At 65.3% G+C, this 112,279-nt stretch carries 104 protein-coding genes, 2 tRNA genes, 1 rRNA gene, 1 pseudogene and 1 riboswitch; of the genes and pseudogenes, 44 read left to right on the top strand and 64 right to left on the bottom strand.

Annotation, left to right across the window (positions count from 1 at the left end; all coding sequences use genetic code 11):
• Positions 1-13: 13 nt before the first annotated feature.
• Together RTI28_RS09275 and RTI28_RS09270 are read left to right on the top strand one after the other, a co-directional pair.
• Positions 14-1,312, top strand: a complete 1,299-nt coding sequence (locus tag RTI28_RS09275; RefSeq protein ID WP_316920174.1) for a serine/threonine protein kinase — start codon at positions 14-16, stop codon at positions 1,310-1,312.
• Positions 1,305-2,090, top strand: coding sequence for a VacJ family lipoprotein (locus RTI28_RS09270; protein WP_316920173.1), 786 nt, complete (start codon positions 1,305-1,307; stop codon positions 2,088-2,090). Before RTI28_RS09275 ends, RTI28_RS09270 begins: the two co-directional genes overlap by 8 nt.
• A 23-nt stretch (positions 2,091-2,113) precedes the next feature.
• Here the strand turns inward: RTI28_RS09270 and RTI28_RS09265 are convergent, their stop codons facing one another.
• Both RTI28_RS09265 and RTI28_RS09260 read right to left on the bottom strand, forming a co-directional pair.
• Complete coding sequence (locus RTI28_RS09265) at positions 2,114-3,280, bottom strand: patatin-like phospholipase family protein (protein ID WP_316920172.1); 1,167 nt, start codon at positions 3,278-3,280, stop codon at positions 2,114-2,116.
• Between the two features lie 31 nt (positions 3,281-3,311).
• Positions 3,312-4,238 (bottom strand): lipid A biosynthesis lauroyl acyltransferase, encoded by a 927-nt coding sequence (locus RTI28_RS09260; RefSeq protein WP_316920171.1) that lies wholly within the window; start codon positions 4,236-4,238, stop codon positions 3,312-3,314.
• Positions 4,239-4,359: 121 nt separating this feature from the next.
• Here RTI28_RS09260 and minC point away from each other — a divergent pair, with 121 nt between their 5' ends.
• The 7 genes from minC (at position 4,360) to RTI28_RS09225 (ending at position 10,952) form a co-directional block, all read left to right on the top strand.
• Positions 4,360-5,118: a septum site-determining protein MinC gene (minC, locus tag RTI28_RS09255; protein WP_316920170.1), complete on the top strand. Its 759-nt coding sequence runs from the start codon at positions 4,360-4,362 to the stop codon at positions 5,116-5,118.
• 103 nt (positions 5,119-5,221) lie between these two features.
• Positions 5,222-6,034, top strand: a complete 813-nt coding sequence (gene minD / locus RTI28_RS09250; RefSeq protein WP_316920169.1) for a septum site-determining protein MinD — start codon at positions 5,222-5,224, stop codon at positions 6,032-6,034.
• A gap of 3 nt (positions 6,035-6,037) precedes the next feature.
• Positions 6,038-6,292: a cell division topological specificity factor MinE gene (minE, locus tag RTI28_RS09245; RefSeq protein WP_042127924.1), complete on the top strand. Its 255-nt coding sequence runs from the start codon at positions 6,038-6,040 to the stop codon at positions 6,290-6,292.
• 95 nt (positions 6,293-6,387) lie between these two features.
• Positions 6,388-7,023: an RluA family pseudouridine synthase gene (locus RTI28_RS09240; protein ID WP_316920168.1), complete on the top strand. Its 636-nt coding sequence runs from the start codon at positions 6,388-6,390 to the stop codon at positions 7,021-7,023.
• Between the two features lie 163 nt (positions 7,024-7,186).
• On the top strand, positions 7,187-8,476 hold the full coding sequence (locus RTI28_RS09235) for a M18 family aminopeptidase (protein WP_316920167.1): 1,290 nt from the start codon (positions 7,187-7,189) through the stop codon (positions 8,474-8,476).
• Between the two features lie 122 nt (positions 8,477-8,598).
• Complete coding sequence (locus RTI28_RS09230) at positions 8,599-8,763, top strand: hypothetical protein (RefSeq protein WP_316920166.1); 165 nt, start codon at positions 8,599-8,601, stop codon at positions 8,761-8,763.
• Between the two features lie 47 nt (positions 8,764-8,810).
• Positions 8,811-10,952, top strand: a complete 2,142-nt coding sequence (locus tag RTI28_RS09225) for a mechanosensitive ion channel family protein (RefSeq protein ID WP_316920165.1) — start codon at positions 8,811-8,813, stop codon at positions 10,950-10,952.
• Here the strand turns inward: RTI28_RS09225 and RTI28_RS09220 are convergent.
• On the bottom strand, positions 10,949-11,662 hold the full coding sequence (locus RTI28_RS09220; protein WP_316920164.1) for a UTRA domain-containing protein: 714 nt from the start codon (positions 11,660-11,662) through the stop codon (positions 10,949-10,951). The genes RTI28_RS09225 and RTI28_RS09220 overlap by 4 nt on opposite strands.
• Before the next feature lie 334 nt (positions 11,663-11,996).
• Between RTI28_RS09220 and RTI28_RS09215 the strand changes: the two genes are divergently transcribed.
• From RTI28_RS09215 to RTI28_RS09190, 6 genes are all read left to right on the top strand, one after another.
• Complete coding sequence (locus tag RTI28_RS09215) at positions 11,997-13,061, top strand: ABC transporter substrate-binding protein (RefSeq protein WP_316920163.1); 1,065 nt, start codon at positions 11,997-11,999, stop codon at positions 13,059-13,061.
• 141 nt (positions 13,062-13,202) lie between these two features.
• Positions 13,203-14,009, top strand: coding sequence for an alkaline phosphatase family protein (locus RTI28_RS09210; RefSeq protein ID WP_316920162.1), 807 nt, complete (start codon positions 13,203-13,205; stop codon positions 14,007-14,009).
• A complete protein-coding gene (locus RTI28_RS09205) occupies positions 14,006-14,848 on the top strand; it encodes an ABC transporter permease subunit (RefSeq protein WP_316920161.1) in 843 nt (280 codons plus the stop codon). The genes RTI28_RS09210 and RTI28_RS09205 overlap by 4 nt, the downstream gene beginning before the upstream one ends.
• A complete protein-coding gene (locus RTI28_RS09200) occupies positions 14,835-15,632 on the top strand; it encodes an ABC transporter permease (protein WP_316920160.1) in 798 nt (265 codons plus the stop codon). The genes RTI28_RS09205 and RTI28_RS09200 overlap by 14 nt, the downstream gene beginning before the upstream one ends.
• Position 15,633: 1 nt before the next feature.
• Positions 15,634-16,623: an ABC transporter ATP-binding protein gene (locus RTI28_RS09195; RefSeq protein WP_316920159.1), complete on the top strand. Its 990-nt coding sequence runs from the start codon at positions 15,634-15,636 to the stop codon at positions 16,621-16,623.
• A gap of 22 nt (positions 16,624-16,645) precedes the next feature.
• The gene (locus RTI28_RS09190; RefSeq protein WP_042127907.1) at positions 16,646-17,299 is read left to right on the top strand and encodes an HAD family hydrolase; all 654 of its coding nucleotides are present in this window, start codon (positions 16,646-16,648) and stop codon (positions 17,297-17,299) included.
• A 102-nt stretch (positions 17,300-17,401) separates the two neighbouring features.
• Here the strand turns inward: RTI28_RS09190 and RTI28_RS09185 are convergent, their stop codons facing one another.
• Positions 17,402-18,364 carry an NAD(P)H-quinone oxidoreductase gene (locus RTI28_RS09185; RefSeq protein WP_316920158.1) on the bottom strand — a complete coding sequence of 321 codons (963 nt, stop codon included), beginning with the start codon at positions 18,362-18,364 and terminating at the stop codon, positions 17,402-17,404.
• A 140-nt stretch (positions 18,365-18,504) separates the two neighbouring features.
• Here RTI28_RS09185 and RTI28_RS09180 point away from each other — a divergent pair, with 140 nt between their 5' ends.
• Positions 18,505-20,586 carry a carboxy terminal-processing peptidase gene (locus RTI28_RS09180; RefSeq protein ID WP_316920157.1) on the top strand — a complete coding sequence of 694 codons (2,082 nt, stop codon included), beginning with the start codon at positions 18,505-18,507 and terminating at the stop codon, positions 20,584-20,586.
• A gap of 135 nt (positions 20,587-20,721) precedes the next feature.
• Positions 20,722-22,479: a bifunctional diguanylate cyclase/phosphodiesterase gene (locus RTI28_RS09175; protein WP_316920156.1), complete on the top strand. Its 1,758-nt coding sequence runs from the start codon at positions 20,722-20,724 to the stop codon at positions 22,477-22,479.
• 39 nt (positions 22,480-22,518) lie between these two features.
• On the opposite strand, the gene RTI28_RS09170 is transcribed toward RTI28_RS09175, so the two are convergent.
• The 10 genes from RTI28_RS09170 to RTI28_RS09125 all read right to left on the bottom strand — a co-directional run bounded on the left by RTI28_RS09170 (position 22,519) and on the right by RTI28_RS09125 (position 33,696).
• Positions 22,519-22,887, bottom strand: coding sequence for a hypothetical protein (locus tag RTI28_RS09170; RefSeq protein ID WP_316920155.1), 369 nt, complete (start codon positions 22,885-22,887; stop codon positions 22,519-22,521).
• Positions 22,884-23,228, bottom strand: coding sequence for a helix-turn-helix transcriptional regulator (locus RTI28_RS09165; RefSeq protein WP_316920154.1), 345 nt, complete (start codon positions 23,226-23,228; stop codon positions 22,884-22,886). The genes RTI28_RS09170 and RTI28_RS09165 overlap by 4 nt, the downstream gene beginning before the upstream one ends.
• Positions 23,229-23,328: 100 nt before the next feature.
• A complete protein-coding gene (locus RTI28_RS09160; protein WP_316920153.1) occupies positions 23,329-23,769 on the bottom strand; it encodes a YkvA family protein in 441 nt (146 codons plus the stop codon).
• A 253-nt stretch (positions 23,770-24,022) separates the two neighbouring features.
• On the bottom strand, positions 24,023-24,775 hold the full coding sequence (locus RTI28_RS09155; RefSeq protein ID WP_316920152.1) for an FKBP-type peptidyl-prolyl cis-trans isomerase: 753 nt from the start codon (positions 24,773-24,775) through the stop codon (positions 24,023-24,025).
• A gap of 176 nt (positions 24,776-24,951) precedes the next feature.
• Positions 24,952-25,884 (bottom strand): pca operon transcription factor PcaQ, encoded by a 933-nt coding sequence (gene pcaQ / locus RTI28_RS09150; protein WP_316920151.1) that lies wholly within the window; start codon positions 25,882-25,884, stop codon positions 24,952-24,954.
• Between the two features lie 115 nt (positions 25,885-25,999).
• Entirely contained in the window at positions 26,000-26,359 is a 360-nt protein-coding gene (gene nirD / locus RTI28_RS09145) for a nitrite reductase small subunit NirD (protein ID WP_316920150.1), read from the bottom strand.
• The gene (nirB, locus tag RTI28_RS09140; protein WP_316920149.1) at positions 26,359-28,917 is read right to left on the bottom strand and encodes a nitrite reductase large subunit NirB; all 2,559 of its coding nucleotides are present in this window, start codon (positions 28,915-28,917) and stop codon (positions 26,359-26,361) included. The genes nirD and nirB overlap by 1 nt, the downstream gene beginning before the upstream one ends.
• Before the next feature lie 285 nt (positions 28,918-29,202).
• Complete coding sequence (locus RTI28_RS09135; protein ID WP_316920148.1) at positions 29,203-33,207, bottom strand: bifunctional nitrate reductase/sulfite reductase flavoprotein subunit alpha; 4,005 nt, start codon at positions 33,205-33,207, stop codon at positions 29,203-29,205.
• 320 nt (positions 33,208-33,527) lie between these two features.
• Positions 33,528-33,604: transfer RNA gene (locus RTI28_RS09130), tRNA-Asp, on the bottom strand.
• Between the two features lie 16 nt (positions 33,605-33,620).
• Positions 33,621-33,696, bottom strand: a tRNA-Val gene (locus tag RTI28_RS09125).
• 159 nt (positions 33,697-33,855) lie between these two features.
• Here RTI28_RS09125 and rdgC point away from each other — a divergent pair.
• On the top strand, positions 33,856-34,776 hold the full coding sequence (gene rdgC / locus RTI28_RS09120; RefSeq protein ID WP_042127883.1) for a recombination-associated protein RdgC: 921 nt from the start codon (positions 33,856-33,858) through the stop codon (positions 34,774-34,776).
• A gap of 152 nt (positions 34,777-34,928) precedes the next feature.
• Entirely contained in the window at positions 34,929-35,246 is a 318-nt protein-coding gene (sugE, locus tag RTI28_RS09115; RefSeq protein WP_039579384.1) for a quaternary ammonium compound efflux SMR transporter SugE, read from the top strand.
• A gap of 19 nt (positions 35,247-35,265) precedes the next feature.
• Here sugE and RTI28_RS09110 read toward each other — a convergent pair whose 3' ends face one another.
• Together RTI28_RS09110 and RTI28_RS09105 are read right to left on the bottom strand one after the other, a co-directional pair.
• Positions 35,266-37,140 carry an MFS transporter gene (locus tag RTI28_RS09110; RefSeq protein ID WP_316920147.1) on the bottom strand — a complete coding sequence of 625 codons (1,875 nt, stop codon included), beginning with the start codon at positions 37,138-37,140 and terminating at the stop codon, positions 35,266-35,268.
• Positions 37,141-37,325: 185 nt separating this feature from the next.
• Complete coding sequence (locus RTI28_RS09105) at positions 37,326-38,462, bottom strand: TDT family transporter (RefSeq protein WP_316920146.1); 1,137 nt, start codon at positions 38,460-38,462, stop codon at positions 37,326-37,328.
• 242 nt (positions 38,463-38,704) lie between these two features.
• On the opposite strand from RTI28_RS09105, the gene RTI28_RS09100 reads away from it, so the two are divergent.
• Positions 38,705-42,181, top strand: a complete 3,477-nt coding sequence (locus RTI28_RS09100) for a NahK/ErcS family hybrid sensor histidine kinase/response regulator (protein WP_316920145.1) — start codon at positions 38,705-38,707, stop codon at positions 42,179-42,181.
• Here the strand turns inward: RTI28_RS09100 and rmuC are convergent.
• Positions 42,153-43,544, bottom strand: a complete 1,392-nt coding sequence (gene rmuC, locus RTI28_RS09095) for a DNA recombination protein RmuC (protein WP_316920274.1) — start codon at positions 43,542-43,544, stop codon at positions 42,153-42,155. The genes RTI28_RS09100 and rmuC overlap by 29 nt on opposite strands.
• A gap of 187 nt (positions 43,545-43,731) precedes the next feature.
• Positions 43,732-44,124: a sel1 repeat family protein gene (locus RTI28_RS09090; RefSeq protein WP_316920144.1), complete on the bottom strand. Its 393-nt coding sequence runs from the start codon at positions 44,122-44,124 to the stop codon at positions 43,732-43,734.
• Between the two features lie 949 nt (positions 44,125-45,073).
• On the opposite strand from RTI28_RS09090, the gene RTI28_RS09085 reads away from it, so the two are divergent.
• From RTI28_RS09085 to RTI28_RS09075, 3 genes are all read left to right on the top strand, one after another.
• Positions 45,074-45,298, top strand: coding sequence for a hypothetical protein (locus tag RTI28_RS09085; RefSeq protein WP_042127972.1), 225 nt, complete (start codon positions 45,074-45,076; stop codon positions 45,296-45,298).
• A gap of 275 nt (positions 45,299-45,573) precedes the next feature.
• Positions 45,574-46,056 (top strand): hypothetical protein, encoded by a 483-nt coding sequence (locus RTI28_RS09080; RefSeq protein ID WP_316920143.1) that lies wholly within the window; start codon positions 45,574-45,576, stop codon positions 46,054-46,056.
• A 148-nt stretch (positions 46,057-46,204) separates the two neighbouring features.
• Positions 46,205-47,473: an OmpP1/FadL family transporter gene (locus RTI28_RS09075; RefSeq protein ID WP_316920142.1), complete on the top strand. Its 1,269-nt coding sequence runs from the start codon at positions 46,205-46,207 to the stop codon at positions 47,471-47,473.
• Positions 47,474-47,519: 46 nt separating this feature from the next.
• On the opposite strand, the gene RTI28_RS09070 is transcribed toward RTI28_RS09075, so the two are convergent.
• Complete coding sequence (locus RTI28_RS09070; protein ID WP_316920141.1) at positions 47,520-48,455, bottom strand: LysR family transcriptional regulator; 936 nt, start codon at positions 48,453-48,455, stop codon at positions 47,520-47,522.
• 120 nt (positions 48,456-48,575) lie between these two features.
• Here RTI28_RS09070 and RTI28_RS09065 point away from each other — a divergent pair, with 120 nt between their 5' ends.
• The gene (locus tag RTI28_RS09065) at positions 48,576-48,836 is read left to right on the top strand and encodes a DUF2798 domain-containing protein (protein ID WP_316920140.1); all 261 of its coding nucleotides are present in this window, start codon (positions 48,576-48,578) and stop codon (positions 48,834-48,836) included.
• A gap of 1 nt (position 48,837) precedes the next feature.
• Here RTI28_RS09065 and RTI28_RS09060 read toward each other — a convergent pair whose 3' ends face one another.
• The 14 genes from RTI28_RS09060 to cobO all read right to left on the bottom strand — a co-directional run bounded on the left by RTI28_RS09060 (position 48,838) and on the right by cobO (position 60,107).
• Positions 48,838-49,386, bottom strand: a complete 549-nt coding sequence (locus tag RTI28_RS09060; protein ID WP_042127862.1) for a glutathione peroxidase — start codon at positions 49,384-49,386, stop codon at positions 48,838-48,840.
• Between the two features lie 39 nt (positions 49,387-49,425).
• Entirely contained in the window at positions 49,426-49,548 is a 123-nt protein-coding gene (locus RTI28_RS09055) for a hypothetical protein (RefSeq protein ID WP_316920139.1), read from the bottom strand.
• Positions 49,545-50,747, bottom strand: a complete 1,203-nt coding sequence (locus RTI28_RS09050) for an MFS transporter (RefSeq protein WP_410478968.1) — start codon at positions 50,745-50,747, stop codon at positions 49,545-49,547. Before RTI28_RS09050 ends, RTI28_RS09055 begins: the two co-directional genes overlap by 4 nt.
• Positions 50,748-50,808: 61 nt before the next feature.
• Complete coding sequence (locus RTI28_RS09045; protein ID WP_316920138.1) at positions 50,809-51,213, bottom strand: MarR family winged helix-turn-helix transcriptional regulator; 405 nt, start codon at positions 51,211-51,213, stop codon at positions 50,809-50,811.
• Positions 51,214-51,268: 55 nt separating this feature from the next.
• Positions 51,269-51,997 (bottom strand): adenosylcobinamide-GDP ribazoletransferase, encoded by a 729-nt coding sequence (locus RTI28_RS09040; protein ID WP_316920137.1) that lies wholly within the window; start codon positions 51,995-51,997, stop codon positions 51,269-51,271.
• A gap of 46 nt (positions 51,998-52,043) precedes the next feature.
• Positions 52,044-52,631 (bottom strand): alpha-ribazole phosphatase family protein, encoded by a 588-nt coding sequence (gene cobC / locus RTI28_RS09035; RefSeq protein WP_316920136.1) that lies wholly within the window; start codon positions 52,629-52,631, stop codon positions 52,044-52,046.
• Positions 52,628-53,683, bottom strand: a complete 1,056-nt coding sequence (gene cobT / locus RTI28_RS09030) for a nicotinate-nucleotide--dimethylbenzimidazole phosphoribosyltransferase (RefSeq protein WP_316920135.1) — start codon at positions 53,681-53,683, stop codon at positions 52,628-52,630. Before cobT ends, cobC begins: the two co-directional genes overlap by 4 nt.
• Positions 53,680-54,201: a bifunctional adenosylcobinamide kinase/adenosylcobinamide-phosphate guanylyltransferase gene (cobU, locus tag RTI28_RS09025; protein ID WP_316920134.1), complete on the bottom strand. Its 522-nt coding sequence runs from the start codon at positions 54,199-54,201 to the stop codon at positions 53,680-53,682. Before cobU ends, cobT begins: the two co-directional genes overlap by 4 nt.
• Positions 54,202-54,203: 2 nt before the next feature.
• Positions 54,204-55,658: a cobyric acid synthase gene (locus RTI28_RS09020; protein WP_316920133.1), complete on the bottom strand. Its 1,455-nt coding sequence runs from the start codon at positions 55,656-55,658 to the stop codon at positions 54,204-54,206.
• On the bottom strand, positions 55,655-56,659 hold the full coding sequence (cobD, locus tag RTI28_RS09015) for a threonine-phosphate decarboxylase CobD (protein WP_316920132.1): 1,005 nt from the start codon (positions 56,657-56,659) through the stop codon (positions 55,655-55,657). The genes RTI28_RS09020 and cobD overlap by 4 nt, the downstream gene beginning before the upstream one ends.
• Positions 56,652-57,560, bottom strand: a complete 909-nt coding sequence (gene cbiB, locus RTI28_RS09010) for an adenosylcobinamide-phosphate synthase CbiB (RefSeq protein ID WP_316920131.1) — start codon at positions 57,558-57,560, stop codon at positions 56,652-56,654. The genes cobD and cbiB overlap by 8 nt, the downstream gene beginning before the upstream one ends.
• Positions 57,557-58,207: a 5,6-dimethylbenzimidazole synthase gene (gene bluB / locus RTI28_RS09005; protein ID WP_316920130.1), complete on the bottom strand. Its 651-nt coding sequence runs from the start codon at positions 58,205-58,207 to the stop codon at positions 57,557-57,559. Before bluB ends, cbiB begins: the two co-directional genes overlap by 4 nt.
• A complete protein-coding gene (locus RTI28_RS09000; RefSeq protein WP_316920129.1) occupies positions 58,204-59,499 on the bottom strand; it encodes a cobyrinate a,c-diamide synthase in 1,296 nt (431 codons plus the stop codon). The genes bluB and RTI28_RS09000 overlap by 4 nt, the downstream gene beginning before the upstream one ends.
• Positions 59,496-60,107, bottom strand: a complete 612-nt coding sequence (gene cobO, locus RTI28_RS08995; RefSeq protein ID WP_316920128.1) for a cob(I)yrinic acid a,c-diamide adenosyltransferase — start codon at positions 60,105-60,107, stop codon at positions 59,496-59,498. The genes RTI28_RS09000 and cobO overlap by 4 nt, the downstream gene beginning before the upstream one ends.
• 122 nt (positions 60,108-60,229) lie before the next feature.
• A riboswitch (cobalamin riboswitch) is annotated at positions 60,230-60,451 on the bottom strand.
• Positions 60,452-60,594: 143 nt separating this feature from the next.
• Here cobO and RTI28_RS08990 point away from each other — a divergent pair.
• On the top strand, positions 60,595-61,173 hold the full coding sequence (locus RTI28_RS08990; RefSeq protein ID WP_316920127.1) for a hypothetical protein: 579 nt from the start codon (positions 60,595-60,597) through the stop codon (positions 61,171-61,173).
• A 151-nt stretch (positions 61,174-61,324) separates the two neighbouring features.
• Complete coding sequence (locus RTI28_RS08985) at positions 61,325-62,641, top strand: sorbosone dehydrogenase family protein (protein WP_316920126.1); 1,317 nt, start codon at positions 61,325-61,327, stop codon at positions 62,639-62,641.
• Between the two features lie 82 nt (positions 62,642-62,723).
• Here the strand turns inward: RTI28_RS08985 and RTI28_RS08980 are convergent, their stop codons facing one another.
• From RTI28_RS08980 to RTI28_RS08960, 5 genes are all read right to left on the bottom strand, one after another.
• On the bottom strand, positions 62,724-63,260 hold the full coding sequence (locus RTI28_RS08980; RefSeq protein WP_316920125.1) for a C40 family peptidase: 537 nt from the start codon (positions 63,258-63,260) through the stop codon (positions 62,724-62,726).
• A gap of 137 nt (positions 63,261-63,397) precedes the next feature.
• Positions 63,398-64,039, bottom strand: coding sequence for a C40 family peptidase (locus tag RTI28_RS08975; protein WP_316920124.1), 642 nt, complete (start codon positions 64,037-64,039; stop codon positions 63,398-63,400).
• A gap of 115 nt (positions 64,040-64,154) precedes the next feature.
• A complete protein-coding gene (gene hda, locus RTI28_RS08970) occupies positions 64,155-64,859 on the bottom strand; it encodes a DnaA regulatory inactivator Hda (protein ID WP_042127824.1) in 705 nt (234 codons plus the stop codon).
• Between the two features lie 155 nt (positions 64,860-65,014).
• On the bottom strand, positions 65,015-66,088 hold the full coding sequence (locus tag RTI28_RS08965) for an AI-2E family transporter (RefSeq protein ID WP_316920123.1): 1,074 nt from the start codon (positions 66,086-66,088) through the stop codon (positions 65,015-65,017).
• 12 nt (positions 66,089-66,100) lie between these two features.
• Positions 66,101-67,153, bottom strand: a complete 1,053-nt coding sequence (locus tag RTI28_RS08960) for a DUF2066 domain-containing protein (protein WP_316920122.1) — start codon at positions 67,151-67,153, stop codon at positions 66,101-66,103.
• A 321-nt stretch (positions 67,154-67,474) separates the two neighbouring features.
• On the opposite strand from RTI28_RS08960, the gene purM reads away from it, so the two are divergent.
• The 4 genes from purM to RTI28_RS08940 all read left to right on the top strand — a co-directional run bounded on the left by purM (position 67,475) and on the right by RTI28_RS08940 (position 70,277).
• On the top strand, positions 67,475-68,533 hold the full coding sequence (gene purM, locus RTI28_RS08955; RefSeq protein ID WP_316920121.1) for a phosphoribosylformylglycinamidine cyclo-ligase: 1,059 nt from the start codon (positions 67,475-67,477) through the stop codon (positions 68,531-68,533).
• Entirely contained in the window at positions 68,533-69,186 is a 654-nt protein-coding gene (purN, locus tag RTI28_RS08950) for a phosphoribosylglycinamide formyltransferase (RefSeq protein ID WP_316920120.1), read from the top strand. Before purM ends, purN begins: the two co-directional genes overlap by 1 nt.
• An 8-nt stretch (positions 69,187-69,194) precedes the next feature.
• Complete coding sequence (locus RTI28_RS08945; RefSeq protein ID WP_316920119.1) at positions 69,195-69,908, top strand: DUF3108 domain-containing protein; 714 nt, start codon at positions 69,195-69,197, stop codon at positions 69,906-69,908.
• Between the two features lie 186 nt (positions 69,909-70,094).
• On the top strand, positions 70,095-70,277 hold the full coding sequence (locus RTI28_RS08940) for a hypothetical protein (RefSeq protein ID WP_316920118.1): 183 nt from the start codon (positions 70,095-70,097) through the stop codon (positions 70,275-70,277).
• A 49-nt stretch (positions 70,278-70,326) separates the two neighbouring features.
• Here the strand turns inward: RTI28_RS08940 and RTI28_RS08935 are convergent, their stop codons facing one another.
• The 7 genes from RTI28_RS08935 to RTI28_RS08905 all read right to left on the bottom strand — a co-directional run bounded on the left by RTI28_RS08935 (position 70,327) and on the right by RTI28_RS08905 (position 78,582).
• Positions 70,327-70,866 carry a DUF2058 domain-containing protein gene (locus RTI28_RS08935; RefSeq protein WP_316920117.1) on the bottom strand — a complete coding sequence of 180 codons (540 nt, stop codon included), beginning with the start codon at positions 70,864-70,866 and terminating at the stop codon, positions 70,327-70,329.
• A 27-nt stretch (positions 70,867-70,893) separates the two neighbouring features.
• A complete protein-coding gene (gene mazG, locus RTI28_RS08930) occupies positions 70,894-71,724 on the bottom strand; it encodes a nucleoside triphosphate pyrophosphohydrolase (protein ID WP_316920116.1) in 831 nt (276 codons plus the stop codon).
• Positions 71,725-71,802: 78 nt separating this feature from the next.
• Positions 71,803-74,043, bottom strand: coding sequence for a GTP diphosphokinase (gene relA, locus RTI28_RS08925; RefSeq protein WP_316920115.1), 2,241 nt, complete (start codon positions 74,041-74,043; stop codon positions 71,803-71,805).
• 96 nt (positions 74,044-74,139) lie between these two features.
• A complete protein-coding gene (gene rlmD / locus RTI28_RS08920; protein ID WP_316920114.1) occupies positions 74,140-75,498 on the bottom strand; it encodes a 23S rRNA (uracil(1939)-C(5))-methyltransferase RlmD in 1,359 nt (452 codons plus the stop codon).
• Positions 75,498-76,400: a cysteine synthase CysM gene (gene cysM, locus RTI28_RS08915; protein WP_316920272.1), complete on the bottom strand. Its 903-nt coding sequence runs from the start codon at positions 76,398-76,400 to the stop codon at positions 75,498-75,500. The genes rlmD and cysM overlap by 1 nt, the downstream gene beginning before the upstream one ends.
• A gap of 81 nt (positions 76,401-76,481) precedes the next feature.
• The gene (locus RTI28_RS08910) at positions 76,482-77,822 is read right to left on the bottom strand and encodes a histidine kinase sensor domain-containing protein (protein ID WP_316920271.1); all 1,341 of its coding nucleotides are present in this window, start codon (positions 77,820-77,822) and stop codon (positions 76,482-76,484) included.
• Between the two features lie 43 nt (positions 77,823-77,865).
• Positions 77,866-78,582, bottom strand: a complete 717-nt coding sequence (locus RTI28_RS08905) for a response regulator transcription factor (protein ID WP_316920113.1) — start codon at positions 78,580-78,582, stop codon at positions 77,866-77,868.
• 171 nt (positions 78,583-78,753) lie between these two features.
• Here RTI28_RS08905 and RTI28_RS08900 point away from each other — a divergent pair.
• The 4 genes and pseudogenes from RTI28_RS08900 to RTI28_RS08885 all read left to right on the top strand — a co-directional run bounded on the left by RTI28_RS08900 (position 78,754) and on the right by RTI28_RS08885 (position 83,433).
• Positions 78,754-81,507, top strand: a pseudogene (locus RTI28_RS08900) (response regulator).
• Positions 81,508-81,574: 67 nt separating this feature from the next.
• Positions 81,575-82,564: a 2-hydroxyacid dehydrogenase gene (locus RTI28_RS08895; protein ID WP_316920112.1), complete on the top strand. Its 990-nt coding sequence runs from the start codon at positions 81,575-81,577 to the stop codon at positions 82,562-82,564.
• Positions 82,565-82,594: 30 nt separating this feature from the next.
• A complete protein-coding gene (locus RTI28_RS08890) occupies positions 82,595-83,032 on the top strand; it encodes a hypothetical protein (RefSeq protein WP_316920111.1) in 438 nt (145 codons plus the stop codon).
• Complete coding sequence (locus RTI28_RS08885) at positions 83,011-83,433, top strand: META domain-containing protein (RefSeq protein WP_401257124.1); 423 nt, start codon at positions 83,011-83,013, stop codon at positions 83,431-83,433. Before RTI28_RS08890 ends, RTI28_RS08885 begins: the two co-directional genes overlap by 22 nt.
• 40 nt (positions 83,434-83,473) lie before the next feature.
• Here the strand turns inward: RTI28_RS08885 and RTI28_RS08880 are convergent, their stop codons facing one another.
• On the bottom strand, positions 83,474-83,938 hold the full coding sequence (locus RTI28_RS08880) for a TlpA disulfide reductase family protein (RefSeq protein ID WP_316920109.1): 465 nt from the start codon (positions 83,936-83,938) through the stop codon (positions 83,474-83,476).
• 86 nt (positions 83,939-84,024) lie between these two features.
• Here RTI28_RS08880 and arsC point away from each other — a divergent pair, with 86 nt between their 5' ends.
• The 3 genes from arsC to RTI28_RS08865 are packed head-to-tail and all read left to right on the top strand — an operon-like array spanning position 84,025 to position 85,389.
• Positions 84,025-84,378 carry an arsenate reductase (glutaredoxin) gene (gene arsC / locus RTI28_RS08875; RefSeq protein ID WP_316920108.1) on the top strand — a complete coding sequence of 118 codons (354 nt, stop codon included), beginning with the start codon at positions 84,025-84,027 and terminating at the stop codon, positions 84,376-84,378.
• A complete protein-coding gene (wrbA, locus tag RTI28_RS08870; protein ID WP_042127785.1) occupies positions 84,375-84,980 on the top strand; it encodes an NAD(P)H:quinone oxidoreductase in 606 nt (201 codons plus the stop codon). The genes arsC and wrbA overlap by 4 nt, the downstream gene beginning before the upstream one ends.
• Positions 84,973-85,389: a DUF2069 domain-containing protein gene (locus tag RTI28_RS08865; protein ID WP_316920107.1), complete on the top strand. Its 417-nt coding sequence runs from the start codon at positions 84,973-84,975 to the stop codon at positions 85,387-85,389. Before wrbA ends, RTI28_RS08865 begins: the two co-directional genes overlap by 8 nt.
• A gap of 107 nt (positions 85,390-85,496) precedes the next feature.
• Here the strand turns inward: RTI28_RS08865 and RTI28_RS08860 are convergent, their stop codons facing one another.
• Together RTI28_RS08860 and ttcA are read right to left on the bottom strand one after the other, a co-directional pair.
• Complete coding sequence (locus RTI28_RS08860; protein ID WP_316920106.1) at positions 85,497-86,168, bottom strand: DNA-3-methyladenine glycosylase I; 672 nt, start codon at positions 86,166-86,168, stop codon at positions 85,497-85,499.
• 3 nt (positions 86,169-86,171) lie between these two features.
• Positions 86,172-86,996, bottom strand: a complete 825-nt coding sequence (gene ttcA / locus RTI28_RS08855) for a tRNA 2-thiocytidine(32) synthetase TtcA (protein WP_042127778.1) — start codon at positions 86,994-86,996, stop codon at positions 86,172-86,174.
• 270 nt (positions 86,997-87,266) lie between these two features.
• Between ttcA and RTI28_RS08850 the strand changes: the two genes are divergently transcribed.
• On the top strand, positions 87,267-87,866 hold the full coding sequence (locus RTI28_RS08850) for a Yip1 family protein (RefSeq protein ID WP_042127776.1): 600 nt from the start codon (positions 87,267-87,269) through the stop codon (positions 87,864-87,866).
• Positions 87,867-87,997: 131 nt separating this feature from the next.
• Positions 87,998-88,492 (top strand): SprT family zinc-dependent metalloprotease, encoded by a 495-nt coding sequence (locus tag RTI28_RS08845; protein ID WP_316920105.1) that lies wholly within the window; start codon positions 87,998-88,000, stop codon positions 88,490-88,492.
• 93 nt (positions 88,493-88,585) lie between these two features.
• Here the strand turns inward: RTI28_RS08845 and RTI28_RS08840 are convergent, their stop codons facing one another.
• From RTI28_RS08840 to RTI28_RS08825, 4 genes are all read right to left on the bottom strand, one after another.
• Positions 88,586-89,914 carry a dicarboxylate/amino acid:cation symporter gene (locus tag RTI28_RS08840; protein ID WP_316920104.1) on the bottom strand — a complete coding sequence of 443 codons (1,329 nt, stop codon included), beginning with the start codon at positions 89,912-89,914 and terminating at the stop codon, positions 88,586-88,588.
• Positions 89,915-90,232: 318 nt separating this feature from the next.
• Entirely contained in the window at positions 90,233-91,579 is a 1,347-nt protein-coding gene (locus tag RTI28_RS08835; protein WP_316920103.1) for an ATP-binding protein, read from the bottom strand.
• Positions 91,576-92,253 carry a response regulator transcription factor gene (locus tag RTI28_RS08830; RefSeq protein WP_316920102.1) on the bottom strand — a complete coding sequence of 226 codons (678 nt, stop codon included), beginning with the start codon at positions 92,251-92,253 and terminating at the stop codon, positions 91,576-91,578. Before RTI28_RS08830 ends, RTI28_RS08835 begins: the two co-directional genes overlap by 4 nt.
• 74 nt (positions 92,254-92,327) lie before the next feature.
• On the bottom strand, positions 92,328-92,930 hold the full coding sequence (locus RTI28_RS08825) for a hypothetical protein (protein ID WP_316920101.1): 603 nt from the start codon (positions 92,928-92,930) through the stop codon (positions 92,328-92,330).
• 130 nt (positions 92,931-93,060) lie between these two features.
• On the opposite strand from RTI28_RS08825, the gene RTI28_RS08820 reads away from it, so the two are divergent.
• Together RTI28_RS08820 and RTI28_RS08815 are read left to right on the top strand one after the other, a co-directional pair.
• A complete protein-coding gene (locus RTI28_RS08820; RefSeq protein ID WP_316920100.1) occupies positions 93,061-93,849 on the top strand; it encodes a dienelactone hydrolase family protein in 789 nt (262 codons plus the stop codon).
• A 185-nt stretch (positions 93,850-94,034) separates the two neighbouring features.
• The gene (locus RTI28_RS08815) at positions 94,035-94,736 is read left to right on the top strand and encodes a 4'-phosphopantetheinyl transferase (protein ID WP_316920099.1); all 702 of its coding nucleotides are present in this window, start codon (positions 94,035-94,037) and stop codon (positions 94,734-94,736) included.
• Between the two features lie 4 nt (positions 94,737-94,740).
• Here the strand turns inward: RTI28_RS08815 and RTI28_RS08810 are convergent, their stop codons facing one another.
• The 3 genes from RTI28_RS08810 to RTI28_RS08800 all read right to left on the bottom strand — a co-directional run bounded on the left by RTI28_RS08810 (position 94,741) and on the right by RTI28_RS08800 (position 97,733).
• The gene (locus RTI28_RS08810; RefSeq protein ID WP_316920098.1) at positions 94,741-96,351 is read right to left on the bottom strand and encodes an ATP-binding protein; all 1,611 of its coding nucleotides are present in this window, start codon (positions 96,349-96,351) and stop codon (positions 94,741-94,743) included.
• Complete coding sequence (locus RTI28_RS08805; protein ID WP_316920097.1) at positions 96,348-97,073, bottom strand: response regulator transcription factor; 726 nt, start codon at positions 97,071-97,073, stop codon at positions 96,348-96,350. The genes RTI28_RS08810 and RTI28_RS08805 overlap by 4 nt, the downstream gene beginning before the upstream one ends.
• Before the next feature lie 339 nt (positions 97,074-97,412).
• A complete protein-coding gene (locus RTI28_RS08800) occupies positions 97,413-97,733 on the bottom strand; it encodes a hypothetical protein (RefSeq protein ID WP_316920096.1) in 321 nt (106 codons plus the stop codon).
• 109 nt (positions 97,734-97,842) lie between these two features.
• On the opposite strand from RTI28_RS08800, the gene RTI28_RS08795 reads away from it, so the two are divergent.
• Both RTI28_RS08795 and RTI28_RS08790 read left to right on the top strand, forming a co-directional pair.
• A complete protein-coding gene (locus RTI28_RS08795) occupies positions 97,843-100,746 on the top strand; it encodes a ribonucleoside-diphosphate reductase subunit alpha (protein WP_316920095.1) in 2,904 nt (967 codons plus the stop codon).
• Positions 100,747-100,920: 174 nt separating this feature from the next.
• The gene (locus RTI28_RS08790) at positions 100,921-102,168 is read left to right on the top strand and encodes a ribonucleotide-diphosphate reductase subunit beta (protein WP_042127754.1); all 1,248 of its coding nucleotides are present in this window, start codon (positions 100,921-100,923) and stop codon (positions 102,166-102,168) included.
• A gap of 302 nt (positions 102,169-102,470) precedes the next feature.
• Here the strand turns inward: RTI28_RS08790 and RTI28_RS08785 are convergent, their stop codons facing one another.
• The 8 genes from RTI28_RS08785 to RTI28_RS08750 all read right to left on the bottom strand — a co-directional run bounded on the left by RTI28_RS08785 (position 102,471) and on the right by RTI28_RS08750 (position 111,552).
• Positions 102,471-103,337 carry a prohibitin family protein gene (locus RTI28_RS08785; RefSeq protein WP_401257626.1) on the bottom strand — a complete coding sequence of 289 codons (867 nt, stop codon included), beginning with the start codon at positions 103,335-103,337 and terminating at the stop codon, positions 102,471-102,473.
• Between the two features lie 265 nt (positions 103,338-103,602).
• On the bottom strand, positions 103,603-103,890 hold the full coding sequence (locus RTI28_RS08780) for a type II toxin-antitoxin system RelE/ParE family toxin (protein ID WP_316920094.1): 288 nt from the start codon (positions 103,888-103,890) through the stop codon (positions 103,603-103,605).
• Positions 103,880-104,119 (bottom strand): type II toxin-antitoxin system RelB/DinJ family antitoxin, encoded by a 240-nt coding sequence (locus tag RTI28_RS08775; protein WP_316920093.1) that lies wholly within the window; start codon positions 104,117-104,119, stop codon positions 103,880-103,882. Before RTI28_RS08775 ends, RTI28_RS08780 begins: the two co-directional genes overlap by 11 nt.
• Positions 104,120-104,219: 100 nt before the next feature.
• Positions 104,220-104,963, bottom strand: coding sequence for a class I SAM-dependent methyltransferase (locus RTI28_RS08770; RefSeq protein ID WP_316920092.1), 744 nt, complete (start codon positions 104,961-104,963; stop codon positions 104,220-104,222).
• A gap of 116 nt (positions 104,964-105,079) precedes the next feature.
• Complete coding sequence (katG, locus tag RTI28_RS08765; RefSeq protein WP_316920091.1) at positions 105,080-107,218, bottom strand: catalase/peroxidase HPI; 2,139 nt, start codon at positions 107,216-107,218, stop codon at positions 105,080-105,082.
• A gap of 321 nt (positions 107,219-107,539) precedes the next feature.
• Entirely contained in the window at positions 107,540-109,999 is a 2,460-nt protein-coding gene (locus RTI28_RS08760; RefSeq protein ID WP_316920090.1) for a TonB-dependent receptor, read from the bottom strand.
• Between the two features lie 96 nt (positions 110,000-110,095).
• Entirely contained in the window at positions 110,096-111,049 is a 954-nt protein-coding gene (locus RTI28_RS08755) for a FecR family protein (protein ID WP_316920089.1), read from the bottom strand.
• The gene (locus RTI28_RS08750) at positions 111,049-111,552 is read right to left on the bottom strand and encodes a sigma-70 family RNA polymerase sigma factor (RefSeq protein ID WP_316920088.1); all 504 of its coding nucleotides are present in this window, start codon (positions 111,550-111,552) and stop codon (positions 111,049-111,051) included. Before RTI28_RS08750 ends, RTI28_RS08755 begins: the two co-directional genes overlap by 1 nt.
• 187 nt (positions 111,553-111,739) lie before the next feature.
• Between RTI28_RS08750 and RTI28_RS08745 the strand changes: the two genes are divergently transcribed.
• A complete protein-coding gene (locus tag RTI28_RS08745) occupies positions 111,740-112,045 on the top strand; it encodes a hypothetical protein (RefSeq protein ID WP_316920087.1) in 306 nt (101 codons plus the stop codon).
• A gap of 100 nt (positions 112,046-112,145) precedes the next feature.
• Here RTI28_RS08745 and rrf read toward each other — a convergent pair.
• Positions 112,146-112,262, bottom strand: a 5S ribosomal RNA gene (rrf, locus tag RTI28_RS08740).
• Positions 112,263-112,279: the final 17 nt, after the last annotated feature.

Here is a 112,279-nt window from a genome sequence, read left to right as displayed (position 1 = left end):
CCGGGGATCCGTCATGTTTCGACCACTGCGCCTCGCTGCCTGGCTGGGCGGCCTACTGTTGAGCGCGTCCGCGATGGCGGCGGACATCGATGCCGCCACCTACGGCTATCCACTGACCAATCCCTTCGAGGCGACCATCGCCACCACGCCGCCGGACCTGCGTCCCGAGCTGCCCACGGACGATGACATCACCCAGAACGACTACAACCTGAACCTGCGCCCCGAGCGCGCCTTCACCCTGCCGGACAACTTCTGGCCGGTGAAGAAGCTGACCTACCGCCTGGCCCGCCAGGACCACGAAGCGCCGCTGATCTTCCTCATCGCCGGCACCGGCGCGCCGTTCAACGCCAGCATCAACGAGTACCTCAAGCGCCTCTACTACAAGGCCGGTTTCCATGTGGTGCAGCTGTCCTCGCCGACCAGCTACGACTTCATGAGCGCGGCGTCGCGCTTCGCCACGCCGGGGGTCAGCAGCGAGGACGCCGAGGACCTTTACCGGGTCATGCAGGGCGTGCGCGCGCAGCACCCACGGCTGCCGGTGAAGGCGTTCTACCTCAGCGGCTACAGCCTCGGCGCCCTCGACGCGGCGTTCGTCGCCCACCTCGACGAGACCCGGCGCAGCTTCAACTTCAAGCGCGTGCTGCTGCTCAACCCGCCGGTGAACCTGTACACCTCGATCAGCAACCTCGATCGCCTGGTACAGACCGAGGTCAAGGGTGTCACCAGCCACACCAACTTCTATGAGCTGGTTCTCAACAAGCTGACCCGCTACTTCCAGCAGAAAGGCTACATCGACCTCAACGATGCCCTGCTCTACGACTTCCAGCAGTCGCGCCAGCACCTGTCCAACGAACAGATGGCCATGCTGATCGGCAGCTCCTTCCGTTTCTCCGCCGCCGACATCGCCTTCACCTCGGACCTGATCAACCGCCGCGGCCTGATCATCCCGCCGAAATTCCCGATCACCGAGAGCAGCAGCCTGACGCCCTTCTTCAAGCGCGCGCTGCAGTGCGACTTCGACTGCTACCTGACCGAGCAGGTGATCCCCATGTGGCGCGCCCGCACCGACGGCGGCAGCCTGTTGCAACTGATCGACCAGGTCAGCCTCTACGCCCTGCAGGACTATCTCAGCAAGTCGCCGAAGATCGCCGTGATGCACAACGCCGACGACCTGATCCTCGGCCCCGGCGACATCGGGTTCCTGCGCAAGACCTTCGGCGACCGGCTGACCCTGTACCCCCATGGCGGCCATTGCGGCAACCTCAATTACCGCGTCAACAGCGACGCCATGCTGGAGTTTTTCCGTGGTTAAACGTCTGCTGATCACCGCCCTGCTGCTGTCTGCCGCACCGGCCTTCGCCGACGAGCCCGCGCCGACGGCCAGCGCCCTCGACACCGACGGTTTCACCGAACCGCTCAAGGAACTGAAATTCAACCTCGGCCTGGACCAGCGCGAGTTCGAGCGCGCCACCCTGAATGCCCTGGAGATATACGACCCGCTGGAGTCGTGGAACCGTCGCGTCTATCACTTCAACTACCGCTTCGACCAATGGGTGTTCCTGCCGGTGGTCAACGGCTACCGCTACGTCACCCCGGAAATCCTGCGCAGCGGCGTGAGCAATTTCTTCAGCAACATCGGTGACGTGCCCAACCTGCTCAACAGCCTGCTGCAGTTCAAGGGCAAGCGCTCCATGGAAATCACCGGGCGCCTGCTGCTCAACACCACCATCGGCGTGTTCGGCCTGTGGGACCCGGCGGCGAAGATGGGCCTGCCCAAGCAGAACGAGGACTTCGGCCAGACCCTGGGGGTCTGGGGCGTACCGGGTGGCCCGTACCTGATGCTGCCGATCCTCGGCCCGTCGAACCTGCGCGACACCGGCGGCCTGGTGGTGGACTACAGCGCGGAGAACCAGATCAACTTCCTCAATGTCGCGCAAGTCAGCAGCGACCATCCGGAGCTGTGGGTGCTGCGCAGCATCGACAAGCGCTACACCACCAACTTCCGCTACGGGCAGATGAACTCGCCGTTCGAGTACGAGAAGGTGCGCTACGTCTATACCGAGTCGCGCAAGCTGCAGATCGCCGAGTGACCTGAGCTCCTACAAGGGGGCCGTCAGGCGTGACTCCCCGGCAGGCCGAGGAAGCTGCGCAGTTGGACACTCTTGGCCAGGGCATCACGCCGGCCAAGCTCGATCAGCTCGCTGCAATACCCCGCCTCGAACAACAGATAGCTGAGCACCCCGGCGCCGCTGGTCTTGGTCGCCCCCGGCCCGCGCAGGAACAGACGCAACGCCGCCGGCAACTCACGCCGGTGGCGCGCGGCGATTTCATCCAGCGGCTGGCTCGGCGCGACCACCAGTACCTCCACCGGCGCCAGGCCCAGGCGCTGCGGGTGAGTCTGCGCCGGCAGCAGATGGCTCAGGTGATTCAGGCGCTGGAGCAGTTCGAGGTCGTCTTCCAGGCTGTCGATGAAGGTACTGTTGAGCAGATGCCCGCCGATCTGCGCCAGGCTCGGCGGCTGGCCGCTGTAGACCCGCGCCTGCGGCATGGTGTCCGAAGGACCGCGCGGGTTGCCGCTGACCCCCACCACGAGGATGCGGTTGGCGCCCAGGTGCAGCGCCGGACTGATCGGCGCCGACTGGCGCACCGCACCATCGCCGTAGTATTCGTGGCCGAGCTTGATCGGCGCGAACAGCAGCGGAATCGCCGAACTGGCCAGCAGGTGCTCGATGCTCAGGCGCGTCGGCAGACCGATGCGCCGATGGCGCAGCCACGGATCGATGGCGCCACGGCCCTGGTAGAAGGTCACCGCCTGGCCGGACTCGTAGCCGAACGCGGTCACCGCTACCGCGCGCAGGTGACGCTGCTCGATGGCCTGGCCGATGCCGCTCAGGTCCAGGTGAGCGTTCAGAAGGCCGCGCAGGGGCGAGCTGTCGAGCAAGGCCACCGGCACCTGTCGGCCCAGGCCGAGCAGGCTGTGGGCGACGAAGCGACTGGCCTGGCGCACGACCCCGGGCCAGTCGCTGCGCAGCACCTGGTGACTGCGGAAACCCTGCCAGAAACTGGTCAGGCGGCGGATCGCCTCGGCGAAATGCAGGGCACCACTGGCCAGGGTGACCGCGTTGATCGCCCCGGCCGACGTGCCGACGATCACCGGAAAGGGGTTGGCCGCACCTGGCGGCAGCAGGTCGGCGATACCCGCCAGGACCCCGACCTGATAGGCGGCACGGGCACCGCCTCCGGAAAGGATCAGGCCGGTGACCGGTTCTGCTGCTGCCATGCGCGTACTCCCTGGAATGAAGATGAAGTGCCTACCGCGTGTACAGCTTCGGCTCTCCGGGCGGACGCGACTTGAAGCGCCGGTGTGCCCACAGGTACTGCTCGGGGCATTCGCGCAGTGCCTGCTCGATCCACTGATTGATGCGCAGGCAGTCGGCTTCCTCGGTTTCCCCCGGGAAGTCCTGCAGCGGCGGATGGATCACCAGGCGATAACCGCTGCCGTCGGCCAGGCGCTCCTGGGTGAAGGGAATCACCCGCGCCTTGCCCAGGCGGGCGAACTTGGTGGTGGCGGTGACCGTCGCCGCCTGGATGCCGAACAGCGGCACGAACAGGCTCTGCTTGGCGCCGTAGTCCTGGTCCGGCGCGTACCAGATGGCGCGCCCGGCACGCAGCAGCTTGAGCATGCCGCGCACGTCCTCGCGCTCCACCGCCAGCGAATCGAGGTTGTGGCGCTCGCGACCGCGGCGCTGGACCCAGTCGAACAGCGCATTCTTGTGCTCGCGGTACATGCCGTCGATGGTGTGTTGCTGGCCGAGCAGCGCGGCACCGATCTCCAGGGTGGTGAAGTGCAGGGCCATCAAGATGGCACCCTGGCCATCACGTTGCGCCGCCTGCAGATGCTCCAGCCCTTCGATGTGCGCCAGGCGCGCCAGGCGGGCCTTGGGCCACCACCAGCTCATGGCCATTTCGAAGAAGGCGATGCCGGTGGAGGCGAAGTTTTCCTTGAGCAGGCGGGTCCGCTCGACGGACGGCAGTTCGGGGAAACACAGCTCCAGGTTGCGCGCCGCGATCGCCCGCCGGGCTCCGGCCACACGGTACATGAGCGCACCGAGGGCGCGGCCGATCCCCAGCAAAACCGGGTACGGCAGCTGCACGATCAGCCAGAGCAGGCCGAGTCCCAGCCACAGCGGCCAGAAACGCGGGTGCAGGAAATAAGGACGAAAACGCGGGCGATCCATTCAAGATTCCGGAAAGAAAAAGGCCGGGCATTCTACAACGGTTCGGCGCGGGTTGCGGCTAACCGGCGTTCTCGTTATAAGTCTGGGCACTTTTCGCAACAAAGCCGCCTCGACGCAGACCATGAGCCAAAGCCAGACGCCAGACCAAGCCCCCGTGTTCCAGCTCAAGGGCAGCATGCTCGCCATCACCGTGCTGGAGCTTGCCCGGAACGACCTCGAAGGACTCGACAGGCAACTGGCGGCCAAGGTGGCCCAGGCGCCGAACTTCTTCAGCAACACGCCACTGGTGCTGGCGCTGGACAAGCTGCCGGCCGGCGAAGGCTCGGTCGACCTGCCGGGCATGATGCGCGTCTGCCGCCAGCATGGCCTGCGCACCCTGGCGATCCGCGCCAGCCGCATCGAGGACATCGCCGCCGCCATCGCCATCGACCTGCCGGTGCTGCCACCGTCCGGGGCCCGCGAGCGGCCGGTGGACCCGGTGGAAGCGGAACCCGTGAAAAAGCCCGAACCCGCCCCGGCGCCACCGCCTCCACCGCCTGAGCCAACGGTGCGGCCAACGAAGATCATCACCTCGCCTGTACGCGGTGGCCAACAGATCTATGCTCAGGGTGGCGATCTGGTAGTAGTGTCCGCGGTCAGCCCGGGCGCGGAACTTCTCGCCGATGGCAATATCCATGTGTACGGGCCAATGCGCGGACGCGCCCTCGCTGGCATAAAAGGCAATACCAGGGCGCGGATCTTCTGCCAGCAGATGACCGCCGAACTGGTGTCGATCGCCGGGCAGTACAAGGTCTCCGAAGACCTGCGCCGCGATCCGCTGTGGGGTGCCGGGGTGCAGGTCAGCCTGTCCGGTGACGTGTTGAACATCACCCGCCTTTAACGGATACTGCCGCCATTTTCCGCGCAACTTAGTCAGTTAGTTGCCGTTTTTTGCATTTTTGGGACCACGTGTCCATTTTCATCATTTTTAGGGGTGATACACCTTGGCCAAGATTCTCGTGGTTACTTCCGGCAAGGGTGGTGTGGGCAAGACCACCACCAGTGCCGCCATCGGTACCGGCCTCGCGCTGCGCGGGCACAAGACTGTCATCGTCGACTTCGACGTCGGCCTGCGTAACCTCGACCTGATCATGGGCTGCGAACGCCGCGTGGTGTACGACTTCGTCAACGTGGTCAACAACGAAGCCAACCTGCAGCAGGCCCTGATCAAGGACAAGCGCCTCGAGAACCTGTACGTGCTGGCCGCCAGCCAGACCCGCGACAAGGACGCCCTGACCCAGGAAGGCGTCGAGCGCGTGCTGATGGAACTGAAGAAAGACTTCGACTTCGTGGTCTGCGACTCCCCGGCCGGTATCGAGAAGGGCGCGCACCTGGCGATGTACTTCGCCGACGAAGCCATCGTCGTGACCAACCCGGAAGTCTCCTCGGTTCGCGACTCCGACCGCATGCTCGGCCTGCTGGCCAGCAAGTCGCGCCGCGCCGAGCAGAACGAAGACCCGATCAAGGAACACCTGCTGATCACCCGTTACCACCCCGAGCGCGTGAGCAAGGGCGAGATGCTCGGCGTCGACGACGTCAAGGAAATCCTCTCGATCGCGCTGCTGGGTGTCATTCCCGAATCCCAGGCGGTACTCAAGGCTTCCAACCAGGGCGTTCCGGTCATCCTCGACGACCAGAGCGATGCCGGCCAGGCGTACAGCGACACCGTCGACCGCCTGCTGGGCAAGACCGTGGACCTGCGGTTCATCGACGCACAGAAGAAGGGATTCTTCGAGCGCCTGTTTGGAGGCAATTGACCCATGAACCTTTTTGACTTCTTTCGTGCCAGCAAAAAACAGAGTTCCGCGTCGGTTGCGAAAGAGCGTCTACAGATCATCGTGGCGCACGAGCGCGGACAACGCAGCACCCCGGACTACCTGCCGGCCCTGCAGCAGGAACTGCTGGAAGTGATCCGCAAGTACGTCAACATCGGCAACGATGACGTGCAGGTGGCGCTGGAGAACCAGGGCAGCTGCTCGATTCTCGAACTCAACATCACCCTGCCCGACCGCTGATCGGCGGTTACGGTAACCTGCCACGGCGACCGCCGGGCCCGGGCTGCAAAACCTCGGGTCCGGCCGTCGCCGTTGGCGTTTGCAGAGAACCCGCAATGCCGCTGTCCAACGTTCACATCCTGCACGAGGATGAGGCCATCCTGGTGGTCAACAAGCCGACCCTGCTGCTCTCCGTGCCCGGCCGGGCCGACGACAACAAGGATTGCCTGATCACCCGCCTGCAGGAAAACGGCTATCCCGATGCCCTGATCGTCCATCGCCTGGACTGGGAAACCTCGGGGATCATTCTTCTCGCCCGCAATGCCGACAGCCACCGCGAGCTGTCGCGGCAGTTCCACGACCGCGAGACCGAAAAGGCCTACACCGCGCTGTGCTGGGGCCAACCGGCCCTCGACAGCGGCAGCATCGACCTGCCGCTGCGCTACGACCCGCCGACCAAGCCGCGGCACGTCGTGGATCATGAGCAGGGCAAGCATGCGTTGACCTTCTGGCGCATCGTCGAGCGCTGTGGCGACTACTGCCGGGTCGAGCTGACGCCGATCACCGGGCGCTCGCATCAGTTGCGCGTGCACATGCTGTCGATCGGGCATCCGTTGCTCGGGGATCGGCTATACGCCAATCCGCAGGCGCTGGCAGCCCATGAGCGGCTGTGCCTGCATGCCTCGATGCTGGGCTTCACCCATCCGGTGACGGGCGAGCGCCTGAAGTTCGAGTGCCCGGCGCCGTTCTGATCCGGAACCGCGGCGCCCCTATCGCGGGCAACGCCCGCTCCTACAGGTACCCCATGCACCACAGAACCTGTGGGAGCGGGCGTTGCCCGCGATAGGCTCAACACGGTGCCAAAGCCGTGCGCATCTGCGCTAAACTCGCGCCCACTGCTGTCTGGAGTGACCTATGCGCGACGCCCTGAACCACGGCCTGATTGAATTCCTCAAAGCCTCCCCCACGCCCTTCCACGCCACCGCGAGCCTGGCCAAGCGCCTCGAGGCCGCCGGCTACCAGCGCCTGGACGAGCGCGACAGCTGGGCCACGGCGCCCGGTGGCCGCTACTACCTGACCCGCAACGACTCCTCGATCATCGCCATCAAGCTCGGCCGCCATTCGCCGCTGCTCGACGGCATCCGCCTGGTCGGCGCCCACACCGACAGCCCGTGCCTGCGGGTCAAGCCGCAGCCCGAGCTGCAACGCCACGGTTTCTGGCAACTGGGTGTGGAAGTCTACGGCGGCGCCCTGCTCGCCCCCTGGTTCGACCGCGACCTGTCCCTGGCCGGGCGCGTCACCTTCCGTCGCGACGGCAAGGTGGAAAGCGCACTGGTGGACTTCAAGCTGCCGATCGCGGTGATCCCCAACCTGGCGATCCACCTCAACCGCAGCGCCAACGAAGGCTGGGCGATCAACCCGCAGACCGAACTGCCACCGATCCTGGCCCAGGTCGCCGGTGACGAGCGCGCCGACTTCCGCGCCCTGCTCACCGAGCAACTGGCCCGCGAACACGGCCTCAATGCCGACGTGGTGCTGGATTACGAACTGAGCTTCTACGATACCCAGGACGCCGCCCTGGTCGGCCTGCACGGCGAGTTCATCGCCGGTGCGCGCCTGGACAACCTGCTGTCCTGCTTCGCCGGCCTGCAGGCGCTGCTCAATGCCGACAGCGACGAGACCTGCGTGCTGGTGTGCAACGACCACGAGGAAGTCGGCTCCTGCTCGGCCTGCGGTGCCGATGGCCCGATGCTGGAGCAGACCCTGCGCCGCCTGCTGCCGGACGGCGACGAATTCGTCCGCACCATCCAGCGCTCGCTACTGGTCTCGGCGGACAACGCCCACGGCGTGCACCCCAACTACGCCGACAAGCACGACGGCAACCACGGTCCCAAGCTCAACGCCGGCCCGGTGATCAAGGTCAACAACAACCAGCGCTACGCCACCAACAGCGAAACCGCCGGCTTCTTCCGCCACCTGTGCATGGCCGAGGAAGTGCCGGTGCAGAGCTTCGTGGTGCGCAGCGACATGGGCTGCGGCTCGACCATCGGCCCGATCACCGCCAGCCACCTGGGCGTGCGCACCGTCGATATCGGCCTGCCGACCTTCGCCATGCACTCGATCCGCGAGCTGTGCGGCAGCCAGGACCTCGCGCACCTGGTCAAGGTCCTCACCGCCTTCTATTGCAGCCGCGAGCTGCCGTAAGCCAGGTTTTGGGGCTGCTTTGCAGCCCTTTTCCCCGACCCGTGATGCCGATCAAGCCGCTTCGCTTGTTTTACGCCTATGCTCTTGCCTGACGTTTCCGAGGAAAAAGAAGGACCTTGCGCATGTCCGCATTTCAATCGATGTTCCTTCCGGTGCTCGCCGGCCTGATCCTGCTGACCATCGGCTTCAGCAACCGCGAGCGCAACTCCGGGGTGCTGATGATGTGGCTCGGCATGCTGTCGATCCTCGGCATCATGGTGTGGAAGATCCTGGAAAAACTCGCCTGAGAAATGCTCTACACTGCGCCGATCAAGTGTTCGAGGTCGATCGTCCGGTGCCTGCTTTCCTGCGTGTTCTCACCTTCCTGGTGTTTCTCTGCGGCGCTGTCGCCCAAGCCCAGGCCGCGGGCCTGCCGAGCCTGCTCGGCGGCACCCCGGCCCAGCCCCAGGCTACCGAGCCGCTGGGCAAGTCCCTCGACGAAGTCATCACCACCCTGGAAAACGACCAGCAGCGCACGCGCCTGCTGAACGACCTGAAGAAACTCCGCGACAGCACCCGCAAGGCCCAGCCGGAGCCGGAACAAGGGGTGCTGGGCCTGATCGGCGGCACCCTCGCTGAGCTGGAAAAGCAGTTCAGCGGCGAGGCCAGCCCGTTCAAGCGCTGGTCCGACGAGATGGAACTGGCACAGATCGAACTGGCCGCGCTCAAGGTTCCGGTCCAGCAGTTGCCGGGCCTGCTGTTCGGTTTCATCGCCATCATCGCCCTGTGGAGCCTGCTGGCGTATGCGCTGAACTGGGCCAGCCACCGCCTGCGGCTGAAGTTCGGCCTGACCGAGGAATTGCCCCAGCACCCACGCACCTGGGACCTGGTGCGTTTCGCCCTGCGCAAGCTCGGCCCCTGGCTGGTGGCGCTGGTGATCACCGTGTACCTGAGCTTCGCCCTGCCGTCGTCGCTGGGCAAATCCATGGCCATGGTCCTGGCCTATGCGCTGGTGGTCGGTACCTGCTTCTCGGCCATCTGCGTCATCGCCTTTTCCCTGCTCGACGGCCCGCACCGCCACCGCGCCCTGCACATCCTCCGCCACCAGGCTTTCCGCCCGCTGTGGCTGATCGGCAGCTTCGCCGCCTTCGGCGAGGCGATGAACGATCCGCGCCTGTACCTGGCCCTCGGCACCCACCTGGCCCACGCCCTGGCGACCCTGGCCAATGTCCTCGCGGCGCTGTCCACCGCGCTGTTCATCCTGCGCTTCCGCCGCCCGATCGCCCACCTGATCCGCAACCAGCCGCTGGCCCAGCGCCTCAAGCGCCGTGCGCTGAGCGACACCATCGAAGTGCTCGGCAGCTTCTGGTTCCTGCCGGCGCTGGTGCTGGTGGGCATTTCCCTGTTCGCCACCTTCGTTTCCGCCGGCGATACCAGCACCGCCCTGCGCCAGTCGCTGATGTGCACGGTGCTGGTGATCCTGTGCATGGTGATCAACGGCCTGGTGCGCCGCCACGCGCTCAAGCCACGGCGCGCCAACCGGCGCCAGGCGGTGTATGCGGAACGCCTGCGCAGCTTCGGCTACACCCTGGTGCACCTGACCATCTGGCTGCTGTTCATCGAAATGGGGCTGCGGGTCTGGGGCCTTTCCCTGATCACCTTCGCCGAGGGCGAGGGACATGAGGTGGCGATGCGCCTGGCTGGCCTGGCCGGTACCCTGATCGTCGCCTGGCTGGTGTGGATCCTCGCCGACACCGCCGTGCACCACGCCCTGACCCGCTCGCGCAAGGGCCTGGCCAACGCCCGGGCGCAGACCATGATGCCGCTGATCCGCAACGTGCTGTTCGTGGCGATCGCCATCATCGCCCTGATCGTCGCCCTGGCGAACATGGGCATGAACGTCACCCCGCTGCTGGCTGGTGCCGGCGTCATCGGCCTGGCCATCGGCTTCGGCGCGCAGTCGCTGGTGGCCGACCTGATCACCGGCCTGTTCATCATCATCGAGGACTCCCTGGCCATCGACGACTACGTCGATGTCGGCGGCCACCTGGGCACCGTCGAGGGCCTGACCATCCGTACCGTGCGCCTGCGCGACATCGACGGCATCGTCCACACCATCCCGTTCAGCGAGATCAAGAGCATCAAGAACTACTCCCGCGAGTTCGGCTACGCGATCTTCCGCATCGCCATCCCCCACAGCATGAACATCGACCAGGCCATCGCCCTGGTGCGGGACGTCGGCCAGAAGATGCGCACCGATCCGTTGCAGCGCCGCAATATCTGGTCGCCGCTGGAGTTTCAGGGGGTGGAAAGTTTCGAATCCGGCTCGGCGGTACTGCGCGCGCGCTTCAAGACCGCGCCGATCAAGCAGTGGGAGGTCTCCCGCGCGTTCAACCTGGCGCTCAAGCGTCAGCTCGACGAGGCCGGCCTGGACCTGGCCACGCCCCGGCTTTCGGTGCAGGTGCTGACCTCCGCCGGCGGCACCGCCAAGGACTAGCCCGCGTCGGCGCGGATGCGGATCGCATCGTGGCGCCAGTACTCCAGGTCGCAGTCGATCAGGCGTCCGTTCTGATCGCTGTTGACCCGGGTGATATGCAGCCCGGCACTCCCCGGCGACACCTTCAGCGCCGACGCCGCGGCGGCCGGCAAGGCGGTCGGCAGAATCTCGAAACATACCCGCCCGTAGTGAATGCCGTAGTGGCAGGCATAGATCTCGGTCAGCGACTGGCCAAGATCGTGCTCGAGGATGCCGGGAAAGTACTCCGGATTCAGGTAGTGCTCGGCATACAGCACCGCGCGCCCGTCGATGCGGCGCAGGCGGCAGATCTGGATCACGCTGGACAGCGCCGGCAAGCGCAGGCGCGCGCAGATCGCCGCGGCAGCCGGCTGCAGGCGCGCCGACAGCAGTTCGGTGGCGGGGACGCGCCCCTGATCGCGGACCATGGCGTGGAAATGGCTGCGCTCGATCAGGTCATAGGTCAGCCGCTCGGGCGCGACGAACCAGCCGCGCCGCTCCTCGCGATAGATCAGGCCCTGGGCCTCCAGTTGCACCAGCGCTTCGCGCAGGGTGATGCGGGTGGTGTCGAACACATCGCTGAGCTTGCGTTCGGCGGGCAGCTTGCTTCCCGGCGGGAGCAGGCCGTGTTCGATCTGCTCCTGCAAGGCATGGCAGATCGCTGTAACCGCGCGGGTCGGCAGTGCGTGCATCAAAGGCTTCCTGTCTGGACTAGTCCAGCCTCGCATACGTACCGCAATGGTGCGCAAATGCCGTGCCGGAAAAACCCCATGAGCTTAGGCAATGCAGATGAAACACAGATGACAGTGGTGCCGAACGGTTGCCTTCGGTCACGTTGAAAGCCCCGGCAGGCGGGGTTCTTGCCGTGGTCTACGCTGTATTGCCAAGGTCAGTCGACACATTTCCCGACATCAAACTGTCACGCAACACGCCTACCTTGGCTCAGGTATTGCTGACCTAGACCAACCGAAACGCAGCACGCCCCAACCTCTCACGTTGTGCAAGGCACCCATTAAGGAGCTTCGGATGAAACAGCTTTTCCTGGCCTCTCTGTTAGGCGCGAGCATTGCCCTGTCGCACACGGCGTTCGCCGCCGACACCGACCTCAAAGCCCTGGAAGACGCCGCCCGCAAGGAAGGCACCGTGAACAGCGTCGGCATGCCCGATGCCTGGGCCAACTGGAAAGGCACCTGGGCCGACCTCGCCAGTAAGTACGGCCTCAAGCACATGGACACCGACATGAGCTCGGCCCAGGAAGTGGCCAAGTTCGACGCCGAGAAGGACAACGCCAGCGCCGATATCGGTGACGTCGGCGCCGCCTTCGGGCCGATCGCGGTGGCCAAGGGCGTGACCCAGCCGTACAAGCCGAGCACCTGGGACCAGGTCCCGGACTGGGCCAAGGACCAAGACGGTCACTGGGCCCTGGCCTATACCGGCACCATCGCCTTCATCGTCAACAAGCAACTGGTGAAGGAAGCCGACATCCCGAAAACCTGGCATGACCTGGAAAAGGGCAAGTACAAGGTTGCCATCGGTGACGTCGGCACTGCCGCCCAGGCCGCCAACGGCGTGCTGGCCGCGGCGATCGCCTACAAGGGCGACGAGAAGAACATCGAGCCGGGCCTGCAGCTGTTCACCAAGCTGGCCCAGCAGAAGCGCCTGTCGCTCGCCAACCCGACCATCCAGACCCTGGAAAAGGGTGAAGTGGAAGTCGGCGTGGTCTGGGACTTCAACGGCCTGAGCTATCGCCAGCAGATCGATCCGAATCGCTTCGAAGTGCTGATTCCGTCCGATGGCTCGGTAATCTCCGGCTACACCACCATCATCAACAAGTACGCCAAGCACCCGAACGCCGCCAAGCTGACCCGCGAATACATCTTCAGCGACGCCGGCCAGACCAACCTGGCGATCGGTCACGCCCGTCCGATCCGCGCCGAGCACCTGAAGCTGCCGGCCGAGGTGCAGGCCAGGCTGCTGCCGAACGAGCAGTACCGCGCGGCCCAGCCGATCAAGGACGCCGCGGCCTGGGAGGCCACCTCCAAGGCCCTGCCGCAGAAGTGGCAGGAGCAAGTGATCATCGAGATGGAATAAGTGGTTCCAGGGCCGCTGCGCGGCCCTTCGCGAGCAAGCTCGCTCCCAAAGGAACAGCGCTGACCTGGCCTTGTGGGAGCGAGCTTGCTCGCGAAGGACCGCACAGCGGTCCCCGTCCCACCCGGCCCCGGAGCCCGCAACATGAAGCACAACGTCATCCTGGTCCTCCTAGACGGCCTCAACCACCAGGTCGCCCACCACGCCATGGGCCACCTGCACGCCTACGTCGAAGCCGACCGCGCCGCGCTGTACCGCCTCGAATGCGAACTGCCGGCCCTGTCGCGGCCGCTGTACGAATGCATCCTCACCGGCGTGCCGCCCATCGACAGCGGCATCGTGCACAACCAGGTGTCGCGCCTGTCCAACCAGCGCAGCATCTTCCACTACGCCCGCGAAGGTGGCGTGAATACGGCCGCGGCGGCCTATCACTGGGTCAGCGAACTGTACAACCGCACGCCCTTCGATCCGGTCCGCGACCGCCACACCCACACGCCGAAGCTGCCGATCCAGCACGGCCTGTTCTACTACGCCGACCACTACCCGGACTCACACCTGTTCGCCGACGCCGAGTACCTGCGGCGCAAGTACCGACCCGGCTTCCTCCTGGTGCACCCGATGAACATCGACGATGCCGGCCACCGCCACGGCCTGGACAGCAGCCAGTACCGCAACAGCGCGCGCTCGGCCGACATCCTGCTCGCCAACTACCTGGCCACCTGGCTCGCCGAGGGCTACCAGGTGCTGGTGACCGCCGACCACGGCATGAACAACGACCGTTCGCACAACGGCCTGCTGCCGGAGGAGCGCGACGTGCCGCTGTTCGTCTTCGGCGACGGCTTCAGCCTCGACCCCAACGCCAAACCCCAGCAAACCGAACTGTGCGGCACCATCTGCCAGTTGCTCGGGGTCGCCCATGACAAACCCGTCTGCCGGGAGCTGCTCTCGTGAATCCGCTGTCTCGTGGCAAGTGGCTGGCGCTGCTGTGCCTGCTGCCCTTCGCCGTGTTCTTCATCATCTTCCAGATCGCCCCGCTGGCCTGGGTGGCGATCCACAGCCTGCAGGCCGAAAGCGGCTGGGGCCTGGACAACTTCAGCAAGATCTTCGCCTCGAAGTTCTATCGCCAGGCGATCCAGCACAGCCTGGAGATCAGTTTCTGGTCGAGCCTGTTCGGCATCTTCATCGCCGTGCTCGGCAGCTACTCGCTGCAGCGAGTCGATTCGCGCCTGCGTGACTTCGTCAACGCCTTCGCCAACATGACCAGCAACTTCTCCGGGGTGCCGCTGGCGTTCGCCTTCATCATCCTGCTGGGCTTCAACGGCGCGCTGACCATGGCCCTGAAGCAGGCCGGGCTGATCGAGGATTTCAACCTGTATTCCAAGACCGGGTTGATCATCCTCTACACCTACTTCCAGATCCCGCTCGGCGTGCTCCTGCTCTACCCAGCCTTCGACGCCCTGCGCGAAGACTGGCGCGAGTCCGCCGCGCTGCTTGGCGCCAATGCCTGGCAGTACTGGCGGCATATCGGCCTGCCGGTGCTGACCCCGGCGCTGCTCGGCACCTTCGTCATCCTCCTGGCCAACGCCCTCGGCGCCTATGCCACGGTGTATGCCCTGACCACCGGCAACTTCAACGTGCTGCCGATCCGCATCGCCGCCCTGGTGGCCGGCGACATTTCCCTGGACCCGAACCTGGCCAGCGCCCTGGCGATCATCCTGGTCGGACTGATGACCCTGGTGACCCTGGTCCACCAATGGCTGCTGAAGAGGAGCTACCATGTCGCGCGCTGAACCTGGCCGCAGTGCCCTCTACCACCGCCTGGTGGTCTGGGTGCTGTTCCTGATCCTGCTCCTGCCACTGGCCGGCACCCTGCTCTACTCCCTGGCCACCAGCTGGTCGGCGAGCCTGCTGCCCAGCGGCCTGACCTTCAAGTGGTACCTGGCGCTGTGGAGCGATCCGCGCTTCCTCACCGCCTTCGCCCAGTCGCTGCTGGTCTGCGTCGGTGCCCTGCTGTTGTCGGTGCTGCTGATCCTGCCGCTGCTGTTCGTCGTGCATTACCACTTTCCGAAGCTCGACGGGCTGATGAACATCCTCATCCTGCTGCCCTTCGCGGTGCCGCCGGTGGTGTCCTCGGTGGGCCTGTTGCAACTCTATGGCTCCGGGCCGATGGCCATGGTCGGCACGCCGTGGATCCTGATCGGCTGCTATTTCACTGTGGCCCTGCCGTTCATGTACCGGGCGATCACCAACAACCTCCAGGCGATCAACCTGCGCGACCTGATGGACGCCGCCCAACTGCTCGGCGCCAGCACCTGGCAGGCGGCGTTCCTGGTGGTCCTGCCGAACCTGCGCAAGGGCCTGATGGTGGCCTTGCTGCTGTCGTTCTCGTTCCTCTTCGGCGAATTCGTCTTCGCCAACCTGCTGGTGGGCACCCGCTACGAGACCCTGCAGGTGTACCTCAACAACATGCGCAACAGCAGTGGCCACTTCAACAGCGCCCTGGTGATTTCCTACTTCCTCTTCGTACTGGTGCTGACCTGGGCAGCCAACCGCCTGAACAAGGACAAGACCTGATATGAGCTTCGTCAGCATCCAGAACCTGGAAAAGACCTACGCCGGCAGCCCGGTGTTCAAGGACATCAACTTCACCATCGCCCGCGGCGAATTCATCACCCTGCTCGGCCCCTCCGGCTGCGGCAAGTCGACCCTGCTGCGCTGCATCGCCGGGCTGACCCCGGTGGACAGCGGCCAGATCCTGCTCGACGGCCACGACCTGGTGCCGCAGAGCCCGCAGAAGCGCGGGATCGGCATGGTGTTCCAGAGCTATGCGCTGTTCCCCAACATGACCGTGGCGCAGAACGTCGCCTTCGGCCTGCGTATGCAGAAGGTCACCGGCCAGGACAGCCGGAGCCGCGTCGACGAAGTCCTGCGCATGGTCGAGCTGCAGGACTTCGCCGGGCGCTACCCGCACCAGCTGTCCGGTGGTCAATGCCAGCGCGTGGCCCTGGCCCGCTCGCTGGTGACCCGCCCGCGCCTGCTGCTGCTCGACGAGCCGCTGTCGGCGCTCGACGCGCGCATTCGCAAGCACCTGCGCGAGCAGATTCGCGGCATCCAGCGCGAACTGGGCCTGACCACGGTGTTCGTCACCCATGACCAGGAAGAAGCACTGACGATGTCCGACCGCATCTTCCTGATGAACGAGGGCAAGATCGTCCAGAGCGGCGACGCCGAGACGCTCTACACCGCGCCGGTGGACGCCTTCGCCGCCGGCTTCATCGGCAACTACAACCTGCTCGACGCCGAGAGCGCCAGCCGCCTGCTGCAGCGTCCGGTGAACGCTCGCCTGGCGATCCGCCCGGAAGCCATCGCCCTGAGCCTGGACGGCGCGCTGGAGGGCCAGGTGCGCAGCCACAGCCTGCTCGGCAACATCATTCGCTACCGGGTCGAGGCCCGGGGCGTCGAACTGCTGGTGGACGTGCTCAACCGCTCGTCCGCCGATCTCTATCCGGACGGACAACGGGTATCCTTGTCGATCGATCCAACTGCCCTGCGCGAAGTCGCCTAGGGATGCATGGGAGTTTTCTTGAATGGCTTTAGCGATCTTCGATCTCGACGAAACCCTGATCCACGGCGACTGCGCTTCGCTGTGGAGCGAGCAGATGGCCCGCCTGGGCTGGGTCGACGGCCCCTCGTTCCTGCGCCGCGACCATGAACTGATGGAGGCGTACGGCAAGGGCCACCTGGCCATGGAGGACTACATGGCCTTCAGCCTGGAGCCCGTGGCCGGGCGCACGCCGGAGGAAGTCGAACATCTGGTGGAGCCGTGGGTGGAAGACTTCATCGAGCCGATCATTTTCAGCGATGCCTGCCGGGTGATTGCCGAGCACCGTCGGCAGGGCGACCGGATCCTGGTGATCTCGGCCTCGGGCAATCACCTGGTCGGGCCCATCGCGGCGCGACTGGGGATCGATGAATTCCTGGCGATCGACCTGGAAGTGGCCAATGGCGTCTATACCGGCCGTACGCAAGGCGTGCTGACCTACCGCGAGGGCAAGATCACCCGCTTGCTGGAGTGGCTGGATCAGGAAGAGGAAAACCTGGAAGGGGCGAGTTTCTACTCCGACTCGCGCAACGACCTGCCGCTGCTGTTGAAGGTGGATCACCCGCATGTGGTGAACCCGGATCCGGTGTTGCGCGAGCATGCCGAGAAGAATGGCTGGCCGATCCTGGCCTGGACCTGAGGTGGTTTCGGGGACCGCGTTGCGGTCCTTCGCGGGCAAGCCTCGCTCCTACAGGAAATCTGAGTTGCCTGTAGCGAAGGGTCGCAACGCGGCCCCAAATGCCTAAACCAGGGTCGGATCGACCACCAGCACCAGCTTCCCGGAAACCTGGTTCCCCGCCAGTTCCTCGAAGGCCGACTGCGCATCCGCCACCGGGTAGCTGCCCACCAGTTGCGCCTTCAACCGGCCCTCGCTGAACAACGGCCAGACCTGCTGATGCAGGTCGCGGAGCAGATCCGCCTTGAACTGGTCGTCACGGTTGCGCAGCGTCGATCCGGTCAGCTGGATCCGCTTGCCCAGCAGCAACGCCAGATCCAGATCCGCCTTGCGCCCGCCCATCAGGCCGATGATCACCCAGCGCCCGTCCCGACCCAGCAGCTTGAGGTTCAACGCGGCATAGTTGGCGCCCACCGGATCGAGCACCACATCGAACGGGGCGAAATCGTTCAGCGCCTCCAGGTCGTCGCCACGCACCACGCCACCGCTGGCCCCCAGCGCCTCGCAGTAGGCCAGGCGATCGGCCGAGCCGACGCTGACCCAGCACGGGCTGCCGAAGGCCTTGCACAGCTGGATACCCGCCGACCCGACGCCACTGGCCCCGGCGTGCAGCAGCACCTTCTCACCGGGCCGCAGACCGCCCAGCTGGAACAGATTGAGCCAGGCCGTGGCATACACCTCCGGCAGCGCCGCCGCCTCGTGCAGGCTCAGGCCTTCCGGCACCGGCAACACGTGACGGCCATCGACCACCACTTCCTCGGCCATGCCGCCGCCAGCGAGCAGCGCGCAGACCCGGTCACCCACCTGCCAGGACGCACCGGCGCCCACCTCGACGATCACCCCGGAACATTCCAGCCCCAGGTATTCGCTGGCACCCGGCGGCGGCGGGTAGAGCCCCGCGCGCTGCAGCAGGTCGGCACGGTTGAGGCCGGCGGCGGCAACACGAATCCGCACTTGACCTACATCGCAGGCCGGGCTTGGCGCCTCAACCCACTCCACATGTCCGTCAACGCCTTGCAATGCCTTCACAGTGCCTCCATAGTTGATGTCAAGACCGAGCCTGGCGCTTGTAGCGCCAGGCTTTTTGCATTATGCGACCGGATCTTCTGGAACCGGCGAATCAAAGACGGCCCACTATGCGTTATCAATTGCCCCTGCGTCGAATCGGCATGAAGCACTTTATTCCGTCCACCGCCCTCGCCCTGCTGATCGGCCTCGCCAGCCTGCCCTTCGCGGGCACGGCACTGGCGGCCAACAGCTGGGAATCGCTGCAGCCGGATCGCGATCAGGTGGTCGCCAGTCTCAACGTGGTCGAGCTGCTCAAGCGCCATCACTACAGCAAGCCGCCGCTGAACGATGCACGTTCGGTCATCATCTACGACAGCTACATCAAGCTGCTGGATCCGGCGCGCAGTTATTTCCTGGCCAGCGACATCGCCGAGTTCGACAAGTGGAAGACCCAGTTCGACGATTTCCTCAAGAGCGGCAACCTGCAGCCCGGCTTCGATATCTACAAGCGCTACCTGGACCGGGTGAAATCGCGCCTCGACTTCACCCTCGCCGAGCTGAACAAGGGCGTCGACAAGATCGACTTCAATGCCCGTGAAACGCTGCTGGTGGACCGCAAGGACGCCCCCTGGATCAAGACCGGCGCCGAACTCGACGACCTCTGGCGCAAGCGCCTGAAGGACGAGGTCCTGCGCCTGAAGATCGCCGGCAAGGAACCCAAGGCCATCCAGGAACTCCTGACCAAGCGCTACAAGAACCAGCTGGCGCGCCTGGACCAGACCCGCTCGGAAGACATCTTCCAGGCCTACATCAACACCTTCGCCCAGTCCTACGACCCGCACACCAACTACCTGTCGCCGGACAACGCGGAAAACTTCGACATCAACATGAGCCTGTCGCTGGAAGGTATCGGCGCGGTGCTGCAGAGCGACAACGACCAGGTCAAGATCGTCCGCCTGGTGCCGGCCGGCCCGGCAGCCAAGACCAAGCAGGTCGCCCCCGCCGACAAGATCATCGGTGTCGCCCAGGGCGACAAGGAAATGGTCGACGTGATCGGCTGGCGCCTGGACGAAGTGGTCAAGCTGATCCGCGGTCCGAAAGGCTCGGTGGTGCGCCTCGAAGTGATCCCGGCGAGCAACGCGCCGAACGACCAGACCAGCAAGGTGGTGTCGATCACCCGCGAAGCGGTCAAGCTCGAAGAGCAGGCAGCGAAGAAATCCGTGCTCAACCTCAAGCAGGACGGTCGCGACTACAAGCTCGGCATCATCGAGATCCCGGCCTTCTACCTGGACTTCAAGGCCTACCGTGCCGGCGATCCGGACTACAAGAGCACCACCCGCGACGTGAAGAAACTGCTCACCGAGCTGCAGAAGGAAAAAGTCGACGGCGTGGTCATCGACCTGCGCAACAACGGCGGCGGTTCCCTGCAGGAAGCCACCGAGCTGACCAGCCTGTTCATCGACAAGGGCCCGACCGTACTGGTGCGCAACAGCGATGGCCGCGTCGATGTACTGGAAGACGAAAACACCGGCGCCTTCTACAAGGGCCCGCTGGCCTTGCTGGTGAACCGCCTGTCCGCCTCGGCGTCGGAGATCTTCGCCGGTGCCATGCAGGACTATCACCGCGCCCTGATCATCGGCGGCCAGACCTTCGGCAAAGGTACCGTGCAGACCATCCAGCCGCTCAACCACGGCGAGTTGAAACTGACCCTGGCCAAGTTCTACCGGGTTTCCGGGCAGAGCACCCAGCACCAGGGCGTGCTGCCGGACATCGACTACCCGTCGATCATCGACACCAAGGAAATCGGCGAAAGCGCCCTGCCCGAAGCCATGCCATGGGACACCATCCGCGCGGCGATCAAACCGGCCAGCGATCCGTTCAAACCGTTCCTCGCACAGCTCAAGGAACGCCATGACACGCGCAGCGCCAAGGACGCGGAGTTCGTCTACATCCGCGATCGCCTGGCCCTGACCCAGAAGCTGATGAGCGAGAAGACCGTCAGCCTCAACGAGCAGGAACGCCGCGCCCAGCACACTGATATCGAAGGCCAGCAACTGGCGCTGGAGAACATCCGGCGCAAGGCCAAGGGCGAGGAACCGCTGAAGGAGCTGAAGAAGGAAGACGAGGACGCGATCCCCGCCGAACCGGATGACAGCAAACCGGAGGACGATGCCTACCTGAGCGAGACCGGACGCATCCTGCTGGACTACCTGAGCCTGAATTCGGCGGTGGCCAAACACTGAAAACTCGCTGAATCGATAATGGCGAAATACCATGGAGTGATGGCATTGCGTCATTAAACAGTCATCAAACTGTCGTGAAATAAGGGACTGAACGCTGCCGGCGTTCAGTCCCTTTTTTTTCAAGGTAGTCGCGATATGACCATGACCGAACAGCTCAGCGCATTGAGTTCCATCCTGACTCAAGGCGGCTTGCACAGCCTGTTCCAGCCTATCGTCTGCCTTTCCGAACGGCGCATTCTCGGCTATGAAGCGCTGAGCCGCGGCCCGTCCAACAGCCCGCTGCATTCACCGATCAACCTGTTCGCCGTGGCCCGCCACGCCGGGCGCCTGACCGAGCTGGAAATCGCCTGCCGGGAAAGCGCCTGCCGCCGGTTCAGCCAGCAGCAGCTGGATGGCAAGCTGTTCCTCAACGTCTCGCCCGAGTCGCTGCTCGAGCCGCAGTACCAGTCCGGGCAGACCCTCAAGCTCCTCCAGCACCTCGGTATTCCGGCCAGCCAGGTGGTCATCGAGCTGACCGAGCAGACCCCCACCGACGACTTCCAGCTGCTCTACAACGCCCTGCACCACTATCGCGACATGGGCTTCTCGATTGCCCTGGACGACCTCGGCGCGGGCTACTCCAGCCTGCGCCTGTGGTCGGAGCTGCGCCCGGACTACGTGAAGATCGACCGCCACTTCATCGATGGCATCCATCTCGATGCGGTCAAGCGCGAGTTCGTCGGCTCCATCCTGCAGATCGCCAAGGCGTCCCGCGCCCAGGTGATCGCCGAGGGCATCGAGCTGGCCGAGGAACTGACGGTACTGACCGAGATGGGCGTGGACCTGGTCCAGGGCTACCTGCTCTGCCGTCCGCAGGAGCATCCGCCGCAGGACATCACGCACCTGCTGCCGGGCCCGGTCCTTACCAGCCTGCCGGTGCTGGCCGAGGAGGTGTCCGATCTCGGCGCCCTGCTCATCGAACAACCGGCGGTCACCGGCGATACCGCCACACCGCTGGTGCTGGAAGCCTTCCGCCGCCAGGCCAACCTCAACTCCCTGGCGGTGCTGGACGAGCAGGAACGGCCGTGCGGCATCGTGCATCGCCATTCGCTCTCCGATGCCCTGCTCAAGCCGTTCGCCACTGACCTGTTCGCGCGCAAGCCGATCAGCCGGCTGATGAGCGACGACTTCCTCGCCGTCGAGCTGAGCCAGTCCCTGCAGACCGTCAGCCGCCTCCTCACCAGCCGCGCGCGGCAACGTATCGAGGAGGATTTCATCATTACCCACCAGGGTCGCTATGTCGGCCTGGGCCGGGTGATCGATGTGCTCAAGCTGATCACCGAACAGAAGATCCAGCAGGCGCGCTACGCCAACCCGCTGACCCTGCTGCCTGGCAACGTGCCGATCCAGCAGTGCCTGGCGCGCCTGCTGCAACAGCAGCGCCGGGCGGTGATCTGCTATGTCGACATCGACAGCTTCAAGCCCTTCAACGATATCTACGGTTACGCCCGGGGCGACGAAGTCCTGCTGTGCCTGGCGCAGTGCCTGAGCGAGCGGGTCGATCCGAGCCGCGACTTCGTCGGGCATATCGGCGGCGACGATTTCATGCTGGTGCTCGGTTCGCAGGACTGGCAGCAGCGCCTGAACGTGCTGCTGGAGGCGTTCCACAAGCAGTGCCGGCGCTTCTACCGCAGCGAACACCTGGAGGCGGGCTGCTTCATTGCCCACAACCGCTTGGGCCAGCGCCAGGAGTTTCCGTTGCTGTCGCTGTCGATCGGCGTGGTGCAACTGCACCCGGAAGCGTGCGCGCAACTAGATGCGGGGCAACTGGCGGACATGGCCTCGCAGGCCAAGCACCATGCCAAGGAAGTGGCCGGGGCCAGCGTGTACCTGATCGATACCGCGGCGGCCTGACGGGCCTCAGCGCTGGCAAGCGCAGAGGCCGTCGAAGTCTCAGTCTTCTTCGGGATAACTGAACTCGAACACCCGCACCACCTCCGAGGCGTGCCAGGAAGCCGCCGCCATGCCATCCGACGGCCCGGAAAAACGTCCCAGGCGCTCGACGCACTCGAAGAAGCCGGTGCGCGGCAAGCGACTCGCGCCCTGGCTGATCACCAGCGAGCTGCGCAACGGCTGCTCGGCACGGGCATCGAGCAGCGCCAGGTACTCCAGGGCGGCGGTCAGGGTCTGCATCGCCGGGCTGGGCAACTGCAGGCGCTCCAGCAACGCACGGTAGGTCAGCAGGTGGCGCTGCCGGCGGGCGACATCCAGCTCGCCGAGCAGCCCTTCCCAATGCTGACGGCTGATCCGTACGGCGCTCATGACGCATCGCTCCAGCCCGGCAGGCCCAGCTCCCAGGCCAGGCTGCGACGAATCGCCGAGTCAGGCTGGCGCTCGCCACTTTCGATCATCGCCAGATAGGCCGGGCTGATCCCGACCTTGCGCGCCAGTTGCTCGGCCGCCAGGCCCTTGGCCTGACGCAACGCGGCCAGCTCGCTGAAGGCTGGCGCGCTGGCCGGAGTGGAAGAGGCTGAAGTGCTGCTGTCTACGCTGGCGGCAACCGCCTCCGGTTGGCCCGCCGCCTTGAGTAACGCCTGATATTGATCCCAGGGAACAACCGCGTACTCGGGTTGACCATCTCGGCTGATAACCTGAATAGCCATTACAACCCCCTTGTCGGACTTCTCGCATGTAATCTGTAGGCATAATCGTTATGCCAATAATATTACCAGCCAACAGGGGAATTGCAGCACGCCGCGCTCGTCAGCCGCGATTTTGCTCCAGGCGCAGGGCTTCGGGGGTATCCGGCAGACGCTCCACCACCCGCAGCTTTTCCGGCGACTGACGCTGGCGCCAGGCGCGAAACGCCTCCAGTTCGTCGCCGACGGTCTTCAGTACCCAGCCGAGCACGGCGATGTCATCCAGCAGGCCGACGCCCAGCAACCAGTCCGGAATCGCGTCCAGCGGGCTGACGAAATACAGCAGGCCGGCAACGATGGTCACCAGCGCCTTGGGGCTGATCTCCCGGTATTCGCCGCGCCACCAGGCCACGCACAGGGCCTGCAGCAGACGCACGTCTTCCTTCAGTTGCCCCAGGCGCGGGCCCTTGCGCGCCACGGCGAACAGCAGCGCCGGCAGCCGGCCACGGCTGAGCAGACGTTCGGCGAGAGGCAGGAAGCGGGCGAAATTCCACGGTGCTTTCATGTGACCTCCATCAGCGGTGCCAGGAAGGTTATCCACATTAATTGTGGATAACCTTGTGAACAGAGCTTCGTTTCGAGCCCGGGGCTCCCGGCAGACAAGGGCCGGGGTCGAATCGGGCGTTTTTTACACACTTGTTTCATTGCGCAATCGTCTAGCGGAAGGATCCGTGAACACTGTCACACAGCATCGCGCCCTGCCACAAAAACGACAACGCCCCGTGGTTACGGGGCGTTGGACAACAGCGACAGCCAGATTACTTGGCCGGGGCTGCCTCTTTGGCCGGAGCGGCGTCCAGCTCAGGAACTTCGAGCTTGGAGACGTCCTTGATGCCCAGCAGTTCCAGGTCGAAGACCAGGACCGAGTTGGCCGGGATCATCGGGCTCGGGCTCTGGGCGCCGTAGGCCAGGTCGGCCGGGATGAACAGCTTGACCTTCTCGCCCACGTGCATCAGTTGCAGGCCTTCGACCCAGCCCGGAATCACGCCGCTGACCGGCAGGTCGATCGGCGCGCCGCGCTCGACGGAGCTGTCGAAGACCTTGCCGTCGATCAGCTTGCCTTCGTAGTGAACGGTGACCACGTCGGTCGGCTTGGGCTGAACGCCCTCGGCCTTCTTCACGACTTCGTACTGCAGGCCGGAAGCGGTGGTGACCACACCAGGCTTCTTGCCGTTTTCCTCGAGGAATTTCTTGCCGGCCGCGGCGGATTCTTCGCTCAGCTTGGTCAGGCGCTCTTCAGCGCGCTTCTGCAGCGAGGCGAAGGCTTCGATCAGCTCCTCGTCCTTGATGCGCTGCTCCTTCTTGCCGATGGCGTCTTCGATGCCCTGGGCGACAGCCTTGGAATCGAGATCGTCCATGCCTTCCTGAGCCAGGCTCTTGCCCATGTTCAGGCCGATACCGTAGGAGGCCTTCTGTGCCGGGGTTTTCAGCTCGACGCTGGTCTGCGAATCGCAACCCGCCAGGACCAGGCTAACCAGGGCAACCGCAGCCGCCAACCGATGCTGTTTCATGCTATTTCCTTGTTCATCCGCCAAAGGGGCAATCGAATAAAGCCGCGAGAATATCAGGCGGCCACGACCAATGGCTACCGGCAATAAGAACGAGAAAAGTCCCGGAAGTTCAGCAATATGAACAGTTCTTCATGCGCACTTACGGCACAGGGCCAGCATGGACGTCGCAACCGCGTTCAAGGGTAGTCGCCATCGCGGTATTGCGCCGCCACTTCACGCAACACTTCGCACAGCCACTGCGCCGGCAACGGTGATGGCAAGGCGGCGTTGCTGCAGATGCCGACAGAACCGCCCGGCTCCCTGACCCCCAGGTCCAGCTCGTGCAGTTCGCCGCGATCGAGGTCGACCCGCACCGCGTCGCGCGGCGCCACCCAGACCGCATCGCTGCCCTGCACATAGCGCCGGCTGAGGGCCGGCGACAGGGTTTCCAGGCGCTGTCGCGGCTGTTCGATGGCGCACTGCACGAACAGGCTGTCGGCATGCTTGCGGATGGTGGTTCCGGCCAGGGGCAGGACCAGCGGGTAGTCGGCCAGCCGCGCGCGCTCCAGGGGCAGGCTCTGCAAGAGCGGATGGCCCGGGCGCACCACCAGCGACATCGACTCGCTGTACAGGTGTTCGAACAGCAGGCCCTGGATCTGCGGACTGTCGGTCATGCGCCCGATCACCAGGTCCAGTTCGCCGACATGCAGTTGCGCCAGCAGATGGGCACTGGGCCCGGTGGCGACGCTGACCACCAGGGCCGCGTGGCGCTGATGCAGGCGGCGGATGACTTCCGGCATCAGCAGGCTTTCCACGGTCGACAGCACGCCGACGCGCACCTGCGGTGGCGCGTGCTCCTCCCCGCGCAGGGTGCTCACACCTTCGCGCAGGGCCTGCACGCAGGGACCGGCGTAGCGCATGAAGCGCACCCCGGCAGGGGTCAGCTCGACGCCCTGCTTGCTGCGTTCGAACAGACGGGTCTGCAGCAGATCCTCGAGTTCCTTGAGGGTCTTGGAGATCGCCGGCTGGCTGATCGCCACGGCATCCGCGGCCTTGGCGAAACTGCCCTGGCGGGCGATTTCGAGAAAGCACAGCAGGTGGCGGAATTTGATGCGGGTGTCGAGGTTCATGGGGGGGAAGTTTATCCGTATTGGGGCCGCTTTGCGGCCCTTCGCGAGCAAGCTCGCTCCCACAGACAGTTGTGGGAGCTTGCTCGCGAAGGGCTGCAAAGCAGCCCCAAAAGAACTACAGACCGATCTCGACCCGCCCCTCATGCAAGCGCACCGGCCAGACCCGCAGCGCCTGCCCTTCGTCCTCCAGGCAGCGCCCGTCGCGCAGGCGGAAATGCTGCTTGTACAGCGGCGCGGCGACCACCAGTTCACCCTGCAGGCTGCCGATCAGGCCGCGGCCGATCACATTGGCGCCCGAGCGCGGGTCGTGGTTGTCCACGGCATACAGCTCGGTCTCCGCCCCCGGCACATGGAACAGCGCGACCTGCGCGCCGTCATGCCAGACCACCACCCCGGATTGCGCCACCAGATCGGCTTCGGCACACACCGGCGTCCACTCCCGGGACGATTTCACAGCAGCATTCGACAGGTTCATCAGAGCACCTCCTCGGTGGTCGGGATCAAATGGAGTTCCGCCGCCGCGATCGGTCGGCGCTGGCCGCGCTCGCGGACGAAATGCACGCCCGGATCGGCCCGATGGTCGTTGACGAAGGTCCGGAAGCGCTTGAGCTTTTCCGGGTCCTTGAGGGCGTTGGCCCATTCGCATTCGTAGCGCTCGACCACATGCTGCATCTGCGCTTCCAGCTCGGCGCCAAGGCCCAGGCTGTCGTCGATGATCACCTGCTTGAGGTAGTCCAGCCCGCCCTCCAGGCTTTCACGCCAGACCGAGGTGCGCTGCAGCTTGTCGGCGGTGCGGATGTAGAACATCAGCACGCGGTCGATCAGGCGCACCAGGGTGGCGTCGTCGAGGTCGGTGGCGAACAGTTCGGCGTGGCGCGGACGCATACCGCCGTTGCCGCAGATGTACAGGTTCCAGCCCTTCTCGGTGGCGATCACGCCGATATCCTTGCTCTGCGCCTCGGCGCATTCGCGGGTGCAGCCCGACACGGCGAACTTGAGCTTGTGCGGCGAACGCAGGCCCTTGTAGCGATCTTCCAGGAGCAGGGCCATCTTCACGCTGTCCTGTACGCCGTAGCGGCACCAGGTGCTGCCGACGCAGGACTTCACCGTGCGCGTCGACTTGCCGTAGGCATGTCCGGTCTCGAAACCGGCGGCGATCAGCTCTTCCCAGATCAGCGGCAATTCGTGCAGCTGCGCGCCGAACAGGTCGATGCGCTGGCCGCCGGTGATCTTGGTGTAGAGGTCGTATTTCTTCGCCACCTCGCCGATGACGATGAGCTTCTCCGGGGTGATCTCCCCGCCGGGAATCCGTGGCACCACCGAGTAGGTGCCGTTCTTCTGCATGTTGGCCATGAAGGTGTCGTTGGTGTCCTGCAGCGGCACCAGCGACGGGTCCATGATCGGCTGGTTCCAGCACGAGGCGAGGATCGAGCCGACGGTGGGCTTGCAGATGGCGCAACCGATATGGCCCTTGCCGTGCTTGGCCAGCAGTTCGTCGAAGTTGCGGATACCCTCGACCCGCACCAGCGCGTAGAGCTCCTGGCGGGTGTAGGCGAAGTGCTCGCACAGGCTCTTGTCGACGCTGACGCCGCGGGCGGTCAGTTCGTGTTCGAAGACCTGCTTGAGCAAGGCCGCGCAACCGCCGCAACCGGTCGCCGCCTTGGTGCAGCTCTTCACCGCGGCAAGATCGCCACAACCGCTGTCGATGGCGGCGCACACTGCGCCCTTGCTGACGTTGTGGCAGGAGCAGATGGTCGCGCTGTCCGGCAGGGCATCGGCGCCCAGGGCCGGCGCACCGCCGCCTTGCGGGAGGATCAGCGCGGCCGGATCGGCGGGCACGGCGATGGCGTTCTGCACGTACTGCAACAGGGTGTCGTAGTAACTGTTGTCGCCCACCAGCACCGCGCCGATCACCCGCTTGCCGCTGGCATCCAGGACCAGGCGGCGGTAGCTGTTGCCCGCTTCGTCGATGAAGCGATAGCTGCGCGCGCCCGGGGTGGCGCCATGGGCATCGCCGATCGAGCCGACATCGACGCCGAGCAGCTTGAGCTTGGTCGACATGTCCGCCCCGGCGAAAGCGTTGGCCGGCTGTCCGGCCAGCGCCGTGGCAAGGTTGCGCGCCATGCCGTAACCCGGCGCGACCAGGCCGAACACGCTGCCATTCCACGAGGCGCATTCGCCGATGGCATAGATGCGCGGGTCGCTGCTGCGGCACTCGCCATCGATCACCACGCCGCCGCGGGCCGCCACTTCCAGGCCACTGGCGCGGGCCAGGGCGTCCTGCGGACGGATACCGGCGGAAAACACGATCAGGTCGGTTTCGAGGAATTCGCCACCGTCGAAATTCATCCGGTAGCGGTAGTCCTCGCCGGCGACGATGGCCTGTGTCGCCCGCGCCAGATGCACGCCGACGCCCAGTGCCTCGATCCGCGCGCGCAACGCCGCGCCGCCCTCGCCGTCCAGTTGCACCGGCATCAGGCGCGGCGCGAATTCCACCACATGGGCTTCCAGGCCCAGGGACTTCAGGGCATTGGCCGCCTCCAGGCCGAGCAGTCCGCCACCCACCACCACGCCGCGGCGGGCATTGGCCGCGGCCGCACGGATCGCGTCGAGATCGTCGAGGGTGCGGTAGACCAGGCGCGCCGCGCCTTCGGAACCCTGGATCGGCGGCACGAAGGGATAGGAGCCGGTGGCCAGGATCAGGCGATCGTACGGGTAGCGCCCCTGCGCGGTGACTACTTCGCGGCGCTCGCGATCCAGTTCCAGCACCGCCTCGCCGAGATGCACGGCGATGCCGTGTTCGCCATACAGCCCCGCCTCGCCCAGTGCCAGAGCTTCGGCATCGCTGCCACTGAAGTACTCGGACAGGTGCACGCGGTCGTAGGCGCGCTGGCGCTCCTCGCCGAACACCCGCACCTCGAAACGGGCCAGGGCACCGCGCTCGATCAGTTGCTCGATGCAGTGATGGCCGACCATGCCGTTGCCGACGATTACCAGCTTTTCTCGTTGCTCGATGGACGCGATGGCGTTCATGCCTGGTTCCTCACGGTGCGGGGCGTACCCCGGAAAAAACGCAAAAAAAAGCGCCTGGAGCCGAAGCTCCAGGCGCCTTTGCCTGGTCTTGATCGTTATGGTCCGTAACGGTGATCGACGTTGACCACCCGGGACGTTGTACAGAGCTAAAAGCAGGTAGTGTGCCAAGTGCCCGATTGGCCTGAAATCTAAGGTTTCAGGGGCTCCTGGCGGGTTTGCTTGAACCACGCTGGTGCAGAAATCGCCGTGTTGCAGCATGTTGATGCAGTGAGTTTCCCGGCCGCATCAGTACACATCCCGCAGGTAGCGCTTGTCCCGCCCCATCTGCGCCACGTATTGCGCCGCCTGCTCGGCACTCATCCCGCCATGCTCCGCGACCACGGCCTTCAGCGCCGCGTCGACATCCCTGGCCATCCGCCCGGCATCGCCGCAGACATAGAAGAACGCGCCGTCACGCAGCCAGCGCCACAGCTCCGCGCCCTGCTCGCGCATGCGCTGCTGCACATAGATCTTGTCTTGCTGATCGCGCGAGAACGCGGTGTCCAGGCGGGTCAGCACACCGCTCTGGCGCCATGCCAGCAACTCGTCGCGGTAGTAGAAGTCGCAGGCTTCGCGCTGTTCGCCGAAGAACAGCCAGTTGGCGCCGCTGGCGGCACGCGCCTCGCGCTCCTGGAGAAAGGCACGGAACGGCGCGATACCGGTGCCGGGCCCGACCATGATCACCGGCAGGCTGTCATCATCAGGCAAGCGAAAACTCGCGGACGGCTGTGGGAAGATCGACACTTTCAATTCCCCGGCACGATCGGCGACAAAGGTCGAACACACGCCCTTGCGCTGGCCGTAGCGCACCGTCGACATCGTCAGGTGCACCTGCCGCGGATGCTGGCGCGGGCTGGAACTGATGGAGTAGAGCCGGGGCTGCAAGGGCTTGAGCAAGCTCAGCCAGTCCGCCAGGGGCAGCGACAGGGGAAACTCGGCGAGCAGGTCGGCCAGTTGCCGGCCCCACAAGGCATCCTTGTCGCTGGGGCAGGCAGGATGCACGGCGCGGAAGCGCTCCAGCCACTGCGGGGTGATCCGGCTGATATCCAGGTGATCGCTCAGCGCCTCGCGCAGCGACATCGGCGCCTGGCCCTTGAGCGTGACCTCGAGCGCCGCGTCCAGCCCGCTGCGTTCGAGCACTTCCTCGACCAGTTGCGGACAGTTGCGCGGCCAGATCCCGAGGGCATCACCGGCTTCGTAGCGCAGCCCGCTGTCGCCCAGGTCGAAGACGATCTGCCGGGTTTCCTTGCTCGCGCCCGGCCCGTTGAGCAGACGATTTTCCACAACCCGCGCGGGCAATGGCGCCTGCTTGCCGAACGCCGCCTGCGGCGGTTCGCTCAGGGCCAGCGGCGCCTGCGACAGCTTGCTGGTCAAGGCCTGCAGCCAGCCGGCGAAGGGCTCGTCGAAATCCGGTTCGCAATCGACCCGCTCCAGCAAACGCTGGCCGCCCAGTTCGGCGAGACGCTGATCGAGCTTGCGACCGAAGCCGCAGAACTGGTCGTAGCTGGAGTCCCCCAGGGCCAGGACCGCGTAGGGCCGCTTCGCCCAGTCAGCACCTTCGCCCTGCAGCGATTGCCAGAACGCCGTGGCGCTGTCCGGGGCTTCGCCGTCGCCGAAGGTGCTGGTGATCAGCAACAGGCTCGCGGCCTCGCCGATCCGCGCCGGCTGCACGCTTTCCATGCATTCCAGCTGCACCGTCAGCCCGGCTTCGCGCAGATGGCCGGCACAGCGCTCGGCCAGGGTCTGGCTGTTGCCGGTCTGCGACGCCCAAAGCACCAGGTGAGCCGGGGTGACCGGGGCTTCCAGGGCGGCCACGGCAGGCACGGCCTCGGTGCGGGAATACAGGCCGGCCAGCAGGCCGTCGACGAACAGCCGTCGCGATGGCGCCAGTGGCGCGCCGGCCGGCAAGGTGGGAATGCCCGGGTGGCGCATCCGCTCCAGCCCCAGCAGGAAGCCGTGCAGGTACTGTTGCTCATGCTCGGCCAGGGCCAGTTCGGGCGGCGTGCCCAGGCCCAGGACCTGGCGCAGGGTGTCGTGGGGCATCGGCCGGCTCTCCTCGGGGATGGCGGGATCGAGTTGAAGGATATCGAGGCGCTCGCCACTGACCCGGCTCAGGGCCACGGCGCAGTGCTTGAAGGCGGGTTGCAGCGACAGCGGGTCGACCGCATCGCAGGTCACCGCGTTGATCGCCAGTTGCTCGCCGTACAGGTCGTTCCAGTGGAAGGGCGCAAAGCAGTTGCCCGGCATCACCCGCGTGGTGATCCGCGCCGGCAGCACGGCCTGGCCACGCCGCGAGCGGACCTCGACCTGATCCTTCTCGGCGATGCCGAGGGCGGCGGCGTCCTGCGGATGGATCTCCACGAAGGGGCCGGGGTCGAGCTTGTTCAGGCTGGCGACCTTGCCGGTCTTGGTCAGGGTGTGCCACTGGTGCTGGACGCGGCCGGTGTTGAGCACCAGCGGGTAGGACGAGTCCGGCAGTTCCGCAGGCGACAGCCAGGGCCGGGCGAAGAAACGGGCCTTGCCATTGGCCGTGGCGAAGACGATTTCCGGACGCTCACCGTCGACAGCATCCTTCAGCGTCTGGCTGAGGCCATTGTTCAGATAACGCAGCGGGCTGCGCGCATCGGCGCGGCCCGGTTCACATGGCCACTGCCGTGGGCCGCTGCGCAGCGTGGCGTAGTCCAGCCCGCGCAGGTCGTAGCCGCTGGCCGGGTTCCAGGCCTGGCGGATTTCCTCGAAGACCTCCTCGGCGCTGGCATAGCTGAAACCCTCCGCATAGCCCATGGCGCAGGCCACCCGGGCAATGATCTGCCAATCGGCCAGGCTTTCGCCGGGCGCGTCCACCGCCTTGGCGGTCAGGGTCAGATTGCGTTCGGAGTTGATCATCACCCCTTCGCTCTCGGCCCACAGCGCGGCGGGCAGAAGGATATCGGCGTAACGGTTGGTTTCCGTGTCGAGGAAGGCGTCCTGGCTGATCACCAGTTCCGCCGCGCGCAGCCCGTCGATCACCCGCTGGCGGTTGGCGACGCTGGCCACCGGATTGCTGCAGATGATCCAGCAGGCTTTTACCTGGCCGGCGGCCAGTTGTTCGAAGAGGCCGATGGTGCCCTCGCCCGCCTCGGCGCGCAGGCTGCCGGCCGGGATCTTCCAGAGTCGTTCGACGAACTGCCGATCCGCCTCTACCAGCGCCGAACGCTGGCCTGGCAAACCGGGGCCCATGTAGCCCATTTCCCGCCCGCCCATGGCATTGGGCTGACCGGTCAGGGAGAAGGGACCGCTGCCCGGTCGGCAGATGGCGCCGGTCGCCAGGTGCAGGTTGCACAGGGCATTGGTGTGCCAGGTGCCCTGGATGCTCTGGTTCAGGCCCATGGTCCAGCAGCTCATCCAGTCCCTGGCCGCGCCGATCCAGGCTGCGGCCTGGCGAATGTCGGCTTCGGCGAGGCCGGTGATCTGCGCCACCCGCGCCGGGGTGTAGTCGGCGAGAAAGGCCGGCATCTCGTCCCAGCCTTCGGTATAGCGCTGGATGAAGGCGTGGTCGGTCTGCCCGTTTTCATGCAGCAGGTGCAGCAGGCCGTTGATCAGCGCCAGGTCGGTGCCGGGACGCACCTGCAGGAACAGATCGGCCTTGTCCGCCGTGGCACTGCGCCGCGGATCGACCACGATCAGGCGGGCGCCGGCCTTGAGCCGGTCGAGCAGGCGCAGGAACAGGATCGGGTGACAGTCGGCCATGTTGGCGCCGATCACGAAAAACACCTCGGCCTTGTCGAAGTCCTGGTAGCTGCCCGGCGGCCCGTCAGCGCCCAGCGACAGCTTGTAGCCACTGCCGGCGCTGGCCATGCACAGGCGCGAGTTGGATTCGATATGGCGACTGCGGATGAAGCCCTTCACCAGCTTGTTGGCCAGGTACTGGGCTTCCAGCGACATCTGCCCGGACACGTACAGAGCCACGGCGTCCGGGCCGTCGCGGTCGATGATCTCGCGCAGGCGCCGGGCGGCCTGTTCGAGCGCCTGGTCCATGCCCAGGCGCACTGGATCGCGCTGGCGCTGGTCGCGCAGCCAGGCCCATTCCATGCGCCCGGACTCGCGCAGCGGCTGATGGCAACTCAGGCCCTTGGTGCACAGGCGCCCGAGATTGCTCGGGTGCTGCTTGTCGCCGCTGACCTTGATGACCTGGTTGTTCGCCACGCTCATGACGATGCCGCAACCGACACCGCAATATGGGCAGACACTGCGCACCGTCGTGCTGGCCATGACCCTGACTCCTTCGCAAAACAAAAAGGCGCCCTGCCGCCCCGACCTGGATGAACAGGGGGAGCGACACGGCGCCTTTGTCGTGAATGGGGCAATCGACGTTGATTGCCTGATGGGCAGGTCAAAGCAAGGGGCGCGCCAAAACGGCCAGAAGCCCGGAATCAGGGGATATGGAGGTATCGAGGAAGGCGCAGGATGCACCGTCGTGGTGAGGCTTGCACCAACGCAGCGCGAGCAGGAAAACGCAGGCACAAAAAAAGCGACCCTTGGGTCGCTTTCTCTGTTGCTTCCGGGTGTTCAGTGGGCCCTGGAAGCGAATATGGCGCAGCGGACGGGACTCGAACCCGCGACCCCCGGCGTGACAGGCCGGTATTCTAACCGACTGAACTACCGCTGCGCGTAACACTGAGATTTGGTGGGTGATGACGGGATCGAACCGCCGACCCTCTGCTTGTAAGGCAGATGCTCTCCCGGCTGAGCTAATCACCCATCGTCTCGGTGTGGCGCGCATTCTACGGAGCACCCGATACTCTGGCAAGCACTTTTTGAAAAAAAATTTTCAGGCGTTCCAACGACTTAGCGGACTTGGCCTGGAAGCGCCGCTCGGAGAATAATGCCCCCCTTATGTAATGAGGAGAGATTCGCCCCATGTGGTTCAAAAACCTGCTGAGCTATCGCCTGACCCAGGACATTCCGTTCGACGCCGAAGCGCTGGAAGCGGCCCTCGCCAGCAAGCCTGCCCGCCCATGCGCCAGCCAGGAGTTGACCACCTATGGCTTCGTCGCGCCGTTCGGCAAGGGTGAGGACGCTCCCCTGGTGCATGTCAGCGGCGACTTCCTGCTGATCGCCGCGCGCAAGGAAGAACGCATCCTGCCCGGCAGCGTCGTGCGCGACGCGGTCAAGGAGAAGGTCGACGAGATCGAGACCGAGCAGATGCGCAAGGTCTATAAAAAGGAACGCGACCAGATCAAGGACGAGATCATCCAGGCCTTCCTGCCCCGCGCCTTCATTCGCCGGGCGATGGTCTTCGCCGCCATCGCGCCGAAGCTCGGCCTGATCCTGGTCAACTCGGCCAGCGCCAAGCGCGCCGAAGACCTGCTCTCGACCCTGCGTGAAGTCATGGGCTCGCTGCCGGTGCGCCCGGTCACGGTGAAGATCGCGCCGAGCGCGACCATGACCGACTGGGTGAAGAACCAGCAGGCCGCTCCGGACTTCCACGTACTGGACGAATGCGAACTGCGCGATACCCATGAAGACGGCGGCATCGTGCGCTGCAAGCGCCAGGACCTGACCAGCGACGAGATCCAGCTGCATCTGGGCACCGGCAAGCAGGTCACCCAACTGGCCCTGGCCTGGCAGGACAAGCTGTCCTTCGTGCTGGACGACAAGACGGTGATCAAGCGCCTGAAGTTCGAGGAACTGCTGCAGGACCAGGCCGAGGAAGACGGCGGCGATGAAGCGCTGGGCCAGCTGGATGCCAGCTTCACCCTGATGATGCTGACCTTCTCCGAGTTCCTCCCGGCGCTGTTCGAAGCGCTGGGCGGCGAAGAGATTCCGCAGGGGATCTGATCCGTCCAGGGGACCGCAACGCGGTCCCCTTCATCCCCTGGATTTGCCCTTGCCAGGGAAAATGTGCACTATAGTGCGCACTGCGAGGACGACCTCGCGACGCATCGCGTGAGCATCCGGGGACGGCCCCATCACCTGATGGAGTATCGAGCATGTCCTGGATCATTCTGTTTTTCGCCGGCCTCTTCGAAGTCGGCTGGGCCGTCGGCCTGAAATACACCGATGGTTTCACCCGCCCCCTTCCCACCGCATTGACCGTCGCCGCCATGGCCGTGAGCCTGGGCCTGCTCGGCCTGGCGATGAAGGAATTGCCGCTGGGTACCGCCTACGCCATCTGGACCGGCGTCGGCGCGGTGGGCACGGTGATCGCCGGGATCATCCTGTTCGGCGAATCCATGGCCCTGGTGCGCCTGGTCAGCGTTGCGCTGATCGTCGCCGGCCTGATCGGCCTGAAGGTCAGCGCCAGCTGACCCTCTCCCCCCTACGTCGCTAGCGGATTTCTCCGCGCAACGCCCCTACCCGTTCGCGCAGCAGCGCCGGCTCCGCCTGTTCGCCAGGAATCGCGGCGCCGGCCACCAGGGTCACCCGTGACCAGAAGCGGCGGAAGAAGCCCTTGGCCGGATCGCGGCTGAAGAAACTCCCCCACAAGCCCTGCAACGCCAAGGGAATCACCGGCACCGGGGTGCGCTGCAGGATCAGCTTGACCCCGCCCTTGAATTCGTCGATCTCGCCATCGCCGGTCAGCTTGCCTTCCGGGAAGATGCACACCAGCTCACCCGCCTCCAGGTATTCGGCGATGCGTTCGAAGGCACGCTCGTAGGTGGCGCGGTCCTCGTTGCGCCCGGCGATGGGGATGGCCCCGGCGGTGCGGAAGATGAAGTTGAGCACCGGCAGGTTGTAGATCCGGTAGTACATGACGAAGCGCATCGGCCGGCGCACCGCGCCGGCAATCAGCAGCGCGTCGACGAACGAGACATGGTTGCACACCAGCAGCGCCGCGCCCTCGTCGGGAATCCGCTCGAGGTCGCGATGCCGGACCCGATACATGGAATGGCTGAGCAGCCAGATCATGAAGCGCATGCTGAATTCGGGGACAATCTTGAAGATGTAGGCGTTCACCGCGATGTTGAGCAGCGACACCACCAGGAACAGCTGCGGAATCTCCAGCCCCGCCACGCCGAGCAGGAGCATGGTGACGATCGCCGAGACCACCATGAACAGCGCATTGAGAATATTGTTAGCGGCAATCACCCGGGCCCGCTGGTCTTCCGGGGTGCGCGCCTGGATCAGCGCATACAGCGGCACGATATAGAAGCCGCCGAACACCCCCAGGCCGACGATCGACAGCAGGATCCACCAGGCCTTGGCCATGCCCAGCAGGGCCAGCCAGTCATAAGGCGCCTCTGCCACCGGGATATCCCCGGAATGCCACCACCAGAGCAGGCCGAACAGGGTCAGGCCGAAGGAGCCGAACGGCACCAGGCCGATCTCGACCTTGCGACCGCTGAGCCGCTCGCAGAGCAGCGAGCCCAGGGCGATGCCTACCGAGAACAGGGTGAGGATCAGGGTGACCACGGTTTCGTCGCCGTGCATCGAGACCTTGGCATATTCCGGAATCTGCGTCAGGTAGATCGCCCCGACGAACCAGAACCACGAGTTGCCGACGATCGAGCGGGACACCGCCGGGGTCTGGTTCAGGCCCATGCGCAGGGTCGCGCCGGTCTGGGCGAAGATGTTCCATTGCAGCTTCAGCTCCGGCGAAGCCGCGGCAGCACGGGGAATGAAGCGGCTGGCCAGATAGCCCAGGGCCGCGGTGAGCACGATGCCGCACGCCACCACCGGGGCATAGTCACTGACCGACAGCATCACGCCCGCGGCGATGGTCCCGGCGAGGATCGCCAGGAACGTGCCCATCTCCACCAGGCCGTTGCCGCCCACCAGTTCTTCTTCGCGCAATGCCTGGGGCAGAATCGAATACTTGACCGGGCCGAACAGCGCCGAGTGGGTGCCCATGGCGAACAGCGCCACGAGCATCAGCCACAGCTGGTCATAAAGGAAGCCCACGGCACCGATGGTCATGATCACCACCTCGGCCAGCTTGATGGTGCGGATCAGCGCATCCTTGGCGTACTTCTCGCCGAACTGCCCGGCCAGCGCCGAGAACAGGAAGAACGGCAGGATGAACAGCAGGGCGCAGAGGCTGACCAGCGTCGACCCGCTGCCGCCGATGCTCAGCTTGTAGAGGATCGCCAGGATCAGCGACTGCTTGTACAGGTTGTCGTTGAAGGCACCCAGCGACTGGGTGATGAAGAAAGGCAGGAAGCGCCGCTTCCTGAGCAAGGCGAACTGGGAGGTGTGGCTCATCGTCCGTGTACCTGATCGGGCTTTGTGATTTGAGGCGCCGGGCGCGGGAAAAGCCACACTTTGCAGGAATGCAGTTCGATTCGACCAGCCCCTGGAAATACTTGCCAATCAATTGGGCCCGCGTTGCGGTCCTTCGCAGGCAAGCCAGCTCCTACAGAAAAGCGGGTCTCCACGCTCGCCGAAGCCTATTTGCAACCCGCAATGCAAGGCGACACGAACAGCTCACCGCGCCACGCCCCACGCGCCGTGCGCCAGGCCACCAGCGACCACAATCCCACCAGCGCCAGCACCAGGACCACGCCCATCCCCTGGAAAAACCCGAGCCCCAGCCAGCTCGCCAGCTTCAGCGTCGCCAGCGCATAGACACCCAGCGGGAAGGTGAAACCCCACCAACCCAGGTTGAACGGCATGCCCTGGTGCATATGTTTCAGGGTGATCAGCAGTGCCGTCAGCAGCCACCAGAACCCGCAGCCCCAGAGCACGATCCCGGCGATCAGGCCGATCCCGCGGGCAATCTCGCCGAAACCGGCCAGGCCATTGGCCGTGAAGATCGCCGGTGCATCGCCCCCCAGCAGCAACATGCCGAGCGCACCGGTACCGATCGGCCCCAGCGCCAGCCAGCTCGACGCGGCCATGTGCGCCGGCGGCAGCTTGTGCAGGGCCATGCGCAGGATGAGGATGGTCAGGATGCTGAACGCCACCGGCAGCGACACCGCCCACAGCACATAGCTGGTGATCAGCACCTGGAACTGCCGCGCGGTGTCGCCCAGGTGCGGTGCCAGCAGGCCACCGCTGGCCGCCGCCACTTCCGCGGCCACCACCGGCAACAGCCAGACCGCGGTCATCTGGTCGATGCTGTGCTCCTGGCGGGTGAACATCAGGAAAGGAATCGCCACGCCACATAGCAGCGCCATGACCACATCGAGCCACCACAGCGCCTCGACCCAAGGCAGGATGCCGTCGCCGAAACGCGCCAGGCCGAAGACCAGCGCACCGTTGAGCAGGGTCGCCAGGCCCATCGGGATGGTGCCGAAGAACATCGAGACCGTGGAATGCCCGAAGATCCGCCGCGCCTCGTCGAAGAACATGACCCAGCGCGCGCCGTAGAGCAGGCCGAACAGCACGAACAAGCCCGACGCCAGCCACCACAGGGCCTCGGCCACCCCGCGCAGGGCCGGAAGCGCCTGCACCAGGGCCAGGCCCAGGACACCGGTGCCCATGACCACGGCGAACCAGTTCGGGGTGAACTGGCGGATCACTTCGCGGGGGTGGGTCAACTGGTTGAAGGGACGCAAGGGATGGATCGCGGTCGGGCATGGCATGGGGGTCTGTCTCCTGTCCTCTCATGAGGTAGAGACCAACCTACAACCAAAAGGAATATCCATATAACGGTTATTTTCTCTATCTGTTATCGGTTTAGCAGATAAGCATTGGCAGAAACCCTGCGACGCCCTGCCGCTGCGACCTTGGTCGGCGCTGACGAAGCCCGGGCGACGTGCCAGACTGACTGATCGAGGTGACCAGCCGCCGTGGTGGTGCATCGCTATTTTCGTTCGGAGTCATCATGTCGTTGTCCAGCGGGCTGATCGCGGTGGTCGCCCTGGCCTATATGGCCGTCATGTTCGCCATTGCCTTCTACGGCGACCGCCGCGGCACGCCGCTGCCACCACGCCTGCGGGCCTGGGTCTACAGCCTGTCGCTGGCGGTGTACTGCACCAGCTGGACCTTCTTCGGCGCGGTCGGCCAGGCCGCCGAACAGCTCTGGGCCTTCCTGCCGATCTACCTCGGCCCGGTGCTGCTGCTGATGTTCGCGCCCTGGGTGCTGCAGAAGATGGTGCTGATCAGCAAGCAGGAGAACATCACCTCCATCGCCGACTTCATCGCCGCGCGCTACGGCAAGTCGCAGACCCTGGCGGTGGTGGTGGCGCTGATCTGCCTGGTCGGCGTGCTGCCCTACATCGCCCTGCAGTTGAAGGGCATCGTCCTCGGCGTCAACCTGCTGATCGGCGCCAACGCCGATGCCACCGGCAGCCGCGTGCAGGACACCGCGCTGGTGGTGTCGCTGGTCCTGGCGCTGTTTTCCATCGTCTTCGGCACCCGCAGCCTGGACGTGACCGAGCACCACCGCGGCATGGTCCTGGCCATCGCCTTCGAGGCCATCGTCAAGTTGCTGGCCTTCCTCGCGGTCGGCGCCTTCGTGGTGTTCAACCTGTACGACGGTTTCGACGACCTGTTCAGCCAGGCCCGCGCCGCGCCCGCCCTGGACAGCTACTGGCAGGAAACCATCAACTGGCCGTCCATGGTGGTGCAGACCGGGGTGGCGATGATGGCGATCATCTGCCTGCCACGGCAGTTCCAGGTGACCGTGGTGGAGAACATCGAACCGCAGGACATGCGCCTGGCACGCTGGGTGTTCCCGCTGTACCTGGTGCTCGCCGCGCTGTTCGTGGTGCCCATCGCCCTGGCCGGACAGATGCTCCTGCCGGGCACGGTGATCTCCGACTCCTTCGTCATCAGCCTGCCGCTGGCCGAAGCCCACCCGAGCCTGGCCCTGCTGGCCTTCATCGGCGGCGCCTCGGCCGCCACCGGCATGGTCATCGTCGAGGCCGTGGCACTGTCGACCATGGTCTCCAACGACATGCTGCTGCCCTGGCTACTGCGGCGCAACAACGCCGAGCGGCCGTTCGAAGCCTTCCGCCACTGGATGCTCACGGTGCGCCGGGTGACCATCGTGGTCATTCTCCTCCTCGCCTACGTCAGCTACCGCCTGCTGGGCTCCACCGCGAGCCTGGCGACCATCGGCCAGATCGCCTTCGCCGCGGTGACCCAATTGACCCCGGCCATGCTTGGCGCGCTGTACTGGAAACAGGCCAACCGCCGCGGTGTGTTCGCGGGCCTCGCCACCGGTACCTTCCTCTGGTTCTACACCCTGGTCCTGCCGATCGCCGCCCACAGCCTCGGCTGGACGCTGGAGCTGTTTCCCGGCCTGGCCTGGCTGCACGGCAATCCGCTGGGCCTGCCGATCACCCCACTGACCCAGGGCGTGGTGCTGTCCCTGGCCGGCAACTTCATGGTCTTCGCCTGGGTCTCGATCCTTTCCCGCACCCGGGTCAGTGAACACTGGCAGGCCGGGCGCTTCATCGGCCAGCAAAGCAGCGCGCGACCGAACAACCGCTCGCTGCTGGCGGTGCAGATCGACGACCTGCTGCACCTCGCCGCGCGCTTCGTCGGCGAGGAACGGGCGCGGCAGAGCTTCATTCGCTTCGCCTACCGCCAGGGCAAAGGCTTCAACCCCAACCAGAACGCCGACGGTGAGTGGATCGAGCACACCGAACGGCTGCTCGCCGGCGTGCTCGGCACCTCGTCGACCCGCGCGGTGGTCAAGGCCGCCATCGAAGGCCGCGACATGCAGCTGGAAGACGTCGTGCGCATCGCCGACGAAGCCTCGGAAGTGCTGCAGTTCAACCGCGCCCTGCTGCAAGGCGCGATCGAGAACATCAGCCAGGGCATCAGCGTGGTCGACCAGTCGCTGCGCCTGGTGGCCTGGAACCGCCGCTACCTGGAACTGTTCAACTACCCGGACGGCCTGATCAGCGTCGGCCGGCCGATCGCCGACATCATCCGCTACAACGCCGAGCGCGGCCTGTGCGGCCCCGGCGAAGCCCAGGTGCACGTGGCGCGGCGCCTGCACTGGATGCGCCAGGGCCGCGCGCATACCTCCGAGCGCCTGTTCCCCAACGGCCGGGTCATCGAGCTGATCGGCAACCCGATGCCCGGCGGCGGCTTCGTCATGAGCTTCACCGACATCACCCCGTTCCGCGAAGCCGAGCAGGCGCTCAAGGACTCCAACGAAAGCCTCGAACAGCGGGTCGCCGAGCGTACCCACGAACTGTCGCAACTGAACCTGGCGCTGACCGAGGCGAAGAGCCACGCCGAGGCCGCGAACAAGTCCAAGACGCGCTTCCTCGCCGCGGTCAGCCATGACCTGATGCAGCCGCTGAACGCCGCGCGGCTGTTCTCCGCGGCGCTTTCCCACCAGGCCGAAGGCCTGTCCACGGAAGCCCAGAAACTGGTGCAGCACATGGACAGCTCGCTGCGCTCGGCGGAAGAGCTGATCAGCGACCTGCTGGATATCTCGCGCCTGGAAAACGGCAAGATCACCCCGGACGCCAAGCCCTTCGCCCTCAACGACCTGTTCGACACCCTCGGCGCCGAGTTCAAGGTGCTGGCGCGCGAGCATGGCCTGGACTTTCGCGTGCGTGGCAGCCACCTGCGGGTGCACAGCGACATGAAGCTGCTGCGGCGGATCCTGCAGAACTTCCTGACCAACGCCTTCCGCTACGGCAAGAGCCCGATCCTGCTCGGCGTGCGGCGCCGCAAGGGCAACCTGTGGCTGGAAGTCTGGGACCGCGGGCCGGGCATCGCCGACGACAAGCTGCAAGTGATCTTCGAGGAGTTCAAACGCCTCGACAGCCACCAGACCCGTGCCGAGAAAGGCCTGGGCCTGGGCCTGGCGATCGCCGACGGCCTGTGCAAGGTGCTCGGCCATCCGCTGGAAGTACGCTCGTGGACCGGCAAGGGCAGCGTGTTCCGGGTCAGCGTGCCGCTGGCCAGCGCCCCCGCGCCGGAACCGGTGAAGAGCGCGGAACAGGCCGGGCAGCCACTGGCGGGCCTGCACGTGCTATGCGTGGACAACGAAGACAGCATCCTCATCGGCATGAACAGCCTGCTCAGCCGCTGGGGCTGCCAGGTCTGGACCGCGCGCAATCGCGAAGAATGCGCGGCGCTGCTGGACCAGGGACTGCGCCCGCACCTGGCGCTGGTGGACTATCACCTCGACGACGGCGAGATCGGTACCGAACTGATGGCCTGGCTACGCACCCGCCTCGGCGAGCCGGTGCCGGGGGTGGTGATCAGCGCCGACGGGCATGGCGAGACCATGGCCAAGGTCCACGCCGCCGGCCTCGACTACCTGAGCAAACCGGTGAAGCCGGCGGCCTTGCGCGCCCTGCTCAATCGCCATCTGAGTCTGGTGCAATGAGCCCGTCGTTGGCCGGGACGCCGTCGCCGGCGGCCATGGCCTTTTCCAGCAGGTCGGCCGGCAGGCTCTTGCTGGCCCGGGCACCGAGCAGCTTGAGCTGTTCGCTGCGGCTGATCAGGTTGCCGCGTCCCTCGCAGAGCTTGTTGCGCGCCGCCGCGTAGGCCTTGTCCACCTGTTGCAGGCGGCTGCCCAGCTCGTCCAGGTCCTGGATGAACAGCACGAACTTGTCGTACAGCCAGCCGGCGCGCTCGGCGATTTCCCGGGCGTTCTGGCTCTGCCGCTCCTGCTTCCACAGGCTGTCGATGACCCGCAGGGTGGCCAGCAGGGTGGTCGGGCTGACGATCACGATCTGCCGGTCGAAGGCTTCCTGGAACAGGTTCGGTTCGGCCTGCAACGCCGCCGAGAAGGCCGCCTCGATGGGCACGAAGAGCAGGACGAAATCCAGGCTGGTGAGGCCGTCGAGGCGGTTGTAGTCCTTGCTCGACAGGCCTTTGACATGGCTGCGCAGGGAGTGCACGTGCTGCTTGAGCGCGGCCTGGGCCACGTCCTCCTCGCTGGCGCCGATGAACTGCTGGTAGGCGGTCAGGCTGACCTTGGAATCCACCACCACCTGCTTGTCGCCGGGCAGCATGATCAGCACGTCGGGCTGGAAGCGCTCGCCGTCGGCGCTCTTCAGGCTGACCTGGGTCTGGTATTCGCGGCCCTTTTCCAGGCCGGCATGCTCCAGGACCTTTTCCAGGATCAGTTCGCCCCAGTTGCCCTGGGTCTTCTGACCCTTGAGGGCCTGGGTCAGGTTGGTCGCCTCGTCGCTCAGGCGCAGGTTGAGCTGCTGCAGGCGCTCCAGTTCCTTGCCCAGGGAAAAGCGTTCGCGGGCTTCCTGCTGGTAGCTTTCCTCGACGCGCTTTTCGAAGGACTGGATGCGCTCCTTGAGCGGATCGAGCAGTTGCCCCAGGTGCTGCTGGCTGGTCTGGGCGAAGCGCTGCTCGCGCTCGTCGAAGATTTTCGTGGCCATTTCGGCGAACTGCGCACGCAGCTCGTCGCGCGAGCCCTGCAGGTCGGCGAGGCGCTGCTGATGGCTGTCCTGCTGCTCGCGCAGCTCGGCTTCGAGGGCCGCGCAACGTGCATCGAGGCGCCGCAGCTCGGCTTCACGGGCGCTGCGCTCGAGGTTCCAGGCATGGGCCGCGTCCCGGGCGTTGTCGCGGTCGATCTGCAACAGGTCCAGCTCACGGGCCTGGGCGGCGAGACTGGCCTGCTTGGCGCTGTTGGCCTGGCCGAGATCGCTGATTTCGTCGCGGCTGGCATCCAGTTGCGCCTGCAGGCCTTCCTGGGCCAGCAGTGCGCTGCTCAGGCGTTCTTCCTGCAAGGCCAGTTGCGCCTGGCGCTCGCTGTGCTGGCGCTGCCAGCGCACCAGCACGATTACCGCCGGCACGGCGGCGAGCAACATACCCAGCACCAGGCTGGTCAGATCCAATGCAACCATCGACAGCATGCTCACCCCTCGGAAAAAGTCCCGCCGAGCTTATCAGCCCGGGTTCTCGACCGCGCGGCAATTACTCCGGCAGAGGCCGCACGCGCCCTGCCCTGCCGGCTGCGAGCGATACTGGCGGGTTGACCTCGGGCTGGCCGCACAGGCGCTCGTACTCCAGCTGCGCACAACGATCGCCGGCCCGCGCCGCCTGGCGCAGCAGCTCATGCCCGATACGCCGGTCGCGGGCATTGCCGCAATCGCGACAGAGCATCTGCCCCAGCCGGCTCTGCGCCACCACCACGCCTTCACGGGCCGGTTGCTTGAGCAGGCGTCCGGCAAAATGCTTGATCTGCGGCTTGTCGCCCAGGCGCGGATTGTCCAGCAGCCACAACGCCACTTTCAGCGACAGGCCGGCGGGTTGGGAATTGGCTTTCGAGGGAGGATTTGAATCGGAGGATCGACCGCGAAACTTCATAAAAACAGGTGAGATACTTCTTGGGGCGCGCACTCTACCCGATTTTTCCGACGACTGCCTGGATCATTTCCGAAGTTTTTTTTGAATTTTCTGATCTTTTTTCTTGACCTTTCCGAGGTGATTTTTTAGCCAGTACTACCGCCGCGAACAATTGTCTGACAGCCTTCCACTTGCTGGCACGCCCGTCCTAGAGCAACCGCTCGGGACAATCCACAGAAGCTGTGGATAACTCAGTGGACAACCCCTCTCGACACCCCGCAAACCCCGGTAGAATGGGGCCCCCAGTCAAACTGTCGATTTTTTCACCAGCTAAAAAAAGTGTTTTTTTTCATTGACTTGTCCATCCAGACCGGTCAATGGGCGAGCCATGCCAGGCTGTTACAGGGTTGTGACACAGGTCGCCCCGCGTGTGCACAAACGCCCCAAAGCGAGGCGACCCGGCGCACCATCGCGGCCATTCGTGACGGGAGACGGGGCTTCCCAGGGACGTACAAAATGGACATAATGGTCGGCTCGCCGGACGAAAGACGAAAAAACTTGCCAGCGAGAACGGAAGCCGGTATCTTCGCCGCCGTTAGTACCAAGCTGAAAGTCAATTCTGGCCAAAGCGGTCCTTGCAGCATCACCCTCCCCAAGGGTCATCCTGCTGAAACCAGGACCCGCCAACCGAAGCTCCCCGGGCAATGCCATGCACGCCCCGCCGAGCCCACACCAGCAGACTGAACAGGATCCTCACCCAGAGGCGCAGAACCTATGCCCTGGCGTGTTGCCCGTCTTCCGAAGTACCTACCAGTCAGCCCAAGGCGCCACCTTCTTATTGCGCTCATCCACTGGCTGTCCTGTTCCAGACAGGTTCTGCCGCATCCAGCCTAAAGGCTCGCGTCACTGGAACGTTTGAAATATATGCGGCTCAAACTAGCCGTATCCCATGCAGGAACGTCCAACAATGATGAATTACAACACCCATACCCAAGCGGCCATCCGCACCCTGTCCCAGGCTTTCGCACCGCTGAACTGCATCATCCTCGCCTCGCGCAAGAACAGCTTCAGCTTCACCCTGGTCGACGAACACGGCATCGCCCAGCACAGCGAACGCCTGTACCCCGAGCAATACACCCGTGCCGAACCGCTGCAGGCGGTGATCGACCGGACCCGTCAGGCGTTGACCGCCTGATGGACCACTCACTCCCAAGCCCCTCATTCGAGGGGCTTTTGCTATCCGCACACCTCGCCTGCCCCCCCTCGAAAGCGCCCCATCTTTAAGTACCGATCGGCATATGACCTATAACGAAAAGCCGGAAATGATTTAAAAACAGCCCTTTACAGCCGGAATATGACACTACACTTCAACTCAAGCGGCTCAGTCCGCTTCCGGCGGGCCTGAGGTTCCGATCCACCCTGCTGCCAAGCACCAGCGTTCCGCCGGCCATTTTTCAGTTCGAGGGCATTATGGGAATCGCCGCGAGCGAGTTGAGCCAATATGTGATCCGGCCGACGCTGATCTACCTGGAACGCTACAGCCCCTGCGCCGAAGCCCTGCTGCTCGGCGTGGCGGCCAGCCAGTCGGCCCTTGGCGCCGCCCTTCACGACCGCCGCGGTCACGGCCTGTATCGCATCGCCGAACTGCGCCACCAGGCCATCTGGGATGACTTTCTCGCCCGCGATCCGGAACTGGCGAGCCTGGTCCGCGGTCTGGCCAGTCAGCATGCCTTTCTCAACGGCCCGCACCAGGAACTGACGGTCAACCTGCGCTACGCCACCGCCATAGCATGGATGCTGATCGAAGAGCAGGCGCCACGCCTGCCGGCAGCCGACGACCTGCTCGGCCAGGCGAAAATCTGGCGCCAGATTTTCCAGCCGCAGGGTCGGCTGCGCGACTTCACCCGGGCCTGGCAGGCCTGCATCGCTCCCCTGGAACACCAGGCATGTTAGGAAAACAACTACATTCACAAACGGAATAAATTGCCAATTCTGGTCGGATTGTCCTACAAAACCGCTCTATCTCCTGCGATACAGCCTATAGCGCGGGCCAGAAAATATTGGTAATTTGCGCCCCGGTGATCCCCTGGAGTTTCTAATAATGAAAAAATTCACACTCGTCAAAAGCACCCTCACCCTCGCGGTTGCCCTGGCCTCTTCCAACCTGCTGGCGAGCGGTTTCGCGCTCAACGAACAAAGCATCAGCGGCATGGGTACCGGTTTTGCCGGCCGTTCCTCTTCCGCCGACGATGCCAGCACCGTGTACGGCAACCCGGCCGGCATGTCGCGCCTGAAACGTGAGCAGGTCACCGTCGGCGGCGCTGCCGTGATCGCCAAGACCGACCTCAAGCACGCCCGTGGCACCTTCGGTGGCAGCAACGATGGCGACATGGTTCCGGTGGTTGGCGTGCCCATGGGCTACTACGTCAAGCCCATCGACGAGCACTGGAGCGTCGGCTTCGGCATGTACGTGCCGTTCGGCCTGATCACCGACTACGAGACCGGCTTCGCCGGCCGCTACTTCGGCAGCAAATCGGAAGTCCAGGTCGTCACCTTCCAGCCGACCGTCAGCTACGCCTTCAACGACGTGGTGTCGATCGGCTTCGGTCCGACCATCAACCACATCAAAGGCAGCCTGCAGTCCAATGCCCTCAATGCCGGCAGCCTGGGCCGCAACGACGGCCAGGTGAAGATCTCCGGTGACGACACCGCGGTCGGCTACAACATCGGCATCCTGGTCCAGCCGACCGAGCACACCCGCCTCGGCCTGACCTACCATTCGATGGTGGACTACAAGCTGGAAGGCGACACCAAGATCCAGGGCACTGGCTTCGGCCCCTTCAACGGTGGCAAGTACGACGCCTCGCTGAACATCAAGACCCCGGAATCCGTGGACTTCTCCATCACCCACGAACTGGATGAGCAGTGGACCCTCTACGCGGGCAGCACCTGGACCCGCTGGAGCCGCCTGGAAGCCATCACCGTCAAGAACGAGGGCGTCCCGGCACCGCTGCGCGCGAACCTGGGCACCATCAGCGAAGAACAGAACTGGCACGACACCTGGGCCCACGCCATCGGCGCGTCCTACAAGGTCAACAAGGAGTGGGTGCTGCGCACCGGCTTCACCGTCGACCAGTCGCCGACCAACAACGTCAACCGTTCGCCACGCATCCCCACCGGCGATCGCAAGATCTTCAGCATCGGTGCCGGCTGGAGCCCGACTGACGACATGACCATCGACCTGGCCTACTCCTACCTGTGGGAAGAAGACACCAAGGTCAACCTGCGCGATCCGAGCAAGGGCGCCTACAGCGCGACCTACGAGAACAGTGCACACGGCCTGGGCGCGTCCCTGACCTACCGCTTCTGATCTACGCTTCGGTTGCATGAAGAAACCGCCCTCGCCGGCGGTTTTTTCATGCCCGGGATTTCACCCGCCACTCATCGCCTAGATGCGCCTGCAGGAATTCCATGAAGGCCCGCACCTTCGGCGTCAGGGCGAAGCGGTCGGTGACGCACAGATAGATGTCCATCGGCTCGGTTTGCGCATAGGCGCGGTTGCCGCCGCCATCCTCGAACAGCGGCACCAGTTCGCCACGCTCGAGGAACGGCCGGGCGACGAACTCGGCGAGCCGGGTAATGCCGCCATCGTGCACCGCCATCTGCGCCAGCACGTCGATGTCGTCGCTGATCAGCACATCGCCGAACTCGGCATCGAAACGCAGACCGTCGCGCACGAAGCCCCAGCGCAGGAAACGCCCGTCCACCGGGTAGCGAAACACCAGGCAGCGCCGCTGCTTGAGTTCTTCGGGACTCTGCGGCCAGCCCTCGCGCGCCAGGTAGCCAGGTGACGCGCAACAGATGAAAGGCACCTGAGCGATATGCCGCGCCAGCAGCCCATCGTCCAGTTGCGGGGTGATGCGCAGGCTCACGTCCACGCCCTGCTGTGCATGGTTGACGCGGCTGTCACTCGTAAGCAATTCGATAGAAAGCCGTGGATAGAGCGCGCTGAACCCTGGAATCAGCCGCGCCAGCACATGCCGGCCGAAGGCCGAGGTGCTGGCGATGCACAGGCGCCCCTGGGGCTCGCTGTCCACCGCGGTGACCGCCCGTTGCGCCGCCTCCAGGTCGCGCTCGATATGCCGGACCTTGTCGTAGTACAGGCTGCCACTGGGGGTCAGCGCCATGCTGCGGGTGGTGCGGGAGAGCAGTCGCACCTGCAGGTGGTCTTCCAGACGGGCGATGTTCTGGCTCACCGCCGCGGCGCTCAAGCCGAGGCTGCGGGCGCCACCGGCGATGCTGCCGGCTTCGACCACCTTGATGAAACTCTTGATCAGGCCCAGCAGGTTCACGGACGACCTCGGCGAGAATTCGTAAGTTTCCCTTTATAAAGACCTAATCCGCGAGCGTCTACTTGCCAGGCGAGCGCCTTGTTAACCTGCGCGATTCACAGAACCCTTCTAGGAGGTCGCATGCATTCACCGGCAACCGGTCGCAGCCTGAAACTCGGCGTTCGCGCCACGCCCTATGTCTTCGCCTTCTATATGTCGTCGATCATGGCGATGCTGATGTGCTTCGTGATCACCGCGGCCAACAGCGGCCTGGGCGAGGACTACCTGCGCAACGTGCTGAAGGCCTACCAGCTGGCCATGCCGGTGGCCTTCGCCTGCGTACTAGTGGTGCGACCGATCGTGGTCAGGCTGGTGGCCCTCACGGTGCATCCGCACAAGTGAATCAGGGCCGGGAGGCGATGGCCTTGTCGATGGCCGCGCGGAATTCCGGATCGTCCGGCTTGGTCAGGCTGGAGAAACTGGCCACCACCTTGCCCTGGCGGTCGACCACGTATTTGTAGAAATTCCACTTCGGCGCGGCGCTCTGTCGCGCCAGTTCCCTGAACAGCGGCGTGGCATCGGCACCGCGCACCGGCTGCGCTTCGGTCATGGTGAAGGTAACGCCGTAGTTGGCGTAGCAGACCTTGGCGGTCTTGGCGCTGTCGGCGTCTTCCTGCTTGAAGTCATTGGACGGCACGCCGAGCATTTCCAGGCCCTTGCCGTGGTACTCCTTGTAGACCGCCTCGAGACCTTCGAACTGCGGGGCGAAACCGCAGTAGCTGGCGGTGTTGACCACCACCAGCGGCTTGCCGCCGAACTGCTGGCAGAGGTCGACCGGCTGCTTGTTGCCCAGCTTGGGCAGGTCGCCCTGAAGCAGGGCCGGACAGCCATCGGCCAGGGCCAGGCCGCTGAAGCCAAGGGCGACAGCAGCGATCAACAGGCGTGCATGCATGACGATTCTCCATTCGTTGTACGAAGGATCAGCCTACGCCTAACAGACGCCCATGCCCAACTGCATCAGCGCCAGGCCGCCACGCTGCCAGCCCCACCAGACCAGCCCCAGCAGCACGGCCGCCACGACCAGCGCGGCCAACCAGCCACGGTAGCGGCTCATGCCGAGGCGGCCTGCAGGCGCGCCACCGGACGCTCGCGCACCGGCCAGTTCAACGCGCCGGCCAGCAGGCTGAGGAGGATCGAGATCTGCCAGACCAGGTCGTAGTTGCCGGTCTGGTCGTACACCACCCCGCCCAGCCAGCCGCCGAGGAAGGCGCCCAACTGATGGAAGAGGAAGACGATGCCGCCAAGCATGGACAGGTTGCGCACACCGAACAGGGTCGCCACCGTGCCGTTGGTCAAGGGCACCGTGGAGAGCCACAGCAGGCCCATGGCGATGCCGAACAGGTAGGCGCTGAAGGTGCTGATCGGCGCCCACAGGAACAACACGATGACCACCGCGCGCAGCAGGTACAGCGCGGTCAGCAGGCGCGGCTTGGACATCCGCCCACCCAGCCAGCCGGCGGTGTAGGTGCCGACGATATTGAACAGGCCGACCAGCGCCAGCACCGTGGTCCCGGTGGTCGCCGGCAGGTGCTGGTCGACCAGGTAGGCCGGCAGGTGCACGCCGATGAACACCACCTGGAAGCCACAGACGAAGAAGCCCAGGGCAAGCAGCCAGAAACCGGAATGGGTGCAGGCTTCGCGCAGCGCTTCGCCGAGGGTCTGTTCATGGCCCAGGGTCGGCAGCGGCCGATCCTTGAGCAGGCTCACCAGCGGCACGATGAAGGCCACCATCAGGCCCAGCACCAGCAGGGCCAGCGACCAGCCCAGCCAGTTGATCAGGCCGAGGGTGCCGGGCAGCATGGCGAACTGGCCGAAGGAGCCGGCGGCGCTGGCGATGCCCATGGCCAGGCTGCGTTTTTCCGGTGCCACGGCACGGCCGACCACACCGAGAATCACCGAGAACGACGTACCGGACAGACCGATGCCGATCAGCAGGCCGGCGCTGAGGGACAGCGACACCGGCGAATCCGACAGGCCCATCAGGACCAGACCCGCGGCATAGAGAATGCCGCCGATGATCACCACCTTTCCGGCACCGAGGCGATCGGCCAGGGCCCCGGCGAAGGGCTGGGCCAGACCCCATATCAGGTTCTGCAGGGCAATGGCGAAGGCGAACACACCACGGCCCCAGCCGAATTCGGCGCTCATCGGCGCAAGGAACAGGCCGAAGCCGTGGCGCACGCCCAGCGACAGGGCGAGGATCAAGGCCGCGCCGAGGAGGATCCAGCCACTGGTACGCCATATGGATGTCATTTGTTCTGCTCTCCTGTGGCGCCATAAGCGGGTATATACCCGCTTATGGCGGTGAAAAAATTCAGGCCAGCTGCTTCAGCAGGCGGACCAGTTCATCGCGCTGTGTTTCGCCGAGGCTTTCGACCAGGCTGGCCTGGGCTTTTTCCCAGGCCGGTTCGGCACTGCGCACCCGTTCGGCGCCCTCGGCGGTGAGCAGCACCACGCGGTTGCGCAGATCCTCGCCTTCGATCAGCGCCACCAGGCCGTCCGCTTCCAGCACCTTGAGATTGCGCCCCAGGGTACTGCGGTCCAGGCCCATGGCTTCGGCAAGGATCGAGATGCTCGGGCGATCGAGGCGCTGCAGATGCCGCAGCAGGGAAAACTGCGCGACATTGATCCCGGAGCCTTCCAGGGCTTCGTCGTAGTGTCGGCTCACCTCACGGGCAGCGCGACGCAAATGGGTGCAGATGCAGGTACTGGTCAACATGGATACGTGTATATACCCGCATCAGGCATGACGCAAGGGGAAGTTACTGAATATTTCAAGCGCGAGACAGGGCCAGCGCGAGCAGAACCGCGAGTTCAAGCAGCTCCAGCAAGGCCCCGGCGGTATCGCCGGTGGTGCCGCCGAGACGGCGCAGCATCGAGCGGCGCAGGAGGTAGAAGGTCACCACCCCCACCGCCATGGCCAGCACACCGCCCAGCCACAGGCAGGCCGCAGCGCTCAGGGCCAGCACCCAGGCCGCCGCACGCCGTGGCAGGTGTTCGGCCAGCGCCTGGCCGAGTCCGCCGGGGCGCACGTAGGGCGTGGTGAGAAACAGCGCCAGCAGGGCCGCCCGCCCCACGACGGGCGCCAGCACCAGCAGCATGCCCTGCCCCGCCTCGACCAGCGCCAGCAGGGCAGCGAACTTGAGCAGCAGCACCAGCACCAGGGTGACCACGGCGATCGGCCCGCTGCGCGGGTCCTTCATGATCAGCAGGGTGCGTTCGCGATCGCCGAAACCACCGAGCCAGGCATCGGCGCTGTCGGCCAGGCCATCCAGGTGCAGGCCGCCGCTGAGCAGGACCCAGGCACTGAGCAGCAGGGCGGCGTGGAGCAGCGGCTGGGTGCCTTGCAACAGGGCATCCAGGGCCCAGAGCAGCACGCCGAAGAGCAGGCCCACTGCGGGATAGAACAGCAGCGAGCGCCCGGTTTGCCGGGGCTCGGGCATGCCCGGCAAGGTTACCGGGAGGCTGCTGAGAAATTGCAGGGCGATCCAGAAGGGCAGCATCGGTGTTCCTCAAGACAACAATTCTTCGGCTTGGCGGGATCCGCTCCTACACCGGATGCGGTGAATCCAGTATCTCCAGCAGCCCACCACCCGCCTCGACCCGCAGCCGATGCAAGGCGCCATGTGCAACCTCCACCTGCAGCAACTGCTCCCGCGGCAACCCCCGGGCCCGCGCCAGCAACAGACGCATCACCCCGCCATGGGTCACCAGCAGCACCCGCTCGCCGGCATGGGCTGCGTGCAGCCGGTCCAGCGCATCCAGCACGCGGACGGCAAAAGCCTCCACCGCCTCGCCATTGGGCGGAGTGAAGCCATAGGGATCGTTCCAGAACTGCCCAAGCGCCTGCTCGTGATCGACCATCAGTTCGACCGCGCTGCGCCCTTCCCAATCACCGAAATGCAATTCCTGCAGGCCCGGCTCCAGCGCCAGTGGCAGTTGCAGTTGCTGCGCCAGGCGCTCGGCAAACCGCGCACAGCGCTGCAACGGCGAACTGACCAGCCGATCCCACGGCCCGCCGCCCGCCACCGCCGCCTGCATTTGTGCCCAGCCCTGTTCGGTCAGCGCATCGTCGAGGCTGCCGCGAAAACCGCCACCCAGCTCGGTCTCGCCGTGGCGCAACAGGTCGAGGATCATGCCGGACGATCCGCCACCGCGGCTTCGGCGAACGTCGCCATCTGCCCGTGCAGCTCACAGGCCAGGCGCAGCAACGGCACCGCCAACGCCGCGCCGCTGCCCTCGCCAAGGCGCAGGCCGAGTTCCAGCAGCGGTTCGCCGTGCAGTTCGGCGAGCAGTCGCCGATGCCCCGGCTCGGCGCCGCGATGGGCGAACAACAGCCAAGGCCGGCAGCCCGGGTTGAGACGTACCGCGAGCAACGCCGCCACCGTACAGATAAAGCCATCCACCAGCACCGCCACGCCCTCCTGGGCGCAGGCCAGATAGGCGCCCGCCAGCGCGGCGATCTCCAGGCCGCCGACCCGCAGCAAGGCCTGGAACGGATCGGCCGTGGCGGCGCCATGCAGACGCAGCGCCGCCTCGATCACCTCGGCCTTGTGGCGCACGCCGGCCGCATCCAGCCCGGTGCCGGGACCGCTCAGCTCGCTGGCCGGGCAATCGAGCAAGGCGCAGGCCAGGGCACTGGCCGCGGTGGTATTGCCGATGCCCATCTCGCCCCCGATGAACAGCCGCGCCCCTGCCGCCAGCGCGCGCAGGGCGCTTTCGCGTCCGGCCTGCAAGGCGCGATGGCCCTGGGCCTCGCTCATGGCCGCGGTGCGGGCGAAATTGGCCGTGCCCGCGGCGATCCGCTCGTGACGCACGCCCGGCAGATCGAGCTGCAGGTTCACCGTCCCCAGGTCCACCACTTCCAGTCGCGCATCCAGTTGCCGGGCCAGGACACTGATGGCCGCGCCGCCACTGACGAAGTTGAGCAGCATCTGCCCGGTGACTTCCTGCGGATAGGCGGAAATGCCTTCGGCCACCACGCCATGGTCGCCGGCGAAGATACTGATCCAGACCTGATCCAGGCCCGGCTTGAGTTGCCCCTGCAACGCCGCCAGCTCCACCGCCACCTGCTCCAGGCGGCCCAGCGAGCCGGCCGGCTTGGTCAACTGCTGCTGGCGCGCGAACGCCTCGGCACGCACCTTCTCGTCCGCCACGCGGCACGCATTCAGCCACCAGGACTGGGTCATGATTCGGTTCCTTTGAGGTAGAGCGGCAGGCCGGCGACGGTGAGGATCACCCGCTGGCAACGTTCAGCGACCGCCTGGTGCAACCAGCCGGCCTCATCGACGTAACGTCGGGTCAGTTCGCCCAGGGGCACCACGCCCAGGCCGGTTTCGTTGCTGACCAGGATGATTTCCCCCGGCAGTTCGTCCAGGCAGGCCAGCAGTGCGTCGCGCTCGGCGGCCAGGCGCGCCAGGTCGTCGAGCATCAGCAGGTTGGTCAGCCACAGGGTCAGGCAGTCCACCAGCAGGCAGCGTCCGGCGTCAGCTTCGGCACGCAGCACCCGGGCCAGGGCCAGCGGCTCCTCGATCAGCGCCCATTCGGCCGGACGCCGCTCGCGGTGCAGTTGCACCCGCGCGTTCATTTCACCGTCCAGCGGCTCGCTGGTGGCGATGTAGGTCACCGGCAGGCCGCTGGCCACGGCACGTCGTTCGGCCAGGCGGCTCTTGCCGGAACGGGCGCCGCCGAGGATCAGGTTGAGCATGTTCAGTCCAGCCCACAGAGTTGACGGAGCCGGGCGCAATCCAGGTGCTGCTGCACCAGATCGGCCAGGCGTTCGATATCCAGTTCGCGCAGGGCGTGGTAGTCGATCTGCTCGACCTCTTCGAGCCCGGCCCAGCGCAGCAGCGCGGCGCAGGACTGCGGCGACTCGAACAGACCGTGCAGGTAGGTGGCGAGGATCTGCCCGTCGGCACTGATCGCGCCATCGCAGCGACCATCGGCCAGTTGCACCGCCGGATGCTCCAGCGCCGGGCCGCGGGTGACCCCGGCATGGATCTCGTAGCCACTGATGGCAGCCTGTTCCAGGGCCAGGGTGCCGCTGACATTGCGCAGCTGCTTTTCCGCCTCCAGCACCGTCGCGTAGTCCAGCAGGCCGAGGCCCGCACTGCTGCCGGCGGCGCCTTCCAGCCCCAGCGGGTCGTCCACCCGCTGGCCGAGCATCTGCAGGCCACCGCAGATGCCGACGACCTTGCCGCCGTAGCGCAGATGCCGGGTGATGGCCTGGTCCCAGCCGCGTTCGCGCAATTGCGCCAGGTCGCCGCGCACGCTCTTCGAGCCGGGCAGGATGATCAGGTCGGCGGGGGGAATCGCCTCGCCGGGACCGATGAATTGCAGGTCCACCTGCGGGTGCAGGCGCAGCGGGTCGAAATCGGTGTGGTTGCTGATCCGCGGCAGCACCGGGACGATCACCTTGAGCACCCGCGCGGCCTTGTTGCCCTGACGCCGGTCGAGACCGTCCTCGGCTTCCAGGTGCAGGTCCATCACGTAGGGCAGCACGCCCAGTACCGGTTTGCCGGTGCGCGCCTCCAGCCAGTCGAGCCCCGGCTGCAGCAGGGCGATGTCGCCACGGAAGCGGTTGATGACGAAGCCCTTGACCCGCGCCTGCTCGCTCGCCGACAGCAGTTCCAGGGTGCCCACCAGGTGCGCGAAGACCCCGCCACGATTGATGTCGGCGACAAGGATCACCGGACAGTCCACCGCCTCGGCGAAGCCCATGTTGGCGATATCGCCGGCGCGCAGGTTGATCTCCGCCGGCGAGCCGGCGCCCTCCACCATCACCACCGGGTACTGCGCGTCGAGACGCCGGTGCGAGGCCAGCACCGCTTGCATGGCGATGGCCTTGTAGTCGTGATAGGCCACGGCGTTCATGCTGGTGACCGCACGACCATGGACGATGACCTGGGCGCCGGTATCGCTGTTGGGCTTGAGCAGCACCGGGTTCATGTCGGTGTGCGGCGCCAGCCCGCAGGCCTGGGCCTGTACCGCCTGGGCCCGGCCGATTTCGCCGCCGTCGGCGGTCACCGCGCTGTTCAGCGCCATGTTCTGCGGTTTGAACGGCACCACGGCAACGCCCTGGCGCTTGAGCCAGCGGCACAGCGCGGTCACCAGGGTGCTCTTGCCGGCGTCGGAGGTGGTGCCCTGCACCATCAGCGTGGTCATGCCTGCTCCTTGCGGTAGGCGTCCAGCGCCGCAGCCAGTTTCAGCCAGTCGGCCTCGTTGGCGGGCAGGCCGAAACGCAGGCCGGCGGGCTGTTCGAACAGGCGCAGGAGAATGCCGCGCCGGGCCATGAATTCATGAATCGCCGCGGCATCGGCATGGCGCAGGTACTGGAACAGGTCGCAGCCGGCGCTGGGGGCCAGTTGCGCCTCGCTCAGCAGGCTGGCCAGGCGCGCACTGGCCCGGGCACAGCGTTCGGTCTGCGCGTGCTGTTCGGCCGTGTCGCGCAGGCAGGCCTCGCCGAGAATCCGCGTCGGCCCGCTGACCGACCACGGGCCGATCTCCTCCGCCAGCGCGCGCAACAGGCCTGGCTCGGCCAGGACGAAACCGAGGCGCACCCCGGCCAGCCCGAAGAACTTGCCGAACGAACGCAGCACGATCAGCCCTTCGCGCTCGCTGTCGGCGGCGATGCTGGCGGCCGGCGTGTTGTCCATGAAGGCTTCGTCCACCAGCAGCCAGCCACCACGCTGGCTCAGGCGCGCGTGCCAGGCGAGCAGGGTCTGCCGCGGCAGCATCCGCGCGGTGGGGTTGTTGGGGTTGACCAGGACCAGCACGTCGAGCTCGTCCAGTTGCCCTTCCACCTCGGCCTCGTCCAGCTCCCGCACCCGGTGTCCGGCACGGCGCCAGGCCTCGGCGTGCTCGGCATAGCAGGGCGAGACGACCGCCACCGTGCCGCGCCGGCGCAGACGCAGACGCAGACGCGGCAAAGCCTGGATCGCCGCCTGCGAGCCGGCCACCGGCAACAGCTGCGCGACCTGGTAATAGGCACGCGCGGCCTGCTCCAGGCCGTCTTCGGTTTCCGGCAGGCGCGCCCAGGCACGCGGCGGGATCTCGGCGAGGGGAAACGGCCAGGGCGCGATGCCGCTGGACAGGTCCAGCCAGGCCTCGCGGGGGATGCCGTAGTGCTCGATCGCCCGTTGCAGGCGACCACCGTGTTCAAGCATAGAATTCCGCTCCCAGGCACAACAGCAGCAGCCACAGCCAGACGCCCTGGCAAACCAGGCGCCAGCCGCGCTCGATGGCCCCGGCATCGGCCGCCGGGCCCTCACCGAGGCGCGCGCGTTCGTGCAGCTCACCATGATAGACAGCCGGCCCGCCCAGCTCGACGCCAAGGGCCCCGGCCCCCGCCGCCATCACCGGCCCGGCGTTCGGGCTGTCCCATTTGGGCGCCTGCTGACGCCAGCATTTCAGGGCCAGGCGCGTCTTGCCCAGCAGCGCGTAGGTCAGCGCCACCAGGCGCGCCGGCAGGTAGTTGAGGACATCGTCGATCCGCGCGGCGGCCCAGCCAAACCGCTCGAAGCGCTCGTTGCGATAGCCCCACATGGCATCCAGCGTATTGCTCAGGCGATACAGCACCACCCCCGGCGCGCCGGCGATGGCGAACCAGAACAGGGCGGCGAACACCGCGTCGCTGCCGTTCTCCAGCACTGACTCGGTGGCTGCGCGCGCCACGGCGGTTTCGTCCAGCTCGCGGGTTTCCCGGCTGACCAGGTAGCCGACACGCTTGCGCGCCTCGTCCAGGTCGCCGCCGCGCAAGGCATCGGCCACCGGCTGCACATGTTCGCCAAGGCTGCGCAGGCCGAGGGCGCAGTACAAGGCGAGGATTTCCACCAGCCAGCCGATATAGGGCAACCAGGACAGCGCGGTGGCGAGCAGGGTCAGCGGCACCACGGCCAGCAACCAGGCGCTGACACCATGGCTGCGCCAGCCGCGTCCGCCGGCATTGAAACGCTGCTCCAGACGCCCGGCCATGCGGCCGAAGGCCACCAGCGGATGCCAGCGCCGCGGCTCGCCCAGCAGCGCATCCAGCGCCACCCCGGCCACGGTCAGCAAGGCCACACTCATTCGGCTTCTCCCCATTGGTTTTCAAACAGCATGTCCGCCAACGGCCGTGGCGTGGTCCAGCCTTCCAGCGCGAGCATCGGCGCCGGATAGAATTCGCGCACAGGGCCCAGGCAAAGAATCGCCAGCGGCTTGGCCCCGGCCGGCATGCCCAGCAGTTCGGCCAGGGCCAGCGGATCGAACAGCGACACCCAGCCCATGCCCAGGCCCTCGGCGCGGGCGCTCAACCACAGGTTCTGGATCGCGCAGGACAGCGACGCCAGGTCCATTTCCGGCAAGGTCCGGCGACCGAAGACATGCACCTCGCGCTTGTCCATCAGCGCCGCCACCAGCAGCTCGGCGCAGTCGTTGATGCCTTCGACCTTGAGCTGCATGAATTCGTCGGAACGCTGCCCGAGGGCTTCGGCGGTGCGCAGGCGTTCGTCCTCGACCAGCGCCTGGATGCGCTGGCGCAGGTCGCGGCGGGTGATGCGGATAAAGCGCCAGGGCTGCATCAGGCCGACACTGGGCGCCTGGTGCGCGGCTTCCAGCAATCGCGCGAGGAGCTCGGGGGCCACCTCGCCGCCACTGAAGTGGCGCATGTCGCGGCGCTCGCCGATGGCGCGATAGATCGCCGCGCGCTCGGCCGCGCTGTAGGCGTGTTCGCTCATGGCGCCAGCAGCGCCGCCGTCGCGTCGGGGTTGGAGGGGAAATAGAAGTGCACGTAGGAGGCGGTCAGGCGGCCGATCCGGTACACCGCTTCGGCGCCGCGTCCACCGTTGGGGCTCTGTCCGCGGGCGATGGGCTGCAGCTCGGTGCTGGTCAGGGAATGGTGATAGGTGTGCCCGCGCAGCGTGCCTTGCGCCAGCTCCACCGCCTGCAGGGCCAGGGCGGCGAGGCGCTTCTGCATGGTCGCTTCACCGGGCAGCAGGCCGACCAGTTCGGCGCGCTCGCCGGCGACATCGGTCAGGGCATCGAGCAGGTAGAGCATACCGCCGCACTCGGCCAGCAATGGCTTGCCGGCCTGGTGATGGGCGCGGATCGCCGCCAGCATCGCGCTGTTGCCGGCCAGGGCGTGGTGGTGCAGCTCCGGGTAGCCGCCGGGCAGGTACAGGCTGTCGGCGTCCGGCAGCGCACGGTCATGGATCGGCGAGAAGAAATGCAGGTCGGCGCCCATCGCCCGCAGCAGGTCGAGATTGGCGCCGTAGGTGAAAGCGAAGGCTTCGTCGCGGGCCACGGCAATACGTACACCGGCCAGGCGGGTTTCGACCTCGCGCGACACGGGGGCGGCAAAGGCCACTGCCGGTGGCAGGGACGACTGGCAACTGTCGCCGAGGGCCTTGGCGGCGGCGTCCAGACGCAGGTCGAGGTCGCTAAGTTCGCTGGCCTGGACCAGACCCAGGTGCCGGCTCGGCAGCTCGATCCCGGTCTCCCGCGACAGGCCGCCGTACCAGCGCAGGCCCTCGGTGAGACTGCCTTCGAGCAGTTGCGCATGACGCAGCGAACCGACGCGGTTGGCCAGCACGCCGGCGAACGGCAGGTCGGCCTGGTAGCGCGCCAGGCCCAGGGCCAGGGCGCCGAACGTCTGGGCCATGGCCGTGCCGTCGATCACCGCCAGCACCGGCACACCGAAATGCCGGGCCAGGTCGGCGCTGGACGGCGTGCCGTCGAACAGCCCCATCACCCCCTCGATAAGGATCAGGTCGGCCTCACCGGCGGCTTCCCAGAGCAGGCGGCGGCTTTCCTCGGCGCCGACCATCCACAAGTCGAGCTGGTACACCGGGGCGCCGCTGGCCCGCTCGAGAATCATCGGGTCGAGAAAATCCGGTCCGCACTTGAACACGCGGACCTTGCGCCCCTGGTTGCGATGCAGGCGAGCCAGGGCCGCGGTGACGGTGGTCTTGCCCTGGCCGGAGGCCGGCGCGGCGATCAGCACCGCCGGGCAATGCCGGGTGTCGCTCATAGCTCGACGCCCTTCTGCGCACGAATCCCGGCCTGGAAGGCGTGCTTGACCATGCCCATCTCGGTGACGGTGTCGGCCAGTTCGACCATTTCGTCCTTGGCGCCGCGGCCGGTGACGATCACATGCTGCATCGGCGGGCGCGCCTGCAGGTCGGCGAGCACGCTGTCCAGGTCGAGGTAGCCGTGCTTGAGGGCGATGTTCAGTTCGTCGAGCACCACGAAGCCGATGCTCGGGTCCTGCAGCAGTTGCCGGGACACCTCCCAGGCCGCTTCGGCAGCGGCGATGTCGCGCTGGCGATCCTGGGTTTCCCAGGTGAAGCCCTCGCCCATCACGTGGTAGCGCACCTGCTCGGGGAAGCGGCGGAAGAACAGTTCTTCGCCGGTGGCGTTGCGGCCCTTGATGAACTGCACCACACCACATTGCATGCCGTGGCCCAGGGCGCGGGCGAGCATGCCGAAGGCCGAGCTGCTCTTGCCCTTGCCGTTGCCGCTGAGCACCAGCAGCAGGCCGCATTCGTTGGGCGCATTGGCGATGCGCTCGTCGATCACCGCCTTCTTGCGCTGCATGCGCGCCAGGTGGCGTTCGTCACGTTCGGGGGATTCGCTCATCGGGGGTCTCCGCGGGCCACTGTCGCCAGGCGGGGAGCGACGACAGCTGAGGGGAAAATGGCACGGGAACAGGCGCAGAAACCGGACGCGGGGTCCGAAAAACCGCGCACCACCCTCCGTGATGCCGTTGACTGTTTGCAGGCCGGTCTCCGGGCTCACGAGCGGATCGGGGCGATCCCGACCGGGCGCCTTCCCGGGTTGGAAACCCAGTGGCCATGCGCGGTCTTGGCTCATTTACCGTTGCGGGGGCAGCGCCGGAATCGCACGTCTGGCGCACTCACCGGCTTCCCTGTTTCACCCTGTCGACCCGCGGGTCACAGAGCACCTGAAACAAGTCGCGAAGGTTAGAGGGTTGGGCCGGGAGCGTCAATTGGAGACGCCCGTCACAGGCCTGACCCATGACACTTCCTGGAGGCTGTGCCACAGTGATATCAAATAGCCATGGTTTTCCGCTGTACTCGTACAACAACTACGAAAGGAGAGCAGCATGCAAGGCCTGATTCTCAACAATTCCCGCCTCGAATTCCTGCGTCCGGCGCTGGAGCGCTGGGGGGAAAGCATCGAGCGCTTCAACCAGGTCCTTGGCGATAACGAAGGGCCTTACTGGCATGGCGCCCAGGCCAACCTGGGGATACTTTCGGCGGCCATCTGGCAGGCCGAGCTGGTCACCCTGCAGGCGTACCAGAGCAAGAAACAGCGCGACGAAGGCGAACGCAACGCCCGCTGCGACCTGCTGATCGCCAGTCGCGACGAGTCGGCCTACCTGCATGCCGACCAGCGCTGGCCGAAGGTCGGTCGGCTCGACCTCAGCGGCGCCTTGCAGGAAGCCGGCGCCGTGGCGAAGAGCATCGCCTATCCCAGCCAGTTGAAGATCGCCGCGCTGTTCGTCAGCCCGGTCAAGCTGGAAAAGCATGCCAGCCCGGAAGAGTTGCAGGACATAGTGGATGACCTGCAGAAACACAACGCCTGTGCCATCGCCTGGTGCTTCCCGTATGGCTATCGCAAGTTGCATGACGAGTTCGGCCAGTACTATCCCGGGGTGGCACTGCTGCTGAAGCAGGTCTGAGCCCTCGAACGCATCGCTGGCAAGCCAGCCCCCACAGGTACAGCGTGTACCGCGGTCCTTGTGGGAGCTGAACCACCCCACATCCAACTGAACCTCCCTGCTCCGTCTCGCCTCTGACCTGTAACCCCCCTGTTACGCCAAGGAGTCGAGCATGACCTCACTGCGCATTGCCGTACTGCTGGCCCTCGCCGCCGGACTCAGCGCCTGTGGCGAAACGGCCCGCCTGCAGGTCGCCGACGGCAGCGGCCCGGCGCCACAACTGCCGGAACCGAACAGGACGCTGATCCCCACGGTGAACATCGCCCCGGCGATCGGTTGGGCCGAGGGCGGCCAACCCGTCGCCGCCCAGGGCACCCAGGTCGTGGCCTTCGCCAGCGGCCTGGACCACCCGCGCTGGCTCCATGTGCTGCCCAACGGCGATGTGCTGGTGGCGGAAACCAATGCCCCGGAAAAACCCGAGGACGGCAAGGGCATTCGTGGCTGGGTGATGGGCAAGGTCATGGCCCGCGCCGGGGCCGGCGTGCCCAGCGCCAACCGCATCACCCTGCTGCGCGATGCCGACCGGGACGGCGTGGCGGAGACCCGCACGGTCTTTCTCAAGGACCTGAACTCGCCGTTCGGCATGGCCCTGGTCGGCAACGACCTGTATGTCGCCGATACCGACCGCCTGCTGCGCTTCAAGTACCAGGACGGCGCCACCTCGCTGACGGGGCCGGGCGAGCCGGTTGCCGAGTTGCCTGGCGGTCCGCTCAATCACCACTGGACCAAGAACGTCATCGCCAGCCGCGATGGCAGGAAGCTCTACGTCACCGTCGGCTCCAACAGCAACGTCGCGGAAAACGGCATGGACCAGGAACGGCAGCGCGCGGCGATCTGGGAAATCGATCCCGCCACGGGCCAGCAGCGGATCTTCGCCTCCGGCCTGCGCAACCCCAACGGCCTGGCCTGGGAACCCCACAGCGGCCAGCTCTGGACCGCAGTGAACGAACGCGACGAGATCGGCAGCGACCTGGTCCCCGACTACATCACCTCGGTACGCGACGGCGGGTTCTATGGCTGGCCCTACAGCTACTACGGCCAGCATGTCGATACGCGAGTGCAACCCAGCGACCCGAACCTGGTGGCCAGGGCGCTGGTCCCGGATTACGCGGTGGGCCCGCATACCGCCTCCCTGGGCCTGGCCTTCGCCGAACCGGGAGCCTTGCCGCCGCCGTTCGATCAGGGCGCGTTCATTGGCCAGCACGGTTCGTGGAACCGCAAGCCGCACAGCGGCTACAAGGTCGTGTTCGTGCCGTTCAGCAGCGCCGGGAAGCCCGCGGGCAAGCCGATCGACCTGCTGAGCGGATTCCTGAGCGACGACGGCAAGGCCATGGGACGGCCGGTGGGGGTGGTGACCGACCAGCGTGGTGGAGTGCTGGTGGCGGACGATGTGGGGAATGTGGTCTGGCGGGTGAGCAAGGCTCAATAACCGAGGGTGTTGCTACCGGCCTCATCGCGGGCAATGCCCGCTCCCACAGGGGTGCGATGAGGCCATCAGCTACAGCACAGGACTATGGATTGCGCGCCAGATGCTCCGGCGCCTGCAGCACCCGCTTGGCATTCAGGTAGGAGCGCTGCCAGTAGCTGTTGGCCAGATAATCCAGGCGCACGGTCCCGCCCGTGGACGGCGCATGCACGAAGCGCCCTTCGCCGACATAGATCCCGGCGTGGTTGACCTGGCTGGCGCCGTTCGTCGCGAAGAACACCAGATCCCCTGACTGCAGGGCATCGCGGCCCACATCCGGCGCGCGCATGACGATCAGTTCACGGGTCGAACGGGGCAGCTTGATGCCCGCCGCGTCACGATAGACGTACCCGATCAGCCCACTGCAATCGAAACCGGAGTCCGGCGTGTTGCCGCCCCAGCGATACGGCGTGCCGACCAGGCCCAATGCCCGGAAAAGCACGTCGTCAGCGGCTGGCGAGTAGGTGATCTGCGCAGGAACATAGGCGGGCTGGACCACCTGGGACGGGGTCGGGGCGTGACTGGAGCAGGCACCGAGAAGTGCCGCCAGGGACAATACCGCTATACGCGCCATCATCGACATCTCAGAACATCCTGTCTGAAAGTGCCCGGCGTCAGGCCGGAAAATTGGTGAGGGTCAAGATTAGACGTTTTCTGTAAACACGCACGGCGACTAGCTTTTCAGCATCGTCGCCGTGTTGGGACACCACCCGGAAGCGCTTAGTTGCGCGAAATCTGGGTCGGTGCCGGGGCCATCGCCAAGGCGCGCTTGGCTTCGATGAAGGTCTTGCTCCAGTAGCGATCGCCAAGGCTGTCGATACGCACGCCACCGCTGCGACGGCTGCTGGAGTGGATGAACTGGTTGTCGCCGAGGTAGATACCGGCGTGGCTGACGCGACCGCGGCCGTTGGTGCTGAAGAACAGCAGGTCACCCGGCTTGAGGTTGTTGCGCGATACCAGCGGGGCATCCACGTTGATCATCTCGCGGGTGGAACGCGGCAGGTTCATGCCGGCTTCCTCGCGGAACAGGTAACCGATGAAACCGCTGCAATCGAAGCCCGACTGCTCGGAGGTGCCACCGAAGCGGTAACGGGTACCGATCAGTGCCATGCCGCGCTCGAGGATGCTGTCGGCCAGGGCTGGCAGCTGGTAGGACTTGTTGCCGGAGAAGGTTTCCAGTTCCTGCTCGGTGGCCAGCTCTTCCTCGAACACCGAGGCATCGGCGACGGTGGAGGACTTGTGAGCGGACGTGGCGGAAACGGAATAGTGATCCTGCTGTTGCTGAACCGGGCCTTGGGCCGCGCAGCCAAACAGCAGTGTCACGAGTGCGAGGGGCACGAGGGGTGCGAAGCGATTCAGCATGGGCACGACCGTGTCTTGGATTCAAAGAAGTCGAGACTATGCCTACTATCGATTCGATTTGCAAATTCAATCGAAAAAAATGTGACTTTTATGTGCCGAGGCTCTGGGACGCCTGTTACCAGCCAAGGGTTTCCTTCAGGAAGGGGATGGTCAGCTTGCGCTTTTCCTGCAGCGAGGCCTGGTCCAGGCGCTCCAGCAGGTCGAACAGCGCGCTCATGCTGCGGGTACCGCGGGTAAGGATGAAATGCCCGACTTCGTCGGTCATCTGCAGGCCGCGACGCGAGGCGCGCAGTTGCAGGGCGCGCAGCTTGTCTTCGTCGGTGAGGGCGCGCATCTGGAAGATCAGCGCCATGGTCAGGCGCGACTTGAGGTCGGGCAGCTTGATCGGCAGTTCCCGCGGCGAGGCGGAAGCGGCGATCAGCAGGCGCCGGCCGCTGTCGCGCAGGCGATTGAACAGGTGGAACATGGCCTCTTCCCACTCCGGCTTGCCGGCGATGACATGCAGGTCGTCGAGGCATACCAGCTCGTACTGCTCGAGGTAATCCAGCAGTTCGACACCACGGTCGAGGAGTTGCGCCAGCGGCAGGTAGACGGCGGGTTCGCCCATCTGTTCGAAGCGCAGGCAGGCGGCCTGCAGCAGATGGGTGCGGCCGACACCCTGCTTGCCCCACAGGTAGATGAGACTTTCGGTCCAGCCGGCGTCGGCTTCGCAGAGTCGCTCGACGTAGCCCAATGCTGCGGCGTTGGCACCCGGATAGTAGTTGATGAAGGTGGCGTCATCGCGCAGACGCACACCCAGGGGCAACTGGATCGGTTTCATGCTGGCTGGGCGGTTGCGAGGAACCGCAAAGGGCCCTTGGTAAAAGTCTGCAAAGTCTATACCCGTGGCGCCGGTCGCACAATGAGCGAAGACCACAAGGAAAATCAAAGGCTTGCACCGACCGCCAAAGGCCGGTGCAAGCCCATTGCCATTATCTACAGTTCGGGATCGATCTCTTCGCCGTAAATGTCCGACCGCTTGTAGAAATCATGCATGTGCCGCAGCAGCACCATGATCACCGCAGCCGCCGGCAGCGCCAGGAGCACGCCGGTAAAGCCGAACAGTTCGCCGCCGGCGAGAATGGCGAAGATCACCGCCACCGGATGCAGGCCGATGCGGTCGCCCACCAGCAACGGCGTGAGCACCATGCCTTCGAGCATCTGCCCGATCATGAACACCGCGGCGATGCCCAGCAGCGGGTAGAGGTCGCCGCCGAACTGGAACAGCCCGGCGACCATCGCCGCGCCGATACCGATGATGAAGCCCATGTACGGCACGATGGCCGCCAGGCCCGCCAGCAGACCGATCAGCAGGCCCAGTTCGAGGCCCACCAGCATCAGCCCGGCGGCATAGATCACGCCCAGCGCCAGCATCACCAGCAACTGGCCACGGACGAAGGCGCCGAGAACCTCATGGCACTCCCCCGCCAGCGCCACCACCTGCGCTTCGCGCTGGCGCGGCAGCAGGCTGCGCAACTTGGCCATCATCACGTCCCAGTCACGCAGCAGGTAGAAGCCCACCACCGGTATCAGCACCAGATTGGCCAGCCAGGCCACCAGCGCCAGCCCCGACGCGGTGACCTGGGACAGCACCACGCCGACGATATCGGTGGTCTGGCCCATGTGCGCGCCGATGGCCGCCTTGACCTTGTCGAACTTCCAGAAGCCGTCGGCCAGCCCCAGCCGGGCCTGCGCCCAGGGCAGCGCGACGTGCTGCAACCAGTCGAGCATCTGCGGCGCCAGCTCGTACAGGCGCACCAGTTGCCTGGCCAGCATCGGGATCAGCACCAGCAGCATCGCCAGCAGGATCAGGCTGAACAGGGTGAAGACCACCATCACGCCGGCGGTACGCGACAGCCCGGCGCGCTCCAGGCGATCCACCAGCGGGTCGGCCAGGTAGGCCAGGAGAATCCCCACCAGGAACGGCGAAAGGATGCCGTGCAGCAGATACACCAGCACAGCCAGGGACAGCAGCGCGCCCAGCCACATCCAGCGGCGTACGTCGATCATCGCGAGGGCTCCCTACCAGCGAAAACGCAGGCCGCTGAACGGCGCGGCCACCGGCGCGGCAGCGACACCTTCGGCGGGCGCGGCGACAGGCGCCGGCGCGGGCGCGGGCGCCTCGGCCGGCATTTCCTGCAGCCTGGCCAGGCCCAGTTGCGCCCGCAGTTGATCGCTGCTGGCGGTGGCCTTCCAGGTCATCACGTCGCCGTGCACCTCGGTGACACGTCCGGCGAACGGCTCGAGCACCCGACCCAGTTCGGCATAACGTTCCAGGTTCATGCCCTGGACCTGGATCAGCTGTTCGCCGCTGGTCCCCGGCTTGACCACGAACCGCGGTGCCAGGCGCTGACTCACCGCCAGCATCACTGCATCGGCGACGGCAGCCTGGTCGGCGCCCTCGACCTTGCCCTGCTCGCGCTGCTCGCCCAGCCACAGGCGCCAGGTGCCGTTCCACTTGCCATCGGCCTCGCTGGCATGCACCGCCAGCAACGCATCGGCGCCGTAGCGTCCGGAGGCCGCCTGCAACGGTGCCGGGTCGATGCCTTCGAGGTTCTTCGCGGTGGCGACCAGTTGTTCCTCCAGGTCGCCCAGCGGCAGGCGCAACGGCAGGCCACGATGCTGGGCGGCGCGACGCAGCGCCTCGGCATTGGCCTGGCCATCACCAACCAGGTTCGAACCTTCGGCACTGTCGTTCAGCCACCAGCCAAGAATCGCCGGGCGATTGCTGCCCCACAGGGCCAGCCCGGCCTTGCGCAGGGCGCGCTCGGTGCTGCCGGGGTCGAACTCCACCAGCAGGCTCTCGGGCGGCCCCGCCTCGAAACCGAACTGGCTGATGATCTGTTGCGGGTCTTTGCGCAGCTCGGCAAGCCCGGGGTTCTGCGGCGCCTTGGGATCACCGGTGAGGCGCAGGACCAGGGTGTCCAGCGCGCCCTGGGTGGCCTGGGCGCGGGCCTCGGCGCCCTGCCCGATCACCGGCTCGCGCACCTGGTACAGGCCGGAAACGGTTTCGGCCTGGGCCGCCATGCCGAACACGGCAACGCAGCAACCGAACAGATATGTACGCAAACGCATGAAGGATTCCTGTCCAGATAAATGAAGAAGCGAAAGCCAAGACCCTCGCCACCGCGCAAAATTCACTCAGGGGGCGGTGTTTCACCTCCTATACCTTATACAGGCCGTGACCGGGCAACCACCCGCCGCCGGCGATTCGCGCTTTTTCCTTATATTCAGGTCCTGCCCGTCGGCCTGAGGATGGCCGCTGCCGGGCAACCCTGATAAAATCGCGCGCCTTCGCAGACCGCTGACGGTCGGGCAGGCGGATCCATTTTCCCCGCAGCCTGGCAGGTCACGGTCGATTCCCCCGAATCCCTCCCTCCTAAAGGCCTGGATCACATGAGCAAGCAACCCTCCCTGAGCTACAAGGACGCCGGTGTAGACATCGACGCCGGCGAAGCACTGGTCGAACGCATCAAAGGCGTGGCCAAGCGCACCGCGCGCCCGGAAGTCATGGGCGGCCTGGGCGGTTTTGGCGCCCTCTGTGAAATCCCGGCCGGCTACAAGCAGCCGGTCCTGGTCTCCGGCACCGACGGCGTCGGCACCAAGCTGCGCCTGGCGCTGAACCTGAACAAGCACGACTCGATCGGCCAGGACCTGGTCGCCATGTGCGTCAACGACCTGGTGGTCTGCGGCGCCGAGCCGCTGTTCTTCCTCGACTACTACGCCACCGGCAAGCTCAATGTCGACGTCGCCGCCACCGTGGTCACCGGCATCGGTGCCGGTTGCGAACTGGCCGGCTGCTCGCTGGTCGGTGGTGAAACCGCGGAAATGCCGGGCATGTACGAAGGCGAAGACTACGACCTGGCCGGCTTCTGCGTCGGCGTGGTGGAAAAGGCCGAGATCATCGACGGCTCCACCGTCGCCACCGGCGACGCCCTGATCGCCCTGCCGTCCTCCGGCCCGCACTCCAACGGCTACTCGCTGATCCGCAAGATCATCGAAGTGTCCGGCGCCGACATCGAGCAGACCCAGCTCGACGGCAAGCCGCTGACCGAACTGCTGATGGCCCCGACCCGCATCTACGTCAAGCCGCTGCTCAAGCTGATCAAGGACACCGGCGCGGTCAAGGCCATGGCCCACATCACCGGCGGCGGTCTGCTGGACAACATTCCGCGCGTGCTGCCAAAAGGCGCCCAGGCGCTGATCGACGTGGCCAGCTGGCAGCGTCCGGCGGTCTTCGACTGGCTGCAGGAAAAAGGCAACGTCGACGAGCACGAAATGCACCGCGTGCTGAACTGCGGCGTCGGCATGGTCATCTGCGTGGCCCAGGACAAGGTCCAGAGCGCCCTCGACGTCCTGCGCGACGCCGGTGAGCAGCCATGGGTCATCGGTCAGATCGCCGTGGCCGCCGAAGGCGCCGCCCAGGTCGAGCTGAAGAACCTCAAGGCACACTGATGCCCAGCGAGACTTGCGATGTAGTGGTGTTGCTGTCGGGCTCCGGCAGCAATCTGCAAGCCCTGATCGACAGCGCCCGTGCCGGGGATTCCCCGGTGCGGATCCGCGCCGTGATTTCCAACCGCGCCGATGCCTACGGGCTGCAGCGCGCCCGTGACGCCGGCATCGACACCGTCGTGCTCGATCACAAGGCCTTCGACGGTCGCGAAGCCTTCGACCAGGCGCTGGTCGAACGGATCGATGCCTTCTCGCCGCAACTGGTGGTACTGGCCGGTTTCATGCGCATCCTCAGTGGCGGCTTCGTGCGTCACTACGAGGGCCGCCTGCTGAATATCCACCCGTCCCTGCTGCCGAAATACAAGGGCCTGCATACCCACCAGCGGGCCCTGGACGCCGGCGACAGCGAGCATGGCTGCAGCGTGCACTTCGTCACCGAGGAACTCGATGGCGGGCCGCTGGTCGTACAGGCAGTCATTCCGGTGGCAGCGGATGACACGCCAGAAAGCCTGGCGCAGAGGGTTCATGTCCAGGAACACCAGATTTACCCGCTGGCAGTGCGCTGGTTCGCCGAAGGCCGTTTGCGCCTGGGCGAACAGGGTGCTCTACTGGATGGCCAGACACTGGCGGCCAGCGGCCACTTGATTCGACCCTAGGAGATTTTATGCGTCGCGCCCTGCTTCTCGCTCTCGCCGTGCTCGCGCTGCCGCTTCAGGCAGCCGACCTGAAACCGTTCTCGGCCAGCTACACCGCCGACTGGAAGCAACTGCCGGTCGCCGGTGGTACTGCCGAGCGCAGCCTGGTGAAGAACGCCAACGGCACCTGGAACCTGAACTTCAAGGCCTCGATGATGCTCGCCAGCCTGACCGAGCAGAGCACCCTGACCCTGGACAAGGACACCCTGCTGCCGCAGGCCTACCACTTCGAACGTGGCGGCTTGGGCAAGGCGAAGAAGGTCGACCTGGACTTCGACTGGTCGCAGAAGGTCATCACCGGTACCGACCGTGGCGACGCGGTCAAGCTGCCGTTGAATCGCGGCGTGCTGGACAAGTCGAGCTACCAGCTGGCCCTGCAGCATGACGTCGCGGCCGGCAAGAAGAGCGTGAGCTACCAGGTGGTCGATGGCGACGAGATCGACACCTACGACTTCCGCGTACTGGGTACCGAGAAGGTCAACACCAAGACCGGTCCGGTCGATGCGATCAAGGTCGAGCGGGTGCGCGACCCGAGCCAGAGCAAGCGCATCACCGAGCTGTGGTTCGCCAAGGATTGGGACTACCTGCTGGTGCAACTGCGCCAGGTCGAGACCGACGGCAAGGAATACGTGATCGTGCTGCAGGAAGGCACGGTGGATGGCAAGGCGGTCAAGGGCAACTGAGACGCTGCTTTCCGTAGTACCCGGGAACCCCGCCTTGTGCGGGGTTTTCTTTTTGGCTACCGGATATTCCGCCACAAATGCATGAAAGATCTTTCATCGCGGTTTTAATTTACTTAGCCAGCTAACAAATTCTATAAAAGAGGCCTGCGACAGAGTGCCGCAGTTAACCGGATTTGGAGTTTGCACATGACTGTCAAAGTAACTGAGCGCGACGAATCGAAACTGTCCCATGAAGGTGTCGCCGCCGGCGTGCGCATCTGGGATGTGCACCAGCAGGGCCAACTGGTCGGCATGTTCCACGACGAACAGGACGCCCAGCGCTACCGCATGGAACTGGAAATCTGGGAGACCCACCAGGCCAAGGCCTGAGCCGCGCCCCTGAAAGCACAAACCCCGCCGAGGCGGGGTTTGTCGTTGTTTACCACATCAGGTCGTCAGGAATGACGTAGGCGGCATACGGATCATCGGCATCCGGCTCCTCCACCTGGGTGTTGAGCAGCAGGATGCGCTTGGGATCGCGTTCCTGGATCTTCAGCGCGGCTTCCCGCGGAATGATCTCGTAACCGCCACCGTGGGCGACGATGGCCAGCGAGCCGCTGCTCAGCTTGCTGCGCATCAGGGCATTGACCGAGATGCGCTTGACCTTCTTGTCGTCGACGAAGTTGTAGTAGTCCTCGGTGTTCAGCTTGGGCAGGCGCGACACTTCGATCAATTGCTTGACCTGCGCGGCACGGGCCTTCTGCTCGGCCTTTTCCTGCTGCTGGCGGTTCAGTTCCTGGTCGCGCGCGGCCTTCTCGGCCATGGCTTCCTTGGCCAGGCGCTGCTGGCTGTCGTCGACCTCGACCTGGCCCTTGTGCTCCAGGCGCTTCTGTTTCTTCTGCTCTTTGTTGACCTGCTTGACCTGCTTCTGGTTGACCAGACCGGCTTTGAGCAATTGGTCGCGAAGGGAAAGGCTCATCGGTGTTCACTCACTTATGCATCACGCTCAGCCGCAGCTGGGCAGGTTCTTTTCCTGTCGCTTGGCTTCGCCCCAGAGCGCGTCCAAGTCTTCGAGGGTGCAATCTTCGATCGGACGACCCGTGTCGCGCAATGCCTGCTCGATAAAACGGAAGCGTCGTTCGAACTTGGCGTTGGCACCGCGCAGGGCATTCTCCGGATCGATCTTCAGGTGCCGGGCCAGGTTGACCGTGGCGAACAGCAGATCGCCCACTTCGTCAGCCAGTGCCACGGCGTCGTTGTCGGCCATGGCCTCCAGCACTTCGTCCAGCTCTTCGCGGACCTTGTCCAGTACCGGCAGCGGGCCTGGCCAGTCGAAATTGACCTGGGCCGCGCGCTTCTGCAGCTTGGCCGCGCGCGACAGCGCCGGCAGCGCCGCCGGCACGTCGTCGAGCAACGACAACTGCTCCGGCACGCTTTTCTCGGCGCGCTCTTCGGCCTTGATCTGCTCCCAGCGCTGCTTGACCTGATCTTCGTCGAGGCGCGGGGTATCCAGCGGCGCGTACAGCTCGCCGGTGGGGAAGACATGGGGATGACGGCGGATCAGCTTGCGGGTGATGCTGTCGATCACGCCGGCGAATTCGAAGCGGCCCTCCTCCAGCGCCAGTTGGCTGTAGTAGACCACCTGGAACAGCAGGTCGCCGAGCTCGCCCTGCAGGTGCTCGAAATCGCCACGCTCGATGGCGTCGGCCACCTCGTAGGCTTCCTCGAGGGTGTGCGGGACGATGCTCGCGTAGGTCTGTTTGAGGTCCCAGGGGCAGCCGTACTGCGGATCGCGCAGACGGGCCATGAGGTGCAGCAGGTCGTCCAGGGTGTACATCGGGGGTTCTCTAAAGGCCATCGGCCATTACAGGATAGACCCATCGCCACCCAGGGGGTGACGACGGGTCGACCGTAGTCAGGGCGTGCGGTTGCGTCGGGTCTCGATGATGTTGGGCAACTGCGAGATGCGCCCGAGCAGACGCCCGAGGGCGTCCAGGCCGGGGATCTCGATGGTCAGCGACATCAGCGCGGTGTTGTCTTCCTTGTTCGAGCGGGTATTCACCGCCAGCACGTTGATCCGCTCGTTGAGCAGGACCTGGGAGACGTCACGCAGCAGCCCCGGGCGATCGTAGGCGCGGATGACGATATCCACCGGATAGGTCTGCACCGGCACCGGGCCCCAGCTGACCTGGATCATCCGCTCCGGCTCGCGTCCGGCCAGTTGCAGCACCGAGGCGCAATCCTGGCGGTGGATGGTCACGCCGCGGCCCTGGGTGATGTAGCCAACGATTGCGTCGCCAGGCAGCGGCTGGCAGCAGCCGGCCATCTGCGTCAGCAGGTTGCCGACGCCCTGGATCTGGATGTCGCCGCGCTTGCCCGGCTTGACGCCGCTGGCCTTGCGGGTGATCAGATCAACTTCCTCGATGCGCTCCGGCTCGACCAGTTGCTGCGCCGCGTTGACCAGGTGGGCCAGGCGCAGGTCGCCGGCACCGAGGGAGGCGAACATATCCTCGGCGGCGCGCAGGTTGGCCTTTTCCGCCAGGCGCTCGAAGTCCACCTGGGGCAGGCCGAGGCGGTTCAGTTCGCGCTCCAGCAGGCTCTTGCCGGCGGCGACGTTCTGGTCGCGGGCCTGCAGCTTGAACCAGTGGACGATCTTCGCCCGCGCCCGCGAGGTGGTGACGTAGCCAAGGTTCGAGTTCAGCCAGTCGCGGCTCGGATTGCCGTGCTTGCTGGTGATGATCTCGACCTGCTCGCCGGTCTGCAGGCTGTAGTTGAGCGGCACGATGCGCCCGTTGATCTTGGCGCCACGGCAGTTGTGGCCGATCTCGGTGTGCACGCGGTAGGCGAAGTCCAGCGGCGTGGCGCCCTTGGGCAGGTCGATGGCATGGCCGTCGGGGGTGAACACGTAGACCCGGTCCGGCTCGATATCGACCCGCAGCTGTTCGGCCAGGCCGCCGATATCACCCAGTTCCTCGTGCCACTCCAGGACCTGGCGCAGCCAGGAGATCTTCTCTTCGTAGTGGTTGGACCCGGACTTGACGTCGGTCCCCTTGTAGCGCCAGTGCGCACAGACGCCGAGCTCGGCCTCCTCGTGCATGGCGTGGGTACGGATCTGCACTTCCAGGACCTTGCCCTCGGGGCCGATCACCGCGGTGTGCAGCGAGCGATAGCCGTTTTCCTTGGGGTTGGCGATGTAGTCGTCGAATTCCTTGGGAATGTGCCGCCACAGGGTGTGGACGATACCCAGCGCGGTGTAGCAGTCGCGCATTTCCGGGACCAGCACGCGCACCGCGCGCACGTCGTAGATCTGGCTGAACTCCAGGCCCTTGCGCTGCATCTTGCGCCAGATGGAATAGATGTGTTTCGCCCGGCCGCTGATATCGGCCTTGACCCCGGTGGCCAGCAGTTCGTTCTGCAACTGCGCCATGACGTCGTTGATGAAGCGCTCGCGGTCCAGCCGGCGCTCGTGCAGGAGCTTGGCGATCTGCTTGTACTGGTCGGGCTCCAGGTAGCGGAAGGACAGGTCTTCCAGCTCCCACTTGATATGACCGATACCCAGGCGGTGCGCCAGCGGCGCGTAGATGTCGAACACCTCGCGGGCGACACGATGGCGTTTTTCGTCGTCGGCGTTCTTCAGCGCGCGGATCGCGCAGGTCCGCTCGGCCAGCTTGATCAGCGCGACGCGGACGTCGTCGACCATGGCCACGAGCATCTTGCGCAGGTTCTCGACCTGCGCCTGGGAGCCCAGCACCAGCGAGTGGCGCGGGTTGAGGCTGGCACTGATGGCGGCCATGCGCAGCACGCCGTCGATCAGCTTGGAGACCACCGGGCCGAAGCGCTGGGCGACCTCGGCCAGGGTGACCTTGCCCTCGCGCACCGCGCGGTAGATGATCGCGGCGACCAGCGAGTCCTGGTCGAGCTTGAGGTCGGCGAGGATTTCGGCGATTTCCAGGCCGGCCTGGAAACTCGACGTACCGTCGGCCCACGAGTGTTTGTCCTGGTTGCCCTGCTTCTCGATTTCGTGGGCGAACTCGCAGGCAACCTTGAGGGCTTCCCGGTTCAGCGCCGCATCGACGCTGCACACGTGATCCAGCCATGCTTCGAGATTGATACTGCCGTCGGTGTTGACCGGCTGGTGCACTCTCACCTGTACCATCTTTGTTTACCTTTCCCTACAGCGCATGCGCGATGCGCTTGAAAACTCGGGTGTCGTCCCTCCAGAGGCGGAGACGACACCGGGCGGCCAGCTACCCTAGCCCACCTCGAATAACGCCATGGCCTCGACATGCGCTGTCTGCGGGAACATGTCGAGGATCCCGGCCCTTTTTAACCGGTAACCCTGCTTGATCAATTCAAGCGTATCGCGGGCCAGGGTCGCCGGATTGCACGACACGTAGACCAGCCGTTTGGCACCTAGTGCTGCGATTTTTCTGACGACCTCGTAGGCACCGTCTCGCGGTGGGTCCAAGAGTACCGCAGAAAACCCTTCCGCCGCCCAACCGGACGCACTCAGGGGTTGGGATAAATCCGCCTGAAAACAGCGAACATTATTCAAATTATTGCTACGGGCGTTGGCCGCGGCCCGTTCGACCATCGCCTGCACGCCTTCCACTGCCACCACCTCGGCAGCCTGCTGGGCCAGCGGCAGGGCGAAATTGCCCAGGCCGCAGAACAGGTCCAGCACCCGCTCGCCAGGTTGCACGGCGAGCCAGTCGAGGGCCTGTTCGATCATCGCCGTATTGACCCCGGCGTTGACCTGGACGAAATCACCAGGACGATAGGCCAGGGTCAGTTTCCACGGTTCCAGTTCGAAGCCCAGTGGCTGATCCGCCTCGACCGCCGCCGGTTCGCCCTCGCCTTGCAGCCACAGTTGCACGCCGGCTTCGGCGCAGAATGCCGTCAGCTTTGCCAGGTCCACCTCGCCCAGCGGGGCGGTGTGCCGCACCAGCATGGCCAGGGCGGTGCCGCTGAACAGCTCGACATGCCCGATCACCTGCGGCTTCGCCAGGCTCTGCAGGAGCAACGGCAGATGCCGCATCACCGACTGCAAGGGCTGTACCAGCACCGGACAGTCGTCGATGGCGACGATGTCCTGGCTGGCTTCGGCGCGAAAACCGACATCCAGCCTGCGGGTCTTCTGGTCCCAGCGCACGGCGATGCGCGCGCGGCGGCGGTAGCCGAATTCAGGGCCGCTCAGCGGCGCCGCCCAGTGTTCCGGAGCGACACCCGCCACCCGCTGCAACTGCTCGGCGAGCAGGCGCTGCTTGAGTTCGAGCTGGTCGGCATGGGCAAGGTGCTGCAGGTTGCAGCCACCGCAGCGGTCGAAATGCCGGCACGGCGCTTCACGGCGCTGCGCGCTGGCGCTGAAGACCCGCTCCAGGCGCGCCTCGACCACCTTGCCATGGGCATTGAGCACCCGCGCCTCGACCTCCTCGCCGGCCAGCGCACCGCTGACGAACCAGGTGCGTCCCTCGACGAAGGCAATACCGCGCCCGTCCCCGGCCAGGCGCTCGATGCCCAGGCGCTGCTTCTTGCCCACCGGCACCTGGGGCGCGCGGCTGCCGCCGGCCGGCTGGAAGCGCAGGCCGCCGTTACGTTTGCTTTTGGACATCAGCGATCCGCGTCGAAAATGCCGGTCGACAGGTAGCGGTCGCCACGGTCGCAGATGATCGCCACCAGGGTCGCGTTTTCCACTTCCTGGGCGATTCGCAGCATGCCCGCCACTGCACCGCCGGAGGACACGCCGCAGAAGATGCCTTCCTCGCGCGCCAGGCGGCGGGTGGTTTCCTCGGCTTCGCTCTGGGCCATGTCGATCACCCGATCGACGCGCTCGGCCTGGAAGATCGACGGCAGGTATTCGTGCGGCCAGCGGCGGATGCCGGGGATGGCCGATCCGTCCATCGGTTGCAGGCCGATGATCTGGATCGCCGGGTTCTGCTCCTTGAGGTAGCGCGAGCAGCCCATGATGGTGCCGGTGGTGCCCATGGAGCTGATGAAGTGGGTGATCTGGCCGCCGGTCTGGCGCCAGATTTCCGGGCCGGTGCTGCCGTAGTGAGCCTCGGGATTGTCGCCGTTGCCGAACTGGTCGAGGACCAGGCCGCGGCCTTCGTCGCGCAGGCGCTCGGCGAGATCGCGTGCCCCTTCCATGCCCTCTTCCTTGCTGACCAGGATCAGCTCGGCACCGTAGGCGGTCATCGCCGCCTTGCGTTCGGCGCTGGAGTTGTCGGGCATGATCAGGATCATCTTGTAGCCCTTGATCGCCGCGGCCATCGCCAGGGCGATGCCGGTGTTGCCGGAGGTCGCCTCGATCAGGGTGTCACCCGGCTTGATCTGGCCGCGCAGTTCGGCGCGGGTGATCATCGACAGCGCCGGACGGTCCTTGACCGAGCCCGCCGGGTTGTTGCCTTCGAGTTTCACCAAGAGGGTGTTGCTGGTTTCGCCGGCCATGCGTTGCAGGCGAACCAGGGGGGTGTTGCCGACGCAATCGGCGATGGTGGGGTACTGCACGGTCATGGCGTTTTCGCAATCCAGACTCACGGGGCCGCCTATCATACCGGCAAACCGTCCCGCTCCATATCACGCAATATGCGGGGCTTATAGCCGATCGCTATAACCTTGGACCAGCTCGGGGGTCTGCACCGCCAGCAGGCGCAGATTCAGGCGCAGGCCGCGCCCCGTGTTCTGCGCCCACAGCCGTCCACCCTGGCGCTGCACGGCATTGCGCGCAATGCTCAGGCCCAGGCCGAAGCCGCCGTCACCCGGCCGCGAGCCATCGAGTCGGGTGAACGCGGCGAAGATGCGTTCCAGTTCCGCCTCGTCCACTCCGCCGCCTTCGTCCTCCAGCCAGATCAGCCAGTGCTCGCCCTGGCGCTGGCCGCCGAGCCGGATCCGGCCATGCCCCGGGGAATGGCGGATGGCGTTGCGCAGGATGTTCTCCAGGGCCTGGGCCAGGCTGTTGAGGTGGCCCTGGACCCAGCAGTCGCCGTCCAGCTCGCAGTGCAGTTGCGTCCGCGGCCAGGCGGTTTCGAAGCAGGCGTCCTCGCAGAGCATTTCCCACAGCGCGGCGATCTCGATCGGCTCGCAGGCCAGCGGCGCCCGTTCGGCATCCAGCCAGGCCAGTTGCAGGGCGTCTTCCACCAGGCGCTGCATGCCCTCCACTTCGCGGCCGAGACGCTCGCGCAGGCGCGCCGGATCCTGTTCGCTGTCGCTGGCGACCTGCAGCCGGCTCAGCGGCGTGCGCAGTTCATGGGACAGGTCGCGGAGCAACTGCTGCTGCAGGGCCACGGTGCTTTGCAGGCGCTCGGCCATGTCATCGAAGGCGCGCCCCAGCTCGCCGAACTCGTCGCCGCGGCTGGTGGTGGCGCTGGCCACCCGCGCGGTGAGGCGCTCGGCGCGCCAGGCATTGGCCTGGTCGCGCAACTGGTGCAGGGGACGGATCAGCATGCGGTACAGGCCGACGCAGAACAGCAGGGTCAGCAGACCGGGAATCAGGCCATTGGTGACCATGCGCCAGAACAGCAGGTTCCAGCGGTCGGGGATCAGCCGCTGCGGCAGTTCGATCACCAGGCTGCCGAGGGCGGAATCATCGGGAAATGGCACGCGCATCCAGGGTGCGGTGGCAGAGTGGCGGCTGATCGGCCGATCGAGGCCGCGCAGGTTGGTCAGGCGCATGACCTCGGCATCGGTCAGCGGCAGGCTGCCCAGGGGTTGCAGGTCCGGACCGATCACGCCGATGAACCCGCTTTCGCGCTCACGCATGCCGCTCAGCCACAGATCGACACCCGCCGTCCCGCCGCTCTGCAGGGCCCGCTCGGCCTCGGCAGCGTAACCCTCCAGCAGCGTCCGCGCCTGTGGCGCCAGATAAGCGTTGCGCACTTCCATATGGCGGCCCCAGGACAGGGTCAGGCCGATCAACAGCAGGCAGAAACCCACCATGAGGATCGCCAGTTTCCAGAACAGCGAGTGACGATTGGGCACCTCACTGCTCCTCGCCAGCGCTCAGGACATAGCCCTGGCCCCACACGGTGCGCACCTGGCGCTCCAGATAGCCGATCGCCTTGAGCTTGCGGCGAATCTGGCTGACGTGCATGTCCAGGCTGCGGTCGTGTCGCGAATAGCCGCGCTGCAGGACGTGCTGATAAAGGAAGGGTTTGCTCAGCACTTCGTCGTTGCTGCGCTGCAGGGTATCGAGCAGGCGGTACTCGCTGGGCGTCAGGCCCGCCCACTGGCCGGCGTGGCAGACATCGCTGGCCTCGTCGTCGAAGCGCAGCTCGCTGCTCGGGGCCTTGCTCAGCGGCGAGAAACGCCGTTCCAGATCGACCCGGCGCAGGATGGCTTCGATGCGCACCCGCAACTCGGCCATGCTGAACGGCTTGGGCAGGTAATCGTCGGCGCCGCGCTGGAAACCGGTGATGCGGTCGGCCTCGGCGCCCAGCGCCGACATCATGATCACCGGCGTGCTGCTGCGCTCACGCAACTGCACCAGGGCGTCCAGACCGGTCATTCCGGGTAGCAGGATGTCCATCAGGACCACATCGAAATGCCGCTCGCGCGCCTGCTCCAGCCCGTCCCGGCCATTGCGGCACCAGGTCACGAGAAAACCACTACGCTGCAACTGCTCGTGCAGATAGGCACCGAGCACCGGGTCGTCCTCGATGGCGAGAATGTTGGGATTGCGGATCACGGCGGGACTCATTGGCGGCTGCTAGCAATTCTCAATTGCGCAATTATTGAGCATTCCCCTCCCCCCAGGCAACTCGACCCGCGTACAAGGGCGCACGCCGCCGACACAGAGCGATAGTGCATTAGCGCCACAGTCGCGGTAGCTTTCTTCCCACCCAGCGCGGAGCAGACACAGGAGACCGGCGTGCTGAATCGTTTTGGAATCAGGACTCGCGTGCTGTTGCTCGCCGTGGTCCCCGCCGCGGCCATGGCACTGGTGCTCGGCAGCTACTTCACCTGGCTGCAGCAGAACGAGCTGCAGACCCAGCTGCTGCAACGCGGCCGGATGATCACCGAGAGCCTGGCGCCGCTGGCCGGTCCGGCCCTGGCGCGCAAGGACCGCGCGCAGCTGGAGCGCATCGCCGCACAGACGCTGGAACAGGCCGACGTGCGCGCGGTGTCCTTCCTCGGCGCCGATCGCGCGAACCTGGCCCATGCCGGGCCGAGCATGCTCAACATGCCGCCCGCCGGTGGCGGCACGCAGATGCTGCAACGCTCCGGCAGCGACGCCACGCGCTACCTGCTGCCGGTTTTCGGCCATCATCGCGACCTCGCCGACGACCCCGTGCCGCAGGAGGCCGAGCGCCTGCTGGGCTGGGTGGAAATCGAGATCGCCCACGGCAGCACCCTGCTGCGCGGCTACCGCAGCCTGTTCGCCAGCCTGCTGCTGATTCTCATCGGCTTGATGGCCACCTCGCTCCTGGCCCTGCGCATGAGCCGCGCGATCAACGGTCCGATCGGGCAGATCAAGCATGCAGTCAGCCAGCTCAAGGACGGCAACCTGGAAGAACGCCTGAGCGCCATGGGCAGCTACGAGCTGGACGAACTGGCCGCTGGCATCAACCGCATGGCCGAAACCCTGCACAACGCCCACGAAGAGCTGCAGCACAGCATCGACCAGGCCACCGAGGACGTGCGCCAGAACCTGGAAACCATCGAGATCCAGAACATCGAGCTGGACATGGCGCGCAAGGAAGCCATCGAGGCGAGCCGGATCAAGTCCGAATTCCTCGCCAACATGAGCCACGAGATCCGCACGCCGCTCAATGGCATCCTCGGCTTCACCCACCTGCTGCAGAAAAGCGAGCTGACCCCGCGCCAGCACGACTACCTCGGCACCATCGAAAAGTCCGCCGACAGCCTGCTGGGGATCATCAACGAGATCCTCGACTTCTCCAAGATCGAGGCCGGCAAGCTGGTGCTGGAGAGCATTCCGTTCAACCTGCGCGACCTGATCCAGGACACCCTGACCATCCTCGCCCCGGCGGCCCACGCCAAGCAGCTCGAACTGGTCAGCCTGGTCTACCGCGACACGCCGCTGTCGCTGATCGGCGACCCGCTGCGGCTCAAGCAGATCCTCACCAACCTGGTGAGCAACGCGATCAAGTTCACCCGCGAGGGCACCATCGTCGCCCGCGCCATGCTCGAGGACGAGCGCGAGGATTCGGTGCAGCTGCGCATCTGCATCCAGGACACCGGCATCGGCCTTTCCGCCCAGGACGTGCGTGCGCTGTTCCAGGCCTTCAGCCAGGCCGACAATTCGCTGTCGCGCCAGCCCGGCGGCACCGGCCTGGGCCTGGTGATCTCCAAGCGCCTGATCGAGCAGATGGGCGGAGAGATCGGCGTCGACAGCACGCCCGGCGAAGGTTCGCAGTTCTGGATCAGCCTGAGCCTGCCCAAGGCCCGCGACAGCAGCGAGGACCAACCGCTGCCGGCCCTGCGGGGGCGGCGTACGGCGATCACCGACAACCACGAGCTGGCCCGCCAGGCGCTGGAGCATCAACTGGAGGATTGCGGCCTGACGGTCAGCACCTTCAATTCGCCGGAGCAACTGCTCGGCGCAGTCGAGGCCGCGCACCTGGCCGGGCAGCCGTTCGAGCTGGCGGTGCTCGGGGTCAACCTGCACGACCTGCCGCCCGACCGCCTCGGCCAGCTGATCCAGCGCCTGGAGCAGTTCTCCTGCCAGGCCCTGGTGCTCTGCCCGACCACCGAGCAGGCGCTGTACCACCCGTATCTGCCCAACGCCCACGGCCAGCTCTACGCCAAGCCGGCCTGCACGCGCAAACTGCGCCGCGCGCTGATCGAACTGATCCAGCCACGGCGCTACCAGGGCGAGGTCAAGACCGTCCAGGGCCAGCGCCTGCGCAAGGTGCTGTGCGTCGACGACAACCCGGCCAACCTGCTGCTGGTGCAGACCCTGCTGGAAGACCTCGGCGCCGAGGTCCTGGCGGTGGACAGCGGCAAGGCGGCGATCAAGGCAGTGCAGCAGGACAGCTTCGACCTGGTGCTGATGGACGTACAGATGCCGGGCATGGACGGTCGCGAGTGCACCGAGCAGATCCGCCGCTGGGAAGCCGGCCAGGGCGGCCAGGCGCTGCCCATCGTGGCGCTGACCGCGCACGCCATGGCCAACGAGAAACGCGCCCTGCTGCACAGCGGCATGGACGATTACCTGACCAAGCCGATCAGCGACCGGCAACTGGCCCAGGTCCTGCAGAAATGGACCGGCCTGCCGGTCAATGTCGTCCGCGACGAGCGCAGCGCCAGCCATCATCACGGCAACAGCGAGCTGAAGGTGCTGGATCCGGAAGAAGGCCTGCGCCTGGCCGCCGGCAAGCCGGACCTGGCCGCAGACATGCTGGCGATGCTACTGGCCTCGCTGGAGTCCGATCGCCAGGCGATTCGCGCGGCCCGCGACAGCGGTGACCGCGCCGCGACCATCGAGCGTGTGCACCGCCTCAACGGCGCCACCCGCTACTGTGGCGTGCCACAGTAGCGCGCCGCCTGCCAGCGCAGCGAAACCCTGCTCAAGCAGGACGATCCGCAAGCCCAGCAATCCCTCGACGACCTCGAGCGGGCCATCGATCGCCTGACCCACGCCGCACGCCAGAGCGCCTGACCTGCGACAAAGCCCGGTGCGCCGGGCTTGGCTACACTGGGCCATTCGATCATTGCGGAGCCCGACCATGCGCGCCTTGTTCTTCAGCAGCCAGACCTACGACCAGGACAGCTTCAACGCCGCCCCAGCAGTGGACGACCTGGAGCTGCACTTCCTGCCCGCCCGCCTGAACGAGGACACTGCGGTGCTCGCCGCCGGCCACGAAGTGGCCTGCGCCTTCATCAACGACGACCTCTCGGCAGCGGTGCTGGAACGCCTGGCCGCCGCCGGCACGCGCCTGATCGCCTTGCGCTCGGCCGGCTACAACCATGTCGACCTGGCCGCCGCCAGGCGCCTGGGCCTGACCGTCACGCGGGTTCCGGCCTATTCGCCGCATGCGGTGGCGGAGCACGCGGTGGCGCTGATCCTGTCGCTGAATCGCCGTCTGCACCGCGCCTACAACCGCACCCGCGAAGGCGATTTCAGCCTGCATGGCCTGACCGGCTTCGACCTGCACGGCAAGACCGTCGGCGTGGTCGGCACCGGGCAGATCGGCCTGGCCTTCGCCCGCATCATGGCCGGCTTCGGCTGCCAGTTGCTGGCCTTCGATCCCTACCCGAACCCGGATGTCATCGCCCTCGGTGCGCGCTATGTGGCGCTGGACGAGCTGTTGCGCCGCTCCAACATCATCAGCCTGCATTGCCCGCTGACTCCGCAGACCCGCCACCTGATCAATATCCAGAGCCTGGCCGACCTGCAGCCGGGCGCCATGCTGATCAATACCGGACGCGGCGCCCTGGTGGACACACCGGCGCTGATCGAGGCGCTGAAGAGCGGTCAGCTCGGCTACCTGGGGCTGGATGTGTACGAGGAAGAGGCGCAGATCTTCTTCGAGGACCGCTCCGACCAGCCCCTGCAGGACGACGTGCTGGCGCGCCTGCTGACCTTCCCCAACGTCATCGTCACCGCGCACCAGGCCTTCCTGACCCGCGAGGCGCTGGCCGCCATCGCTGGTACGACCCTGGACAACATCGCCCGATGGATGGTCGGCGAGCCGCAGAATCTGGTGGAGGGATAAGGTAGGATACGCGGCAAATTTGGAGGCCCCATGGTCGAACACGATTTCCGCTACACCCTCTTCAACCCGCAACACACCTTGATCGAATGCCGCGCGCTGGTGCCTGGCCGTTACCAGGTCACCGGCAACGGCGGCTCGATCCAGAAAGGCGACGTCCTGCTGGTTACCCTCAAAGGCAGCAGGGACCTGTCCATGCGCCTCACCGTCGACAGCGTCCGTCACCTGATCAACCCGCGCGGCCAGTGGGTCGCGATGGCGGCCGGTCCGGTCTTCGGCGAGCTGGCGATTCATCAGTGGCAGGTCAACTGCGATGGCTGCCAGGCAACGCTGGACTTCGAATTCGCCGTGGACACCACGCTGGGCAAGAAAGCCGAGCAGCCGGCCGCCGTGGCGCGTATCGCCGAGCTGGGCTGGCTGAGCAAGGGCGACAAGCACCTGTGCCCGCAATGCCGGGAGCAGGCGCAGTGAAAAACCTGGTTTTGAGCGCTCTGGCACTTGCCGCCCTGGCGGGCTGCGCGGCCGAGCCGGTGAAGCTGCAGCGCGAGCGCAGCTATGTACTGGAGTGGATCGGCGAGCGTCCGCTGATGGACTACAGCCACCTGACCCTGACCCTCGCCGAGGATGGCCGGGCCTATGGCAACGGCGGCTGCAACCACTGGTTCGCGCAGTACCAGCTGCAGGGCGACAGGCTCAGCTTCGGCAGCATCGGCAGCACCCGCAAGCTCTGCGCGCCAGCGCTGATGGAGCAGGAAAAACGCTTCTTCGAGGCCCTGGCGACGGTACAGCGCTGGGATATCTCGCCGATCGAGCAGATCCGCTTCTGGCCGGCCGAGGGCAAGCCGCTGCGCTTCTGGCCTGAAGAGGGTTGAGACGCATGGGGCCGCGTTGCGGCCCCCGAATACACCGCGATCAGGCGCCCTTGAGCGCCTTGATCTTCTCCGCCAGCCCCGCCGCCGTCTGCTCGCCCAGCAACTGCTCACGCACCTTGCCCTTGCCGTCGATGATGTAGGTCACCGGCAGGCCTTCGGCACGCGGCAGTTCGTAACGCTCGGCCGGATCCTCGGCGAGCACGGTGAAGCCGATGCCCATGGTCTCGGTGGACTTCTTCAGTTCCTCACCCTGCAGACCATCGAAGTTCACCCCGATCACGGTCACGCCCTGGCTCTGCCAGTCCTTGGCGAAGCTGTTCAGCTCGGGAATCTCCACCCGGCACGGGCCGCACCATTCGGCCCAGTAGTTGAGCACTACCCAGCGCCCCTCGAGTTGCTCGGCTTTCACCGTGTTGCCGTTCTGGTCGAGGCCGTAGTCCGCACCGCAACCACCGAGCACCAGGCTCATGCTGATGGCCAGGGCTGCCGCCAAACGCCTTGTCATGGGTCAATCCTTCTTCAAGATTCAGGCAAAATGCCAATTCGCTGCGGTTAGAATACCCGCCACTCACAGCTGGATGCGACCCTGACATGACCGACCTGACGCTCTACCACAACCCGCGCTGCTCGAAATCCCGTGGCGCGCTGGAACTGCTCGAAGAACGCGGCCTCAACCCTGACGTGGTGCGCTACCTGGAAACCCCGCCGGACGCAGCGACCCTCAAGGCCCTGCTCGGCAAGCTGGGCATCGGCGCACGCCAGCTGCTGCGCACGGGTGAAGACGAGTACAAGAGCCTCGACCTGGCCAACCCGGCGCTGAGCGACGAGCAACTGATCGCCGCCATGGCCGCGCATCCCAAGCTGATCGAACGGCCGATCCTGGTGGTCGGCGACAAGGCCGTGATCGGCCGTCCTCCGGAGAAAGTGCTGGAGATCCTGCCGTGAGCCAGCCGTACATCCTGATCCTCTACTACAGCCGCCATGGCTCCACCAGCGAGATGGCCCGGCAGATCGCCCGCGGCGTCGAGCTGGCCGGACTGGAGGCACGCCTGCGCACCGTGCCGGCGATTTCCACCGAGTGCGAAGCGGTGGCCCCGGCGATTCCACCGACCGGCGCCCTGTACGCCACCCTCGACGACCTGCGCAACTGCGCCGGCCTGGCTCTCGGCAGCCCGACCCGCTTCGGCAACATGGCCGCGCCGCTCAAGTACTTCATCGACGGCACCAGCAGCCTGTGGCTGAGCGGCGGCCTGGTGGGCAAGCCGGCGGCGGCGTTCACCTCCACCGCCAGCCTGCATGGCGGCCAGGAATCGACCCTGCTGTCGATGCTGCTGCCGCTGATGCACCACGGCATGCTGATCATGGGCCTGCCCTACAGCGAATCGGCGCTGATCGAGACCAAGGGCGGCGGCACGCCGTATGGCGCCAGCCACCACGCCGGCGCCGATGGCAAGCGTGACCTGGACGCCGACGAGATCACCCTGTGCCGCGCCCTCGGCCAGCGCCTGGCGACGACCGCGAAGCTGCTGGAGAACGGGCGTGGCTAAAAAGCCGAAGATCCTTCCGCCGCTGGAGTGGCTGACCCCACGGGTGCGCCTGACCCGCGCCCTGAGCCTGGCGGCCTTCGCCAGCCTGGTGGCGCTGCTGGTGGTCAATACGCTGTTCTTCACCGACCTGCACGGCGCCCGGCCCTGGGTGATCCTCGGCATCCAGCTGCTGCCCCTGGCGCTGGTGGCACCGGGGATGATCGGCGGCAGCGCGCGGGCACATGCCTGGATGTGCTTCGTGCTCAACCTGTATTTCATCACCGGGGTGGAGGCGGCGTTCGACCCGAGCCGGGCGTTGTTCGGCTGGCTGGAGGTGGTGATCAGCCTGACGTTGTTCGTCAGTGCGCTGCTGTATATCCGCTGGCGCTTCCAGTTCGACCGGCGGGTGGCGGGAGAAGGTGTGGCCTGACCTCAAGGGCCTCATCGCTGGCAACGCCAGCTCCCACAGGTATCGCGTGCACCGCGGCCCCTGTGGCGGGCGTTGCCAGCGATGAGGCCTCGAAAGCAACAGAAAAATCAGTGGTTGACCGTATGCGCCAGCATCACCGACAACTGGCACAGCGGTCGCCCGCTTTCTGCATGCCACTGGTTGAACGCCTCCTGCACCAACGCAAGATCGCGCTGGCTGGTGGGCTTCTTGTCGATCACTTCCTGGGCGATCAGCGCCGCTGACATGTCATCGGTCGGAATGAAGGTGTCCTTGCCGACCATGCGCAGGAAGCGCGGCGCCGACAAACCACCCAACTGGTTGCCATGCCTGGCCAGGTATTTCCACAGACCGGTGATGTCGGTCACCGGCCAGTCGGCGATCAGCGCGGCGAAACTGCCCTTCTCCTTCTGCACGTCCAGCACCATCTGCGCGTTGCGCGGCACGCTCTTGAGCTTGCCCAGGTGACGGATCAGGCGGCTGTCCTGCATCAGCCGCTCAAGGTGCTCGGCGCCCATCAGCACCACCTTCTCCGGATCGAACCCGAAGAACACCTCCTCGAACGCCGGCCACTTGGCATCCACCAGGCTGTGCTTGAGCCCGGCACGAAACACCCGCAGGGCCAGGGTCGAGAGGTAGCGGTCGTCGCCGATGGCGCGCAACTGCGCCGGGCTCTTCGGCTGCGGCAGATAGGCTTCCAGCGCCGCGGCGGAGCCAAAGCGGTTCAGACAGTACTCATGCAGCCACTGGTAATCGCGCATGGGTCAGATGTTCAGCACGTCGAGGAAACGCGGGGTGGCGCTCTCGTCGATGCGCAGGCTGGTGAAATCGAACAGGTTGCGGTCGGCCAGTTGCGACGGCACCACGTTCTGCAGGCTGCGGAAGATGCTGTCGGTACGTCCAGGCGACTTGCGCTCCCACTCCACCAGCATCTCCTTGACCACCTGACGCTGCAGGTTTTCCTGGGAGCCGCAGAGGTTGCACGGGATGATCGGGAACTCCTTCATGTCCGAGTAGGCCTGGATATCCTTCTCCGAGCAGTAGGCCAGCGGGCGGATCACCACGTTGCGCCCGTCGTCGGCACGCAGCTTGGGCGGCATGGCCTTCATGGTGCCGTTGAAGAACATGTTGAGGAAGAAGGTCTCGACGATGTCGTCGCGGTGGTGACCGAGGGCCATCTTGGTCGCGCCGATCTCGTCGGCGAAGGTGTACAGGGTGCCGCGGCGCAGGCGCGAGCACAGCGAGCAGGTGGTCTTGCCTTCCGGGACCAGTTCCTTGACCACCGAGTAGGTGTCCTTCTCGACGATGTGGTACTCGATGCCCAGGGTCGCCAGGTAGGCCGGCAGCACTTCCTCGGGGAAGCCGGGCTGCTTCTGGTCCATGTTCACCGCGACGATGTCGAACTTGATCGGCGCCACTTTCTGCAGGTGCAGCAGAACATCGAGCATGGTGTAGCTGTCCTTGCCGCCGGACAGGCAGACCATGACCTTGTCGCCATCCTCGATCATGTTGTAGTCGGTGATGGCTTCGCCGGCGAGGCGGCGCAGGCGTTTTTGCAGTTTGTTCTGGTTGACCGAAAGGGTGCCCATGGCGCTTGAATCCGCGAGGTGTGACAAAAGGCGCGTATTTTACGCATAAACCGGGGCCGGGGGCAGGCCAATCCGATAAAGACTGCGAGGAAATCAAGCCAGCGCCTGACAGCGCGATTTGCTCTAAAAAAGCGGATTTGCGCGGCGAACGCCTTCCTATACTGCGACATAAGACCGCACCAATAGCGGCCTGTCCTGTCCGGCCCGTGCCTTGCGGGCTAGCAAGCGCTCCGCTGGGGGGCGATTGGAAACGACGTAGGAGTGATTGGCATGATCCATCACGTTGTAGGGCTGTTCACCCATCCTGACCAGGAATGGCGGGAGATTCGTGGCGAGGAGGAATCCATCAGCCACATGTACCTCACCCATACCCTGATACTCGCGGCGATTCCCGCGGTGTCGGCGTTCATCGGTACCACCCAGGTCGGCTGGGTCATCGGCGATCGCGCTCCGGTCATGCTGACCATGGAGAGCGCGCTGTGGATGACCATCATGTCGTACCTGGCCATGCTCGCCGGCGTTGCGGTCATGGGCGCCTTCATCCACTGGATGGCGCGCACCTACGATGCCAATCCGAGCCTGGCGCAATGCATCGCGTTCGCCACCTACACCGCCACCCCGCTGTTCATCGGCGGCCTGGCGGCACTCTACCCACACCTGTGGCTGGGGATGATCATCGGCACGGCAGCCATCTGCTACACGGTCTACCTGCTGTACGTCGGTTTGCCGACCTTCATGAACATTCCGTCCGACGAAGGCTTCCTGTTCTCGAGTTCGGTACTGGCGGTGGGCCTGGTGGTGCTGGTCGCCATCATGGCCTTCACCGTGATCACCTGGGGATTGGGCGTGGGGCCCGTCTACACCAACTAGAAAAAACGCCGACAACATAGGGGCAATACCTCGGGCCGCCGCAAGGCGGCCCGATTTCGTCCGCGGACCAATGGTCTCGGCGGCGCTTCGCCGGTTGCGGCATAATCGGCCGCTCAGGAGTACCGTCACGCATGCCAGAGCTGCTCACATCCCGCGTCGAAGACTGCTACAAACAAGCCGAAGCGTTTTTCAAACGCCCCTTCACCCGCCCGGTGGTCAGTTTCAAGCTGCGCGGACAGAAGGCCGGTGTCGCACACCTGCACGAGAACCTGCTGCGCTTCAACCTGCAGCTGTACCGCGAGAACCGCGAGGATTTCCTGCGCCAGACCGTGGCCCACGAAGTCGCGCACATGATCGCCCACCAGCTGTTCGGCGACCGCATCCAGCCCCATGGCGAGGAATGGCAACTGATCATGCGCGGGGTCTATGAACTGCCGCCGAACCGGTGCCACAACTACGAAGTGCAGCGTCGCACGGTGGCCCGCTATATCTACCGTTGCCCCTGTGCCGGCAGCGATTTCCCGTTTTCCGCGCAGCGCCATGGGCTGGTGGGCAAGGGCCGGCGCTATCTGTGTCGGCGGTGCCGGCAGACCCTGGTGTTTACCGGGGAAGTTCGCGTGGAGTAATGGTTTTCCGTTGAACCCGGCCGGCCTCATCACTGGCAACGCCAAACGAAAAAGCCCATCCGAAGATGGGCTTTCTTGCATCAGCGCGAAGGCTTAGCGAACGGCCGGGCCTTCAGCCACGCCCAGGTCGTCGAGCGGACGGGTCTCGGTCAGCGGCGAACCACCGGAAGCCAGCTCTTTCTGCAGCTTGTCTTCGTCCAGCTCCTTGACCCACTTGGCCACTACCACGGTGGCAACGGCGTTGCCGATCAGGTTGGTCAGGGCGCGGGCTTCGGACATGAAGCGGTCGATGCCAAGGATCAGCGCCAGGCCGGCCACCGGCAGGTGCCCCACGGCAGACAGGGTCGCGGCGAGGACGATGAAGCCCGAACCGGTGACGCCGGCAGCCCCCTTGGAAGCCACCAGCAGCACCAGCAGCAGGGTGATCTGGTGAGTGATGTCCATGGTGGTGTCGGTGGCCTGGGCGATGAACACCGCGGCCATGGTCAGGTAGATCGAGGTGCCGTCGAGGTTGAACGAGTAGCCGGTCGGGATCACCAGGCCAACCACGGATTTCTTCGCACCCAGGCGCTCCATCTTGGTCAGCATGCGCGGCAGGGCGGATTCCGAGGAGGAAGTACCCAGCACGATCATCAGCTCTTCACGGATGTAGCGGATCAGCTTCAGCACGCTGAAGCCGTGAGCACGGGCGATACCGCCGAGAATCACCAGGATGAACAGGATGCAGGTGATGTAGAAGCAGGCCATCAGGTAGCCCAGTTGCACCAGCGAACCGACGCCGTACTGGCCGATGGTGAAGGCCATGGCACCGAAGGCACCGATCGGCGCGAGCTTCATGATCATGTTGATGATGTTGAACATGACATGGGCGAAGCGGTCGATCAGCTCCAGTACCGGACGACCGTAGTCACCCAGGCGATGCAGGGCGAAGCCGAACAGTACCGAGAACATCAGCACCTGCAGGATGTCGCCGTTGGCGAAGGCGCCGACCACGGTGGCCGGGATCACGTTGAGCAGGAAGCCGACGGTGGTCTGCTGCGCGCCGGCGGCGGCATAGGCGGCCACGCTGCTGGCGTTCAGGGTGGAGACGTCGATGTGCATGCCGGCGCCCGGCTTGACCACGTTGACCACGACCAGGCCGATGATCAGGGCGATGGTGGAGACGATCTCGAAGTAGAGCAGCGCGTAGCCGCCGGTCTTGCCCACCGACTTCATGCTCTGCATGCCGGCGATGCCGCTCACCACGGTACAGAAGATGATGGGTGCGATGACCATCTTGATCAGTTTGACGAAGCCGTCACCCAGGGGTTTCAGGGCAACGCCGGCTTCAGGGTAGTAGTGACCGAGCAGGATACCGATGGTGATCGCTACCAGTACCTGGATATACAGCGATTTGTACAGTGGCTGACGGGCTGTCGTCATGGCTATGTTCCTCAAGGGCACCGGCCGGTCCTTCCCAGGACACGTGGCACCTGAATCGCGAACCCTCCTGCACTGGAGGGATTTGTTGTGTCGAGCTGCGTGGCAGAACTCTGCGGAGGTAATAGCAAGCCGGGTGCCAATTTGCGCTTTTGCGGTGCAGGCCCCGTGTTTACTGGGCTTTCCTGCACAAACAGGTGGCAATGCGGGGGATGTGAGTTGGCGGATTTCCGCCCGGGGCGGAATTTCGCCAAGCCAGGTTGGCGGTTATCCGCCTACGAAATGCAGGGAAATTTCTGTCGGACGAATCGCTCGGCCATCTCAGTCGGGGGCAAAGCGAATACGGAAGGCCGCGCCGCCCAGGGGCGAATCTCCGAGGGTGAGACGGGCGTCGTAGCTATCGATGATGTCCTTGGCCACCGCCAGGCCGATGCCCTGCCCCGGATACTGGCGATCCAGTCGCTCGCCGCGCTGGAGGATGCGTTCGCGCTGGTCCTCCGGCACGCCAGGGCCATCGTCCTCGATACACAGTTCCAGGGCACCGCCCTGGTGATGCAGGCTGATGCGCACCTGCCCCAGGCACAGGCGCCAGGCGTTTTCCAGCAGGTTGCCGAGCAGTTCCATCAACGCGCCCTGCTCCATCGGCACGCGCGCATCGTCGGCCACGGCGTAGTCGACCGCGACCTGCTTGTCGCGATAGACCTTGGCCAGGGTGCCGCACAGGCTTTCCAGCAGCGGGCGCAGCAGCACCCGGTGCCGGACCAGGCCACTCTTGCGCAGGCTGGCGCGCTGCAACTGGTAGTCGATCTGCTGGCTCATGCGCTCGATCTGGCTCTGCAGCACCCGCGCCTGCTCACGCTCCGCGGGACGCTGGGCCATGCTCTCGCTGACGCCCTGCAGCACCGCCAGCGGGGTCTTCAGGCTGTGGGCCAGATCGCCGAGGGAATCGCGGTAGCGCCCGCGCTGCTCGCGTTCGCCACGCAGCAGGCGGTTGAGCGAACGGGTCAGGCGCAGCAGCTCCCGCGGGTGCTCGCCGCTGAGATCCTCGCGGGTGCCGGACTCGATCTCGTCCAGTTCCACGGTCATCCGCCGCAGCGAACGCAGGCCCCAGGTCAGGCCGGCCCAGAGCAGCAGCAGAAGCACCAGCAGGGCGGCGCCGAAACCGAGATAGAGGCGCTCGCGCAGGCCGCTCAGGGTTTCCTGGTATTCGCGCAGCGGCTGCAGGGCGACGATGCTGTAGGCCGCGCTCTGGCCGCCGAGCAGCTTGACCTCGACGTCATAGACGAAGAACTCCTCGCCATCGTCCTGGCGGATCCGCGCGAATTCGTTGCCCCGCCCGTCATAGCGCGGCTGGTAGTTGATGTTCTCGTTGGCGGTGGCCCGCGAGCGCCAGACCAGATGGCCCTCGCGGTCATAGATGTAGCCGAGCAGGCGGCTATCGGGGAGGTTGAAGCGCTCGTCCGGCAGCAACACCGGCATCATCAGGCGCTTGTTCTCGACCCGCGCGGCGGAAATCAGCGTGGTCACGTCCGAGGCCAGGCGTTGCTCGATCGACTCCTGCAGGGCCAGGCTGAAGGTCTTCTGTAGCGCCGGCAGCAGCGCCAGCATGAACAGCAGCGCCAGCACGGCAGCCGCCAGCATCAGGCGCAGGCGCAGCGAACGGATCATCGGCAGCGCTCGGTGAACAGGTAGCCGAGGCCACGCACGGTATCGATCGGCCTGAAGCCACAGTCGCCCTCAAGCTTGCGCCGCAGACGGCCGACCAGCACTTCGATGACGTTCGGGTCGCGCTCGTCGTCGTTCGGGTAGAGCTGCTCCATCAGCCGCTCCTTGGCCACCACCTGCTGGTGGTGGAGCATCAGGTATTCGAGGATGCGGTATTCATACGCGGTCAGCGCCAGCGGCCGCTCGTCGAGCACGGCCTGCTTGCGGTTCAGGTCGAGACGCAGCGGACCGGCGGTGATGGTCGCCTGGGTGAAGCCGCTGGAACGGCGCAACAGGGCGTTGAGCCGGGCCTCCAGCTCCTCGAACTGGAAGGGTTTGACCAGATAGTCGTCGGCCCCGGCGGCGAGGCCCTCGACCTTGTCCTGCCAGTTGCCGCGGGCGGTGAGGATCAGGATCGGAAAACTCTTGTCGAGCGCGCGCAGGCGACCGATCAGTTCCAGGCCGCTCATGCCAGGCAGGCCCAGGTCGATGATCGCCAGGTCGTGATTGAACTGCCCGGCCTGGTACAACGCCTCCTCGGCGTCGCCCACCGCCTCGACCACATGACCGCCTTCGCTCAGACGGCTCTGGAGGTGGTGGCGCAACAGCGCTTCATCCTCGACCACCAGCAATTTCATCGAACGCTCCTCTTGCGATGCGGGTACGCAGAATAACAGTGAACCGGCCAGGGGCCGGTTCAGGCAGCGCGACATCAGAACCTGTAGTTGGCCGACAGGTAGGTCTGCGCGCTGCTGGTCAGGCGCAGCGAGCCGAGCTTGTCGCCGGCGTGTTCGGCCAGTTCGGTACTGGCATTGCTGCGCAGGTAACGGTAGCCCAGCTCGACCGAGGCATTGTCGCTGACTTGCTGGAGCACACCACCCTGCAGGCCGACCGCGTAGCCGATGTCGCTGTCGCGGCTGGCACCCGGAGAGTCCTGGGTCAGCTTGGTCAGGCCGGCGCTGGCGCCGCCGAAGAGCTTGGTGCTGTTGCTCAGCGGGTAGAACAGATCGTAACTGCCGAGCAGATTTTCCTGACGCAGTTTCAGGCCATTGTGGGTGCCGGAGACGTTGTCGTAGGTGGCGTAGTAGCGACCATCGTCGTTGATCCGGCCGAGGCGCACGCCCCAGGTGTCGTCCTTGCCGATGATGCCGTCGCTGTTGACGTGGCCGATGCTCCGGTCGAGCAGGCCGGACTTGCGCACCTTGTCGCTGGTCTGGCCGTAGGTGACGCTGGCGAAGGTATCGTCCGCGGCCTGGACGGCCATGCTGGCGCCGAGGAAGGTCATGGCGGCGAGCAGAGTGTTGAGGCTTTTCATGCTGATGTTCTCCACGATGATGCGCGGTTGGGTTGATGGGGCTAGATTAAGAAGCCGGCGCTGAACCGCCGCTGAACCCCGCCTGAACCCAGGCTGAACGCATCGAACGTTGTCGAAAGGAGTACCGACCATGCGCATGCTGATCGCTGCCGCGCTGCTGGGCGCCGCCGGACTGGCCCAGGCCGCCGTGCAAACCCGAGAAATCCCCTACCAGGACGCCGACGGCAAGCGTCTGGTCGGCTACTACGCCTACGACGACGCGGTGAAGGGCCCGGTCCCCGGCGTGGTGGTGGTGCATGAATGGTGGGGCCTGAACGACTACGCCAAGCGCCGCGCCCGCGACCTCGCCGCGCTGGGCTACAGCGCCCTGGCCATCGACATGTATGGCGACGGCAAGACCACCGAGCATCCGGCCGATGCCATGAGCTTCATGCAGACGGCGCTGAAGGATCCGGGCGCGGCGGCCAAGCGTTTCGACGCCGGGGTCGAGCTGCTCAAGCTGCAGCCACAGACCGACAAGGCGCGCATCGCCGCGATCGGCTATTGCTTCGGCGGCAAGGTGGTGCTGGATGCCGCGCGGCGCGGCGAGCCCCTGGCCGGGGTCGCGAGTTTCCACGGGGCGCTGGTGACCAGCACGCCGGCCACGCCCGGCAGCGTGAAAACCAGGGTCCTGGTGGAGCACGGCGCGGCGGACAGCATGGTCACGCCTGAGCAGGTGCTGGACTTCAAGAAGGAAATGGATACGGCGGGGGCGACCTACGAGTTCGTCAGTATCCAGGGCGCCAAGCACGGCTTCACCAACCCGGATGCGGATCGCCTGAGCCATGGCGAGCATGGCGGGCTGGACATCGGCTACAGCAAGGCGGCGGACGAGAGCTCGTGGGCGGATCTGCAGGCGTTCTTCAAGAAGATCTTCTGAACCAGGACCTCACGCGCCCGTAGGAGCTGGCTTGCCTGCGAAGGACCGCAAAGCGGTCCCCGATGACTCCACAATGGGACCGCTGGCGCGGTCCTTCGCAGTGGTTCGGCACTCCGACAAGCCAGCTCCTACGGACCCGACGCGGACGCTTCATTCCATCCTCGCCTCGCGGCACAATACCCGCCATGAACCGACTCCCCACCTGCTGCTCCCCCCTCCAGCACCACTGGCCCCTGCCGCGCCCGGTCCCCGGCGCGGTGCTGGTCAGTTGCGCATTCGATCCGGCCAACCTGGCCAGCGACGACTTCCAGCGCGCCGCCATCGAACAGACACCGGCCCTGCAACGCTCGGTGGCCAAGCGCCAGGCCGAGTACCTCGCCGGCCGGGTCTGCGCCCGCGATGCGCTGCAGCGCCTCGATGGCCGCCACTACAGCCCCGCCACCGGTGACGACCGGGCGCCGATCTGGCCAAGCGACATCGCCGGCTCCATCACCCACGGCAAGGGCTGGGCCGCCGCGGTCGTGGCGCTGAAGCGCGATTGCGCCGGGCTGGGACTGGACCAGGAAAGCCTCCTCGACGAAGAGCGCGCGACCCGTCTGGCCGGAGAAATCCTCACCGCCGACGAACTGCAGCGCCTCGACCCGACGCGCACGGGCCTCACCGTGACCCTGACCTTCTCGCTCAAGGAAAGCCTGTTCAAGGCGCTCTACCCGCTGGTGCGCAAGCGTTTCTATTTCGAACACGCCGAAGTGCTGGAGTGGTCCGACGACGGCTGCGCGCGCCTGCGCCTGCTCACCGACCTGTCGGCGCAGTGGCATCACGGCCGCGAGCTGCACGGCCAGTTCTGCCTGATGGACGATCAGTTGCTGAGCCTGATCGCGGTCTGACCCGCTACTCCCCGCTCGGCGATGGCTGCTCCCGTGGCCAGCTCAGGCTGAAACAGGCGCCGCCCAGGCGCAGGCTCTTGCCGATCAGGGCGCGGCCGTTATGCCAGTAGATGATGCGGCGCACGATGGACAAGCCCAGGCCGTGCCCGCCCGAGGAACGGGTGCGGCTGTCATCCAGCCGGGTGAACGGCGTGAAGATGCGCTCCCAGGCGCTTTCCGGCACCCCGGGACCGTCATCCTCGACATCGATGCGGCAGCGCTGCAAGCCCAATTGATAGCTGAGGCAGACCTGGGATTCGGCATGACGCATGGCGTTGCTCACCAGGTTCTGCAGGGCACGATGCAGGTAACGCGGCTCGGCCTCGACCCAGGCACCCTCGCCGCCGCCCTGGGACACCCCGCGCACTACCTGGACCTCGCGGCGCAGCGGAGCCAGCTCGGCGATCACCTGATCGAGCAGGGCATCCAGGTCGACCCGCTGGAAGTGCAGGGCCGGCGCGCCCTGTTCGAGGCGCGCGTACATGAGCATCTCGTCGACCAGCTTGTCGAGGTCTTGGATATCGTTGTCCATCCCGGCCAGGTGCTTGTCGCGGGCCTGCTCGGTGCTGGCGCTGGCGAGCATTTCCAGGCCGAAGCGCAGACGCGCCACCGGCGTGCGCAACTCGTGGGACACGGCACGGACCAGTTCGCGCTGGATGGTCAGCGAACGCTGCAGGTGCTCGGCCATGCCATTGAAGGCCTCGGCCAGACGCCCCACCGAGTCGGCACCGTCGGCGACCACCCGGGTATCCAGGCTGCCCTGGGCGATCTGGGTCGCCGCCATCTCGACATGCGACAGCCGTCGCTCCAGTTGCCGCACGAGCAGGTAGACCACCAGGCCGATCAGGCTCAGGCCGAGGACGGCAATCAATATCAGCAGTTGGGGCGGATAGGGATTCATCTGGTACAGCGGGCCGATCTCCAGAACCCAGGGCGTGCCGGCGATGCCGGCGAAGACCCGGATGGAGTCGCCGTCCTTGCCCAGGGCCATCACCGTGTCGCCCTCCTCGACCCGGCGGCGCTGGTCGTCATCCATGTCCGCCTCGCTCTGCGCCAGCAGGCGCAGGTCGAAGCCGAAGCCCTTGCTCTGCTTCAGCTCCGCCAGGCGTCGCGCCTGCTCTGCGACCGGGTAGCGCACCAGTTCGTCCACCAGCAGGTAGATCGTGGCCCGGGCCAGTTGCTCGCTGATCTGCTGGACTTCGCCGGTGAGCACCAGGTCACGGCCCTTGAGCTGGCTGACCACCCACGCCTGATGCGGCCCCAGATACTCCACCAGCACCTGACCGCGCTGCAGGCGGGTGCGCTGGCCGCCGTCGAGATGCGCTTCGGCGCTGCTCTGCACGTTCAGCGGAATGCCCAGCAGGCGCTCCCACAGGGCCAGGGCGCGGGTGCGCTCGACGCTGTTCATGCGCGCCAGGTTGTCGGCCATCAGGGTGAAGGTGCCGTGGGCCAGGCGCTCGCGGTACTGCCCGGCGCGGACTTCGTTGAGCAGGTGCAGGCTGAGCACACCCAACACCGCCACCAGCACCAGCACCGCGCACATGCCGCCGTAGATGCGCAGAAAGATCGAATTCATGCCTTGCGACCCAAGGCTTCGGCCGCCTCGCGGACGAACAGGTAGCCCTTGCTGCGGATGGTCTTGATCATCCGCGGATGGATCGGGTCGTCACCGATCTTCGGCCGAATGCGCGAGATGCGTACGTCGATGGAACGGTCCTGGCCGTCATAACCGACGCCGCGCAGGGAGGTGAAGATTTCTTCCCGGGAGAGAATGCGTCCGGCATTGCTGATCAGCAGCCAGAGCAGGTCGAATTCGGCACCGGTAAGCTCGATACCGGTCTCGTCCAGCCAGGCCTCGCGCAGGGTGTTGTCGACCCGCAGCGGACCGAACTGCACGCTGCGTACCTCCTCCGGCGCCGTCGGTGCCTCGCTGCGGCGCAGCAGCGCATTGATCCGCGCCAGCAGCAGACGCGGGCGCACCGGCTTGCACACATAGTCATCGGCGCCCAGGTCGAGGCCCTGGACCTGGTCGAGGTCGTCGCTGCGTGCGGTCAGCATCAGGATCGGCCCGGCATAGCGCTGGCGCACCTTGCGACAGATGCTCAGGCCATCCTCGCCGGGCAGCATCAGGTCGAGGATCACCAGGTCGGGCTGCTCGTTGATGATCCGCGCCGCCGCCAGCGCACCGTTACCTTCCACCTCGACGGCGAAGCCATTGGCCTGGAGGTATTCGCGCGTCAGCTCGGCGAGTCGCTGATCGTCCTCGACGATCAGTACCTGACAATTGTGCTGCTCCATGGCCCTCTCCTGTTTTCTTGTTATCGGCGCCGATGCGGCCCTCACCGAAAGGCAACATCGGCCCCGGATACTACGTGGCACCCTGGCCACTGCCAACCGCCCGCGCGGGCGACGCAAATTGCCTGCCAGCGGGATCGGTCGCAGGTGATTTCTGTGATAGGGTTCGCGCCCGCAAAAATCTCTCCGTTGCCTTTTCCTACATGAAAAAAGGATGACAGGCGGTCTCATCGTGGCAGGACGGGGCCTACAGCGTTTTGTTCTGTTTCACACACAAACTACACACAAGTTATCCACAGATCGCCGCCTTGCAATACCCCGTATACCGCATTATCTTGTATCTCAGTCACAACAAAACACTACATCTTGGGTTTTCACCAAAATCCCAAGCACAAGTCGAGGAAAAAACTCAAGCCCTTCAGCGGCTGTTTTTTTTGCCTGAACTTTAAGTGATTTCAGCAGCCAAACCGCTCCTGCGGAGGCGACCGTTGCAAGCCCTGTGAGGGTCTTGTTGCGGGTATGTGGTGCAGCAGGCCAGTGCCGCGCACCCGACAGCAACAGATTTTGGGTCGTCGACCCAGGACTTTTGACTTCGGCCCAGGGAGCGGCATGCGCATGCCCCTTTTTCCTGATCCGTCCCGAAGTCGGGTACACGCCTGCCACGGCGCGAGCGCCTTTTGCGCCACGCGCGCGGCATGCCTGTCGGGCCTTTGGATGGAACGGTGGGCGCCCACCCGGCGCCTGAACAAACATAGAGAACGTGGAGACACCCATGCAAACCGAGACAACTCGCGAGAACCCGCAGGCCAAGGCGCCGCAGGCCGCCGATTCGAACCAGGATCTGGCAGCGACCGCCCCCGGCCAACTGCGCGTGATCAAGCGTAACGGCACTGTCGTTGCCTACACCGACGACAAGATCACCGTGGCCATCACCAAAGCGTTCCTCGCAGTTGAAGGCGGCACCGCCGCCGCCTCGTCGCGCATCCACGACACCGTCGCGCGCCTGACCGAGCAGGTCACCGCGACCTTCAAGCGCCGCATGCCATCCGGCGGCACCATCCATATCGAAGAGATCCAGGACCAGGTCGAACTGGCCCTGATGCGCGCCGGCGAGCAGAAAGTCGCCCGCGACTACGTGATCTACCGCGACCAGCGCGCCAAGGAGCGTGCCACCCGTGGCAACGCCGACGCCGTGGTGCAACCGCACCCGAGCATCCGCATCACCCTGGCCGACGGCAGCCTGGCGCCGCTGGACATGAACCGCCTGAACACCATCGTCGCCGAAGCCTGCGAAAACCTCGCCGAAGTCGATGGCGCCCTGATCCAGCGCGAAACCCTGAAGAACCTCTACGACGGCGTGGCCATCAAGGACGTCAACACCGCCCTGGTGATGACCGCCCGGACCCTGGTCGAGCGCGAGCCGAACTACTCCTTCGTCACCGCCCGCCTGCTGATGGACACCCTGCGCGCCGAAGCCCTGGGCTTCCTCGGCGTCGCCGAAGCCGCCACCCACCACGAAATGGCCGACCTGTACGCCAAGGCACTGCCGGCCTACATCGCCAAGGGCGTGGAATTCGAACTGCTCGACCCGGCCCTGGCCGGCTTCGACCTGGAGCGCATGGGCAAGGCCATCGATCACGAGCGTGACCAGCAGTTCACCTACCTGGGCCTGCAGACCCTGTACGACCGCTACTTCATCCACAAGGATGGCGTGCGCTTCGAACTGCCGCAGGTGTTCTTCATGCGTGTCGCCATGGGCCTGGCCCTGGCCGAGAAGGACAAGGAAGCCCGTGCGATCGAGTTCTACAACCTGCTGTCGTCCTTCGACTACATGGCCTCGACCCCGACCCTGTTCAACGCCGGTACCCTGCGTCCACAGCTGTCGAGCTGCTACCTGACCACCGTGCCGGACGACCTGTCGGGCATCTACCACGCGATCCACGACAACGCCATGCTGTCGAAATTCGCCGGTGGCCTGGGCAACGACTGGACCCCGGTACGGGCACTGGGCTCCTACATCAAGGGCACCAACGGCAAGTCGCAGGGCGTCGTGCCGTTCCTGAAAGTGGTCAACGACACCGCCGTCGCGGTCAACCAGGGCGGCAAGCGCAAGGGCGCGGTGTGCGCCTACCTGGAAACCTGGCACCTCGACATCGAAGAGTTCATCGAGCTGCGCAAGAACACCGGTGACGATCGTCGTCGTACCCACGACATGAACACCGCCAACTGGATCCCCGACCTGTTCATGAAGCGCGTCTTCGAAGACGGCAAGTGGACCCTGTTCTCGCCATCGGAAGTGCCGGACCTGCACGACCTGACCGGCAAGGCCTTCGAAGAGCGCTACGAGTACTACGAAGCCCTGACCGAGTACAACAAGATCAAGGTGTTCAAGACCATCCAGGCCAAGGACCTGTGGCGCAAGATGCTCTCGATGCTGTTCGAGACCGGCCACCCATGGCTGACCTTCAAGGATCCGTGCAACCTGCGCAGCCCGCAGCAGCACGTGGGCGTGGTACACAGCTCGAACCTGTGCACCGAGATCACCCTGAACACCAACAAGGACGAGATCGCCGTCTGCAACCTGGGCTCGATCAACCTGCCGAACCACATCGTCGACGGCAAGCTGGACCATGCCAAGCTGCAGCGCACCGTGCACACCGCCGTGCGCATGCTCGACAACGTGATCGACATCAACTACTACTCGGTGCCGCAGGCGCGCAACTCGAACCTCAAGCACCGTCCGGTCGGCCTGGGCATCATGGGCTTCCAGGACGCGCTGTACCTGCAGCACATCGCCTACGGTTCCGACGCCGCCGTCGAGTTCGCCGACCGTTCCATGGAAGCGGTGAGCTACTTCGCCATCCAGGCTTCCTGTGACCTGGCCGACGAGCGTGGCGCCTACGAGACCTTCCAGGGCTCGCTGTGGTCCAAAGGCATCCTGCCGCTGGATTCGCAACAGATCCTGATCGAAGCCCGTGGCGCCAAGTACATCGACGTCAACCTGGACGAGACCCTGGACTGGGCTCCGGTGCGCGAGCGCGTACAGAAAGGTATCCGCAACTCGAACATCATGGCCATCGCGCCGACCGCGACCATCGCCAACATCACCGGCGTATCGCAGTCCATCGAGCCGACCTACCAGAACCTGTACGTGAAATCGAACCTGTCCGGCGAATTCACCGTGATCAACCCGTACCTGGTCCGCGACCTGAAGGCCCGCGGCCTGTGGGACTCGGTGATGATCAACGACCTGAAGTACTACGACGGTTCCGTGCAGCAGATCGAGCGTATCCCGCAAGAGCTGAAAGACCTGTACGCCACGGCTTTCGAAGTCGAGACCAAGTGGATCGTCGACGCCGCCAGCCGTCGCCAGAAGTGGATCGACCAGGCGCAGTCGCTGAACCTGTACATCGCCGGCGCTTCGGGCAAGAAGCTCGACGTGACCTACCGCATGGCCTGGTACCGCGGTCTGAAGACCACCTACTACCTCCGTGCCCTGGCCGCGACCAGCACCGAGAAGTCGACCATCACCACCGGCAAGCTCAATGCCGTGTCCAGCGGTGGCGACAGCAGCGCACCGGTCCAGGCCAAGGCCGCACCGGCTGCAGAGCCAGCTCCAGCGCCAGTGCCGAAGGCCTGCGCGATCGACGAGCCGGACTGCGAAGCCTGCCAGTAAGGCGATCCGAGGTCCCCTCCGGGGGGCCTCATTGCATCTCTTACAAGAAAGACCGGGGTATCGACTGCCCCGGCTGCCTTCAGTTTTTGCGTGCCGTGCAGCAACCCGACGCAAGCAACGCAACCAAGATCCACCGGCCATACTGAACATGGCCCTCAAGCAGGAGACCCCACCATGCTGAGCTGGGACGAATTCGACAAAGAAGACGGCGAAGTCGCCGCCAAACCCGCTGCCGCCGGCCAAGCCGCCGCTGCCGGCATCGACAAGCTGGACAGCGCCGGTGGCGCCGCCGCCCTCGAAGCCCGCGCCGTCACCACCGCCGACTCCGCCGCGGTGATCCGCGCCAAGGCTGCCCTGGACGACCTCGACATCGCCGAAGGCCTGGCCGAGCTGGAAGGCTCCGCCGCCCGTGTCGCCGTCGATGAAAAGCGCATGATCAACTGCCGCGCCGACCTCAACCAGCTGGTGCCGTTCAAGTACGACTGGGCCTGGCAGAAGTACCTCGACGGTTGCGCCAACCACTGGATGCCGCAGGAGGTCAACATGACCGCGGACATCGCCCTGTGGAAGAGCCCGGAAGGCCTGACCGACGACGAGCGTCGCATCGTCATGCGCAACCTCGGCTTCTTCTCCACCGCCGACTCCCTGGTCGCCAACAACCTGGCCCTGGCCGTGTACCGTCTGATCACCAACCCGGAGTGCCGCCAGTACATCCTGCGCCAGGCCTTCGAGGAAGCGATCCACACCCACGCCTACCAGTACTGCATCGAATCGCTGGGCATGGATGAAGGCGAGATCTTCAACATGTACCACGAGATCCCGTCGGTCGCGAAGAAAGCCGCCTGGGGCCTGCGCTACACCCGCGCCATCTCCGACCCGGAATTCGACACCGGCACCGTCGAGACCGACAAGGAGCTGCTGCGCAACCTGATCGCCTACTACTGCGTGCTGGAAGGCATCTTCTTCTACTGCGGCTTCACCCAGATCCTGTCCATGGGTCGTCGCAACAAGATGACCGGCGTCGCCGAGCAGTTCCAGTACATCCTGCGTGACGAGTCCATGCACCTGAACTTCGGTATCGACGTGATCAACCAGATCAAGATCGAGAACCCGCACCTGTGGGATGCCGAGATGAAGGAAGAAGCCTCGCAGATGATCCTGCAGGGCACCCAGCTGGAGATCGAATACGCGCGCGACACCATGCCGCGCGGCGTGCTGGGCATGAACGCGGCGATGATGGAGGACTACCTCAAGTTCATCGCCAACCGTCGCCTGTCGCAGATCGGTCTGAAGGAAGAGTATCCAGGGACCACCAACCCGTTCCCGTGGATGAGCGAGATCATGGACTTGAAGAAGGAGAAGAACTTCTTCGAGACGCGCGTGATCGAGTATCAGACTGGCGGGGCGTTGAGCTGGGATTGATCGGCTCTCCAAGCATCATCGAAAAGGGCTGCCTGCGGGCGGCCCTTTTTCATTCGTACTTTCCGACCCTCCTCATTAGCCACAACCGCCCTCTCCACACCCTCTGGCTCGAGTACCAGGCCTGGTTCTGCTCGCGCGAACCAAGCCAGCTTTCGCGAGCAAGTTCGCGCCCAAAACGGGCCGAGCATGCACTTACTCTGTGAGCGAGCTTGCTCGCGAAGGACCGCGTCAGCGGTCCCAAAACCATCCTGCACGAGTCTCAGAATTTGATTTCCCTAGCGGCCTGTCAGCTCAGGAACAACTCACTTCCTCGCATCGATAAACGGCATCGTGCCCCCCGGCAGCACGGTGGTCGGCAGCTTGCCGTCCCAGCGTTCGGCCTTGGTCAGTTCGACGAGGTTCTGGTTGCTGGCCAGCGCTTTGGCCCGGACTTCGATAGCCGCCGCTTCGGCGTTGCCGCGCAGTTCGATCGCCTGGGCTTCGGCCTTGGCTTTTGCCAGCGCTGCGTCGGCCTGGGCCTGGGCTTGAGTGACACTGATCTGGGCCTGGATCTTCTCGGTTTCCAGTTGCTGCTCGCGGGTCTTCACCGCGACCTCGGCCTTCATGCGCTCTTCGATGGATTTTTCGTAGGCATCGCTGAAGTCGATGTTCTCCACCTGCACGCTGTCGATCACCACCGGACCTGAAACATTCGACTTGATCGCCTGCGACATCGCCGCGACCAGCTCACCGCGCTTCTGCACGGCATTGACCGCGGTGTACTGGCCAAACACGTTCTCTACCTGGGTGGGTACCTGGCGGGAGATGGCGCGGGCCAGCAGGCCATCGAGATCGCCATAGCCCTTGTAGACATCGGCAACCTCGCCGGGCGTGACATGCCAGGACACGGACACCACCAGTTGCGCGGCCTGCTGGTCCCGGCTGTAGGCCTGGAGACCTTCCCACTTGGACGCCTGGTTCTGGATGGAAATCTCCTTGACCGTGTCGATGAACGGGAATTTCCAGTGCAACCCCGGCTCCGCCACTTCGATGAAAGCGCCATTGCGCAAGACCACGCCGCGCTCCTTCTCGTCCACGGTGTAGAAGCTGCCGAGGATTGCGGTCAGCACAGCCAGGCCCAGTACCACGGAGGAGCCGGTTGCCATCCAGCGGCGATTCGGGTTTTGCATCTTCATTTCCTTTTGAAGGTGCACTGCGGCAAGCAGTGCTTGAGTTGATCATGTCTACGATCATTGCCGTGCACAGGGTGCCCGATTTTACTGAAGTGATCGCTGCAAGATCGCATGAGGATAGAAACTTCGATTTTGCAGGTTTTGGGGCCGCTTTGCGGCCCTTCGCAGGCAAGCCAGCGCCTACCAGGAGAATCGCCTCAGACACAAAACTCCGTAGGAGCGAGGCTTGCCCGCGAAGGACCGCAAGGCGGTCCCTGATCGTCTATTTCAATCGCTCGGTCGCGTTGAGGTACACCTGATCACGATCCCGCCGATTCACCGAGACGACAAAAACAACAATGTCCTGATCGATTACCTGGTACACCAGTCGATACCCACTGCTGCGCAACTTGATCTTGTAGCAGTCCGGCAACGAGTGCAGCCGGTTCGCTTCCACGCGAGGCTGTAGTAGAACTTCAACCAGCTTTTTCTTGAATTGCTGCCGAACCGTATCGCCCAGCTTGTGCCATTCCTTCAGTGCACGGGCATCGAATTCAAGCCTATAAGTCATCCAGCTCAACCTTCACCCTCTGTGGGGCGGCGAGTCGTTCCCTGACAATCGCTACAAGCTCTTCATCTTCTTCAGTCATGAGCACCGGCCGGAAAGGCAGCCGTCCCTGCTCGGCAACGTAATGCAATGCCTGGCGCATGAACTCCGAGGGAGTCACGCCCAACCGTTCAAGCTCGTGATAGGCGCGGGCCTTGAGCTCGTCGTCGACGCGAATGTTGATGGACGCCATGTTCGGACCCCTTGTAATGACAAACGTCATTACAATGCCTACGCCGCCAATCAAGCGCAACCCTCATTCGTCTGACCACTCTTCAGCGATCAATCCGATTTCAACGCTTCACACAGGCAAACAACCCATTCCCCGAAACCCCATCCCAGGGCACCAGCTTCTCGTAGTCATGCTCCAGCACGGTGACTTCGAAGTACGGCTCCAGCAGCGTCTGCAGTTCATCGAAACTCACCGCCACCATCGGGTGCCGATCATCCCAGACCTGGGTTAGCTCTCCCAGCGTCCGCTCGATCCGCAGGCACAGCGCCTGCCGCTCACCCTCCCCCGGATAATTCCAGGCCGAGCGGAAAACGAAGCGGGCGCCATCGAGTTCGGCGCTGTGGGACACGAACGAATCATTGTCGATGCGCCGCTTGTCCACCGCGTTGAAACAGAACAGCCCACCCTCCTCCAGCGCTTCATGCACACTGGCGATGCAGGCCTGGAGCCGTTCGAGGCTGCCGCTGTAGTGCACCGAATAGAGGAAACAGGTGATCAGGTCGACCGGCGCGTCCAGGCTGAAGCCGCACATGTCACCCAACGAGAATCGAGCCTCGGGACAGCGCAGGGCTGCCTTGTCCAGCATCGGCTGGTTGATGTCCAGTCCGGAGCTGTGGAATCCGGCATCGATGAAGTGGCGGACATGCGGCCCGGTACCGCAGGCGAGGTCGAGGTGGCGCTTGCCGCCATTGCCGAACAGTTGCTGGACCCGCTGCACGCAGTGGCTCTGCGCCTGGTAGTCGATGTTCGCGCACATCAGGTCGTAGTAGCCCGACAGATCGGTATAGAGCGCATTGCCGGACATGGAATGAACCTGGGAGGGTGAATGGAAGGCGCGGCATTGTATCTGGAAGCAACGACGAAAAAAGGCCCGGTGAAGCAGAACTTCACCGGGCCTTGCGTACGCGGGGAAACGCGCGGTTATTGCAGGTCGAAACGGTCCAGGTTCATCACCTTGGTCCAGGCCGCGACGAAGTCACGGGCGAACTTCTCCTTGGCGTCTTCGCTGGCGTAGACCTCGGCATAGGCCCGCAGGATCGAGTTGGAACCGAACACCAGGTCGTTGCGAGTGGCGGTGTATTTCACCTCGCCGGTCTTGCGGTCACGACCTTCGAAGACTTCGCTGCCGCCCTGCGCCGCTTTCCACACGGTGTTCATGTCCAGCAGGTTGACGAAGAAGTCGTTGCTCAGCTCGCCGACGCGGTCGGTGAACACACCGTGCTTGCTGCCGTCGTAGTTGGCACCCAGGACCCGCAGGCCGCCGACCAGCGCGGTCAGTTCCGGCGCAGTCAGGGTCAGCAGTTGCGCCCGGTCGATCAGCAGCGACTCGGTGCTGGCGGCGCTGTCCACTCCGCGGTAGTTGCGCAAGCCGTCGGCCAGCGGTTCGAGGTGATCGAACGACTCGACTTCGGTCTGATCCTGACGCGCATCGACGCGCCCCGGAGCGAACGGTACATGCACGCTCACACCCGCCGCCTTGGCCGCCTGCTCGATCCCGACCACACCGGCCAGGACGATCACGTCAGCCAGCGAGGCCTTGCCGGACGCCTGCTGCACCGCCTTCAGGCGATCCAGGGTGCCGACCGCGATGGCGTTGACCGCCCAGTCCTTCTGCGGCGCCAGGGCCAGGCGTGCACCGTTGGCACCGCCGCGCTTGTCGCCACCGCGGAAGGTCGAGGCCGAAGCCCAGGCCACCGAGACCAGTTCGCCCACCGACAGACCGGCTTCGGCGATGCGCGACTTGAGGTCGGCGATATCGCTGGCGCTCGGGTTGTGGATCGCCTGCGGCAGCGGGTCTTGCCAGATCAGTTCTTCCTTCGGCACTTCCGGGCCGAGGTAGCGGGCGACCGGGCCCATGTCGCGGTGGGTCAGCTTGAACCAGGCACGGGCGAAGGCATTGCTGAACGCCTGCGGGTCGTTGAGGAAGCGCCGCGAGATCGCCTCGAAACCAGGATCGAAACGCAGGGTGAGGTCGGTCACCAGCATGGTCGGCCGGCGTTTCTTCGACGGGTCGAACGGGTCGGGCATGATCTCCGGGGCATCCAGCGCTTCGAACTGGATCGCGCCCGCCGGACTGCGGGTCTGGGTCCATTCGAACTTGAACAGGTTCTCGAAGAAGTTGTTGCTCCACTGGGTCGGGGTCTGCGACCAGATCACTTCCAGGCCGGAGGTGATGGCGTGGGCACCGACGCCGCTTTCATAGCTGCTGGTCCAACCCAGGCCCTGGGACTCGATGCCGCCGGCTTCCGGGTCGACACCGACATGGCTGGCCGCGGAAGCGCCGTGAGTCTTGCCGAGGGTGTGACCGCCGGCGATCAGGGCGACGATTTCCTCGTCATCCATGGCCATGTTGCCGAAGGTGGCGCGAATCGCCGCCGCCGCCGAGGCCGGATCGCCGCTGGCGTTCGGGCCTTCCGGGTTGACGTAGATCAGGCCCATTTCGGTGGCCGACAGCGGGTTCTTCGCCAGGGTTTCCGGGTCGCGATGGGTCAGCCAGGCTTTCTCGTCCCCCCAGTTGACGTCGTAGTCTGGTTCCCACACGTCTTCACGACCGGCGCCAAAACCGAAGGTGCGGAAGCCCGAGGCTTCCAGGGCGACGTTGCCGGCGAGGATCATCAGGTCGGCCCAGGAGATCTTCTGTCCGTATTTCTGCTTGATCGGCCACAGCAGGCGCCGCGCCTTGTCCAGGCTGACGTTGTCCGGCCAGGAGTTCAGCGGAGCGAAGCGTTGCTGGCCGCGACCGGCGCCACCACGGCCGTCCACGGTGCGGTAGGTACCGGCGCTGTGCCAGGCCATGCGGATGAACAGGCCGCCGTAGCTGCCCCAGTCCGCCGGCCACCAGTCCTGGGAATCGGTCAGGAGTTTCTTCAGATCGGCCTTGAGCGCGGAGTAGTCGAGCTTCTTGAACTCTTCGCGGTAGTTGAAGTTTTCCCCGAGCGGATTGGAACGATCCGAGTGCTGGTTGAGCAGGTCCACACGCAGGGTATTGGGCCACCAGTCACGATTGCTGGTGCCGCTACCGGCGGTGTTGTGGAACGGGCACTTACCTTGGTTCGACATGCTGCTTTCTCCTTTTTCCTCAGCAGACCGGCCCCGATGACTGCGGCCGACGATGGGTCAAGACTAAATCGACACCCTCAATGGAACAAATTTATGAATATTATCGGATTGATAGACAAATTCTTCTTTGCCGTGGCGCAATGAAGTGGGTCGCGATCCTCGAGTTCCATTTCGCCCGTCGAGGCTACGACGGACGGCGGGCGTTGCGCGGAGAAAGTAAAGCAGAGGGCATGACCGCGCGATTGCAGGGCGCGCAAATAAACGTTGGGGCTGCCTGGCAGCCCCAATCGATTTTACGGGGTGGCGCTGGAGGGCGGGCGGTCAGAAGTCCACGGTAGCCGACACCTTGAACGTCCGTGGCTCTCCCTGGGTCAGGTAGTTGTTCGCCGTCGATGCCGACGCCCAGTACGCCTTGTTCGCCACGTTCTCGACGTTGGCGCGCAGGGTGACGTACTTGTCGTCCGCCTTGAAGCCATAGCGTGCACCAAGGTCGACGCGGGTCCAGGCCGGGATGTTCAGGCTGTTGGCGGCATTCAGGTATTCGCCACCGGTGCGCAGCATGCGCGCGCTGAGCGCCGCGCCTTCGATACCCGGCACGTCCCACTCGCCGCCCAGGTTGAACTGGAAGCGCGGCACGCCGGCGGCGCGGTTGCCATCGGTCGCACCGTTGGCGGTGTTCTTCTGTTCGGTGTCCATCCAGGTCGCACCGGCCAGCACGCGCAGGCCATCGAGCGGCTCGCCGAAGACATTCAGCTCGACACCCTTGTTGATCTGTTCGCCGTCGACGTTGAAGGTGCCGAGGGCCACACCCGGGGTGTAGCTGGTGGAGTTGTTCGGCTGCTCGATGCGGTATACCCCAAGGGTCGCGCCGAAGCTGTCGTAGTCCAGCTTGACCCCGGCCTCGGTCTGCTTGCTGCGCTTGGGCGCAAAGACTTCGCCCGGGTTGCTCACCCCGGTCAGCGGCGCGGTCGGGCCCTGGGCCAGGCCTTCGATACGGTTGGCGTAGAACGACACGTGCTCCCACGGCTTGATCACCAGGCCATAGACCGGCGTGGTGATGGACTCCTCGTAGTTGCTGGTGCGCGCGCCGCTGGTGGTGTTCCAGGCATCCACTTCGATGGTCTGGCGGCGCACGCCGAGGGTCAGCAGGACACGGTCGTCGATGAAGCCGAGGGTGTCGGACAGCGCGACGCTCTTGATGCGGTTCTTGCCGACGATGCGCGGGTCGTGGATATCGCTGCCGAAATAGGTATTGGTCGGACGCGGTACCTGGATCGGATCGTACAGATTGCCCACTGGGCGGTTGGCCGCCAGGATCGCCTCGAACGCCGAACGCTGTTCTCCCCACATGCCGGAAAGGCCGACGTTCATCTGGTGGCTCACCGGACCGGTCATGAAGTGGCCATTCAGGCCGGCGACGGCGCTCTTGTTGTCTTCGTCATGGGGTGGATAGAGAAACCCCGTACGACCGCTGCCGTCGTTGCCGACGTAGAGCGAGGAATACACGCCATTCTCACGGGTGTGCTTGGCCCCCGCACCGGCGTACAGGGTCCAGTTGTCGTTCAGGTCGTACTCGCCGTTGACCATGCCATAGGTGTCCTCCAGCTCCGACCAGCTCCAGTCCTGGGCATAGTTGTCCTTGGCTGACGGGGCATGGGGCACCTTGCTGCCGTTGGGGTAGACCACCGAGCGGCCGTTGTCGATGCGCTGTTTCTGGTAACCGAGGTCGGTGGACAGGCGCAGACGCTCGCCACGGTAGTCGAGACCGACAGCGATCAGCGTGGTGCGCTTGCTCTCGTCGTCGATCGCAGTATCGCCACCGCGCTGCGCCAGGTTGATGCGCGCGCCGAAACGGTTGTCCTCGCCGAAGCGCTGGCCGAGATCGAGATGCCCGCCGACCTGGGTGTCGCTGGTGTAATCCAGGGTGACGCTGCGGGTCGGGGTGTCCTCGGCGCGCTTGGGCACCAGGTTGACACTGCCACCAATCCCGCTGCCCTGGGGCGCGACACCGTTGAGGAAGGCATTGGGCCCCTTGAACAGCTCGACCCGCTCCACCGCTTCGGTGTTGACGATCTGCCGCGGCAGCACGCCGTACAGGCCGTTGAAGGCGATGTCGTCGCTCTGCAGCGGCAGGCCGCGGATGGTGAAGACCTGGGAGAAGTTGCCGAAGCCGGCGGACTGACGCACGGCGGCGTCGTTCAGCAGGACATCGCCGATGGTGCGGGCCTGCTGGTCGGCGATGGCCTTCGCGGTGTAGCTGACCACACTGAACGGCACGTCGTTGATCGAGCGGTTGCCCAGCACGCCAAGGCGCGCGCTGCGGGCCACCTGACCGCCGCCGTAAGTGTCGTCGAAGGCACTGCTGGAGCTGGCGTTGACGCTGGTTGCACCGAGTTCGAGAGCTTCACCGCTGGACATCGGGACCAGGGTGTAACCATTACCGCCGGCACTCTGCAGGGTATGACCACTGCCCTGGAGCAGCACGGCGAAGCCGCCCTCGGCCGTGTAGCTGCCGTGCAGGCCCGCGCTGTGCCGGTCGTTGAGCAGCTTCGCATCGAACGACAGCGGCACCCCGGCCATGGCGGCGAACCGGGCCAGCACATCGCCCAGCGGCCCCGGGGCGATGTCATAGCTATGGGCAACGCTGTCCTGCAGCGCATCGGCAGCCATGACGGCGTGTGCCGGCATCAGTGCCGCAAGGGCGACGGCCAGGCTCAGCGCCTGCAGGGCAAGGCGCGGAGGGCTGATTCGGGAAACGGACGGTAACGGCCTGGACGTCATTCATGGCTCCTGTCGGTGCATGGAAAAGTGAGGATTCACTTCCTCACCGAAGGAGATGGAAAAAGGTATCAAGGCCATCGCGAATTTCTGCGTGATTCAACGCGGCTCGATGGCGACCCAGTAGCGGGTCAGGCTGCTGACACGAATCGGCAGGGTGTCCTGCAGCAGACGCAGGCTGGCATCGGTGTCGCGCAGCGGGAAGGCGCCGGATACGGTGAGGCCGGCGACCTCGTCATGGCAGCGCAGGACACCGGGCCGATAGCGGCCGAGTTCGCTCAGCAGGTCGGCCAGACGCATGTTGCGCGCAACCATCATGCCCTGCTCCCAGCTCAGCTCGGCGGCATCCAGCGGTTGCACCGGCGCGGTGCTCTGGCGAGCGAAGGCGCCCTGCTCGCCGGCCTTGAGGATCAGGCCGCGCCCACCCTGCATCGGCAGCATCTCCACCGCACCTTCGGTGACGGCGACCTGGCTGCGTTGTTCGCCGACCCGGACGCTGAAACGGGTCCCCAGCGCGCGGGCAGTGCCATGGCGGGTCTCGACGATGAATGAACGGGCAGCGTCCTTGGCGGTGCTGATCAGGACTTCGCCTTCGAGCAGTCGGATCCGCCGTTCCCGGGCATTGAACGCGATGTTCAGCGCAGTGCCGGTGTTGAGCAGCACGTGCGTGCCGTCGGGCAAGGTCAGGTTCTTCTGTTCGCCGATGGCGGTGCGCTGGTCGGCGCTCCATTGCTGCCAGGGCAGCTCGCGGTAGGCCGTCCATATCGCCGGACCAGCCAGCAGGAACAGGCCCAGGCGCTGCAGTGCCTGACGCCGACCGACGCGGGTATCGCGACGCAGGCGCTGGAAGGTGTCGCTGGCCAGCGAACCGGGAACGGCGCGCAAGTCGCCGAGCAAGGCTTCGGCACGCTGCCAGGCCAGCGCATGCTGTGGGCTGCGCTGGCGCCAGAGCTGGATGGCGCGGTGATCCGCTTCGGTCGCACCGCCGGACTGCAACTGCACCAGCCAGTCTGCGGCCTCGCCAAGGATCAGCGGGTCGATCTGCGGTGTCATCAGGCCACGCTCAGGCAAGCGAGGAAGGCATCGCGCATGTCGCGTTTGACGGTGATCAGCGATACGTTCAGTTGCTCGGCGATCTGTGCGTAGGTCAGGCCGTCGATCTGCGACAGCAGGAAAGTCTGGCGCACCCGGCTGGGCATTTCCCGGAGCATGGCGTCGATGCGCTGCAGCGCCTCGAGAATCAGCCAACGGGTTTCCGGCGAAGGAACTTCCGCTTCGGGCAGGTGGGCGATGCTTTCCAGGTAGGCACGCTCGACATCCTGACGCCGCCAGCGATCGACCACCAGGCCCTTGGCGATGTGGGTCAACAGCGCGCGGGGCTCGCTGCCGAAACTGCGTGCGGGCTTGGTCAGCAGGCGGATGAAGGTATCGTGGGCCAGGTCCGCGGCATCGCTGGCATTGCCCAGCTTGCGGCTGAGCCAGCCATGCAGCCAGCTGTGGTGTTCACAGTAGAGACTTTCGATTTGCAGATTGGGCGCGCGATCGATCGAGGACATGAAGACCACTGAATACACCCACCAACGACGGCAGGAATGTAATTAAGAATTGATCTCATTCTATAGAGGAGCTGTTGCTTCTGGCAATTGCAACAAGATGAGTGCGGACCGACGGAACGGGGCATCTTGCCGGCCACCTATGCGAAAATGCGCGGCTTTTTGTTCATATGTGTGGAGATGTACTGTTTTGGTAATGCATTACTCAACGAACGGTGAGACCGTCGCCTGCGGTCGCACCGGCAACAACCTGAGCAGCAGCGCGGTGGAGGCCGAAGTGGATTGCAAATCGTGCCAACGCTCGCTGACCAAGGTGGAGGCTGCGCCGGCGAAAAAAGCGCCGTCCCTGGCTGAGCTGCGCAAGCAGCGTCAGGCAAGCCTGGAACAGGCCAAAGCGGCGGAATTCTGCTTCAAGGCCAGTTGGCGTGCACGTCTGCTCGCCCTTCCCGACCGTTGCCGCCTGCCACGAGGCATGGCACCGCAAGCGTTCGTGTAAGCAATATCGCGGGGCGTGGCCCCGCGACATCCTTCGTTTTTCCGCGCCGGAAAAGACAAAACCCCTACCTGCATCAGCAGATAGGGGTTTCGGAATTGAATCTTGACGATGACCTACTCTCACATGGAGAAGCTCCACACTACCATCGGCGATGCGTCGTTTCACTACTGAGTTCGGGATGGGATCAGGTGGCATCGTCGGCTCCAGGCTCGCGAATGTCGTGATTATGCGTGG

Source organism: Pseudomonas sp. zfem002, from assembly GCF_032621685.1.
GTDB lineage: Bacteria > Pseudomonadota > Gammaproteobacteria > Pseudomonadales > Pseudomonadaceae > Aquipseudomonas > Aquipseudomonas japonica.
The sequence above is the reverse complement of the archived record's forward strand: the minus strand, read 5'-3'. Positions and strand labels throughout refer to the sequence as shown.

What these genes read in the sequence shown, in the direction of transcription:
- RTI28_RS09275 (WP_316920174.1), top strand. Translation starts at nt 14, where the DNA reads ATGTTTCGACCACTGCGCCTCGCTGCCTGGCTGGGCGGCCTACTGTTG.
- RTI28_RS09265 (WP_316920172.1), bottom strand. Translation starts at nt 3,280, where the DNA reads ATGGCAGCAGCAGAACCGGTCACCGGCCTGATCCTTTCCGGAGGCGGT.
- RTI28_RS09260 (WP_316920171.1), bottom strand. Translation starts at nt 4,238, where the DNA reads ATGGATCGCCCGCGTTTTCGTCCTTATTTCCTGCACCCGCGTTTCTGG.
- minC (WP_316920170.1), top strand. Translation starts at nt 4,360, where the DNA reads ATGAGCCAAAGCCAGACGCCAGACCAAGCCCCCGTGTTCCAGCTCAAG.
- minE (WP_042127924.1), top strand. Translation starts at nt 6,038, where the DNA reads ATGAACCTTTTTGACTTCTTTCGTGCCAGCAAAAAACAGAGTTCCGCG.
- RTI28_RS09240 (WP_316920168.1), top strand. Translation starts at nt 6,388, where the DNA reads ATGCCGCTGTCCAACGTTCACATCCTGCACGAGGATGAGGCCATCCTG.
- RTI28_RS09235 (WP_316920167.1), top strand. Translation starts at nt 7,187, where the DNA reads ATGCGCGACGCCCTGAACCACGGCCTGATTGAATTCCTCAAAGCCTCC.
- RTI28_RS09230 (WP_316920166.1), top strand. Translation starts at nt 8,599, where the DNA reads ATGTCCGCATTTCAATCGATGTTCCTTCCGGTGCTCGCCGGCCTGATC.
- RTI28_RS09220 (WP_316920164.1), bottom strand. Translation starts at nt 11,662, where the DNA reads ATGCACGCACTGCCGACCCGCGCGGTTACAGCGATCTGCCATGCCTTG.
- RTI28_RS09215 (WP_316920163.1), top strand. Translation starts at nt 11,997, where the DNA reads ATGAAACAGCTTTTCCTGGCCTCTCTGTTAGGCGCGAGCATTGCCCTG.
- RTI28_RS09210 (WP_316920162.1), top strand. Translation starts at nt 13,203, where the DNA reads ATGAAGCACAACGTCATCCTGGTCCTCCTAGACGGCCTCAACCACCAG.
- RTI28_RS09200 (WP_316920160.1), top strand. Translation starts at nt 14,835, where the DNA reads ATGTCGCGCGCTGAACCTGGCCGCAGTGCCCTCTACCACCGCCTGGTG.
- RTI28_RS09195 (WP_316920159.1), top strand. Translation starts at nt 15,634, where the DNA reads ATGAGCTTCGTCAGCATCCAGAACCTGGAAAAGACCTACGCCGGCAGC.
- RTI28_RS09190 (WP_042127907.1), top strand. Translation starts at nt 16,646, where the DNA reads ATGGCTTTAGCGATCTTCGATCTCGACGAAACCCTGATCCACGGCGAC.
- RTI28_RS09180 (WP_316920157.1), top strand. Translation starts at nt 18,505, where the DNA reads ATGAAGCACTTTATTCCGTCCACCGCCCTCGCCCTGCTGATCGGCCTC.
- RTI28_RS09175 (WP_316920156.1), top strand. Translation starts at nt 20,722, where the DNA reads ATGACCATGACCGAACAGCTCAGCGCATTGAGTTCCATCCTGACTCAA.
- RTI28_RS09170 (WP_316920155.1), bottom strand. Translation starts at nt 22,887, where the DNA reads ATGAGCGCCGTACGGATCAGCCGTCAGCATTGGGAAGGGCTGCTCGGC.
- RTI28_RS09165 (WP_316920154.1), bottom strand. Translation starts at nt 23,228, where the DNA reads ATGGCTATTCAGGTTATCAGCCGAGATGGTCAACCCGAGTACGCGGTT.
- RTI28_RS09160 (WP_316920153.1), bottom strand. Translation starts at nt 23,769, where the DNA reads ATGAAAGCACCGTGGAATTTCGCCCGCTTCCTGCCTCTCGCCGAACGT.
- RTI28_RS09155 (WP_316920152.1), bottom strand. Translation starts at nt 24,775, where the DNA reads ATGAAACAGCATCGGTTGGCGGCTGCGGTTGCCCTGGTTAGCCTGGTC.
- pcaQ (WP_316920151.1), bottom strand. Translation starts at nt 25,884, where the DNA reads ATGAACCTCGACACCCGCATCAAATTCCGCCACCTGCTGTGCTTTCTC.
- nirD (WP_316920150.1), bottom strand. Translation starts at nt 26,359, where the DNA reads ATGAACCTGTCGAATGCTGCTGTGAAATCGTCCCGGGAGTGGACGCCG.
- nirB (WP_316920149.1), bottom strand. Translation starts at nt 28,917, where the DNA reads ATGAACGCCATCGCGTCCATCGAGCAACGAGAAAAGCTGGTAATCGTC.
- RTI28_RS09135 (WP_316920148.1), bottom strand. Translation starts at nt 33,207, where the DNA reads ATGGCCAGCACGACGGTGCGCAGTGTCTGCCCATATTGCGGTGTCGGT.
- rdgC (WP_042127883.1), top strand. Translation starts at nt 33,856, where the DNA reads ATGTGGTTCAAAAACCTGCTGAGCTATCGCCTGACCCAGGACATTCCG.
- sugE (WP_039579384.1), top strand. Translation starts at nt 34,929, where the DNA reads ATGTCCTGGATCATTCTGTTTTTCGCCGGCCTCTTCGAAGTCGGCTGG.
- RTI28_RS09110 (WP_316920147.1), bottom strand. Translation starts at nt 37,140, where the DNA reads ATGAGCCACACCTCCCAGTTCGCCTTGCTCAGGAAGCGGCGCTTCCTG.
- RTI28_RS09105 (WP_316920146.1), bottom strand. Translation starts at nt 38,462, where the DNA reads ATGCCATGCCCGACCGCGATCCATCCCTTGCGTCCCTTCAACCAGTTG.
- RTI28_RS09100 (WP_316920145.1), top strand. Translation starts at nt 38,705, where the DNA reads ATGTCGTTGTCCAGCGGGCTGATCGCGGTGGTCGCCCTGGCCTATATG.
- RTI28_RS09090 (WP_316920144.1), bottom strand. Translation starts at nt 44,124, where the DNA reads ATGAAGTTTCGCGGTCGATCCTCCGATTCAAATCCTCCCTCGAAAGCC.
- RTI28_RS09085 (WP_042127972.1), top strand. Translation starts at nt 45,074, where the DNA reads ATGAATTACAACACCCATACCCAAGCGGCCATCCGCACCCTGTCCCAG.
- RTI28_RS09080 (WP_316920143.1), top strand. Translation starts at nt 45,574, where the DNA reads ATGGGAATCGCCGCGAGCGAGTTGAGCCAATATGTGATCCGGCCGACG.
- RTI28_RS09075 (WP_316920142.1), top strand. Translation starts at nt 46,205, where the DNA reads ATGAAAAAATTCACACTCGTCAAAAGCACCCTCACCCTCGCGGTTGCC.
- RTI28_RS09065 (WP_316920140.1), top strand. Translation starts at nt 48,576, where the DNA reads ATGCATTCACCGGCAACCGGTCGCAGCCTGAAACTCGGCGTTCGCGCC.
- RTI28_RS09060 (WP_042127862.1), bottom strand. Translation starts at nt 49,386, where the DNA reads ATGCATGCACGCCTGTTGATCGCTGCTGTCGCCCTTGGCTTCAGCGGC.
- RTI28_RS09055 (WP_316920139.1), bottom strand. Translation starts at nt 49,548, where the DNA reads ATGAGCCGCTACCGTGGCTGGTTGGCCGCGCTGGTCGTGGCGGCCGTG.
- RTI28_RS09050 (WP_410478968.1), bottom strand. Translation starts at nt 50,747, where the DNA reads ATGACATCCATATGGCGTACCAGTGGCTGGATCCTCCTCGGCGCGGCC.
- RTI28_RS09045 (WP_316920138.1), bottom strand. Translation starts at nt 51,213, where the DNA reads ATGTTGACCAGTACCTGCATCTGCACCCATTTGCGTCGCGCTGCCCGT.
- RTI28_RS09040 (WP_316920137.1), bottom strand. Translation starts at nt 51,997, where the DNA reads ATGCTGCCCTTCTGGATCGCCCTGCAATTTCTCAGCAGCCTCCCGGTA.
- cobC (WP_316920136.1), bottom strand. Translation starts at nt 52,631, where the DNA reads ATGATCCTCGACCTGTTGCGCCACGGCGAGACCGAGCTGGGTGGCGGT.
- cobT (WP_316920135.1), bottom strand. Translation starts at nt 53,683, where the DNA reads ATGACCCAGTCCTGGTGGCTGAATGCGTGCCGCGTGGCGGACGAGAAG.
- cobU (WP_316920134.1), bottom strand. Translation starts at nt 54,201, where the DNA reads ATGCTCAACCTGATCCTCGGCGGCGCCCGTTCCGGCAAGAGCCGCCTG.
- RTI28_RS09020 (WP_316920133.1), bottom strand. Translation starts at nt 55,658, where the DNA reads ATGACCACGCTGATGGTGCAGGGCACCACCTCCGACGCCGGCAAGAGC.
- cobD (WP_316920132.1), bottom strand. Translation starts at nt 56,659, where the DNA reads ATGCTTGAACACGGTGGTCGCCTGCAACGGGCGATCGAGCACTACGGC.
- cbiB (WP_316920131.1), bottom strand. Translation starts at nt 57,560, where the DNA reads ATGAGTGTGGCCTTGCTGACCGTGGCCGGGGTGGCGCTGGATGCGCTG.
- bluB (WP_316920130.1), bottom strand. Translation starts at nt 58,207, where the DNA reads ATGAGCGAACACGCCTACAGCGCGGCCGAGCGCGCGGCGATCTATCGC.
- RTI28_RS09000 (WP_316920129.1), bottom strand. Translation starts at nt 59,499, where the DNA reads ATGAGCGACACCCGGCATTGCCCGGCGGTGCTGATCGCCGCGCCGGCC.
- cobO (WP_316920128.1), bottom strand. Translation starts at nt 60,107, where the DNA reads ATGAGCGAATCCCCCGAACGTGACGAACGCCACCTGGCGCGCATGCAG.
- RTI28_RS08990 (WP_316920127.1), top strand. Translation starts at nt 60,595, where the DNA reads ATGCAAGGCCTGATTCTCAACAATTCCCGCCTCGAATTCCTGCGTCCG.
- RTI28_RS08985 (WP_316920126.1), top strand. Translation starts at nt 61,325, where the DNA reads ATGACCTCACTGCGCATTGCCGTACTGCTGGCCCTCGCCGCCGGACTC.
- RTI28_RS08980 (WP_316920125.1), bottom strand. Translation starts at nt 63,260, where the DNA reads ATGTCGATGATGGCGCGTATAGCGGTATTGTCCCTGGCGGCACTTCTC.
- RTI28_RS08975 (WP_316920124.1), bottom strand. Translation starts at nt 64,039, where the DNA reads ATGCTGAATCGCTTCGCACCCCTCGTGCCCCTCGCACTCGTGACACTG.
- hda (WP_042127824.1), bottom strand. Translation starts at nt 64,859, where the DNA reads ATGAAACCGATCCAGTTGCCCCTGGGTGTGCGTCTGCGCGATGACGCC.
- RTI28_RS08965 (WP_316920123.1), bottom strand. Translation starts at nt 66,088, where the DNA reads ATGATCGACGTACGCCGCTGGATGTGGCTGGGCGCGCTGCTGTCCCTG.
- RTI28_RS08960 (WP_316920122.1), bottom strand. Translation starts at nt 67,153, where the DNA reads ATGCGTTTGCGTACATATCTGTTCGGTTGCTGCGTTGCCGTGTTCGGC.
- purM (WP_316920121.1), top strand. Translation starts at nt 67,475, where the DNA reads ATGAGCAAGCAACCCTCCCTGAGCTACAAGGACGCCGGTGTAGACATC.
- purN (WP_316920120.1), top strand. Translation starts at nt 68,533, where the DNA reads ATGCCCAGCGAGACTTGCGATGTAGTGGTGTTGCTGTCGGGCTCCGGC.
- RTI28_RS08945 (WP_316920119.1), top strand. Translation starts at nt 69,195, where the DNA reads ATGCGTCGCGCCCTGCTTCTCGCTCTCGCCGTGCTCGCGCTGCCGCTT.
- RTI28_RS08940 (WP_316920118.1), top strand. Translation starts at nt 70,095, where the DNA reads ATGACTGTCAAAGTAACTGAGCGCGACGAATCGAAACTGTCCCATGAA.
- RTI28_RS08935 (WP_316920117.1), bottom strand. Translation starts at nt 70,866, where the DNA reads ATGAGCCTTTCCCTTCGCGACCAATTGCTCAAAGCCGGTCTGGTCAAC.
- mazG (WP_316920116.1), bottom strand. Translation starts at nt 71,724, where the DNA reads ATGTACACCCTGGACGACCTGCTGCACCTCATGGCCCGTCTGCGCGAT.
- relA (WP_316920115.1), bottom strand. Translation starts at nt 74,043, where the DNA reads ATGGTACAGGTGAGAGTGCACCAGCCGGTCAACACCGACGGCAGTATC.
- rlmD (WP_316920114.1), bottom strand. Translation starts at nt 75,498, where the DNA reads ATGTCCAAAAGCAAACGTAACGGCGGCCTGCGCTTCCAGCCGGCCGGC.
- cysM (WP_316920272.1), bottom strand. Translation starts at nt 76,400, where the DNA reads ATGACCGTGCAGTACCCCACCATCGCCGATTGCGTCGGCAACACCCCC.
- RTI28_RS08910 (WP_316920271.1), bottom strand. Translation starts at nt 77,822, where the DNA reads ATGGTGGGTTTCTGCCTGCTGTTGATCGGCCTGACCCTGTCCTGGGGC.
- RTI28_RS08905 (WP_316920113.1), bottom strand. Translation starts at nt 78,582, where the DNA reads ATGAGTCCCGCCGTGATCCGCAATCCCAACATTCTCGCCATCGAGGAC.
- RTI28_RS08895 (WP_316920112.1), top strand. Translation starts at nt 81,575, where the DNA reads ATGCGCGCCTTGTTCTTCAGCAGCCAGACCTACGACCAGGACAGCTTC.
- RTI28_RS08890 (WP_316920111.1), top strand. Translation starts at nt 82,595, where the DNA reads ATGGTCGAACACGATTTCCGCTACACCCTCTTCAACCCGCAACACACC.
- RTI28_RS08885 (WP_401257124.1), top strand. Translation starts at nt 83,011, where the DNA reads ATGCCGGGAGCAGGCGCAGTGAAAAACCTGGTTTTGAGCGCTCTGGCA.
- RTI28_RS08880 (WP_316920109.1), bottom strand. Translation starts at nt 83,938, where the DNA reads ATGACAAGGCGTTTGGCGGCAGCCCTGGCCATCAGCATGAGCCTGGTG.
- arsC (WP_316920108.1), top strand. Translation starts at nt 84,025, where the DNA reads ATGACCGACCTGACGCTCTACCACAACCCGCGCTGCTCGAAATCCCGT.
- RTI28_RS08860 (WP_316920106.1), bottom strand. Translation starts at nt 86,168, where the DNA reads ATGCGCGATTACCAGTGGCTGCATGAGTACTGTCTGAACCGCTTTGGC.
- ttcA (WP_042127778.1), bottom strand. Translation starts at nt 86,996, where the DNA reads ATGGGCACCCTTTCGGTCAACCAGAACAAACTGCAAAAACGCCTGCGC.
- RTI28_RS08850 (WP_042127776.1), top strand. Translation starts at nt 87,267, where the DNA reads ATGATCCATCACGTTGTAGGGCTGTTCACCCATCCTGACCAGGAATGG.
- RTI28_RS08845 (WP_316920105.1), top strand. Translation starts at nt 87,998, where the DNA reads ATGCCAGAGCTGCTCACATCCCGCGTCGAAGACTGCTACAAACAAGCC.
- RTI28_RS08840 (WP_316920104.1), bottom strand. Translation starts at nt 89,914, where the DNA reads ATGACGACAGCCCGTCAGCCACTGTACAAATCGCTGTATATCCAGGTA.
- RTI28_RS08835 (WP_316920103.1), bottom strand. Translation starts at nt 91,579, where the DNA reads ATGATCCGTTCGCTGCGCCTGCGCCTGATGCTGGCGGCTGCCGTGCTG.
- RTI28_RS08830 (WP_316920102.1), bottom strand. Translation starts at nt 92,253, where the DNA reads ATGAAATTGCTGGTGGTCGAGGATGAAGCGCTGTTGCGCCACCACCTC.
- RTI28_RS08825 (WP_316920101.1), bottom strand. Translation starts at nt 92,930, where the DNA reads ATGAAAAGCCTCAACACTCTGCTCGCCGCCATGACCTTCCTCGGCGCC.
- RTI28_RS08820 (WP_316920100.1), top strand. Translation starts at nt 93,061, where the DNA reads ATGCGCATGCTGATCGCTGCCGCGCTGCTGGGCGCCGCCGGACTGGCC.
- RTI28_RS08815 (WP_316920099.1), top strand. Translation starts at nt 94,035, where the DNA reads ATGAACCGACTCCCCACCTGCTGCTCCCCCCTCCAGCACCACTGGCCC.
- RTI28_RS08810 (WP_316920098.1), bottom strand. Translation starts at nt 96,351, where the DNA reads ATGAATTCGATCTTTCTGCGCATCTACGGCGGCATGTGCGCGGTGCTG.
- RTI28_RS08805 (WP_316920097.1), bottom strand. Translation starts at nt 97,073, where the DNA reads ATGGAGCAGCACAATTGTCAGGTACTGATCGTCGAGGACGATCAGCGA.
- RTI28_RS08795 (WP_316920095.1), top strand. Translation starts at nt 97,843, where the DNA reads ATGCAAACCGAGACAACTCGCGAGAACCCGCAGGCCAAGGCGCCGCAG.
- RTI28_RS08790 (WP_042127754.1), top strand. Translation starts at nt 100,921, where the DNA reads ATGCTGAGCTGGGACGAATTCGACAAAGAAGACGGCGAAGTCGCCGCC.
- RTI28_RS08785 (WP_401257626.1), bottom strand. Translation starts at nt 103,337, where the DNA reads ATGCAAAACCCGAATCGCCGCTGGATGGCAACCGGCTCCTCCGTGGTA.
- RTI28_RS08780 (WP_316920094.1), bottom strand. Translation starts at nt 103,890, where the DNA reads ATGACTTATAGGCTTGAATTCGATGCCCGTGCACTGAAGGAATGGCAC.
- RTI28_RS08775 (WP_316920093.1), bottom strand. Translation starts at nt 104,119, where the DNA reads ATGGCGTCCATCAACATTCGCGTCGACGACGAGCTCAAGGCCCGCGCC.
- RTI28_RS08770 (WP_316920092.1), bottom strand. Translation starts at nt 104,963, where the DNA reads ATGTCCGGCAATGCGCTCTATACCGATCTGTCGGGCTACTACGACCTG.
- katG (WP_316920091.1), bottom strand. Translation starts at nt 107,218, where the DNA reads ATGTCGAACCAAGGTAAGTGCCCGTTCCACAACACCGCCGGTAGCGGC.
- RTI28_RS08760 (WP_316920090.1), bottom strand. Translation starts at nt 109,999, where the DNA reads ATGACGTCCAGGCCGTTACCGTCCGTTTCCCGAATCAGCCCTCCGCGC.
- RTI28_RS08755 (WP_316920089.1), bottom strand. Translation starts at nt 111,049, where the DNA reads ATGACACCGCAGATCGACCCGCTGATCCTTGGCGAGGCCGCAGACTGG.
- RTI28_RS08750 (WP_316920088.1), bottom strand. Translation starts at nt 111,552, where the DNA reads ATGTCCTCGATCGATCGCGCGCCCAATCTGCAAATCGAAAGTCTCTAC.